General features: G+C 68.7%; 104 protein-coding genes, 1 pseudogene and 1 riboswitch. Of the genes and pseudogenes, 59 read left to right on the top strand and 46 right to left on the bottom strand.

The features are described 5' to 3' along the window. The first annotated feature begins 55 nt into the window (after positions 1 to 55). The 4 genes from A37E_RS0119010 to glnT all read left to right on the top strand — a co-directional run bounded on the left by A37E_RS0119010 (position 56) and on the right by glnT (position 4,504). Positions 56 to 955 carry a glutamine amidotransferase family protein gene (locus tag A37E_RS0119010; RefSeq protein ID WP_024279531.1) on the top strand — a complete coding sequence of 300 codons (900 nt, stop codon included), beginning with the start codon at positions 56 to 58 and terminating at the stop codon, positions 953 to 955. Further along, positions 952 to 1,659 carry a protein glxC gene (locus tag A37E_RS0119005; protein ID WP_024279532.1) on the top strand — a complete coding sequence of 236 codons (708 nt, stop codon included), beginning with the start codon at positions 952 to 954 and terminating at the stop codon, positions 1,657 to 1,659. Before A37E_RS0119010 ends, A37E_RS0119005 begins: the two co-directional genes overlap by 4 nt. A gap of 72 nt (positions 1,660 to 1,731) precedes the next feature. Continuing rightward, the gene (locus tag A37E_RS0119000) at positions 1,732 to 3,069 is read left to right on the top strand and encodes an FMN-binding glutamate synthase family protein (protein WP_024279533.1); all 1,338 of its coding nucleotides are present in this window, start codon (positions 1,732 to 1,734) and stop codon (positions 3,067 to 3,069) included. Positions 3,070 to 3,148: 79 nt separating this feature from the next. After that, entirely contained in the window at positions 3,149 to 4,504 is a 1,356-nt protein-coding gene (gene glnT, locus A37E_RS0118995; protein WP_245272262.1) for a type III glutamate--ammonia ligase, read from the top strand. Positions 4,505 to 4,577: 73 nt separating this feature from the next. Here glnT and A37E_RS0118990 read toward each other — a convergent pair whose 3' ends face one another. From A37E_RS0118990 to A37E_RS0118975, 4 genes are all read right to left on the bottom strand, one after another. Next, positions 4,578 to 5,018: a cupin domain-containing protein gene (locus A37E_RS0118990; RefSeq protein WP_029558050.1), complete on the bottom strand. Its 441-nt coding sequence runs from the start codon at positions 5,016 to 5,018 to the stop codon at positions 4,578 to 4,580. A gap of 159 nt (positions 5,019 to 5,177) precedes the next feature. Then, on the bottom strand, positions 5,178 to 5,789 hold the full coding sequence (locus tag A37E_RS0118985) for an OmpA family protein (RefSeq protein ID WP_029558049.1): 612 nt from the start codon (positions 5,787 to 5,789) through the stop codon (positions 5,178 to 5,180). A gap of 44 nt (positions 5,790 to 5,833) precedes the next feature. Next, the gene (locus A37E_RS0118980) at positions 5,834 to 6,181 is read right to left on the bottom strand and encodes a cysteine rich repeat-containing protein (protein ID WP_051460615.1); all 348 of its coding nucleotides are present in this window, start codon (positions 6,179 to 6,181) and stop codon (positions 5,834 to 5,836) included. Positions 6,182 to 6,459: 278 nt separating this feature from the next. Further along, positions 6,460 to 7,422: a LysR family transcriptional regulator gene (locus tag A37E_RS0118975; RefSeq protein ID WP_029558047.1), complete on the bottom strand. Its 963-nt coding sequence runs from the start codon at positions 7,420 to 7,422 to the stop codon at positions 6,460 to 6,462. A gap of 115 nt (positions 7,423 to 7,537) precedes the next feature. On the opposite strand from A37E_RS0118975, the gene A37E_RS0118970 reads away from it, so the two are divergent. From A37E_RS0118970 to A37E_RS0118915, 12 genes are all read left to right on the top strand, one after another. Continuing rightward, positions 7,538 to 8,791, top strand: coding sequence for a sarcosine oxidase subunit beta family protein (locus A37E_RS0118970; protein WP_029558046.1), 1,254 nt, complete (start codon positions 7,538 to 7,540; stop codon positions 8,789 to 8,791). Between the two features lie 242 nt (positions 8,792 to 9,033). Next, entirely contained in the window at positions 9,034 to 9,303 is a 270-nt protein-coding gene (locus A37E_RS0118965; protein ID WP_029558045.1) for a sarcosine oxidase subunit delta, read from the top strand. Next, entirely contained in the window at positions 9,300 to 12,254 is a 2,955-nt protein-coding gene (locus tag A37E_RS0118960) for a sarcosine oxidase subunit alpha family protein (protein WP_029558044.1), read from the top strand. Before A37E_RS0118965 ends, A37E_RS0118960 begins: the two co-directional genes overlap by 4 nt. Beyond that, positions 12,247 to 12,855, top strand: coding sequence for a sarcosine oxidase subunit gamma family protein (locus A37E_RS0118955; protein WP_051679169.1), 609 nt, complete (start codon positions 12,247 to 12,249; stop codon positions 12,853 to 12,855). Before A37E_RS0118960 ends, A37E_RS0118955 begins: the two co-directional genes overlap by 8 nt. A 91-nt stretch (positions 12,856 to 12,946) precedes the next feature. Continuing rightward, on the top strand, positions 12,947 to 13,816 hold the full coding sequence (gene purU, locus A37E_RS0118950) for a formyltetrahydrofolate deformylase (protein WP_024279543.1): 870 nt from the start codon (positions 12,947 to 12,949) through the stop codon (positions 13,814 to 13,816). A gap of 72 nt (positions 13,817 to 13,888) precedes the next feature. Beyond that, positions 13,889 to 14,107 (top strand): hypothetical protein, encoded by a 219-nt coding sequence (locus tag A37E_RS0118945; protein WP_029558042.1) that lies wholly within the window; start codon positions 13,889 to 13,891, stop codon positions 14,105 to 14,107. 191 nt (positions 14,108 to 14,298) lie between these two features. Further along, on the top strand, positions 14,299 to 16,083 hold the full coding sequence (gene atzF, locus A37E_RS0118940; RefSeq protein WP_029558041.1) for an allophanate hydrolase: 1,785 nt from the start codon (positions 14,299 to 14,301) through the stop codon (positions 16,081 to 16,083). A gap of 117 nt (positions 16,084 to 16,200) precedes the next feature. Continuing rightward, entirely contained in the window at positions 16,201 to 16,488 is a 288-nt protein-coding gene (locus A37E_RS26075) for a hypothetical protein (protein WP_051679168.1), read from the top strand. Next, positions 16,485 to 17,225 (top strand): zinc ABC transporter ATP-binding protein AztA, encoded by a 741-nt coding sequence (gene aztA, locus A37E_RS0118930; RefSeq protein ID WP_029558039.1) that lies wholly within the window; start codon positions 16,485 to 16,487, stop codon positions 17,223 to 17,225. Before A37E_RS26075 ends, aztA begins: the two co-directional genes overlap by 4 nt. 201 nt (positions 17,226 to 17,426) lie before the next feature. After that, positions 17,427 to 18,299 carry a metal ABC transporter permease gene (locus A37E_RS0118925; RefSeq protein WP_029558038.1) on the top strand — a complete coding sequence of 291 codons (873 nt, stop codon included), beginning with the start codon at positions 17,427 to 17,429 and terminating at the stop codon, positions 18,297 to 18,299. An 11-nt stretch (positions 18,300 to 18,310) separates the two neighbouring features. After that, a complete protein-coding gene (locus tag A37E_RS0118920; protein WP_029558037.1) occupies positions 18,311 to 19,291 on the top strand; it encodes a zinc ABC transporter substrate-binding protein in 981 nt (326 codons plus the stop codon). Between the two features lie 62 nt (positions 19,292 to 19,353). After that, on the top strand, positions 19,354 to 20,418 hold the full coding sequence (locus tag A37E_RS0118915; protein ID WP_029558036.1) for a GTP-binding protein: 1,065 nt from the start codon (positions 19,354 to 19,356) through the stop codon (positions 20,416 to 20,418). An 89-nt stretch (positions 20,419 to 20,507) separates the two neighbouring features. Here the strand turns inward: A37E_RS0118915 and A37E_RS0118910 are convergent, their stop codons facing one another. Together A37E_RS0118910 and A37E_RS0118905 are read right to left on the bottom strand one after the other, a co-directional pair. Next, positions 20,508 to 21,695, bottom strand: coding sequence for a CaiB/BaiF CoA-transferase family protein (locus A37E_RS0118910; RefSeq protein ID WP_029558035.1), 1,188 nt, complete (start codon positions 21,693 to 21,695; stop codon positions 20,508 to 20,510). 177 nt (positions 21,696 to 21,872) lie between these two features. Then, on the bottom strand, positions 21,873 to 23,066 hold the full coding sequence (locus tag A37E_RS0118905; RefSeq protein WP_029558034.1) for an acyl-CoA dehydrogenase: 1,194 nt from the start codon (positions 23,064 to 23,066) through the stop codon (positions 21,873 to 21,875). On the opposite strand from A37E_RS0118905, the gene A37E_RS0118900 reads away from it, so the two are divergent. Then, complete coding sequence (locus tag A37E_RS0118900) at positions 23,057 to 23,875, top strand: TetR/AcrR family transcriptional regulator (RefSeq protein ID WP_348550884.1); 819 nt, start codon at positions 23,057 to 23,059, stop codon at positions 23,873 to 23,875. The two genes, A37E_RS0118905 and A37E_RS0118900, sit on opposite strands and share 10 nt — an antisense overlap. A 7-nt stretch (positions 23,876 to 23,882) precedes the next feature. On the opposite strand, the gene miaA is transcribed toward A37E_RS0118900, so the two are convergent. Then, entirely contained in the window at positions 23,883 to 24,830 is a 948-nt protein-coding gene (gene miaA, locus A37E_RS0118895; protein WP_029558032.1) for a tRNA (adenosine(37)-N6)-dimethylallyltransferase MiaA, read from the bottom strand. Between miaA and serB the strand changes: the two genes are divergently transcribed. Beyond that, positions 24,829 to 25,728 (top strand): phosphoserine phosphatase SerB, encoded by a 900-nt coding sequence (serB, locus tag A37E_RS0118890; RefSeq protein ID WP_029558031.1) that lies wholly within the window; start codon positions 24,829 to 24,831, stop codon positions 25,726 to 25,728. The two genes, miaA and serB, sit on opposite strands and share 2 nt — an antisense overlap. 125 nt (positions 25,729 to 25,853) lie before the next feature. On the opposite strand, the gene A37E_RS0118885 is transcribed toward serB, so the two are convergent. Beyond that, positions 25,854 to 26,984, bottom strand: coding sequence for a DUF2865 domain-containing protein (locus A37E_RS0118885; RefSeq protein ID WP_081837677.1), 1,131 nt, complete (start codon positions 26,982 to 26,984; stop codon positions 25,854 to 25,856). A 166-nt stretch (positions 26,985 to 27,150) separates the two neighbouring features. Then, on the bottom strand, positions 27,151 to 28,239 hold the full coding sequence (gene dctP / locus A37E_RS0118880) for a TRAP transporter substrate-binding protein DctP (protein WP_029558029.1): 1,089 nt from the start codon (positions 28,237 to 28,239) through the stop codon (positions 27,151 to 27,153). 315 nt (positions 28,240 to 28,554) lie between these two features. Between dctP and A37E_RS0118875 the strand changes: the two genes are divergently transcribed. After that, positions 28,555 to 29,028, top strand: coding sequence for a CreA family protein (locus A37E_RS0118875; protein ID WP_197023073.1), 474 nt, complete (start codon positions 28,555 to 28,557; stop codon positions 29,026 to 29,028). Between the two features lie 76 nt (positions 29,029 to 29,104). On the opposite strand, the gene A37E_RS0118870 is transcribed toward A37E_RS0118875, so the two are convergent. Both A37E_RS0118870 and A37E_RS0118865 read right to left on the bottom strand, forming a co-directional pair. Further along, positions 29,105 to 29,836: a carbonic anhydrase gene (locus A37E_RS0118870; RefSeq protein WP_029558027.1), complete on the bottom strand. Its 732-nt coding sequence runs from the start codon at positions 29,834 to 29,836 to the stop codon at positions 29,105 to 29,107. A 202-nt stretch (positions 29,837 to 30,038) separates the two neighbouring features. Next, the gene (locus A37E_RS0118865; protein WP_038193381.1) at positions 30,039 to 30,356 is read right to left on the bottom strand and encodes a hypothetical protein; all 318 of its coding nucleotides are present in this window, start codon (positions 30,354 to 30,356) and stop codon (positions 30,039 to 30,041) included. Between the two features lie 398 nt (positions 30,357 to 30,754). Here A37E_RS0118865 and cysS point away from each other — a divergent pair, with 398 nt between their 5' ends. Genes cysS through cimA form a run of 3 tightly spaced genes read left to right on the top strand, consistent with a single transcriptional unit; the run spans position 30,755 to position 34,238 of the window. Next, the gene (gene cysS / locus A37E_RS0118860) at positions 30,755 to 32,143 is read left to right on the top strand and encodes a cysteine--tRNA ligase (RefSeq protein WP_029558025.1); all 1,389 of its coding nucleotides are present in this window, start codon (positions 30,755 to 30,757) and stop codon (positions 32,141 to 32,143) included. Beyond that, on the top strand, positions 32,140 to 32,628 hold the full coding sequence (locus A37E_RS0118855; RefSeq protein WP_029558024.1) for a GNAT family N-acetyltransferase: 489 nt from the start codon (positions 32,140 to 32,142) through the stop codon (positions 32,626 to 32,628). Before cysS ends, A37E_RS0118855 begins: the two co-directional genes overlap by 4 nt. Beyond that, a complete protein-coding gene (cimA, locus tag A37E_RS0118850) occupies positions 32,625 to 34,238 on the top strand; it encodes a citramalate synthase (RefSeq protein ID WP_029558023.1) in 1,614 nt (537 codons plus the stop codon). The genes A37E_RS0118855 and cimA overlap by 4 nt, the downstream gene beginning before the upstream one ends. Before the next feature lie 92 nt (positions 34,239 to 34,330). Here the strand turns inward: cimA and thiC are convergent, their stop codons facing one another. Continuing rightward, entirely contained in the window at positions 34,331 to 36,205 is a 1,875-nt protein-coding gene (thiC, locus tag A37E_RS0118845) for a phosphomethylpyrimidine synthase ThiC (protein WP_029558022.1), read from the bottom strand. Positions 36,206 to 36,287: 82 nt separating this feature from the next. Beyond that, positions 36,288 to 36,420, bottom strand: a riboswitch (TPP riboswitch). 154 nt (positions 36,421 to 36,574) lie between these two features. On the opposite strand from thiC, the gene bioB reads away from it, so the two are divergent. Further along, a complete protein-coding gene (gene bioB, locus A37E_RS0118840; RefSeq protein ID WP_029558021.1) occupies positions 36,575 to 37,528 on the top strand; it encodes a biotin synthase BioB in 954 nt (317 codons plus the stop codon). A 228-nt stretch (positions 37,529 to 37,756) separates the two neighbouring features. On the opposite strand, the gene A37E_RS0118835 is transcribed toward bioB, so the two are convergent. After that, positions 37,757 to 38,020 (bottom strand): hypothetical protein, encoded by a 264-nt coding sequence (locus A37E_RS0118835; protein ID WP_029558020.1) that lies wholly within the window; start codon positions 38,018 to 38,020, stop codon positions 37,757 to 37,759. Between the two features lie 298 nt (positions 38,021 to 38,318). Between A37E_RS0118835 and A37E_RS0118830 the strand changes: the two genes are divergently transcribed. The 4 genes from A37E_RS0118830 (at position 38,319) to A37E_RS0118815 (ending at position 42,030) form a co-directional block, all read left to right on the top strand. Next, positions 38,319 to 39,113, top strand: coding sequence for a thymidylate synthase (locus A37E_RS0118830; RefSeq protein ID WP_029558019.1), 795 nt, complete (start codon positions 38,319 to 38,321; stop codon positions 39,111 to 39,113). Between the two features lie 29 nt (positions 39,114 to 39,142). Beyond that, entirely contained in the window at positions 39,143 to 39,742 is a 600-nt protein-coding gene (locus tag A37E_RS0118825; protein ID WP_029558018.1) for an alpha/beta fold hydrolase, read from the top strand. Between the two features lie 183 nt (positions 39,743 to 39,925). Beyond that, positions 39,926 to 41,044, top strand: a complete 1,119-nt coding sequence (locus A37E_RS27655) for a DUF533 domain-containing protein (RefSeq protein WP_051679166.1) — start codon at positions 39,926 to 39,928, stop codon at positions 41,042 to 41,044. A 122-nt stretch (positions 41,045 to 41,166) separates the two neighbouring features. Further along, on the top strand, positions 41,167 to 42,030 hold the full coding sequence (locus A37E_RS0118815) for a protein-methionine-sulfoxide reductase heme-binding subunit MsrQ (RefSeq protein WP_029558016.1): 864 nt from the start codon (positions 41,167 to 41,169) through the stop codon (positions 42,028 to 42,030). 275 nt (positions 42,031 to 42,305) lie between these two features. Here A37E_RS0118815 and A37E_RS0118810 read toward each other — a convergent pair whose 3' ends face one another. The 3 genes from A37E_RS0118810 to A37E_RS0118800 all read right to left on the bottom strand — a co-directional run bounded on the left by A37E_RS0118810 (position 42,306) and on the right by A37E_RS0118800 (position 47,599). After that, entirely contained in the window at positions 42,306 to 42,812 is a 507-nt protein-coding gene (locus tag A37E_RS0118810) for an acetone carboxylase subunit gamma (protein WP_024279572.1), read from the bottom strand. A gap of 223 nt (positions 42,813 to 43,035) precedes the next feature. After that, positions 43,036 to 45,366, bottom strand: a complete 2,331-nt coding sequence (locus A37E_RS0118805; protein ID WP_029558015.1) for a hydantoinase B/oxoprolinase family protein — start codon at positions 45,364 to 45,366, stop codon at positions 43,036 to 43,038. 79 nt (positions 45,367 to 45,445) lie between these two features. Next, complete coding sequence (locus tag A37E_RS0118800) at positions 45,446 to 47,599, bottom strand: hydantoinase/oxoprolinase family protein (protein WP_029558014.1); 2,154 nt, start codon at positions 47,597 to 47,599, stop codon at positions 45,446 to 45,448. A gap of 317 nt (positions 47,600 to 47,916) precedes the next feature. Here A37E_RS0118800 and A37E_RS0118795 point away from each other — a divergent pair, with 317 nt between their 5' ends. Beyond that, positions 47,917 to 49,923, top strand: coding sequence for a sigma-54-dependent Fis family transcriptional regulator (locus A37E_RS0118795; protein WP_245279378.1), 2,007 nt, complete (start codon positions 47,917 to 47,919; stop codon positions 49,921 to 49,923). Between the two features lie 166 nt (positions 49,924 to 50,089). On the opposite strand, the gene A37E_RS0118790 is transcribed toward A37E_RS0118795, so the two are convergent. Beyond that, complete coding sequence (locus tag A37E_RS0118790) at positions 50,090 to 51,031, bottom strand: ornithine cyclodeaminase family protein (RefSeq protein ID WP_029558012.1); 942 nt, start codon at positions 51,029 to 51,031, stop codon at positions 50,090 to 50,092. Positions 51,032 to 51,256: 225 nt separating this feature from the next. On the opposite strand from A37E_RS0118790, the gene A37E_RS0118785 reads away from it, so the two are divergent. The 3 genes and pseudogenes from A37E_RS0118785 to ligD all read left to right on the top strand — a co-directional run bounded on the left by A37E_RS0118785 (position 51,257) and on the right by ligD (position 55,247). Next, positions 51,257 to 51,541: a hypothetical protein gene (locus A37E_RS0118785; RefSeq protein ID WP_029558011.1), complete on the top strand. Its 285-nt coding sequence runs from the start codon at positions 51,257 to 51,259 to the stop codon at positions 51,539 to 51,541. Positions 51,542 to 51,774: 233 nt separating this feature from the next. After that, entirely contained in the window at positions 51,775 to 52,656 is an 882-nt protein-coding gene (locus tag A37E_RS0118780) for a Ku protein (protein ID WP_029558010.1), read from the top strand. Between the two features lie 3 nt (positions 52,657 to 52,659). Continuing rightward, positions 52,660 to 55,247, top strand: a pseudogene (ligD, locus tag A37E_RS25475) (DNA ligase D). A 12-nt stretch (positions 55,248 to 55,259) separates the two neighbouring features. Here the strand turns inward: ligD and A37E_RS0118770 are convergent. From A37E_RS0118770 to A37E_RS25470, 3 genes are read right to left on the bottom strand one after another with little or no spacing between them, the layout of a single operon-like run. Then, positions 55,260 to 56,060, bottom strand: coding sequence for a Ku protein (locus A37E_RS0118770; RefSeq protein WP_029558009.1), 801 nt, complete (start codon positions 56,058 to 56,060; stop codon positions 55,260 to 55,262). Between the two features lie 14 nt (positions 56,061 to 56,074). Continuing rightward, positions 56,075 to 56,263: a DUF3008 family protein gene (locus tag A37E_RS0118765; protein WP_029559111.1), complete on the bottom strand. Its 189-nt coding sequence runs from the start codon at positions 56,261 to 56,263 to the stop codon at positions 56,075 to 56,077. A gap of 12 nt (positions 56,264 to 56,275) precedes the next feature. Further along, a complete protein-coding gene (locus A37E_RS25470) occupies positions 56,276 to 56,482 on the bottom strand; it encodes a DUF2934 domain-containing protein (protein ID WP_051679165.1) in 207 nt (68 codons plus the stop codon). 139 nt (positions 56,483 to 56,621) lie between these two features. Here A37E_RS25470 and A37E_RS0118755 point away from each other — a divergent pair, with 139 nt between their 5' ends. Continuing rightward, positions 56,622 to 58,154, top strand: coding sequence for an aldehyde dehydrogenase family protein (locus A37E_RS0118755; protein WP_029558008.1), 1,533 nt, complete (start codon positions 56,622 to 56,624; stop codon positions 58,152 to 58,154). A gap of 65 nt (positions 58,155 to 58,219) precedes the next feature. Continuing rightward, positions 58,220 to 58,867 carry a bifunctional 4-hydroxy-2-oxoglutarate aldolase/2-dehydro-3-deoxy-phosphogluconate aldolase gene (gene eda, locus A37E_RS0118750; RefSeq protein WP_029558007.1) on the top strand — a complete coding sequence of 216 codons (648 nt, stop codon included), beginning with the start codon at positions 58,220 to 58,222 and terminating at the stop codon, positions 58,865 to 58,867. Positions 58,868 to 58,946: 79 nt separating this feature from the next. Here eda and accC read toward each other — a convergent pair whose 3' ends face one another. From accC to A37E_RS0118725, 5 genes are all read right to left on the bottom strand, one after another. Continuing rightward, positions 58,947 to 60,305, bottom strand: a complete 1,359-nt coding sequence (gene accC, locus A37E_RS0118745) for an acetyl-CoA carboxylase biotin carboxylase subunit (RefSeq protein ID WP_029558006.1) — start codon at positions 60,303 to 60,305, stop codon at positions 58,947 to 58,949. 70 nt (positions 60,306 to 60,375) lie between these two features. Beyond that, complete coding sequence (gene accB / locus A37E_RS0118740) at positions 60,376 to 60,855, bottom strand: acetyl-CoA carboxylase biotin carboxyl carrier protein (RefSeq protein ID WP_024279587.1); 480 nt, start codon at positions 60,853 to 60,855, stop codon at positions 60,376 to 60,378. Between the two features lie 51 nt (positions 60,856 to 60,906). Continuing rightward, entirely contained in the window at positions 60,907 to 61,347 is a 441-nt protein-coding gene (gene aroQ, locus A37E_RS0118735) for a type II 3-dehydroquinate dehydratase (RefSeq protein ID WP_024279588.1), read from the bottom strand. 143 nt (positions 61,348 to 61,490) lie between these two features. Beyond that, positions 61,491 to 62,291 (bottom strand): DsbA family protein, encoded by an 801-nt coding sequence (locus A37E_RS0118730; protein ID WP_029558005.1) that lies wholly within the window; start codon positions 62,289 to 62,291, stop codon positions 61,491 to 61,493. 35 nt (positions 62,292 to 62,326) lie between these two features. Further along, positions 62,327 to 63,667, bottom strand: coding sequence for a M48 family metalloprotease (locus A37E_RS0118725; protein ID WP_245279377.1), 1,341 nt, complete (start codon positions 63,665 to 63,667; stop codon positions 62,327 to 62,329). A 361-nt stretch (positions 63,668 to 64,028) separates the two neighbouring features. On the opposite strand from A37E_RS0118725, the gene A37E_RS0118720 reads away from it, so the two are divergent. Beyond that, on the top strand, positions 64,029 to 65,198 hold the full coding sequence (locus A37E_RS0118720; protein ID WP_029558003.1) for an aminotransferase class I/II-fold pyridoxal phosphate-dependent enzyme: 1,170 nt from the start codon (positions 64,029 to 64,031) through the stop codon (positions 65,196 to 65,198). Positions 65,199 to 65,312: 114 nt separating this feature from the next. Beyond that, a complete protein-coding gene (aat, locus tag A37E_RS0118715) occupies positions 65,313 to 65,984 on the top strand; it encodes a leucyl/phenylalanyl-tRNA--protein transferase (protein WP_029558002.1) in 672 nt (223 codons plus the stop codon). On the opposite strand, the gene A37E_RS0118710 is transcribed toward aat, so the two are convergent. The 4 genes from A37E_RS0118710 to speB all read right to left on the bottom strand — a co-directional run bounded on the left by A37E_RS0118710 (position 65,921) and on the right by speB (position 69,417). Beyond that, the gene (locus A37E_RS0118710) at positions 65,921 to 66,592 is read right to left on the bottom strand and encodes a DUF2155 domain-containing protein (RefSeq protein ID WP_051679163.1); all 672 of its coding nucleotides are present in this window, start codon (positions 66,590 to 66,592) and stop codon (positions 65,921 to 65,923) included. The two genes, aat and A37E_RS0118710, sit on opposite strands and share 64 nt — an antisense overlap. A gap of 160 nt (positions 66,593 to 66,752) precedes the next feature. Then, complete coding sequence (locus tag A37E_RS0118705; protein WP_024279594.1) at positions 66,753 to 67,163, bottom strand: NADH:ubiquinone oxidoreductase subunit NDUFA12; 411 nt, start codon at positions 67,161 to 67,163, stop codon at positions 66,753 to 66,755. An 82-nt stretch (positions 67,164 to 67,245) separates the two neighbouring features. After that, positions 67,246 to 68,343, bottom strand: coding sequence for an ionic transporter (locus A37E_RS0118700; protein WP_029558000.1), 1,098 nt, complete (start codon positions 68,341 to 68,343; stop codon positions 67,246 to 67,248). 93 nt (positions 68,344 to 68,436) lie between these two features. After that, entirely contained in the window at positions 68,437 to 69,417 is a 981-nt protein-coding gene (gene speB / locus A37E_RS0118695; RefSeq protein ID WP_029557999.1) for an agmatinase, read from the bottom strand. 294 nt (positions 69,418 to 69,711) lie between these two features. On the opposite strand from speB, the gene A37E_RS26065 reads away from it, so the two are divergent. Then, on the top strand, positions 69,712 to 70,920 hold the full coding sequence (locus A37E_RS26065; RefSeq protein ID WP_051679162.1) for a GGDEF domain-containing protein: 1,209 nt from the start codon (positions 69,712 to 69,714) through the stop codon (positions 70,918 to 70,920). Positions 70,921 to 70,927: 7 nt separating this feature from the next. Here A37E_RS26065 and A37E_RS27035 read toward each other — a convergent pair whose 3' ends face one another. The 3 genes from A37E_RS27035 to A37E_RS0118675 form a co-directional block, all read right to left on the bottom strand. Then, entirely contained in the window at positions 70,928 to 72,709 is a 1,782-nt protein-coding gene (locus A37E_RS27035) for a hypothetical protein (protein WP_029557997.1), read from the bottom strand. Positions 72,710 to 72,719: 10 nt separating this feature from the next. After that, positions 72,720 to 73,259 (bottom strand): sigma factor-like helix-turn-helix DNA-binding protein, encoded by a 540-nt coding sequence (locus tag A37E_RS0118680; RefSeq protein ID WP_024279600.1) that lies wholly within the window; start codon positions 73,257 to 73,259, stop codon positions 72,720 to 72,722. 163 nt (positions 73,260 to 73,422) lie between these two features. Further along, entirely contained in the window at positions 73,423 to 73,818 is a 396-nt protein-coding gene (locus tag A37E_RS0118675) for a flagellar export protein FliJ (RefSeq protein ID WP_024279601.1), read from the bottom strand. Between the two features lie 468 nt (positions 73,819 to 74,286). Here A37E_RS0118675 and A37E_RS0118670 point away from each other — a divergent pair, with 468 nt between their 5' ends. Beyond that, positions 74,287 to 74,988 (top strand): response regulator transcription factor CtrA, encoded by a 702-nt coding sequence (locus A37E_RS0118670; RefSeq protein ID WP_024279602.1) that lies wholly within the window; start codon positions 74,287 to 74,289, stop codon positions 74,986 to 74,988. Between the two features lie 92 nt (positions 74,989 to 75,080). Here A37E_RS0118670 and A37E_RS0118665 read toward each other — a convergent pair whose 3' ends face one another. The 3 genes from A37E_RS0118665 to A37E_RS0118660 form a co-directional block, all read right to left on the bottom strand. Continuing rightward, positions 75,081 to 75,401 carry a DUF305 domain-containing protein gene (locus A37E_RS0118665; protein WP_245279465.1) on the bottom strand — a complete coding sequence of 107 codons (321 nt, stop codon included), beginning with the start codon at positions 75,399 to 75,401 and terminating at the stop codon, positions 75,081 to 75,083. Positions 75,402 to 75,598: 197 nt separating this feature from the next. Next, the gene (locus tag A37E_RS27030) at positions 75,599 to 76,054 is read right to left on the bottom strand and encodes a hypothetical protein (protein WP_156026378.1); all 456 of its coding nucleotides are present in this window, start codon (positions 76,052 to 76,054) and stop codon (positions 75,599 to 75,601) included. Between the two features lie 22 nt (positions 76,055 to 76,076). Further along, positions 76,077 to 76,730 (bottom strand): histidine phosphotransferase family protein, encoded by a 654-nt coding sequence (locus A37E_RS0118660; RefSeq protein ID WP_029557995.1) that lies wholly within the window; start codon positions 76,728 to 76,730, stop codon positions 76,077 to 76,079. 197 nt (positions 76,731 to 76,927) lie between these two features. On the opposite strand from A37E_RS0118660, the gene cysQ reads away from it, so the two are divergent. The 4 genes from cysQ (at position 76,928) to A37E_RS0118640 (ending at position 80,512) form a co-directional block, all read left to right on the top strand. After that, positions 76,928 to 77,770, top strand: coding sequence for a 3'(2'),5'-bisphosphate nucleotidase CysQ (cysQ, locus tag A37E_RS0118655; protein WP_029557994.1), 843 nt, complete (start codon positions 76,928 to 76,930; stop codon positions 77,768 to 77,770). Positions 77,771 to 77,947: 177 nt separating this feature from the next. Beyond that, complete coding sequence (locus A37E_RS0118650; RefSeq protein ID WP_197023013.1) at positions 77,948 to 78,583, top strand: DUF1134 domain-containing protein; 636 nt, start codon at positions 77,948 to 77,950, stop codon at positions 78,581 to 78,583. A 144-nt stretch (positions 78,584 to 78,727) separates the two neighbouring features. Then, a complete protein-coding gene (locus tag A37E_RS26060; RefSeq protein WP_051679160.1) occupies positions 78,728 to 80,053 on the top strand; it encodes a hypothetical protein in 1,326 nt (441 codons plus the stop codon). 48 nt (positions 80,054 to 80,101) lie between these two features. Continuing rightward, complete coding sequence (locus tag A37E_RS0118640) at positions 80,102 to 80,512, top strand: DUF1801 domain-containing protein (protein WP_029557991.1); 411 nt, start codon at positions 80,102 to 80,104, stop codon at positions 80,510 to 80,512. A 3-nt stretch (positions 80,513 to 80,515) separates the two neighbouring features. On the opposite strand, the gene A37E_RS0118635 is transcribed toward A37E_RS0118640, so the two are convergent. After that, the gene (locus A37E_RS0118635; RefSeq protein WP_197023012.1) at positions 80,516 to 81,295 is read right to left on the bottom strand and encodes a DUF2865 domain-containing protein; all 780 of its coding nucleotides are present in this window, start codon (positions 81,293 to 81,295) and stop codon (positions 80,516 to 80,518) included. A 297-nt stretch (positions 81,296 to 81,592) separates the two neighbouring features. Continuing rightward, complete coding sequence (locus A37E_RS27025) at positions 81,593 to 81,754, bottom strand: hypothetical protein (RefSeq protein ID WP_156026377.1); 162 nt, start codon at positions 81,752 to 81,754, stop codon at positions 81,593 to 81,595. Positions 81,755 to 82,027: 273 nt separating this feature from the next. On the opposite strand from A37E_RS27025, the gene A37E_RS0118625 reads away from it, so the two are divergent. The 6 genes from A37E_RS0118625 (at position 82,028) to A37E_RS0118600 (ending at position 89,286) form a co-directional block, all read left to right on the top strand. Beyond that, on the top strand, positions 82,028 to 82,957 hold the full coding sequence (locus A37E_RS0118625; protein ID WP_024279610.1) for a LysR family transcriptional regulator: 930 nt from the start codon (positions 82,028 to 82,030) through the stop codon (positions 82,955 to 82,957). A gap of 272 nt (positions 82,958 to 83,229) precedes the next feature. Continuing rightward, entirely contained in the window at positions 83,230 to 83,724 is a 495-nt protein-coding gene (locus A37E_RS0118620; protein ID WP_029557989.1) for a formate dehydrogenase subunit gamma, read from the top strand. Continuing rightward, on the top strand, positions 83,724 to 85,286 hold the full coding sequence (locus A37E_RS0118615) for an NADH-quinone oxidoreductase subunit NuoF (RefSeq protein WP_029557988.1): 1,563 nt from the start codon (positions 83,724 to 83,726) through the stop codon (positions 85,284 to 85,286). The genes A37E_RS0118620 and A37E_RS0118615 overlap by 1 nt, the downstream gene beginning before the upstream one ends. A 13-nt stretch (positions 85,287 to 85,299) precedes the next feature. After that, on the top strand, positions 85,300 to 88,131 hold the full coding sequence (fdhF, locus tag A37E_RS0118610; RefSeq protein ID WP_029557987.1) for a formate dehydrogenase subunit alpha: 2,832 nt from the start codon (positions 85,300 to 85,302) through the stop codon (positions 88,129 to 88,131). Between the two features lie 68 nt (positions 88,132 to 88,199). After that, complete coding sequence (gene fdhD / locus A37E_RS0118605) at positions 88,200 to 89,066, top strand: formate dehydrogenase accessory sulfurtransferase FdhD (RefSeq protein ID WP_081837673.1); 867 nt, start codon at positions 88,200 to 88,202, stop codon at positions 89,064 to 89,066. Next, positions 89,056 to 89,286, top strand: coding sequence for a formate dehydrogenase subunit delta (locus tag A37E_RS0118600; protein ID WP_024279615.1), 231 nt, complete (start codon positions 89,056 to 89,058; stop codon positions 89,284 to 89,286). The genes fdhD and A37E_RS0118600 overlap by 11 nt, the downstream gene beginning before the upstream one ends. A 36-nt stretch (positions 89,287 to 89,322) precedes the next feature. Here the strand turns inward: A37E_RS0118600 and A37E_RS0118595 are convergent, their stop codons facing one another. The 6 genes from A37E_RS0118595 to A37E_RS0118565 form a co-directional block, all read right to left on the bottom strand. Beyond that, a complete protein-coding gene (locus tag A37E_RS0118595) occupies positions 89,323 to 90,312 on the bottom strand; it encodes a cation diffusion facilitator family transporter (RefSeq protein WP_029557985.1) in 990 nt (329 codons plus the stop codon). A gap of 80 nt (positions 90,313 to 90,392) precedes the next feature. Continuing rightward, positions 90,393 to 91,166 (bottom strand): 3-oxoadipate enol-lactonase, encoded by a 774-nt coding sequence (gene pcaD, locus A37E_RS0118590; protein ID WP_051679158.1) that lies wholly within the window; start codon positions 91,164 to 91,166, stop codon positions 90,393 to 90,395. Positions 91,167 to 91,259: 93 nt separating this feature from the next. Then, positions 91,260 to 91,646, bottom strand: coding sequence for a DUF3126 family protein (locus A37E_RS27490; protein WP_024279618.1), 387 nt, complete (start codon positions 91,644 to 91,646; stop codon positions 91,260 to 91,262). A gap of 68 nt (positions 91,647 to 91,714) precedes the next feature. Continuing rightward, on the bottom strand, positions 91,715 to 92,599 hold the full coding sequence (gene cysE / locus A37E_RS0118575; protein ID WP_081837672.1) for a serine O-acetyltransferase: 885 nt from the start codon (positions 92,597 to 92,599) through the stop codon (positions 91,715 to 91,717). 78 nt (positions 92,600 to 92,677) lie between these two features. Next, positions 92,678 to 93,430, bottom strand: coding sequence for an alpha/beta hydrolase (locus A37E_RS0118570; protein WP_029557981.1), 753 nt, complete (start codon positions 93,428 to 93,430; stop codon positions 92,678 to 92,680). Further along, positions 93,358 to 94,755 carry a hypothetical protein gene (locus A37E_RS0118565; protein ID WP_051679157.1) on the bottom strand — a complete coding sequence of 466 codons (1,398 nt, stop codon included), beginning with the start codon at positions 94,753 to 94,755 and terminating at the stop codon, positions 93,358 to 93,360. The genes A37E_RS0118570 and A37E_RS0118565 overlap by 73 nt, the downstream gene beginning before the upstream one ends. Positions 94,756 to 94,964: 209 nt before the next feature. Here A37E_RS0118565 and A37E_RS0118560 point away from each other — a divergent pair, with 209 nt between their 5' ends. From A37E_RS0118560 to A37E_RS0118550, 3 genes are read left to right on the top strand one after another with little or no spacing between them, the layout of a single operon-like run. Continuing rightward, the gene (locus A37E_RS0118560; protein WP_081837671.1) at positions 94,965 to 96,797 is read left to right on the top strand and encodes a type I secretion system permease/ATPase; all 1,833 of its coding nucleotides are present in this window, start codon (positions 94,965 to 94,967) and stop codon (positions 96,795 to 96,797) included. A gap of 7 nt (positions 96,798 to 96,804) precedes the next feature. Continuing rightward, a complete protein-coding gene (locus A37E_RS0118555) occupies positions 96,805 to 98,148 on the top strand; it encodes an HlyD family type I secretion periplasmic adaptor subunit (protein WP_029557978.1) in 1,344 nt (447 codons plus the stop codon). Between the two features lie 55 nt (positions 98,149 to 98,203). Beyond that, positions 98,204 to 98,845, top strand: a complete 642-nt coding sequence (locus tag A37E_RS0118550; RefSeq protein WP_245279376.1) for a glutathione S-transferase family protein — start codon at positions 98,204 to 98,206, stop codon at positions 98,843 to 98,845. A gap of 18 nt (positions 98,846 to 98,863) precedes the next feature. On the opposite strand, the gene A37E_RS0118545 is transcribed toward A37E_RS0118550, so the two are convergent. Continuing rightward, entirely contained in the window at positions 98,864 to 99,613 is a 750-nt protein-coding gene (locus tag A37E_RS0118545; protein ID WP_029557976.1) for a sulfite exporter TauE/SafE family protein, read from the bottom strand. A 139-nt stretch (positions 99,614 to 99,752) separates the two neighbouring features. Continuing rightward, a complete protein-coding gene (locus tag A37E_RS0118540) occupies positions 99,753 to 100,460 on the bottom strand; it encodes an aspartate/glutamate racemase family protein (RefSeq protein WP_051679156.1) in 708 nt (235 codons plus the stop codon). A gap of 253 nt (positions 100,461 to 100,713) precedes the next feature. Between A37E_RS0118540 and A37E_RS0118535 the strand changes: the two genes are divergently transcribed. The 9 genes from A37E_RS0118535 to A37E_RS0118495 all read left to right on the top strand — a co-directional run bounded on the left by A37E_RS0118535 (position 100,714) and on the right by A37E_RS0118495 (position 109,904). After that, a complete protein-coding gene (locus tag A37E_RS0118535) occupies positions 100,714 to 102,408 on the top strand; it encodes an ABC transporter substrate-binding protein (RefSeq protein WP_029557974.1) in 1,695 nt (564 codons plus the stop codon). Positions 102,409 to 102,627: 219 nt separating this feature from the next. Beyond that, complete coding sequence (locus A37E_RS0118530; RefSeq protein ID WP_029557973.1) at positions 102,628 to 103,572, top strand: ABC transporter permease; 945 nt, start codon at positions 102,628 to 102,630, stop codon at positions 103,570 to 103,572. Positions 103,573 to 103,580: 8 nt separating this feature from the next. Further along, positions 103,581 to 104,462 (top strand): ABC transporter permease, encoded by an 882-nt coding sequence (locus A37E_RS0118525; RefSeq protein WP_029557972.1) that lies wholly within the window; start codon positions 103,581 to 103,583, stop codon positions 104,460 to 104,462. Beyond that, positions 104,459 to 105,520 (top strand): ABC transporter ATP-binding protein, encoded by a 1,062-nt coding sequence (locus A37E_RS0118520; protein WP_029557971.1) that lies wholly within the window; start codon positions 104,459 to 104,461, stop codon positions 105,518 to 105,520. Before A37E_RS0118525 ends, A37E_RS0118520 begins: the two co-directional genes overlap by 4 nt. After that, positions 105,517 to 105,732, top strand: a complete 216-nt coding sequence (locus A37E_RS25465) for a hypothetical protein (RefSeq protein WP_038193370.1) — start codon at positions 105,517 to 105,519, stop codon at positions 105,730 to 105,732. The genes A37E_RS0118520 and A37E_RS25465 overlap by 4 nt, the downstream gene beginning before the upstream one ends. Further along, positions 105,729 to 107,171 (top strand): Asp-tRNA(Asn)/Glu-tRNA(Gln) amidotransferase GatCAB subunit A, encoded by a 1,443-nt coding sequence (locus tag A37E_RS0118510; RefSeq protein ID WP_051679155.1) that lies wholly within the window; start codon positions 105,729 to 105,731, stop codon positions 107,169 to 107,171. Before A37E_RS25465 ends, A37E_RS0118510 begins: the two co-directional genes overlap by 4 nt. After that, a complete protein-coding gene (locus A37E_RS0118505) occupies positions 107,168 to 108,184 on the top strand; it encodes an ABC transporter ATP-binding protein (protein WP_245279375.1) in 1,017 nt (338 codons plus the stop codon). Before A37E_RS0118510 ends, A37E_RS0118505 begins: the two co-directional genes overlap by 4 nt. Next, positions 108,184 to 109,434: a Zn-dependent hydrolase gene (locus A37E_RS0118500; protein ID WP_029557967.1), complete on the top strand. Its 1,251-nt coding sequence runs from the start codon at positions 108,184 to 108,186 to the stop codon at positions 109,432 to 109,434. The genes A37E_RS0118505 and A37E_RS0118500 overlap by 1 nt, the downstream gene beginning before the upstream one ends. After that, positions 109,431 to 109,904 (top strand): ureidoglycolate lyase, encoded by a 474-nt coding sequence (locus A37E_RS0118495; protein ID WP_197023011.1) that lies wholly within the window; start codon positions 109,431 to 109,433, stop codon positions 109,902 to 109,904. The genes A37E_RS0118500 and A37E_RS0118495 overlap by 4 nt, the downstream gene beginning before the upstream one ends. Positions 109,905 to 109,910: 6 nt before the next feature. On the opposite strand, the gene A37E_RS0118490 is transcribed toward A37E_RS0118495, so the two are convergent. Continuing rightward, the gene (locus A37E_RS0118490) at positions 109,911 to 111,059 is read right to left on the bottom strand and encodes an acyltransferase (protein ID WP_029557965.1); all 1,149 of its coding nucleotides are present in this window, start codon (positions 111,057 to 111,059) and stop codon (positions 109,911 to 109,913) included. Between the last annotated feature and the right edge of the window lie 166 nt (positions 111,060 to 111,225).

Here is a 111,225-nt window from a genome sequence, read left to right as displayed (position 1 = left end):
TACTCCTTGTGACAAGGCCGCAGCGGCGGCCCGCAATGGAGTAAAATCGAACGCCATGTGCGGCATCGTCGGACTTTTCCTCAAGGACCCGAAGCTCGAAGGCGAGCTGGGTGCCATGCTCGCGTCCATGCTCTGCGTCATGACTGATCGCGGCCCCGACAGCGCGGGCTTCGCGGTCTACGGCGCCGGCGGCAAGGACAGTGTGAAGCTCTCCCTGCGCGCCGCCCGGGGCTATGATTTCGAGGGCCTCGCCGCCGGCCTGTCCGGCCCGGCGAACGGCATGCCCGCCCTCGTCCTCCACGGCACCCATGCGGTGGTGGAAATCCCGCAGGTGCGTGAGGCCGCCGTGCGCGCCTTCCTCGCCGAGCGCCATCCCGAGGTGGCGGTGGTGGGCACCGGCTCCCGCATGGAAATCTTCAAGGAGGTCGGCCTGCCCTCCTCCGTGGCGCAGACCTTCGGCCTGGCGCAGATGCGCGGCACCCACGGCATCGGCCATACCCGCATGGCCACCGAGAGCGCGGTGACCACCGCCGGCGCGCATCCCTTCTCCACCGGCGCCGACCAGTGCCTCGTGCACAACGGCTCGCTGTCCAACCACAATGCCCTGCGCCGGCAGCTGAAGCGCGAAGGCATCGCCATCGAGACCGAGAACGACAGCGAGGTGGCCGCCGGCTATCTCACCTGGCGGATGCGGGAAGGCGCCTCCCTCGGGCAGGCCCTGGAAGCGGGCCTCAAGGACCTGGACGGCTTCTTCACCTTCGTGGTGGGCACCGAGAGCGGCTTCGGCGTGCTGCGTGATCCCATCGCCTGCAAGCCCGCCGTGATGGCCGAGACCGACCAGTATGTCGCCTTCGGCTCGGAATACCGCGCGCTCGTCGACCTGCCCGGCATCGCCAAGGCCAAGGTCTTCGAGCCCGAGCCCGCCACCGTGTATTTCTGGGAGCGCGCACAGTGAACGCCATTGCGCCGGACGTGACCTTCGACCTCGCCACCACGCCGCTGCGCGAGCTGAACGAGGCCCTTCACAAGGCCACCGCTGAATCCAACGCCCGCCGCTGGCGGGTGCTGAACCCCAACGGCCGCCACGCGGTGGCGGTGGGGCTGGCCATGCCCCTCACCGTCGAGATCGAGGGCAATGTCGGCTACTACTGCGCCGGCATGAATGCGGAAGCCTCCGTCATCATCCACGGCAATGCCGGTCAGGGCGTCGCCGAGAACATGATGAGCGGCTTCGTGCATGTGCGCGGCGATGCCAGCCAGTCGGCCGGCGCCACCGCCCATGGCGGCATGCTCGTGGTGGATGGCAATGCCTCGGCCCGCTGCGGCATCTCCATGAAGGGCGTGGACATCGTCGTGAAGGGCTCCATCGGCCACATGAGCGCGTTTATGGGTCAGTCCGGCTCCCTCGTGGTGCTGGGCGATGCCGGCGAGGCGCTGGGCGACAGCCTCTACGAGGCGAAGCTCTTCGTGCGCGGCACGGTGAAGAGCCTGGGCGCGGACTGCATCGAGAAGGAGATGCGGGACGAGCACAAGGCGCTCCTGGCCCAGAAGCTGAAGGCCGCCGGCCTCGAAGGCGCGGTCGATGTCTCGGAGTTCAAGCGCTACGGCTCCGCCCGCCAGCTCTACAACTTCCACGTGGACAACGCGTCCGCCTACTGACGCGCGCCGCCGTCGCGCCCGCCACGGGCGGGATGCACCGACCGCAGTTGAACTTTTCCGGGTGAGGACCCCATGACCGCCCACAACAACACGCCGCGCACCCCGCCGCGCTTCTCCGCCACCTTCGATCCGGCGACACTGGCCGAGATCCGCCGGGCCGCGGCGACCGGCATCTATGACATCCGTGGCGCCGGCACCAAGCGCAAGCTGCCCCACTTCGACGATCTGCTCTTCCTCGGCGCCTCCATGTCGCGCTATCCGCTGGAAGGCTATCGCGAGAAGTGCGGCACCGAGGTCACCCTCGGCACCCGCTTCGCCAAGAAGCCGATCACGCTGAAGACCCCCGTCACCATCGCCGGCATGAGCTTCGGTGCGCTGTCCGCGCAGGCGAAGGAAGCGCTCGGACGTGGCGCCTCCACGGTGGGCACCTCCACCACCACCGGCGACGGCGGCATGACGCCGGAGGAGCGCGGCCAGTCCAAGACCCTCGTCTACCAGTACCTGCCGTCCCGCTACGGCATGAACCCGGTGGACCTGCGCAAGGCCGACGCCATCGAGATCGTCATCGGCCAGGGCGCCAAGCCCGGCGGCGGCGGCATGCTGCTCGGCCAGAAGATCTCCGATCGCGTGGCCGCCATGCGCACCCTGCCCAAGGGCATCGACCAGCGTTCGGCCTGCCGCCATCCCGACTGGACCGGCCCGGACGACCTCGAGATCAAGATCGAGGAGCTGCGCGAGATCACCGATTGGGAGAAGCCGATCTATGTGAAGGTCGGCGCCTCGCGGCCCTATTACGACACCGCGCTTGCGGTGAAGGCGGGCGCCGACGTGGTGGTGCTCGACGGCATGCAGGGCGGCACCGCGGCGACGCAGGACGTGTTCATCGAGCACGTGGGCATCCCGATCCTTGCCGCCATCCGCCCGGCCGTGCAGGCGCTCCAGGACCTCGACATGCACCGCAAGGTGCAGCTCATCGTCTCCGGCGGCATCCGCACCGGCGCGGACGTGGCCAAGGCGCTGGCCCTCGGCGCCGACGCAGTGGCCATCGGCACGGCGGCCCTCGTCGCGCTCGGCGACAACGATCCCCAGTGGGAAGACGAATACCAGGCGCTCGGCACCACCGCCGGTGCCTATGACGACTGGCACGAAGGCCGCGACCCCGCCGGCATCACCACCCAGGACCCCGAGCTGTCCAAGCGGCTCGATCCGGTGAAGGCCGGCCGCCGCCTCGCCAACTATCTCTCGGTGATGACGCTGGAGGCGCAGACCATTGCCCGCGCCTGCGGCAAGAGCCACCTGCACAATCTGGAGCCGGAAGACCTCGTGGCGCTGACCGTGGAGGCCGCCGCCATGGCCGGCGTGCCCCTGGCCGGCACTTCCTGGGTGCCCGGCAGGACCGGCGGATACTGATCCGAACCTTCAAGCCGCGCCGCTCGACCGGCGCGGCTTTTTTCAAAGAATACCGCTTCCAAATTCCGGGGAATTTCGCATGGACCACTTCCGTACGCCGCTCCGCGAGGCCGAAGGCCGCGCTTCCGCCGCTGCCCAGATCGACCTCGCCAAGGTCGCGAAGGACCGCGGCATCAAGTATTTCCTGATCTCCTACGTGGACCTGTTCGGTGGCCTGCGCGCGAAGCTCGTGCCCGCCTCCGCCATCGGCCCCATGCAGAAGGAAGGCGCCGGCTTCGCCGGCTTCGCCACCTGGCTCGACATGTCGCCGGCCGATCCCGACCTGTTCGCCGTGCCGGACCCGACCAGCCTCATCCAGCTGCCCTGGAAGGAAGAGATCGGCTGGCTCGCCGCCGACCTCTACATGGGCGGCAAGGAAGTGGAGCAGGCGCCCCGCACGCTGCTGAAGAAGCAGCTCGCCGCCGCCGCGCGCCTCGGCTACGAGATCAAGACGGGCGTCGAGTGCGAATACTTCCTCATCACCCAGGACGGCAAGTCCATCTCGGACACCGCCGACACCGCCGAGAAGCCCTGCTACGATCAGGCCGCCCTCATGCGCCGCTATGATGTCATCAAGGACATCTGCGACGCCATGCTCAAGCTCGGCTGGGGCGCGTACCAGAACGACCATGAGGACGCCAACGGCCAGTTCGAGATGAACTGGAACTACGACAACGCGCTCCTCACCGCCGACCGCCATGTCTTCTTCAAATACATGGTGAAGTCGATCGCGGAGCAGCACGGCCTGCGCGCGACCTTCATGCCGAAGCCCTTCATCAACCTCACCGGCTCGGGCTGCCACGCCCATGTGTCCATGTGGCAGAAGGGCAAGAACGCCTTCTCCGATCCCAAGGGCGAGCTGGGCGTCTCCGAGCTGGGCTACCACTTCATCGGCGGCCTCATCCACAATGCGGACGCGCTCTGCGCCCTCACCAACCCGACGGTGAACTCCTACAAGCGCATCAACGCCCCGCGCACCATCTCCGGGGCCACCTGGGCGCCGAACACCGTCACCTACACCGGCAACAATCGCACCCACATGATCCGCATTCCCGATGCGGGCCGGTTCGAGTTCCGCCTCGCCGACGGCGCGGCCAACCCCTACCTGCTCCAGGCGGGCCTCGCGGCCGCCGGCCTCGACGGCATCGAGAACAAGCGCGATCCGGGCAAGCGCCTCGACATCAACATGTACACCGACGGGCACAAGGTGAAGGGCGCCAAGCGCCTGCCGCTCAACCTGCTCGACGCCATGCGGGCGCTGGAGAAGTCCAAGGTGCTGACGGATCGCCTCGGCAAGCCGTTCGTGGACGGCTACCTGAAGCTGAAGACCGTGGAATGGAACGCCTTCTCCCGTCACCTCACCCAATGGGAAAGGGACAACACCCTCGACATCTGAGCCCTGCTCTGTCGGTTGTCCCCGGGAGCCCGGCGCATTCCCCTGCGCCGGGCTCTCACCTTTTTTGAGCACCTCACTCCGGCGCGGGCGTCGCCAGCGGCTTGTCCTTCTCGACGATGTAGGTGATGGCGAGCTTCGTCTTGTCGCCCCCCACCTGGAAGGCGTGCGGCACTTCGGGCGGAATCTGGAAGCCGTCGCCCGGCGCCAGCGTGCGGTCGGGCTGGCCCTTCACCGAGAGCACGCCGCCCCCGGCCATGAGATAGGTGCTCTCGACGCCCGGATGGGTGTGACGCGCCACCTTGAGGCCGCCGTCGAACTCCGCCTCCATCAGGATGGCGACATACTTGTCGCCCGGCATGTCGGTGCGGCCGAGCACCTTGCGCGAGATTCCGGCGGGCGCCGCGGCGGGTGCGGCCTGTCCTTGTGCCATGGCCTGCGTGCCGCCAACCTGCGTCGCGGCAAACCCCGCCAGCGAGCAGATGGCGCAGGAGATGAACCGGCGTCGAGCGAGCATGATCCTGTCCTCCCAATATTGGCCCGCGCGCCGCGCAGGCCCCTCAGGATAACGGGATTTCCGCGCGCGGCGAGAGGCTGTGCCACCGGCCCCGACGCAACGAAAAAGGCGCCGCCCCGGCCGGGGTCGGCGCCTTCTTCATGCAGGATCGTCGGTGCTTCAGCGCTGGGCGACGTAAGGCGCGAGCCGGCCCACGGTGAAGATCTGGACGCGCCGGTTGATGGGATCGGTCGGCCGCTTGGGATCGAGCAGCACTTCCTCGCCGAGCCCCACCGCCTCGAGGCGGGTCGGATTGATGTTGAACACGCTGACCAGCGCGCTCACCACCGCGTCGGCGCGGGCTTGGCTGAGCTTGAGGTTCACCTCGCGCGGGCCGGTGACATCGGTGTTGCCGGTGACGATGAACTTGTAGCCGTGCAGGATCGGGTTGTGCATGGCATCGGCGATGGCACCGAGCGTGCCGTAGGACGACGGCTCGATGATCGCCGAACCGAGGCGGAACTGGATCTGCACGTTGATCTGCGGCAGCTGGTCGAGCTTCAGCGCCAGCGAGGGACGGCTGAGCTGCTCGCCCGGATTCTGGGCCATGTGGGTCTGGACCATGGAGCGCAGCTGCTGCGCGGTGATGGTCGGGGCCTTTTCGCTCAGGCCTTGCAGCCCCTGGAGGATCTGGCCATCGGAGAGGGCGGTCTGGGCATAGGCGGGGGCGATCGCCGGCACGGCGGCAGCGAGCAGCGCGGCCAGTGCAAGGCGGGTCAAAGGCGATGTCATCGCGAAACGTCCTTCGTTCGAGTGCGAGGATGTGAGGAGGACGCTCAGCGGTAGCCGGCGTTGGTGATCGCGGCGTTGCACTTGTCGCTCACCACCCGCGTCGCCTGGAGCAGGCAGGAGAGCAGGTTGCCGTCCTGGGGCACCATGCCGGGGCACAGGCGCGCCGTGTCCGCCGAGCAGACTTCCTGGATGGAATCCTGCGCCGCATCCCGCTCGGCGATGGAGGCCTTCGCCGTCGCATAGTCGGCTTTGCACTTGGCGCTGACCTGATTGATCTTCCCGTCCATGCAGGCGAGCAGCTTGCCTTCGCCCAGATTCACATTCGAACAGAACTTGTTGATGTCCGCGCCGCAGCTGCGCGCCAGAAGGGCGCCGGCCTGCGCATAGCTCATGGTCTGCGCGCCTGCCGCAGAGGCAGACCCAGCAAGGATTACCGCTGCAAATAGAACTCCGCCGATCCGCATTGTTGCCCCACCCCGTCTTCAAATGAATGCCCCGACACGACGTAGGGGTATCATCAAACGGTCGCGGCCGACAGCGGGCGGTGGTGCCTCCGGGATCGGACTTTTCAGCACAAACTTAACGTCAGGCTGAAAACTCAACTTCCACAGCTTGGCAATTGGCCGCCATGAAGCTTGACCCTCAGCAGTTCCACACGTTGCCGCGCCTTCTATCCGAGCGCGTCGCCCACCCATGGCAGGGTGGCGCGCAGGACGGGCAGAACCGCCTCGTCCAGGGTCTGCCGGCAGAAGCCCGCCACCTCCCGCGGCAGGCGGCCGAGTTCCTGCCGGCGGCCGATCAGCGTCAGGCTGCGGGAGAAGGCGGGACCCGGCAGCGGCGCGTAACGGACCCGATCGCGATCCAGCCCCGCCTCGAAGATGCAGAGCGGCGTCGTCACCGCGAACCCCTCCCCCGCCGCCACCATGGCCGAGACGCCGAAGGGCGTGTCGAACTCCAGCCGGCGCGGCAGATCGAGCTTGAGGCGCCTCAGGTGCCGGTCCACCTCGATGCCCGTGCGCGAGCGGGCGGAGAAGCGCACCAGCGGCAGACGCTGCGCGAGGCGCGCCACGTCCTCCACCCGCTCGGGCGCCGTCTCGCCGGCGGGCAGCAGCAGCACATAGGGCTCGGTCAGAAGCGGGAAGCGCTCCAGCCCCTCGATGTCGGCGAGTTCGTCCACGCCCACGAGCAGATCGAGCTGGCGGGAGAGCAGCGCGCTCGCATGGGCCGCCGTGAGGCCAGCGAGCAGCGACACTTCCTCCGCCACCGCGCACAGCCGCCCGGCCAGCGGCGCGGAGAGGGCGCGAGAGAGGGAATCGACGAGGCCGGCGCGGATCAGCGGCAGCCGGCCGTGCTCGGTCTCCTTCAGCGCCGGCACGATCTGCCGGGCCTCGGAGAGGAGCGCACTCGCCTTCTGCCTGAGCACGCCGCCCGCGGCCGTCAGCCCCAAAGGCCGGACGCTGCGATCGAACAGGGCGACGCCCATGCGCGTCTCCAGCTCCGCCACCGCTTGCGACACCGCCGGCTGGGTGAGCCCGAGCCGCCGCGCCGCGCCGGCCATGGCGCCGGCCTCGCAGACGGCGAGGAAGATTTCCAGCGCCTTCAGATCGAACGGCAGAAGCTCGCGCACCGTCATCCCCACAGAATAAGCAGAATTTATATTACCTGTGGTTTTCGGCGGGGCTATATCTTTTCCAAAGGGGTGCATCGGCGTCCGCGCCGAGGGGTTCCCAAGGGTCCCGAGGGGTTCAATGTCCCGCTATTCCGTATTCAGCCTGATCGCCAACGCGCTCAACGGCCAGAAGGGCTGGACGCCCGCCTGGCGCGATGCGGTGCCGAAGCCCTCTTATGACGTCATCATCGTCGGCGGCGGCGGCCATGGCCTCGCGACCGCCTATTACCTCGCCAAGGAGCACGGCATCCGCAACATCGCGGTGCTGGAGAAGGGGCATATCGGCTCCGGCAATGCGGGGCGCAACACCACCATCATCCGCTCCAACTACCTGCTGCCCGGCAACGAGCCCTTCTACGAGTGGTCCATGAAGTTGTGGGAGGGCCTGGAGCAGGACCTCAACTACAACGCCATGGTCTCCCAGCGCGGCATCATCAATCTCTACCACTCGGACGGCCAGCGCGACGCCTATGCCCGGCGCGGCAACGCCATGCGCCTCGCCGGCGCCGATTCCGAACTGCTGGACCGCGAACAGGTGAAGGCGCTCTGCCCCTTCCTCGATTTCGACAACTCCCGCTTCCCCATCAAGGGCGGGCTGATGCAGGCCCGCGCCGGCACCGCGCGCCATGATGCCGTGGTGTGGGGCTATGCCCGCGCCGCCGACCGGCTGGGTGTGGACATCGTGCAGAATTGCGAGGTCACCGGCTTCATCCGCGAGGGTGACGCGGTGGTGGGCGTGGAGACCAATCGCGGCCCGATCCGCGCCGGCAAGGTGGGCCTCGCGGTGGCCGGCTCCACCTCGCGGCTGACCAGGCATCTCGGCCTGCGCCTGCCCATCGAGAGCCATGTGCTGCAGGCCTTCGTCTCGGAAGGGCTGAAGCCGCTGGTGCCGGGCGTCATCACCTTCGGCATGGGGCATTTCTACGTCAGCCAGTCGGACAAGGGCGGCCTCGTCTTCGGCGGCGACATCGACGGCTACAATTCCTACGCCCAGCGCGGCAACCTCCCCGTGGTGGAGGATGTGGCCGAGGGCGGCATGGCGCTGATGCCGCTCATCGGGCGGCTGCGCATGCTGCGCTCGTGGGGCGGCCTCGTGGACATGTCCATGGACGGCTCGCCCATCATCGACGTGGGTCCCCTGCCTGGCCTGTTCCTCAACACCGCGTGGAACTACGGGGGCTTCAAGGCGACGCCGGCCTCCGGCTGGTGCTTCGCCTGGACCATCGCCAAGGAAGAGGCGCACCGCTTCAACGCCGCCTTCCGCCTGGACCGCTTCCGCACCGGCCATGTGATCGACGAAAAGGGAGTCGGCGCCCAGCCGAATTTGCACTGATGGGCGCGCTTCTCGATTTTCGCGCCCCGGACCAGCGACGGCGGAGCCTAGAGTGCAATCCGTCTGGGAGCACGCTCTCGCCTTTTGGACTCCCTCTCCCCTTGCGGGAGAGGGTTGGGGTGAGGGGTATTTCCTCCACCACACGCCGGTCCATCCGAGCCCAGCGCAGGCCCCTCACCCCCTCTCCCGCGAGGGGAGAGGGGAGCCATGCTGCTCTTCACCCCTCCACCCGGACCTGACCCATGCGCATCACCTGTCCCTATTGCGGCGCGAGGTCGTCCCATGAGTTCGCCTATCTCGGCGATGCCGCGCCCACCCGGCCGGACCCGGCCGATCCCGAGGCGCCGGACGCCTTCAACGTCTACGTCTACGAGCGCGACAACGTCGCCGGCGTGATGGACGAGCTCTGGTACCACGCGGGCGGCTGCCGCCGCTGGCTCACCGTCACGCGCGACACCCGCACCCACACCATCACCGCAGTGCGCTTCACCCGGACGGAGGCGGCCGAATGACCCGGCTTTCCGCAGGGGGGCTGATCGACCGCAGCCGCACCCTCTCCTTCAGCTTCGACGGCAAGAGCTACACCGGCCATCCCGGCGACACGCTCGCCTCCGCGCTGCTCGCCAACGGCGTGCGGCTGGTCGGCCGCTCCTTCAAGTATCACCGGCCGCGCGGCATCGTCACCGCAGGGTCCGAGGAGCCGAACGCGCTGGTGGAGCTGCGCTCCGGCGCCCGGCGCGAGCCCAACACCCGCGCCACCACCATTGAGCTGTTCGACGCGCTGGACGCCACCAGCCAGAACCGCTGGCCCTCGCTGGACGTCGACCTGCTCAGCATGAACCAGCTCGTGTCGCCCTTCCTCGGCGCGGGCTTCTACTACAAGACCTTCATGTGGCCCGCCGCCTTCTGGGAGAAGGTCTACGAGCCCATGATCCGCCGTGCCGCCGGCCTCGGTCGCGCGGCCGAGACGGCCGACCCGGACCATTACGAGAAGGCCACCCATTTCTGCGACGTGCTGGTCATCGGCTCCGGCGCTGCCGGCCTTGCAGCGGCCCTCGCGGCCGGGCGCTCCGGCGCACGGGTGGTGCTGGCGGACGAGGACTTCCGCCTCGGCGGCCGGCTCCTCTCTGAGCAGGCCGAGATCGACGGCGGCAGCGCGACGGATTTCGTGGCGCGGGCGCTGGCCGAACTTTCGAGCCTACCCAACGTCTGCCTCATGCCGCGCACCACCGTGTTCGGCGCCTATGACGGCGGCGAATTCGGCGCGGTGGAGAAGGTGAGCGACCATCTCGCCGTCCCCGCCCCCTTCCAGCCCCGCCAGCGGCTGTGGCGCTTCATCGCCAAGCGCTCGGTGCTGGCGGCGGGTGCGTTCGACAGGCCCATCGTCTTCCCCGGCAATGACCGGCCCGGCGTCATGTCGGCGCTGGCCCTCGCTACCTACGCCACGCGCTTCGGCGTGGGCGCGGGGCCGCGGGCAGCGGGCTTCACCAACAACGACCACGCCGTCGCCGCGCTGCTGGACGCCGCCGCGACCGGCGTGAAGCTGGAAGCCATCGCGGATGTGCGCGACACCGTCGCCCCTGCGCTGGCCGCGCGGGCGAAGGCGCTGGGCGTCGATCTCCTCACCGGGAGTGAGGTCATCGCCACCTCCGGCAAGTGCCTGTCCGGCGTCACCGTGCGCACGCCCAAGGGTGTCCGCACGCTCTCCGTGGAGGCGCTCGGCGTTTCCGGCGGCGCGACGCCCAACGTGAACCTCACCTGCCATCAGGGCGGCAGGCCCATCTGGCGCGAGGATATCGCCGCCTTCGTGCCCGGCGCCGTGCCGGTGGGCATGGTGGTGGCGGGCGCCGCCGCCGGGCACCTCACGCTCGCCGAAAGCCTCGCGGATGGCAGCGCGCTGGGCGCCGCAGCGGCGGAAAATGCGGGCTTCGCCCCCGTCGCGACTCCCGCCCCCGTGGCGGGCGATGCGCCCAACGGCCTCAAGGCCTTCTGGCAGGTGCACGCCAAGGGCCCCGCCTTCGTGGACCAGCAGAATGACGTGACCGCCAAGGACGTGGCCCTCGCCCATCGCGAAGGCTTCCGGGCGGTGGAGCTGCTGAAGCGCTACACCACGATGGGCATGGCCACCGACCAGGGCAAGACCTCCAACATGGCGGGCCTCGCCATCATGGCGGCGCTCACCGGCAAGGGCATTCCCGAGACCGGCACCACCGTGTTCCGCCCGCCCTATACCCCGGTGGCCCTCGGCGTGCTCGCCGGCCACCATCGCGGCGTGGACTTCAAGCCCACCCGCCCGACACCGACCCATCAGTGGGCGGAGGAACGGGGCGCGGTGTTCGTCGAGACCGGACAGTGGCTGCGCGCCGCGTGGTTCCCGGAGGCCGGCGAGGACTGGCAGGCGGCGGTGAACCGCGAGGTGAAGGCCACGCGCGAAAGCGTCGGCGTCATCGACGTGTCCACCTTCGGCAAGATCGACCTTCAGGGGCCGGATGCCGGCGTGCTGCTGGATCGCGTCTACATCAACATGTTCTCCACCCTCGGCGTCGGCAAGGCGCGCTACGGCGTGATGCTGCGCGAGGATGGCATCGTCATGGACGACGGCACCACCGCCCGCCTCGCCGACGACCATTATGTGATGACCACGACCACCGCCAACGCGGCCAAGGTGTTCCAGCATCTGGAATTCTGCCTGCAGGTGCTGTGGCCGGAGCTGGACGTGTGCCTCGCCTCCATCACCGAGCAGTGGGCGCAGATCGCCGTCTCCGGCCCGCGCTCCCGCGACGTGCTGGCGAAGCTGGTGGACGGCGCGGATGTCTCCAACACCGGCCTGCCCTTCATGGGCGCGCTCCAGACCACGGTGATGGGCGGCGTGGAAGCGCGCGTCTTCCGCCTCTCCTTCTCCGGCGAGCTCGGCTACGAGATCGCGGTGCCCGCCCGCCACGGCGACAAGCTGATGCGGGCGATCATGGCGGCGGGCGCGCCCTACGGCATCACGCCCTACGGCGTCGAGACGCTGGCCGTGCTGCGCATCGAGAAGGGCCATGTCTCCGGCAGCGAGCTGAACGGGCAGACCTCCGCCCGCGATCTCGGCCTCGGCCGCATGGCCTCCACCAAGAAGGACTTCATCGGCCGCGTGATGGCGGGCCGCCCCGCCTTCACCGATCCCGACCGGCCCACATTCGTCGGCTTCCGGCCGGTGGACAAGGCGGCGCGGCTCAAGGCCGGGGCGCATTTCCTGCCCCTCGGCGCGGCCCCCACCACTGAGAATGACGAGGGCTACATGACCTCCGTCGCCTGGTCGCCCATCCTCGGGCACTCCATCGGCCTCGGCCTCCTCAAGCGCGGGCCGGAGCGCATCGGCGAGAAGCTGCGCGCCTATGACCCGGTGCGCGGCGGTGACATCGAGGTCGAGGTGTGCTCTCCCCACTTTGTCGATCCCGAAGGGGAGAAGCAGCGTGTCTGACCTCTTCCAGTCCCTCTCCCCCGCCCACCTCGTTCCGGCCGGGCACTATGGCGTCACAGGCGCCACCGGCGTCACGGCGCAGGTGGTGACGAACCTTGCCGCCGCGACGTTGGTCTCCCGCAAGGGCAAGACCGCCGCGCTGATCGCCGCCGCCACCGCCGCCGGCCTGCCGCTCGTGGATGCGCCGAAGGCGAGTGTCGGCGCCGGCCTTGAGGCCATCGGCACCGGCCCCGGCAAGTGGCTGGTGTTCGCCGAAGGATCGGACGGCGCCGCGCTGCGCCGGCGTCTCGAAGAGCTGGCGGCCGGCCTTGGCGCCGTCACCGACCAGAGCGACGCCAATCTCGTGCTCGACATCTCCGGCCCCAAGGCGCGCGAGGCGCTGGTGAAGGGCGTGGCGGTGGACCTTGATCCCCGCGCGTTCCAGCCGGGCGACGCGGCGACGACGCCGGTCTCCCACGTGGGCGTCACCTTCTGGCAGCGGGACGCGAGCCCAAGCTATCGCTTCGCGGTGGGCAACACTTTCGCCCCCGCCTTCCTGCGCTGGCTGGCGGCGAGCGCGGCGGAATACGGCTTCGCGCTCTCCGGCACCGATCGAGGTTGACGGCAGCGCGGCGCGCGCCTCCTCTCCCGCACCGATTTTCTGAACAGGGCGCCCGGCTGCATCAGTCGCGCGGCGCCATAAAGGACGCATCATGACCAGCCCCAACGAGCCGATCATTCTCGCCTTCTCCTGCCCCAACCGGCCCGGCATCGTCGCCGGCGTCTCGACCTTCCTGTTCGAGAAGGGCTGCAACATCCTGGAGGCGCAGCAGTTCGACGACACCGAGACCCGCCGCTTCTTCATGCGCGTGGTGTTCAACGTGGTCGAAGGCGAGGCCAGCCTCGCCGAAATCCGCTCCGGCTTCGCGGCGGTGGCGCAGACCTTCTCGCTGAGCTTCACGCTCCGCCCCGTATCCGAGAAGCGGAAGGTGCTGCTGCTCGCCTCCAAGTTCGACCACTGCCTCGCGGACCTGCTCTATCGCTGGCGCATCGGCGAGATCCCCATGGAAATCTCCGGCATCGTCTCCAACCACCCCCGCGAGACCTATGCCCACCTCGATTTCGACGGCATCCCCTTCCACCATCTGCCGGTGACCAAGGCCACGAAGCTGGAGCAGGAAACGCAGGTCTGGGAGATCTTCCAGTCCTCCGGCTCGGAACTCGCCGTGCTCGCGCGCTACATGCAGGTGCTGTCGGATGGGCTCTCCGCCAAGCTCTCGGGCAAATGCATCAACATCCACCACTCGTTCCTGCCCGGCTTCAAGGGCGCCAAGCCCTATCATCAGGCCCATGCGCGCGGCGTGAAGCTCATCGGCGCCACCGCCCACTACGTGACCTCGGACCTCGATGAAGGCCCGATCATCGAGCAGGACGTGGAGCGCATCTCCCACCAGGATTCGCCCGAGGACCTCGTGCGCAAGGGGCGCGACATCGAGCGTCGGGTGCTGGCGCGGGCCATCTCCTGGCACCTGCAGGACCGGGTGCTGCTGAACGGTTCCCGCACCGTGGTGTTCCGGGACTGACCTCAAAAAAGGGAACCCGGCACCGGGTCCGGGGCGTTGAGGGGGCGATATCCACCAAAAGGAGAGAGCCCCATGCAACGCCAGGGCATGCTCGTCGCCGCGGCATTCGTGCTGGTCCTCGCGCTGGTCGCGGCGAACATGTTCTCCAACCGCGGCAGCCCCGAACCGAGCGAGACCGCGCCGGAGAACATCACCGTGCCGCGCGGCAATCCCCCGCCCATGACCACCGCGCCCGACGCCCCTCCCGGCCGGACCCTTTCGCCGGCCGAGCAGAACCGGACGAGCCAGTAACGCCTGCTCACTTTTTCGGCATAAGGTGCACATCCTGCGCCCCGCAGTGGCAAATCAAGCCGCTGCGGGGCGCAGTTCATTTGAGTCAAATATATGATATTTATGTGTTTATCAGAAATTGCATACAAGTGGCGCGCTTCCTGCTAGACCCCTGCCATCAGGCGCGTGGAGCGCCGTCATCAGGGTAGACCATGCAGACCGTCGCCAGCCTCCTCGAAGCCCACAGGTCCGGCCTCCGCTCCGTCTCGGATACGGTGCGCGGCGTCTATGCCCGGCTTGCGGTGCATGACGACCCGGCCATGTTCATCACCCTGCGTGACGAAGCCGATGTGCTGGCCGAGGCGACCACGCTGGAGGCCGCCAGCAATACGGCGCTGCCGCTCTACGGCGTCCCGGTGGCGGTGAAGGACAATATCGACGTCGCCGGCCTGCCCACCACGGCCGCCTGCCCGGCCTTCGCCTATGTGCCGGCGCGCGACGCCACCGTCGTGGCGCGGCTCAGGGCGGCGGGCGCGCTCATCATCGGCAAGACCAATCTCGACCAGTTCGCCACCGGCCTCGTGGGCGTGCGCTCGCCCTATGGCATCCCGCGCAACTCGGTGAACCCGGAGCTGGTGCCCGGCGGCTCCTCCTCCGGCTCTGCGGTGGCGGTGGGCGCGGGCATCGTGCCGGTGTCGCTGGGTACCGACACGGCGGGATCGGGCCGCGTGCCGGCCATGCTGAACAACATCGTGGGCCTGAAGCCCTCCCTCGGCCTCGTGCCCAATACCGGCCTCGTGCCGGCCTGCAAGACGCTGGACTGCATCTCCATCTTCGCCCTCACCGTCGACGATGCCATGGCGGTGCTGAACGTCATCGCAGGCTTCGACGCTGAGGACGCCTATTCCCGCGACCTGCCCATCGGCCCGCTCACCGCCGCCCCGCCCGCGCCGGTGCTGGGCATCCTGCCCGAGGCGCAGCGGGAATTCTTTGGCGATGCCGAGTCGGCCGCCGCCTATGAGGAAGCCCTGGCGCGCTTCGCGTCCCTGGGCGCGGTGCTGAAGGAGATCGATTTCTCCGCCTTCGCCGAGACCGCCCGCTTGCTCTATGAGGGGCCGTGGGTGGCGGAGCGCTGGATCGCCGCCGAGCACCTTTTGACCACCGATCCCGATGCCGTGCATCCGGTGACACGAGCCATCACCGAACCGGGCGGCAAGGCGAGCGCTGCGGATGCCTTCCGCGCCATGTACAAGCTCAAGGAGCTGCGCGCCCGCGTCGCCCCCATCCTCGCCGGCATCGACGCTCTGCTGCTGCCCACCGCGCCTTCCGCCTATACGGTGGAGGAGGTGCTGGCGGACCCCATCCGCCTGAATTCGCGCAATGGCACCTACACCAATTTCGTGAACCTGATGGATCTGTGCGGCATCGCGGTGCCGACCAAGATCACCGCCGCCGGCGTGCCCTATGGCATCACCCTCCTCGCCCCCGCCGGGAAGGATGCGGAGATGGCGGCGCTGGGCCGCGCCTATGTGGCGGCGGGCAATTTGCCGCTGGGCTGTGGCCATGCGCCGGCGCCTGCCCTGCCCCCGCTGGCGCCGGCCAGCGAGCCGGGGCGGCTCGATGTGTGCGTGTTCGGCGCCCACCTCTCCGGAATGCCGCTCAATGGCGACCTGAAGGCCATGGGCGCGCGCTTCGTGCGCGCCGCCAAGACGGTGCCGTCCTATCGCATGAAGCTCCTCCCCGGAGCCGTGCCCCGCCCGGGCGTGGTGCGCGTGACTACGGAGGGCGCGGCGGTGGAGGGGGAGGTGTGGTCCCTGCCCTTCGAGGGCGTCGGCCGCCTGCTCGCAACCGTCCCCGCGCCGCTGGGGCTCGGGCAGGTGGAACTGGACGACGGCACCCATGTCACCGGCTTCCTGGCCGAGGCGGCGGCCCTCGACGGGGCGCGGGACATCACCCGGTTCGGCAGCTTCCGCGCCTTTGCCGCAGCCGCCGAATAGGCGCTCCGACTGACTGAGGGGAACCGCACAAAAGCGTGCGGTGGGGTGTCGGCGGGCTGGACAAGGTCGAGCGATACACTGTATCAACTGGCCATCGAAACCAGCGCGCCGGCCCCCATGTCCCTGTCCCTTTCCCCTTCCGCAGCGACGCCGCCGGCCCGCGAGGCGACCGGCCGGCAGGACCGCGCCGCGCCCGTCGGCGCCGGAGCCGCGGGGGGACACGACCAGGGCGATCATGGGCACGGCCATCACACCCATGCCGCTTCTCCGGCAGGCCGCAGGCCGCCCGTGCGCATCGGCGCATCGGTGCTGCGCATGTCCCTTGCCGGGCGGCTCGCGCTGGTGTCGGTGCTCCTCCTCGTGCTGTGGAGCGCCGTCCTGCTGGTGACGGGAGGCGGCGCATGACCGCGCAGATTTCGTTCCGCAACCTCACCCTCGGCTATGAGCGCCACCCGGCCGTCCACCACCTCTCCGGCGATGTGGAGAAGGGTGCGCTGCTCGCCATCTGCGGCGCCAACGGCGCCGGCAAGTCCACGCTCCTCAAGGCCATCGGCGGCGCGCTGAAGCCGCTCGGCGGCACCATCGACCGTCACGGCCTCGACCCGCGCGAGATCGCCTATCTGCCGCAGGGCGCCGAGATCGACCGCAGCTTTCCCATCCATGTCTACGACATGGTGTCCATGGGCCTGTGGAGGCGCGCTGGCCTGTTCGGCGGCATCGGCCGGGCCGATCGGGAGAAGATCGAGCACGCCATCGCCGCCGTCGGCCTCGAAGGGTTCGAGAACCGGCCCATCGGCACGCTCTCCGGCGGGCAGATGCAGCGCACCCTGTTCGCCCGCCTGCTGCTGCAGGACGCCCGCGTGATCCTGCTCGACGAACCGTTCACCGCCCTCGATGCCAAGACGGTGTCGGACCTCGTGGAACTGGTCCGCCGCTGGCACGGCGAGCAGCGCACCGTCATCGCGGTGCTGCACGATTTCGATCTGGTGCGCGCGACCTTCCCGCAGACGCTGCTCCTCGCCCGCACGCCTGTCGCGTGGGGACCCACCGCGGAAGCGCTCGACCCCGAGAACCTGCTCAAGGCCCGCCGCATGGGCGAGTCATGGCGTGACGACGCCCTCCCCTGCTCCGACGCGGCCTGATCCGACTTTCACCGACCGGCTGACGCCGGTCTTTTGGACGCACATCACTGCTTTTGCGCTTGGCCGGGGACCACGGGCTCCGTCCAAGGCCGGTCCGGTTCCTCCAACCCACCGGATCGGCTCCCCGGCCAAGCGCAAGGGCAGGACGATGACAGATCCGGCCGGCCGCCTTGAGCGCGGCACGCGGCCCGGGATGGTTCGATGAGCCTCTATGACACCTTCATTTCTCCCTTCGTGGAGTTCGAGTTCATGCGGCGGGCGCTGGCCGGCGTGTTCGCGCTGTCGCTCGGCGCGGGGCCGGTGGGCGCGTTCCTGATGCTGCGGCGCATGTCGCTGACGGGCGATGCCATGGCCCACGCCATCCTGCCCGGCGCGGCCATCGGCTTCCTGTTCGCCGGCCTCAACCTCTACGCCATGACCGCCGGCGGCCTCGCGGCCGGCCTTCTGGTGGCGGTGGGCGCGGGCGTGGTGGCGCGGGCGACGGGGATGAAGGAGGACGCCTCGCTGGCCGCCTTCTATCTCATCTCGCTGGCGCTGGGCGTGCTCATCGTCTCACTGCGCGGCTCCAACGTGGACCTCCTGCACGTGCTGTTCGGCACGGTGCTGGGCATCGACGACGCGACGCTGGTGCTCATCGCCGGCATCACCACCATCACGCTGCTCACCCTCGCCGTGGTGTGGCGGCCGCTGGTGCTGGAATGCGTGGACCCCACCTTCCTCGCCTCGGTGAGCCGCAGCGGCGGCGTCAGCCACATCGCCTTCCTGTCGCTGGTGGTGCTGAACCTCGTGGGCGGCTTCCACGCCCTCGGCACGCTTCTCTCGGTGGGGCTGATGATGCTGCCGGCCGCCACCGCGCGCTTCTTCGTGCGCGACCTCACGGCGCTGGTCACCACCTCGACACTGATCGCCTTCGGCTCGGGCGTCGCGGGGCTGCTCGTCTCCTACAACCTCGGCACGCCGTCCGGCCCGTCCATCATCCTGGTCGCCGGTCTCGCCTATGCCGGCGCCGTCTTTTTCGGGCCGATCGGCGGTCTCGCCGGCCGCCTCGTCCCTCGCCGTCACCTTGAAGCCTGAAGAGGACTTTCATGATCTCCAGACGTCTCCTCCTCGCCGCCGGCATGGTCGCCGGCCTTGGCCTGCCCATGGCCGGGCCGGCGCTCGCGCAGGCCCCTGCCCAGAAGATGCCCGTGGTGGCCTCCTTCTCCATCCTCGGCGATTTCGTGAAGCAGGTGGGCGGCGACCGCGTGGCCGTCACCACCATCGTCGGCCCCAACGGCGATGCCCACGTCTACCAGCCCACCCCCGCCGACGCGAAGGCGGTGGCCGCGGCCAAGGTGGTGTTCGTCAACGGCCTCGGCTTCGAAGGCTGGATGGACCGCCTCATCAAGGCGTCCGGCACCAAGGCGCCCATCGTCGTCGCCACCAAGGGCATCACGCCCCGCACCGGCTTCGTCGATCATGACGACGACGAGAAGCCGAAGGCCAAGGGGAAGGCCAAGCACGACCACGCCAAGGAAGAGGGCGGCCATGACCACGGCGGCATCGACCCCCACGCCTGGCAGTCCATCGCCAACGCCAAGGTCTATGTGGCCAACGTGCGCGACGGCCTGATCGCCGCCGATCCGGACGGCCGCGACGTCTACACCGCCAACGCCGCGGCCTACACCGCCAAGCTTGATGCGCTGGAGACGGAAGTGAAGTCCGCCATGGCCAAGATCCCGGCCGAGCAGCGCCGCATCATCACCTCCCACGACGCCTTCGGCTATTTCGGCGAGGCCTACGGCCTGGTGCTGGTCGCCCCCGAGGGTGTCTCCACCGAGAGCGAGGCCTCGGCCAAGGACGTCGGCCGCATCATCCGCCAGATCAAGGCGCAGAAGATCCCGGCCGTGTTCGTCGAGAACGTCACCGACCCGCGCCTCATCCAGCGCATCGCCAAGGAAAGCGGCGCCAAGGTGGGCGGAACGCTCTATTCCGACGCGCTGTCCGATGACAAAGGCCCCGCGAGCACCTACATCGACATGATGCACTCCAACGTGCGCGAACTCTCGTCCGCTCTGTCGAGCTGAGGGGACGCCCGTTTCCTTCCGGCGGCCGCCTCGCGCGGCCGCCGCAGTACCAAGGTGAAGCCATGGCTGAAACGCAGGCCGAGAAGATCCCCGTCACCGTGCTGACCGGCTATCTGGGTGCCGGCAAGACCACGCTGCTCAACCGCATCCTGTCGCAGCCCCACGGCAAGAAATTCGCCGTCATCGTCAACGAGTTCGGCGAGATCGGCATCGACAACGACCTCGTGGTGGGCGCCGACGAGGAAGTGTTCGAGATGAACAACGGGTGCATCTGCTGCACCGTGCGCGGCGACCTCATCCGCATCATCGACGGCCTCTTGCGCCGCAAGGGCGGCTTCGACGGCATCATCGTCGAGACCACCGGGCTGGCGGACCCTGCCCCCGTGGCCCAGACCTTCTTCGTGGACGAGGAAGTGCAGGCCAAGACCAAGCTCGACGCGGTGGTCACGGTGGCCGACGCCAAGTGGCTCTCCGACCGCCTGAAGGACGCCCCCGAGGCGAAGAATCAGGTGGCCTTCGCCGACGTCATCCTCCTCAACAAGACCGACCTCGTGACCGGCGCGGAGCTGGACGCAGTGGAAGCCCGCATCCGCGGCATCAACCCCTACGCCAAGCTCTATCGCACCCAGAAGTCCGAGATCGACATCGCCAAGGTGCTGAACCAGGGCGCCTTCGATCTCGAGCGCGTGCTGGAGCTGGAGCCCGCCTTCCTTGAGGAGGACGAGCACCATCATCACCACCACGCCCATGGCGAGGCCTGCGGTCCGGACTGCGGGCACGATCACCACGACCACGACCACCATCACCACGGGCTGAAGGCGGTGCATGACGAGGAGATCCAGTCGGTCTCCTTCTCCACCGACAAGCCGCTGGACCCGGACAAGTTCTTCCCCTGGGTGCAGAACATCGTGCAGGTGGAGGGGCCGAACATCCTGCGGTCCAAGGGCATCCTGTCGTTCAAGGACGATCCCGACCGCTTCGTGTTCCAGGGCGTGCACATGATCCTCGACGGGGACCACCAGCGCCCGTGGAAGGACGACGAGAAGCGCCTCAGCCGCATCGTCTTCATCGGCCGCCAGCTCAAGCGCGACCTGCTCGAAGAGGGCTTCCTCACCTGCGTGGCGTGAGGGCCGTCTGATCGGGGCGCGACGCGCCCCATCATCATTGTATCCCTGCGCCGCCCGGTCCGGCCGGCGCGGGGTTTCGGGAGAGCCTGTCAGTTCCCCGCCAGCGCCTTCAGCGCCGCAAGCACCTGTTCCGTATCCGCCCCCAATCGCGGGCTGGCGCTTTTCGCCACCTGCCGCACGCCGTCGAGCACGATGGGGCTCGCCACGGCGGGAATGGTGCCGCCGCCGGCCTCCGCAAGGTCCACGCGCAGGCCGCGCGCCTTGACCTGAGGGTCCTCGAACACCTGCGACACCGTATTGATCGGCCCCGCCGGCACGCCCTTCGCCTCCAGCGCGGCGAGGAGATCGTCGCGGGCGAAGGCCATGGTCAGCCCGGTGAGCTTCGGCACCAGCACGGCGCGGTTGGCGACGCGCGCGGGATTGGTGGCGTAGTCCGCCGCCTGCGCCAGCTCCGGCGCGCCGAGCACGGCGCAGAAGCGGGCGAACTGCCCGTCATTGCCGATGGCGGCGATGAAATAGCCGTCCGCGCAGGGGAAGACCTGATAGGGCACGATATTGGGATGGGCATTGCCCATGCGCTTGGGCGCCTTGCCGGAGGTGAGATAGTTCATGGCCTGGTTGGCCAGCACGCCCACCTGCGTGTCCAGCAGCGCCATGTCCACATGGCCGCCCGTGCCGGTCTCGTCGCGCCGCCGCAGGGCGGCGAGGATGCCCACGGTGGCATAAAGGCCGGTGAAGATGTCGGCGAAGGCGACGCCCACCTTCTGCGGCTCCCCATCCGGCGCGCCGGTGAGGTCCATGATGCCGCCCATGCCCTGCACCAGGAAGTCATAGCCCGCGCGCGGCGCATAGGGGCCGTCCTGCCCGAAGCCGGTGACGGAGCAATAGACAAGGCGCGGATTCTCTTTCTTCAGGCTCTCATAATCGAGCCCGTACTTCTTCAGGCCGCCGACCTTGAAGTTCTCGATGAGCACATCGCTCTGCCGGGCGAGATCGCGAATGATCTTCTGGCCGTCTTCGGTCTCGAAATCCACCGCCACCGAGCGCTTGCCGCGATTGGTCGAATGGAAATAGGCGGCGCCGAGGTCCGCCCCGTCTGCCCCCTTCAGGAAGGGCGGGCCCCAGGTGCGGGTATCGTCCCCGCCGCCCGGCCGCTCCACCTTGATGACCTCCGCCCCGAGATCGGCGAGCAACTGCCCGCACCAGGGCCCGGCGAGGATGCGGGCGAGTTCAAGGACGCGGAGGCCGGCGAGGGGAGCTGAGGCAGGGGAGGACATGGGAGGACTCGTTGGGGAGGGGCGCACTCAAGGCAGTTTGTCATGGCCGGGCTTGTCCCGGCCATCCACGTGGTACGGCCGGGACCACATGTGCGGCCGTCGTCCCATCGGCCCGACGTGGATGCCCGGCACAAGGCCGGGCATGACGGCGGTGATGCGGGAACGCCGCACCGATGCTCAGAAGAACGCCTGGATCCCGGTGATCGCCCGGCCGAGGATCAGCGCGTGGATGTCGTGCGTGCCCTCGTAGGTGTTCACCGTCTCCAGGTTCGCCGCGTGGCGGATGACGTGGAATTCCGCCGAGATGCCGTTGCCGCCGTGCATGTCGCGGGCGACCCGCGCGATGTCCAGCGCCTTGCCGCAATTGTTGCGCTTCAGGAAGGAGATGGCCTCGATGGGCAGCGTGCCCTCATCGAACATCCGCCCGGCGCGCAGCGCGAGCTGGAGGCCCAGCGCGATCTCGGTCGCCATGTCAGCCAGCTTCTTCTGCACCAGCTGGGTGGCGGCCAGCGGCTTGCCGAACTGCTTGCGATCCAGCGTGTACTGGCGGGCGGCCGCATAGCAGGCCTCCGCCGCGCCCATGGCGCCCCAGCCGATGCCGTAGCGGGCGCGGTTGAGGCAGCCGAAGGGGCCGGGCAGGCCGGCGGCGTTGGGCAGGAGGTTCTCTTCCGGGATCTCCACGTCTTCCAGCACCACCTCGCCGGTGATGGAGGCGCGCAGCGAGAGCTTGCCCTCGATCTTGGGGGTGGAGAAGCCCTTCATGCCGCGCTCCACGACGAAGCCCTTGATGGCGTTGTCGTGCGCCGCGGACTTCGCCCACACCACCGCGAGGTCGGAAATGGGCGAATTGGTGATCCACATCTTCGCGCCGTTGAGGCGGTAGCCGCCGTCGATCTTCTCGGCGCGGGTGCGCATGCCGGCGGGATCGGAGCCGGCGTCCGGCTCGGTCAGGCCGAAGCAGCCGACCCACTCGCCGGTGGCGAGCTTGGGCAGGTACTTCTTGCGCTGCTCTTCCGTGCCGTAGGCATAGATGGGGTGCATGACGAGGGAGGACTGCACGCTCATGGCCGAGCGGTAGCCCGAATCCACCCGCTCCACCTCACGCGCGGCGAGGCCGTAGGCGACATAGCCAAGGCCGGCGCCGCCGTATTCCGCCGGGATGGTGGGGCCGAGCAGGCCGAGCTCGCCCATCTCGTTCATGATCTCGCGGTCGAAGCGCTCGTCGAGATAGGCGGAGGTCACGCGCGGCAGCAGCTTTTCCTGCGCATAGTCGCGGGCGGTGTCGCGCACCAGGCGCTCGTCCTCGGTGAGCTGGCTGTTGAGATCGAAGGGGTCGGCCCAGTCGAAGATCGGCTTACCGGATGCGGCCATGGTGCGTCTCCCGCGCTAGAAATCACCGCCGGATGGCGGCAGGCATTTACATTCCTACCAGTCGGTATATAAATAAAAGCCAATCGTCAAGGAGCACGACGCTGCAGGATCGAGGCGACCACGAACAGGATGCGCCGGCCCGCCCGGCCCCCGCCCGGCGGCGCGGACGTCCGCCGAAATCGGCGGCCCTGCGCGTCGCAGCGGACGGCGACGGCGCGCGCCTTGGCCGCCCGCCGATGATGAACGACCCGCGCGCGGAAATCCTGCGGCAGGCCGCGCAAATGTTCGCGCAGAAGGGCTATGTGGATTCCTCGCTCAGCGAGGTGGCGCGGTCGCTCAATTATTCCAAGGGCGCCATCTACAACTATTTCTCCTCCAAACAGGAGATCTACGACGCCATCATCATCTTCACGCTCACCGGGCTCAACGATGCGTCAGCCGCGGCGGTGAAGCGGGAGGACCCGCCGGCCGAGCAGCTGAAGCAGTTCATGGTCGCCCACGCCCGCTTCCTCGCCGACAATTACGATTGCTTCGTCACCATGCTGGTGGGCTTCTCCGGCATGGCCAATACCGGGCTGAAGGGCGATGCCCTCGCCTTGCGCGATGCCCATGAGGGCCTCCTACGCCGGATCATCGCCGACGGCGTCGCCGACGGCTCCTTCCGCGAGGTGGGCGCGGCCATGACCGGGCGCGCGGTGCTCTCGCTGCTGAGCTGGATGGTGCGCTGGTTCAAGCCCGGCGGCGGCAAATCGGCAGAAGAGGTCGCGCTGGAGTACCACGATCTGCTGGTGCGCGGGCTGGTGGCCTGAGGGGGCGTCACCCCCCTCCCCCCTCCATGCTCTTCATCAGCACATCGAGCCCTTCGTCGGGCGTTGCCGTGGGCCAGTCGGGCATCTGGTGGCGGAAGAAGGTCGCCTGCCTTTTGGCATAGCGGCGGGTGTCGCCCTGGCCCTCGGCGATGGCCTCGGCGAGGGACATCTCCCCCTTGAGATAGCGCGTGAGGGCCGGCGCGCCGTGGGCCTTCAGCACCGTGCGGTCGGGGGCGAGGTTGCGCGCGGCGAGCGCACGCACCTCCTCCAACGCCCCGGCTTCCATCATCGCCTCGAAGCGGGCGTCGATGCGCTGGCGCAGCAACTCCCGGTCCACCTCCAGCACGATCTTCGCGCAGGCCGCCGCATCGAGCACCGGCGGCTGAGCATCCCTCTGCCAGTCGGTGAGCGAGCGGCCGGTGGCGTGGATCACCTCCAGCGCGCGCAGCACCCGTTGGCGGTCATTCACCTTCAGCCGTTCGGCGCTCGCGGGATCGACCGTGGCAAGTCGGGCGTGGAGGGCGACGCTGTCCAGCGCCTCGGCGGCGCCGCGCACCTCGGCGCGCACCGCTTCGGGAATGGCGGGAATTTCGGCAAGCCCCTGCGTCAATGCGCGGAAATAGAGCCCCGTGCCGCCCACGAACACCGGAAGGCGCCCCGCCGCCTCCGCCTCGGCGAGGGCGCGCTTGGCGTCCTCCAGCCAGCGGCCGACGGAATAGTCCGTGTCCGCATCCACATGGCCGTAGAGGCCGTGGGGCACCTGCGCCATTTCCGCGACGGTCGGCCGCGCCGTGAGCACCCAAAGATCGCCATAGACTTGCATGGAATCTGCATTGAGGACGATGCCGCCCGTCCGCTCGGCCACGGCAAGCGCGAGCGCCGACTTGCCGCTGGCGGTCGGACCTGCGATGAGCACCGCCAACGGTTTTCCCCCTTCGAGCTTTGAAAATGCCATGGCCTACGTCGCGACGCTGATTTCAAACCCATCTGCCCCGGCTTTGACCTACGAGGCAATCCATGCCGCCCTTTCCGTGCTGCCGCAGGCGCAGGATCCGGTGGTGCTGGACGAAGGCGTGGCGGTCGATATCCACTTCGTCCCGGAACTTGCCGCCGATGCGGGCGCGCTGGCGGATGCGGTGCGCGGCGCGCTGAATGGCGCGCCCATCGACGTGGTGGTGCAGCTTGAGACCGGCCGGCGCAAGCGCCTGTTCCTCGCCGACATGGATTCGACCATGATCGGGCAGGAGTGCATCGACGAGCTGGCCGACCTCGTGGGCCTGAAGGCGCACGTCTCCGCCATCACCGAGCGCGCCATGCGCGGCGAGATCGCCTTCGAGCCGGCCCTGCGCGAGCGCGTGGCGCTGCTGCGCGGCCTGTCGGCGGGCGTGGTGGGCGACGTGCTGCGCGAGCGCATCACGCTGACCCCCGGCGGGCCGGAGCTGGTGGGCACCATGAAAGCCAACGGCGCCTATGCCGCCCTCGTCTCCGGCGGCTTCACCTTGTTCACGCAGGAGATCGCCGCGCGCATCGGTTTCGACGAGAACCGCGCCAACGAGCTGCTGGTGGAAGACGGCACGCTGCTGGGTGCGGTGGCCGAGCCCATCCTCGGCCGCGACGCCAAGCTCGCGACGCTGGTGGAGCTGCGCGACCGGCTGCACCTCGCCCCGTCCGAGACCATGGCGGTGGGCGACGGCGCCAACGATCTCGCCATGCTGGGAGAGGCGGGCCTCGGCGTCGCCTATCACGCCAAGCCGGCGGTGGCGGCAGCGGCCCATGCCCGCATCGACCACGGCGACCTCACCGCGCTGCTCTACATGCAGGGCTATAGAAGCAGCGAGTTCCGCACGGCCTGAAGCGGCCTCGCGCCGCCACACTGTCATCGCCCGGCTTGTCCAGGCGATGACACGCATTGAAGGCAGGTCAGATTCCCGCCCCGTGGCTTACTGCGCCGTGCCTTGACCGGCGGTGCCCTGCTGGCTCAAGGCGTTCTGGGAGCGCGGCAGGGGAATGACGCGCACCTTGCGCTGCCCCGGCTGTTCGGATTCCGGGGCGAGGGGGGCGGCGACGGTGGCGGCCACCGGTCCGCCGGCGGCGGCTTCGGCCGCGGCGGTGCTGCCGGCCGGGGCTTGGCGGCCGCCTTGCCGCCCTTGGTCGGCTCGGCGGGGCGCGGCGCGGACATTTCGCGCGCCTGCTCCTCGGTCACGAGGATGTCGCCCTTGCGCAGGGTGGTCTCGTCCTCAAGCCCGGCGAGGGCCTGCGCCCACGACTGGCCGGCCGGCTTGCAGGTGCAGGAGGGCACCAACTCCTTGCGGTAGCGCAGGGCGTTGGGCAGCGACATGTAGGACTGGCCGGAGATGCTCACCGCCGACTTGATGTCGCCGCTATAGGTGAAGAGCTGCGCATCCGAGCCCGGGCACAGCCGCTTGCAGAGCTGTTCGTCCTGCGCGTAGCGGCTGGAGTTGGTGGCGCTCGCCATGGGGAAGAAGTAGCCGTCGCAGGTCCTGACGCACACGGTGCGCGAGGAATAGGTCTTCGGCGTCTCCAGCGGCATCAGGTCGAGGTCGGGCGAGGTTTCCTCGCTCTGGGGCTGCTGGGTTCCGAAGATGGCCTCGAAGAAGTTCTTCGGCTTCGCCGGCTCGGCGGCGCGGCGGGCGGCCTGCACGGCGGCGGTGTATTGCGGGCCGCAATTGTTCTGGGCAAGGGCGATGATGAGCGCCCGGCGCTGGCCGCCATTGTCGGTGCCACCGCGCTCAAGCCCTGCGATCTGCGACCTCAGGCGCGAGACCTGATCGTCGATCTGGTCGCACTGGGGCGGACGGGGCGGACCCTGGAAGATGAGGAAGCCGCGCGGCGCATCGCAGCCCATGCCGCGCGCCTGGGCGGACAGACGGTCGAGATCGCCACGGAGCTTGGCGGCCTGCGCCTGCTGGTTGGCGACGCCGCCGGCGCTGCGGTCGAGGGCCATCAGCGAGCCTTCGAGCTGCTGGCAGGTGGGGCTGCCGGCCTGCGCCAGCGCGGTGCCCGCGGTGGTGAGGGCGACCATGAGGCCCAGCGCCAGACGGCGCGCAGCACCTCGCGCAGCCGTTCCACGGGCTGCAATCCGGGCCATCCGAATGGCGCCGATCCCTCGCGCGGACTCCATCCTCAGCTCTTCTCTCCACTGGCGCCGTGCCGATCCGGCGCCCCTCTATAGACCGACAGCGGGGGACAATGGTGACGAAACTGTGGCCCCTCTCCGGAAGGTGAGGGGCCGGCCCGTTTGCGGTCCGGCGCGCTCAGCCGCGGCCGCGCGAGCGGATGTTGTAGCTGTCGTAGGCGTATTCCGCGATCTGCCACCACACCAATTGATCGGCGCGGATGGCGAGCATGGAGTCGAGCGCCTGCTTGAACGCCGGGTTGGTGGCCGCCAGCTCGTTGTAGAGCTCGAAGGACGCCTTGTAGCCCGCCTCCATGATGGACTGAGGGAACGGCTTCAGCTCCACGCCCTGCTGCACCAGCCGGCGCAGCGCCGGGGGGTTCACCGAATCGTACTTGGCCAGCATCCAGTTGTTGGCGGCCTCGGCGGCATTGCGGACGATGGCCTGGTAGTGCTTCGGCAGCGCGTTCCACTGGGCGTTGTTGATGACGAGGTGCAGCATGGCGCCGCCCTCCCACCAGCCGGGATAGTAATAATACTTGGCCACCTTCACGAGGCCGAGCTTCTCGTCGTCATAGGGGCCGACGAACTCCGCCGCGTCGATGGAGCCGCGCTCCAGCGCCGGATAGACGTCGCTGGGGGCGATCTGCTGCGGCACCACACCGAGCTTCGCCAGCACCTGCCCGCCGATGCCGCCGATGCGGAACTTCAGGCCCTTGAGGTCGGCGACGTCGTTCAGCTCCTTGCGGAAGAAGCCGCCCATCTGGCAGCCGGAATTGCCGAGCGGCATGCCGGTGACATTGTACTTGGCGAGCACGCCGTTGATGATCTGCTCGCCCCCGCCGAAGAACCACCAGGAGTGCTGCTGGCGCGAGTTGAAGCCGAACGGCACGCCGGTGCCGAAGGCCAGCGCGGTGTCCTTGCCGGTATAGAAATAGGTCGCGGTCTGGGCGCACTCTACCGAGCCGGTGGAGACCGCATCGAGCGCCTGCAGGCCCGGCACCAGCTCGCCGGCCGGGAAGGTCTGGATCTGGAAGCGGCCATCGGTGGCCTCGGCCACATACTTGGCGAAGATTTGCGCCGTGCCGAAGATGGTGTCGAGGGAGCGCGGGAAGGAGGAGGTGAGGCGCCACTTCACCTCGGGCTGGGTCTGCGCGAGGGCGGGGGCGGCGACCGCGCCGGTGGCGAGCGCGGTGGCGGACGCGCCAATGAAATGGCGGCGCTTGATCTCCATGGATGTGCTCCTCGGGCCGGTTGATCGGCTCTCTAGGTTGGGGCGAAAACCGTGCGATGGGGCGAAAGGGGTGTCACGCGGCGCGTCGGCCGTCAATGTCGGCAATCGCCGGAGGAGTGATATTGCGCCGCTCTTCCGCTGCGGTCGGGGCATCCCATATGTCGGGGGCCCGCCTGTGGCAGCTTACCGGGGAGTTCCATGACGCACGCTGTCTCGACCATCCGTCCCACCCATACCCGCCGCCTCGGCCGCCTCGCGCTCGCGGGCGCGGGCGCGCTGGGTGTCACGCTGGGTGCCACGCTGGGTGTCATGGCGCTCGCGGGCGGGCCGGCGCTGGCGCAGGAGCCGAACCTCATCTTCCGCAAGTCCACGGTCTGGAAGTTCCTGACCCCCGACGACAAGCTCGCCGTCTACGGCATCGACGATCCGGTGGTGGAGGGCGTCGCCTGCCACTACACCACGCCCGAGAAGGGTGGCGTGAAGGGCATGGTGGGCCTCGCGGAGGAAGTCTCCGACATCTCGCTCGCCTGCCGGCAGGTGGGGCCGATCTCCTTCAAGTCGAAGTTCGAGCAGGGCGACGTGGTGTTCCGCGAGAGCCGCTCCTTCTTCTTCAAGAAGATGCAGATCGTGCGCGGCTGCGACACCAAACGGAACGTGCTCGTCTATCTCGTCTATTCCGACAAATTGATCGACGGCAGCCCGAAGAACTCCACCTCCACCGTCCCGATCATGCCGTGGGGCGGCAACACCGACGTGCCGAAGTGCGGGGACTTCCTGAAGTAACGGGAAGAGAAACGCCGCGCGCACAGGCGGGAGATCACCTCCGCCCCGGGCGCGCGGCGCATGCGTCAGAGGCAGGTCAGAGGAAGTTCACCTTGCCGGTGCCGATATCGTACATGGCAGCGGCCGACTTCAACCTCCCGGCGGCGGCCCGCTCCGACAGGATCGGTGCCGCGGTCTGCGCCAGCTTGGCGTTCATCTTCACGTTCATGTCGCTGGCGGCGGCGAGGAGATCGGCCGGGTTGCTCCGCATGGCCTCATAGACGGCCGGGCGGATAGCGTTGACGAGGCTCGGCAGGTGGCCGGGCGGCAGGGTGTTGTCCTTGATGGACGTGATGGTCGCCTGAATCGCGCCGCACGAGGCATGGCCGAGCACGAGGATGAGCTTCACGCCCAGCACCGCGGTGGCGAATTCCAGGCTCGCCAGCCCGTTTTCATCGATGAAGTTGCCGGCCACCCGCACGATGAACAGTTCGCCCGGCCCCTGGTCGAACACCAGTTCCGGGACCACCCGCGAATCCGAGCAGGCGACGATGGCCGCGAACGGCTGCTGTCCCGTCGTGCGCTGCAGGCGGCCGGCGGAATAGTCCGCCTGCTGGGGCGTGCCGGCCACGTAGCGGGCATTGCCGTCCACCAGACGCTTCATGGCTTCATCCGGAGTGACCGGTGTGGCCGTGCCATAGCCACCGCTCGACTGGGCGAAGGCGGAGGCGGCGAACAGCGGCGCGGCCGCAAGGGCCAGTCCACCCGCCAGTCCGCCGGCAAGCAGGCGTCGGCGTCCGATGGACGGTGATGAACACGTCTCGCACATGGGCGATCCTCTCCCGGTCAGTCTGTTTCAGGCATGTTTGGACCCGCCCGCAGCGGTGCCGCTGGGGCAGGCCGGGGCCGAACATAGCTGATCCGGGGACGAAGCATCAGGCCCGGCGATCACAAAACGCGGACCTAAAGCTTTGCCATGAAATGGCATTTCGGGATCGAGGGGACCATCCGGGTGATCGCGCGCAGCCGGGCTACCGCGAGCAGGTGATGGCCACCGTTTCCGGGCAGAGCGGGCCGGTGCAGGTCGTCGCCGGCGAGGCGACGCTGGAGGGGGTGAAGGCGGAGGCGGGCACCGCCACGCGGCCGAAGTCGATGACCTGCGTGTAGGCGTGGGTGCGGCACCAGGCTTCCGCCACCTTCCGCCCGCACGGCGCGCCGGAGGCGAGGCAGGAATCGATGCCGGAGCCGTCGGAATTGTCGATGAGGAAAATGCGCGTCTCCGCCATGGCCGGCGCCATCAGCGACAGGCTCGCCACGGTGACGGCGGCGAGGGTTCGGATCAGCGGCATGGACAGGTCGGCACCTCTTTGACAGGCGCGTCCCGAACGCGGCGATGCGCTTTCGGGTCACGGGCGGGATCATCGGATGCGCCCCGACCCCCGCCCGGCGCAACTCAGCCGGGGATAGACGCTCACCAAGGGGCAGGTCAAGCTGGGGAAGATAACGATATCCGGAGGTGCGGGGCCGCGCCGGGCGGTGTGAAACATCTTGACGAGCGCCCGCGCCCGAACCATTGTCCCGCGCCATGAACGGCGGTCTCGTCACCATCTGCGCCATTGCGGCGATTATTTGCGGTTAGCCGAAAAGCTGGCCGCGGCCGTCCTTTGCTCATCTTCTTAGACAAGGATCTGGACGCCCCGGCCGGTGGACCGGCTTGGCGCTTGTGCGCCATTCGGGGGAACGATCCATGGAGCTCAGGCTCTACAACACGCTGACCCGCTCGAAGGACCTGCTGCGTCCGCTCGATCCCTTGAACGTGCGCATGTATGTGTGCGGGCCGACGGTCTACGACCATGCCCATATCGGCAATGCCCGCCCGGTCATCGTCTTCGACGTGCTGTTCCGGCTGCTGCGGCGCCTCTACGGGGCGGAGCACGTCAAGTACGTCCGCAACATCACGGACGTGGACGACAAGATCAACGCCCGCGCCGCCGATCGCGCCATCTCCATCCGCGACCTGACGGAAGAGACCTATCGCTGGTTCCGCGAGGATACGGCGGCGCTGAACTGCCTGCCGCCCACCGTGGAGCCCCGCGCCACCGAGCATATCGAGGAGATGCGCATCCTCATCGAGCGGCTCGTCGCCTCCGGCCATGCCTATGTGGCGGAGGAGCATGTGCTGTTCCACGTGCCCTCCATGCCGGACTACGGTCGCCTCTCCCGCCGCTCACTGGACGAGATGATGGCCGGCGCCCGCGTGGACGTCGCCCCCTACAAGCGCGACGCCATGGACTTCGTGCTGTGGAAGCCGAGCGCCGCGGGCGTGCCCGGCTGGCCCTCGCCCTGCGGCATCACCACCCCCGGCCGCCCCGGCTGGCACATCGAATGCTCGGCCATGAGCTGGAAGCACCTGGGCGAGACCTTCGACATCCATGGCGGCGGCATCGACCTCGTCTTCCCGCACCACGAGAACGAGATCGCGCAGTCGCGCTGCGCCTTCCATTCCGGCGTCATGGCGCAGATGTGGATGCACAACGGCTTCCTGATGCTGGAAGGCGAGAAGATGTCGAAGTCCCTCGGCAACTTCGTCACCATCCGCGAGCTGCTGGACGAGTGGCCGGGCGAGGTGCTGCGCCTCGCCATGCTCTCCACCCACTACCGCCAGCCCATCAACTGGACCCGCCAGGGCCTCGGCTTCGCCGCCAAGACGCTGGACAAATGGTATCGCGTGATCGGCGACGTGGAGGCCGAGACAGGCGACGCCAACCCGTTCGAGAGCGAGATTGCCGACCGCCTGTCCGACGACCTCAACACGCCCTCCGTCATCGCCCACCTGCACCACCTCGCCGAAGTGGCGGAGCACGAGGACACCTCCTCCGCTCTGCGCCGCCGCTTCAAGGGCGCGGCCAACCTGCTCGGCCTGCTCGGGGATACCGAAACCGGGTGGCGCGCGCGGCAGAAGGAGGGCATTGCCCTCGACGAGGGGGTGATTGCCGGCCTCATCGCCGACCGCATCGCCGCCCGCAAGGCGAAGGACTTCAAGCGCGCCGACCAGATCCGCGAGGAGCTGGCCGCCAAGGGCATCGTGCTGATGGACAACAAGGACGGGACCACCAGCTGGGAGGTGTCGCGATGAGCGCCATTTCCCTGCGCCCCTACCTCCCCGCCGATGCGCCGGCGCTGGCCGACCTGTTCCGCGCCGCCATCGCTGAGCTGACCGGCGAGGACTACGACAGCGAGCAGCAGGACGCCTGGGCCGCCAAGGCCGACGACGCGGAGGCCTTCGCCGCCCGCCTCGCCGCCAGCCTCACCCTCGTCGCCCTGCGCGGCAAGACGGTGGCCGGCTTCGTCTCGCTGAAGGACAATGCCCACATCGACATGCTCTATGTGGCGCCGGACGCCGTCGGCACCGGGGTCGCGAAAGCCCTGTGCGACGCCGCCGAGACGCTGGCCAAGGCGCGCGGCACCCGCAAGCTCACCGTGGACGCCAGCGACACCGCCCTCGGCTTCTTCCAGAAGCGCGGCTACGAGCCCCAGCGCCGCAACATGGTGCCGCTGGCCGACACCTGGCTCGCCAACACGGCGATGACGAAGACGCTGGGGGAAGGGGCCGGGCAATGACGGGCGCAGCTGCCGAGGGGCGTGAACGCCTCTACCTCTTCGACACCACCCTGCGTGACGGGGCGCAGACGAACGGTGTCGATTTCACCGTGGCCGACAAGCTCAGGGTGCTTGCCCTGCTGGACCGGCTGGGCGTGGACTATGTGGAGGCCGGCTATCCCGGCGCCAATCCCACGGACACGCAGCTTTTTGCCGAGAAGCACGACGCCAAGGCGCGCGTGACCGCCTTCGGCATGACCAAGCGCCCCGGCCGCTCGGCCTCCAACGATCCCGGCGTCGCGGCGCTGCTGGCGGCCAACGCCGACGCCATCTGCTTCGTCGCCAAATCCTCCGCCTATCAGGTGCGGGTGGCGCTGGAGACCACGAAGGAGGAGAACCTCGCCTCCATCCGCGAGAGCGTCGAGGCGGCGATTGCCGCCGGGCGCGAGGCGCTGGTGGATTGCGAGCATTTCTTCGACGGCTTCAAGGAAGACCCCGACTTCGCCCTCGCCTGCGCCCGCACCGCCTACGAGGCCGGCGCGCGCTGGGTGGTGCTGTGCGATACCAATGGCGGCACGCTGCCCCACGAGGTGGAAGCCATCGTCGCCGAGGTGGTGAAGGTGGTGCCGGGCACGAATGTGGGCATCCACGCGCACAACGACACCGAGCAGGCGGTGGCCAATTCGCTGGCCGCCGTGCGCGCCGGCGCGCGGCAGATCCAGGGCACGCTCAACGGCCTCGGCGAGCGCTGCGGCAACGCCAATCTCTGCTCGCTCATCCCCACGCTGCTGCTGAAAAAGGATTTCGCCGAGCGCTTCGACATCGGCGTGGGAGAGGAGGCGCTGGGCGAGCTGGTCCATGTGTCCCGCACGCTCGACGAGATGCTGAACCGCGCCCCCGACCGGCACGCGCCCTATGTGGGCGAGAGCGCCTTCGCCACCAAGGCCGGCATCCACGCCTCCGCCATCCTGAAGGACCCCGCCACCTACGAGCATGTCGCGCCGGAGAAGGTGGGCAACCGCCGCCGCGTGATGGTCTCCGACCAGGCCGGCCGCTCCAACGTCCTGTCCGAGCTGGAGCGCCTCGGCGTGCCGGTGGATCGGAAGGACCCGCGCATCGCCCGCCTGCTGGACGAGGTGAAGGAGCGCGAGGCGCTGGGCTATTCCTACGAGGCGGCGGACGCCTCCTTCGCGCTTCTGGCGCGCCGCATGCTGGGCTCGGTGCCGGACTATTTCGCCGTGGAGCGCTTCAAGGTGAACGTGGAGCGCCGCTACAACGCGCAGGGCGAGCTTGTCACCGTCGCCGAGGCCATCGTGAAGGTGAAGGTGGACGACGAGACCCTGATCTCCGCCGCCGAGGGCAACGGCCCGGTGAACGCGCTGGACGTGGCCCTGCGCAAGGATCTCGGCAAGTACCAGCCCTTCATCTCGGGCCTCCACCTCACCGACTATCGCGTGCGCGTGCTCAACGGCGGCACGGAGGCGGTGACGCGGGTGCTGATCGAGAGCGCGGACGAGACCGGCGACCGCTGGACCACGGTGGGCGTCTCCCCCAACATCATCGACGCCTCCTTCGAGGCGCTGCTGGATTCCATCACCTGGAAACTGCTGAAGGAAGGCGCGCCGGCCTGACGGGCTCGCGAGCCGGAATGTAAAAAAGGCCGGGCTGCGAAGGCCCGGCCTTTTCTTTTCAGTCCTGCGCTGGCGCCGTCAGCGCCCTGCCCTCACTCCGCCGCGGCGGGCGGAGGGGGCGCGACTTCCGGGGCGGGCGTGTAGATCAGGCCGCCGCCGTCGCGGAACTTCTGGGCCATCTCGGCCATGCCCGAGGAGGCGAGGTTGTCGGCCTGGGCGCGGGCGATGTCGCCGGCTTCCAGCTTCAGCTCCTGCGAGATCTTCATGGAGCAGAACTTCGGCCCGCACATGGAGCAGAAGTGCGCCACCTTGGCGCCCTCGGCGGGGAGCGTCTCGTCGTGGAAGCGCTCGGCCGTCTCCGGGTCGAGCGAGAGCGCGAACTGGTCGCGCCAGCGGAAGGAGAAGCGGGCCCGGGAGAGCGCATCGTCGCGGATGCGCGCGGCCGGGTGGCCCTTGGCGAGGTCGGCGGCGTGGGCGGCGATCTTGTAGGAGATGACGCCGGTCTTCACGTCGTCGCGGTCGGGCAGGCCGAGATGCTCCTTCGGCGTGACGTAGCAGAGCATCGCCGTGCCGAACCAGCCGATCATCGCCGCGCCGATGGCGGAAGAGATGTGGTCGTAGCCGGGGGAGATGTCCGTCACCAGCGGGCCGAGGGTGTAGAACGGCGCTTCGTGGCAGACCTTGAGCTGCTTCTCCACATTCTCGCGGATGAGGTGGAGCGGCACGTGGCCGGGGCCCTCGATCATCACCTGGCAATCGTACTTCCAGGCGATCTCGGTGAGCTGGCCGAGCGTCTCCAGCTCGGCGAACTGCGCGGCGTCGTTGGCGTCCGCGATGGAGCCGGGGCGCAGGCCGTCGCCGAGGGAGAAGGCCACGTCATACTGGGCGAGGATCTCGCACAGCTCTTCGAAATGCTCGTAGAGGAAGCTCTCCTTGTGGTGCGCGAGGCACCACTTGGCCATGATGGAGCCGCCGCGCGAGACGATGCCGGTGACGCGGTTGGCGGTGAGCGGCACGAAGGGCAGGCGCACGCCGGCGTGCACCGTCATGTAGTCCACGCCCTGCTCGGCCTGCTCGATCACCGTGTCGCGGAAGATCTCCCAGGTCAGGTCCTCGGCGACGCCGTTCACCTTCTCCAGCGCCTGATAGAGCGGCACGGTGCCGATGGGCACCGGCGAGTTGCGCATGATCCATTCGCGGATGGTGTGGATGTTCTTGCCCGTGCTGAGGTCCATCACCGTGTCGGCGCCCCAGCGAGTGGCCCACACCAGCTTGTCCACCTCTTCCGCCACGCCCGAGGTCACGGCCGAATTGCCGATGTTGGCGTTGATCTTCACGAGGAAGTTCCGGCCAATGGCCATCGGCTCGGTTTCGGGGTGGTTGATGTTGTTGGGGATGATGGCGCGGCCGCGCGCCACTTCCTGCCGCACGAATTCCGGGGTGATCTCGGCGGGGATCGCCGCGCCGAGGCCCATGGCCTGATGGTGGGGATGGGCGCCGCCGTTCACCTTGGCGAGGTTCTCGCGGGCGGCGACATATTCCATCTCGGGCGTGATGATGCCGGCGCGGGCATAGGCCATCTGGGTCGGGCGCTTGCCCGCCTTGGCGCGCAGCGGCCTGCGTCCGGAGAGATCGAACTGCGGCAGGGTGGAGGACTGGCCCTCCTTCAGGCCGTTGTCCTCGGGGCGGACGGCGCGGGCCTCCACCTCTTCCACGTCGCCGCGCTCGCGAATCCACTGGGCGCGCAGCTGCGGCAGGCCCTTGGTGAGGTCGATGACGGCATCGAGGTCGGTATAGGGGCCGGAGGTGTCGTACACCTTCACCGGCGGCTCGGACGGATCGGTCAGCGCGATCTCGCGCATGGCGACGCGCACGTCCGGCCGGGTGGCGGACACAAACACCTTGCGCGAATGGGGCAGTGGCCCGGTGGTGACTTTCAGGGAGGACGTCGAGGCTTCGTCCAGCATTGCGGATCTCCGTTCAGCTTGCGCTTTCAACGAGAACCGGGGTGTTGAGCTAGGAGACGGGTGCGGAGCGACGCTGAGCGCCGGGAAGCACAAGTTCCGATCCCTTCGCCGGTATGACCCGGATCAGGTTCGAAGGGTCATCGCGGCGCCGCGGAGCATTCCCCCCGCGAACTTGCGATATCTCAGCCCCTTCCGGGACCCCCCTTGGAACAATGACACTGTGATGTATACGAAAGCCCAATGTCAACGCTGCACTGCAGCACGCGCATAGGTCAAGTCACCCAATTGGGAATGCCGGCGGTATTGGAACGCGCCGCGAAGCCGACTAGACCAGCCCTCCCACATCGCAAGGAGCATGGGCATATGGGCATGGCTGAAGACGGCACGATCCGCCACGACTGGACCGTTGACGAGATCGCGGCGCTCATGGACCTGCCCTTGCTGGAGCTGGTGGGCCGGGCCAATGCCGTCCACCGCGCCAATCACGATCCCAACGAAGTGCAGCGGGCGAGCCTGCTCTCCATCAAGACCGGCGGCTGCCCGGAGGATTGCGCCTATTGCTCCCAGTCCGCCCGCCATGCGGAAGTGGACCTGACGCGCGAGAAGTTCCTCGATCCCGCCTCCGTCATCGCCCTCGCCGAACAGGCGCAGGTCAACGGCGCCGAGCGCTTCTGCATGGGCGCGGCGTGGCGGCGGGTGAAGGAAGGGCGCGAGTTCGACGCCGTGCTGGAGATGGTGCGCGGCGTGCGCGGCCTCGGCATGGAGGCCTGCGTGACGCTCGGCATGCTGGAGCCGCACCAGGCCCAGCGCCTCGCCGAGGCCGGGCTCACCGCCTACAACCACAATCTCGATACGGGGCCGGATTTCTACGGCGAGATCGTCACCACCCGCACCTATGCGGACCGGATCGATACCCTCACCTGCGTGCGCGCGGCGGGCATCGAATTGTGCTCCGGCGGCATCATCGGCATGGGCGAGACCATGCGCGACCGCGCGGCCATGCTTCAGGTGCTGGCGGGGTTCGATCCGCATCCCGAAAGCGTGCCGGTGAATGCGCTGGTGGCGGTGGAAGGCACGCCGCTGGCCGATCGCCCGCCGGTGGACCCGCTGGAGATCGTGCGCATGGTCGCCACCGCCCGCCTCGTCATGCCCGCCTCGCGGGTGCGCCTCTCGGCTGGACGCGCCGCCCTGAGCCGTGAGGCGCAGATCCTGTGCTTCCTCGCGGGGGCGAATTCGGTGTTCTACGGGGACACGCTGCTCACCACCCCCAATGCCGGCCTCGGCGCGGATGCCGCGCTGTTCGAGGCCATCGGCGGCGCCTGATGGGCGGGGGTAGGCGGAGATCAGGAGACCCTCGCACCCCGGACGCATGCAGCGATCAGCGGAATGCGAGCCGGGGTCCAGCGCAAGAGACCGCCGCAGGCGCTTCAATTCAACGGCTCAGGAGAATCGCCGGCTGCGCCGGACTCTCCCCTGGTCCCCGGCTCAGCGCTCCGTCTGCGCCGTCGCTTGGCCGGGGAGCGAGGCAGCCATGGGCCGCCTCGCCACGTTTCACGCCGCGAGGTGAGCGTGGTGCAGGCGCACCCGGTCGTGGTTGCGCGACTGGGCGCGGTCTTCCTTATTCGGGCGCTGCTGGGCCTTGATCTGGCGCAGCACCTCGTCGAGCCGGGTGAGGGCATCGCTGGCGGCGTGCTCCTCGCGGCTCGATCCCGCCTCCCAGGCGGCCTCGTTGCGGAAGTCCTCGGCCTGCGCTTCCTGCGCCAGATAGGCGCGAACCTCGAGCAGCGCTGCCGTGAGGTTGGTTTGGGAGCTCATGTGTCTTGCCCTTGATCGTCACGAGTCTTGGTGCGTGCTCTTGCTGGTCTAATACGGCCGGGTCGTGGCGAAAAAGGGGGTCTCCAAGGGTCATACGCTGCGGAAATCCCTCACTTTTTCGCCATCTGCCCCCGCCGTGCCACACCTGTCCCAGCGTCAGCCTTGCCATAAGAAGCCGGCAACCATGTTCCCGCCGGCATGTGGATGGCGGCCGGCGGGTGCTGGCCGCATCCGGACGGGCGGGCTAAAGTCGGACGGCGAAAGCCTTATGGCGCTTGATCTTGGCCGGACATACCTAATGGAAGTTTACCAGCAGCTCCTGCGCAGCATTCTCGATGAGGGCGTGCGCAAGGACGACCGGACCGGCACCGGCACCCTCTCGGTGTTCGGGCACCAGATGCGATTCGATCTGGCGCGCGGCTTCCCCCTCGTGACCACCAAGAAGCTGCACCTGAAATCCATCGTCCACGAGCTTCTGTGGTTCCTCGCCGGCGACACCAACATCCGCTACCTCAAGGAAAACGGCGTCTCCATCTGGGACGAGTGGGCCGACGCCAAGGGCGATCTCGGCCCGGTCTACGGCCACCAGTGGCGCTCCTGGCCGACGCCGGAGGGCGGCGTGATCGACCAGATCGCGCAGGTGGTCTCCGACATCCGCCGCAACCCTGATTCGCGCCGCCTCATCGTCACCGCCTGGAACCCGGCGGACGTGGCGAAGATGGCCCTGCCCCCCTGCCACTGCCTGTTCCAGTTCTACGTGCTGGAGGGCAAGCTCTCCTGCCAGCTCTACCAGCGCTCGGCGGACGTGTTCCTCGGCGTGCCGTTCAATATCGCCTCCTATGCGCTGCTCACCCACATGGTGGCGCAGGTGACGGGGCTGGGCGTCGGCGATTTCGTCCATACGCTGGGCGATGCGCACCTCTATGTGAACCACCTCGATCAGGCCCGCGAGCAGCTCTCCCGCACCCCGCGCGCCCTGCCCTCCCTGCGGCTGAACCCGGCGGTAACGGACCTCTTCGCCTTCCGCTACGAGGACATCGAGATCGTGAACTACGATCCCCACCCGGCCATCAAGGCCCCGGTGGCGGTCTAGCCGCCCGCAGCCATCCGGCCCGCCAAGCCATGATCGAGACGCTGTTCCTGCCCGGCGCAACGGGAGACGCCGCGTTCTGGAAGCCCGTCGCGGCCCGGGCCGCATGGGAGGGCACGTTCTTCTCCTGGCCCGGACTGGGCAGCCAGCCCGCCAGCGCGGACGTGAACAGCATCGATGATCTCGTCGGGCGGGTCGCGGACCGCATGCGCCAGCCGGTGGCCATCGTCGCCCAGTCCATGGGCGGCTATATCGCGCTGAAGCTGGCGCTCGCCTTCCCCCACCTTGTCCGGACACTGGTCCTATGCGTGACCTCGGGCGGGGTTCCGGTGGCTGATCTGGGCGGAGAAGACTGGCGCCCGGACTATTTCGGCGCCTTCCCGGACGCGGCGCGGTGGATCGCCGATCCCGTCGAGGATCTTTCCGACCGGCTGCCCTCGGTCCGCGCGCTGACGCTGCTGCTGTGGGGCGACGCCGATCCCATCAGCCCGGTGGCGGTCGGGGAAAGGCTGGCGCGCCTGCTGCCCAATTCGCGCCTGTGCATCCTGCCGGGGGCGGGACATGATCTGGCGCAGACCCACGCGGCGGCGGTAGCGGACGAGATCCGGCGTCATCTGATCGCGACTTCGTAAGCCTATTGAGCCGGGGCGGAGCATCTTCGGGCTTGTCCGGGTGCGGACTTCGTCCTTAGCTCACGCGCGGGCTCGGGCGGCCCCATAAGCAAGATCATGCCCGCATTTGGACTCAACAGGGCTGTAGCAGCCCGATCGCGGCCGGGCCTTGCCCCGCGCAGCGGCACCTTGAGGGAGGAAGCCATGGCCGGAACGGGTGATCTTCTGGGACAACTCATCGGCGCGGCGCTCGGCTCGGGCAGCGTGCGGGGCGGCGGCGCGCAGCAGACCGGGGGCGGACTGCCGGGCGGGCTCGGCGACATTCTCGGCCAGGTGCTCGGCGGCGGCGCGGGCGGCAGTGGCGCGGGCGGTGGCGCGCAGGGCGGAGGCGGACTGCCGGGCGGGCTGGGCGACATCCTCGGACAGGTGCTCGGCGGCGGTCAGCGCGGCGGAGCGGGCGGAGCGCCGTCGGGACTGCCCGGCGGCCTCGGCGACATCCTGGGGCAAGTGCTCGGCGGCGGACGCGGGGCGCCGCAGGGTGGTCCGTCCGGCGGCGCGGCGGGCGGTTCCTCCGGCAGGCTGGAGGACATTCTCGGCCAGATTCTCGGCGGTGGCGCGGGCGGGCCGTCCGGCGGCTCCACGCAGGGGGGCGGCATGTCCGGCGGCGCGGGCGGAGGTCTCGGCGATCTCGCCTCAGAGGCCCTCGGCCGCGGCGGCTCGTCCACGGCCGGCGGCTATCCCCAGCCGGAGCCGGTCCCGCCTTCCGACTATCGCCAGCCGCAGCCCTCGCCCCAGCCCGGCCATCAACCCTCCTCATCGGGCGGCAGCGACCTGATGCGATATGGCGGCCTCGCCATCATGGGGATGCTGGCCTGGAAGGCGTACCGCAAATGGCAGGCGGGGGCCGGCGGACGCGCGGCCTTCACCTCCGGCACGCCGGACGCCGCCTTCTCCCCCGCCGCCGCGCCGGGTGGCCCGGAAGCCTTCTCCGGCGTGCTGCTCTCGGCCATGGCCGCCGCCGCGCAGGCGGACGGGGAGATCGACGAGGAGGAGGTCTCGCGCATCGGCGGCGGGCTGGAGCGCATGGGTGCCGGCTCTCCCCAGCGGGATGCCCTCATCGCCATCCTCACCACGCCGGTGGACCCCAACGAGGTGGTCGCCGCCGCGACGACGCCGGAGGCGGCGCTGCAGATCTACGCGGCCTCCGCCCTCGCCATCCGGCCGGACAACGACGCCGAGCACGCCTATCTGGACTGGCTCGCCGGCGCGCTGGGCATCGAGCCCGGCCTCAAGGCGCAGATCGAGGGCGAGCTGAACGCCTGAGATACGCTCACGTCCAACTTCACGCCATCGTGCAGGCAGCGGCCGTAACGCTGCCGCAGGGGCCGGCGTAAGGGGAAGCAGGCGCCGGGCGGGCGCCTGCACAGCTTTGCCGAAAGGTCCCGATGCCCCTGTTTCACGAGCGCTCCGGCCGTTTCAGCCCCGAGAAGACCCTGTTCCTCGTTTCCAGCATCCTGCCGGCGGTGTGGCTCGTGGGCCTTGCCGCCAACGGCCAGCTCGGCGCGCGGCCGTGGACCGAGGCGATCCATTTCACCGGCCTGTGGGCCATCCGCTTCCTCGCGGTGACGCTGGCGGTGACGCCGCTGCGGCGGCTGTTCAACATGCCGAAGCTGCACTTCGGCCGGCGCATATTCGGCCTCGCCGCGCTCGGCTATGCGGCGCTCCACCTCACGCTCTACATCATCGATCAGGGCTTCGGCCGGGCGCTGAGCGAGATCGTGCTGCGCATCTACCTCACCATCGGCGCGGTGGCGGTGGCGCTGCTCGTGGCGCTGGGCGCCACCTCCACCGATGGCGCCATCCGCCGGCTCGGCGCGACGCGCTGGAACCGGCTGCACATGGCGGTCTATGCCATCGCGGTGCTGGGGACGGTGCATTTCTTCATGCAGTCGAAGCTTGATGTCACCGAGCCGGTGCTGATGGCCGGCATTTTCCTGCTGCTCTTCGCTTTCCGCGTCGCCGGGCACGGCGGGAAGGCCGTGACGCCCCTCGCCATGGCGGGCTTGTCCGTGGCCGGGGCAGCGCTCACGGCGGGCGTGGAAATGCTCTGGTATGCGCTGGCGACGCGGGTGGACCCGTTTCTGGTGCTGGATGCCAATTTCACCCTCGACCTCGGCCCCCGCCCGGCCGTGTGGGTGCTGGTGATCGGCCTCTGCGTGGCGGCGCTGGCCGCCATCAACCCGCCCGCCCCCGCGCCGCCGGCCGCCGCGCGGCGATGGCCGGCAAGGCGACGACCGGCAACGCGATGACCGGAAATACGGAAGGCGCCGGCGCCTGAAACGGCGAAAGGAAGGGGTGCCCTGAGCCCCCTTCCTTCCGCTTGACGCCGGGCTGAACCCGTCTCGCGCCCCGGACGCATGCAACGAAGTGGAATGCGATCCGGGGTCCAGCGCAACAGACCGCCGAAGGCGCTTCCTGCCCCGCCGCTCTCAGGCTTGGCCCCGCTGCGCGGGTGTTTCCCCTGGACCCCGGATCGGCGCTCCGGCTTCGCCGTCGCTGGTCCGGGGAACAGAGGAGACCGCCCTCACGCCGCGGCGCGTTCCGGCACCGGCAGGCCGAGCCATTCGGTGTAGAAGGCGTCGATGTCGGGCTGGAAGTCGTGGATCACCGGATACCAGGGGGTCGGCGCTTCCACGTCGTGGAGCGTGCCGCACTCGGGGCAGAAATATTCCCGGATCACCTGCCACGAGGGCGTCGGGGCCATGAGGCGGGGATAGATTTCCTCCATCTTCTGCGGCGTGTCGCGGACATGGACGCGGGCATGCAGCTTCCAATTGTCCTTCCAGTCACAGAAATCGTGGCCGCACTCGCAGCGCACGGTCCACTTCTTCGAGACCTTCTGCTGCACGATGTAGAGCTTCGGGCCGAGCGGCAGGATGATCTTCTCATCCCACGGAACGCGCTCCTGCAGGATCTCCACATAGGTCACGAACCGCTCGGGGTCCTTCGGGGTGGAGAGCATCTGGTGCAGCGTATCGGGATCGATCTTGCCTTCCACGAGATCGACGATCTTGGCGCGGGTATAGGACATGGTTTCCTCCTGAATATTTCTGGGTTTCCTCGCCTCTCCGCGCGGAGAGGGCTTTCTGGATTTCGTCATGCCCGGGCTTGTCCCGGGCATCCACGTCGTGCCGCCTGATCACCCTTGCGAAGCGTTGCACCCGGCCCGCCGACGTGGATGGCCGGGACAAGCCCGGCCATGACGGCCGTAAGAAAAAGCGGGCGGCGGCGCGGACCGCCGCCCAGTGGAGGGATCACTCCTCCACGAACTGCACGGTGCGCACGTCCGGCAGCTCGGAGATGTCCATGGAGTAGCGCGAGCCGTAGGTGGGGATGCCGATGTCTTCCTCGTTCAGCACCCAGCTCTCCGGCAGGTCCCAGAAGGCCCGGAACTCGCGCTCGAACTTCGGGCCCAGCTTGAAGGAGGCGGCGAACATCTGCTGCACCTGGGTGCCCGCATCCTTGGCGAGGATCTTCTCGCGCTCGCCCTTCATCCACTCGCGGGTGGGGACGGACTTGGCGATGCGCGCCTTGCGGATGTCCGCACGGGCGGCCTTGGTCGCCGCCTCGTCCACCACCACGAGGCCGCCGGCCCCCTTCTTCACCACCACGCCGTAGACATCGCCGGCGAGGCGCTCCAGCACGTAGCCGCCGTTGATGTCGTCGGCCACCGCCTGCGGCTCGCGGTCGAGCGGATCACCGAAGCCGGGGCCGCCGCGCATGTAGTTGAGGTAGAGGTCGTAGTCGGAGAACATCTCCTCGGTGGTGATGGCCTGCTTGTCGCGCTTGATCTGCGCCTTGGGCAGCATCGCGTCCCAGGTGGGGTTCTCCGGGTCGGTGTCGCCGCCGAGCGGGATGTCGGCGCCGGAGGCGATCAGCTCCTTCAGCCCGGTCTGGTGGGCGGCGAAGCGATAGCCGGAGGCGGCGGGATAGCCGCCCATCAGGCCCCAGTCGGACGAGATGTGGCCGTTGCCCATGAAGAACATGGTCCAGTCCTTGGCGTTCCAGACCATGCGCAGGCTCTCGAAGCCGCAGCCGCCGCGATACTTGCCGGAGCCGCCCGAGGACGCCTTGATCTGCCGGCCGAGATAGATCAGCGGCTCGGCCAGTTCCCAGATCTCCATGTCGCCCATGTCGCCTTCCGGGTTCCAGATGGCGGCGGCGTGGGAGAGGCCGTCCTGCACCGCGGTCGCCCCGGTGCCGTTGGCGGCGCACTCGAACGAGTTCACGGCGTGGATCTCGTCATACTGGTTGAAGCCGCCGCCCTGCAGCCAGTTGGAGGTGTTGGCGTTGCCCGCGTTCACCTCCTCCAGATAGCCGCGGCCGAAATAGGAGCGCGACAGGCCGCGCCACAGGGCCGTCCAGGCGGACACCAGGAAGTGCCAGGAATAGGAGAAGGCTACGCGCCGGTCGTCCGGGTTCATCCAGGTGCCCTTGGGCAGGCGGAACTCGGTGCCGTAGGCGGCGCCGTCGTTGATCATCTCGGAGGGGATGAGCGTCTGGGTCATCATCACCCAGATGCCCGAGGTGAAGCTCACCTGATGGGCATTGTAGGTGTGCCAGCCCCAGCGGCTCGACCCCTCGAAATCCAGCCGCCAGGTGCCGTCCTTGCGGATGGTCATCTCGCAGGGGGCGTGCATGATGGTGTCGAGCTTGGCGAAGTCGGAGGGGACGCGCACGTCCTCATGGGCGTAGGGCACGTCCACGAAGCCCACCTGCCGGTAGGTGCCGGGGATGGTCATGGCCTTGATGCGGGCCTGAAGGCCGAGGCGGCCGTGCTCCACCGCCTCGTAGGCGAACTTCCAGTAGGCCTCGATGCCCTCTTCCGCGACCACCTCTTCCACCAGCTTGCGGATCATGTGGCAGCCGGCGATGCGGGTGCGCTCGTCCAGCATCCAGTAGCGGGTGGTGCGCACCATGCGCTGGCTCTCGTGCAGCCAGTCGCGGAACAGTTCGTCGTTGGCACCCACCTTGCGGCAGGTGATCTGGTAGCCGTCGCCGAAGCGCTGCACCTGCCCGGTGGCCATGGAGCCCGGCCCCACCGCGCCGGTGTCGATGACGTGGGTGACGCCGCCCACCCAGCCGATCAGTTCGCCCTCCCAGAAGATGGGAACGATGGTGTGGATGTCGCAGGGGTGGACGTTACCGATGAGGCAGTCGTTGTTGCAGAAGATGTCCTTGTCCTGGACGCCGGGATTGGCCTCCCACTCGTTCTCGATCATGTATTTGATGGCCGCACCCATGGTTCCCACATGGATGATGATGCCGGTGGAGGTGAGAAGGCTGTCGCCCGCCGCATTGTAGAGGGTGAAGCACAGCTCGCCCTCCTGCTCGACGATGGGAGAGGCCGCGATCTTCTTGGCGGTCTCGCGCGCATCCACCACGCCGGCGCGCAGGCGGGAGAACAGCTTGTTGTAGAGGATGGGCTCGCTCTCGCGCAGCTCCAGCTTCTTCAGGCCGGCATAGTGGCCGGTGGCCTTGGTGGCCGTCATCAGCCGGTCGCGATGCTCTTTGAGCGTCTCGCCGCCACGGACGATGCCGCGGGTGGCGCCCTGAAGGCTGGTCTGGTTGACGTTGACGTTCATGGGTTCGTTTCCTCTTGAGATTGTTTGGGTTTGCTCCCCTCTCCCGGTGCGGGAGAGGGGGCATGACGGAGCCCTGCCCTCACACCTCCTTCAGGTGGAAGAGGCGATGCCCGTCGAGCCAGGTCTCGAAGCCGTCGGGCACCACAAAGGTGGTGGCGTCGGATTCGATGATGGCGGGGCCCATGACGCGGTTGCCGGGGCGCAGGGATTCCATCTTGTAGAGCTGCGCATCCACCCACTTCTTCTTGCGATAGAACTTGCGGGTGCCGATCTTTGCTTCCTCCGGCGGGGTCTCGCCCTCTTCCGGCTCCTTGGGGATGCGGGGCTTCGGGATCGGCACCATGCCGCGCATGATGGCGCCCGTGACCGAGTAGCCCAGCTCCGGCGAGCGGGCGGAGGCCGCATAGACGCGGCCATAGGTGGCGTTGAAGGCGTCGGTGAGCTGGTCCCAGTCGGCCGCCGTGCCGGCGGTGGCGATGGGGCTCTCGATCTCCAGGTCGTTGAGCTGCCCGCGATACTGCATGCGGTAGCCGGGCTGGAGCGTCACCTGATCGGCCGAATAGCCGTTCAGCTTGAACTCCTCCAGCACGTTGCGGGTCAGCTCCTCCCACGCCGCCTGAAGGGTTTCAGCCGCCTTCACCTTGTCCGCCTCCGGGGCGTCCGGCGGCATGTTGATGTCGAGGGACTTGTCGTAGCGATATTCGAAGTCCGCCGCCGCGCAGCCGAAGGCGGAGAAGCCGGCCGCCCAGGCGGGCACGATCACGTCCTCGAAGCCGAGGCCTTCCGTATAGCCATAGGTGTGCACCGGCCCGGCGCCGCCGTAGGAGAAGCAGACGAAGCTCTGGGGCGAATAGCCCTTGCCCGAGATCATGGAGCGCAAATAATCGCGCAGATCGGAGTCCAGCAGCTCGATGATGCCGGCCGCCGCATCTTCCACCGAGAGGCCGAGCTTGTCGGCGATCTGCACCTTGATGGCATCCACCGAGCGCTGCCGGTCGAGCTTCACGGCGCCGCCGAGGAAGTTGTCGGGGTTCAGATAGCCGAGCACCATGTGGCAGTCGGAGATGGTGACGGTCTCGATGCCGCTCTCCTTCCAGCACACGCCCACCCGGTAGCCGGCCGAATCCGGGCCGAGCTTGATGGCGCGGGTGTAGGGATCGAGCCGGATGAAGGAGCCGGCGCCGGCGCCCACCGAGTCCATCGCCACCAGCGGCAGCGAGAGCACGAGCCGGGCCATGTCCGGGTCGTTCTTGATGGTCATCTCGCCCTGGGTGATGAGCGCCACGTCGAACGAGGTGCCGCCGATGTCCGAGCAGGCGATGTTCTTGTAGCCCAGCACCTCGCCGAGATATTTCGCGCCGATCACGCCGCCGATGGGACCGGAGACGATGGTGCGGGCCAGCTCCTTCGCCTTCCAGGAGATGGTGCCGCCATGGGTCGCCATCACGCGGAAGTCGAACTTGGTGCCGCGCTCCTTGAAGGCGTTGGAGATCTTGGAGAGCGTCTGGCGCGAGGGCTCGGCGGCGTAGCCTTCGAGGATGGTGGTGTTGGTGCGGTGGGTTTCCTTGCGCACCGGATAGTAATCGGCCGAGGCGAAGACCGGGATCTTCTTGCCGCTCTTCTCCACTTCCTCGATCACGATGTCGCGCACGCGGCGCTCGTTCACCGGGTTCTTGTAGGAGTGCATCAGGGAGATGACGATGCCTTCCACGTCCTCCGCGATCAGCTCGCGCGCCGCCTCGCGGGCGCTCGCCTCACGCAGGGGGATCACCTGCGTGCCCATCATGTCGGTGCGCTCGATGACGCCGCGGGTGAGCTGGCGGGGCACGAGCGGCGGGTCGTAGCGGTGGGTGTTGAGGTGGATGCGGTCCTCATAGGCATAGCCGAGGTGGCTCTGCACCGCGCGGCCCATGCGGTGGAAATCCTCCATGCCGCGATTGACGATGAGGCCGCATTTGAGCCCCTTGCGCTGGACCACGCGATTGAGCATCGCGGTGCCGGAATAGACGCCGGTCTGAAGCTGGGCGAGCGCGTCGTGGAGCGACATGCCCCAGTTGGCGAGCCCGTCTTCAGAGGAGGCGATGAGGCCGAGGGCCTCGTTCTGCGGCGTGGACTGGGCCTTGCCGACGACGAAGTCGCCGTCCTGGTCCACGAAGAAGGTGTCCGTCATGGTGCCGCCGGCATCGATGCCGAGCACCTGGACGCTGCGCAGGTTTCCCACGGGAACGTTCACGCTGGTTTCCTCCCTGTCGTGCCGGCGTTGGCTTTTGGGTGCCGGCTCGCAGCATGAGGGGCAGGATGCGTGCCATCCGCGCTCGACTGTATAAATGCGAGGATTCTCCTGATCTTTGTGCAATGCGTCATGTAATCTGGAAGTCTTCGACTGTCCGATTTCCGGACACTTGTTGTCCGCCGCCGGATCGTTTCAGACGACGACTGCCGCGGGGCGGCCGGCCGGACTTGCGAGCGGCATGAAAGTGCGCGTATTCTCCCGCCAAAGCCGCCGCCGCCGGCCTCGATGCCGGCGGTCAGAACGCGGCATTTCAGGGAGTGAACCCGCCTGCGGGCACCTCGGCCACCGGCCAAGGCGGCCTGCCGGCCAATGGCTCAGGCGGCGCGACCACGGGAACGCCGCGCCGCCCGGCCCGGAGGGCAGAGCTGGTGCCACATCGCGAGATCGCGCGTGCCTGGGAACAGTTTCACCAGGACGGCGCCGCCTCCGCCGTCATCCGCCCGGCGGTGATGGCGTCGTGGCAGCGCTCCCGCCTTCATCTCATCGCCGCCGACCGCGCGGCCGCCCCCGTGGTCAGCGAGGCGGAGCTGTTCCGCCGCCGCCACCAGAACAACCGCCTCGTCACCGCCGCGCGCCTCGCCATGGAAGAGGCGCGCCACCTGCTCTCCGACGCCCATTCCATGCTCATCCTCTCCGATCCCGACGGCACCATCCTCGAGGCGGAGGGGGATGCGCGTGCCCTCGACACCGGGCAGGAGGTGAAGCTCCAGCAGGGCGGCCTGTGGTGCGAGGCGGAGATCGGCACCAACGCCATCGGCACCGCGCTCGCCTGCGGGCGGCCGGTGCAGATCCACGCCGCCGAGCATTTCTGCGCCCCGGTGCAGCGCTGGACCTGCGCGGCGGCCCCGGTGCGCCATCCCTTCGACCGGGAGATCATCGGCGCGGTGGACATTTCCGGCTCCACCGACACCTTCAACCCGCAGAACCTCGCCCATGCGGTGGCCCTCGCCCACCAGATCGAGGCGGTGCTGGGCCGGCGCATGGAGATGGAGCACGAGCAGGTGCTGCGCCATTTCCTTTCCAAGCGCTCGCTCTGGCTCACCGAGGAGATCCTCGCCTTCGGCCGCTCCGGCGCGCTCATCTATTCCACCGACCGCGCCCTGAAGGAGGCCGCACGCCGCTCTGACCGCCTCATCACGGACGGCCGCCTTGCGGCGCTGAAGGATGTGACGCCCGATGCCTGGGCCGCGCGCATCGCCCAGCTCCTGCCCGGCGCCAGCGTCGAGATCGTGCGTGAGGACGGCGAGGAGATCGGCGGCGTGGTGGTGCTCCACGCCGCACGCCGGCCCAAGCCTTCACCGCGTGATCCGCAACGGGAGCTGGAGCCGCTATCGTTCGACGCCATCATCGGCGAGAGCGCGATCATCGAGGAGGTGAAGGCCAAGGCCCGCCGCATGGCGGAGAGCGGCCTGCCCATCCTGCTGGAAGGGGAGACCGGGGTCGGCAAGGAGGTGTTCGCCCGCGCCATCCACGGCGTGCGCGCACCCGTGGGCCCCTTCGTGCCGCTCAATTGCGGCGGCCTGCCGCGCGATCTCATCGCCAGCGAATTGTTCGGCTACGAGAAAGGCGCCTTCACCGGCGCCGACGCCGCCGGCAAGCAGGGCAAGGTGGAGGCGGCGGACGGCGGCCTCCTCTGCCTCGACGAGATCGGCGAGATGCCGCTGGAGCTGCAATCCTACCTGCTGCGCGTGCTGGAGGATGGCGTGGTCTACCGCGTCGGCGGGCACACCGGGCGACGGGTGGATCTGCGCCTCGTCTCCATGACCAACCGCGACCTCACGGGCGAGGTTGCGGCCGGGCGCTTTCGCAAGGACCTGTTCTATCGCATCGCCGCCTTGCGCCTGCGCATTCCGCCGCTGCGCGAGCGGGGCGACGACGTGCTGCTGCTGCTCGACCACATCGGCCGCAGCGCCGCCGCCCGCGCCGGCCTGCCCGCCCCGCGCTTCACGGAGGCCGCCCGCACGGCGCTCGCCGCCTATGCCTGGCCGGGCAATGTGCGCGAGCTGCGCAATGTGGTGGAAATGCTCATCGCCATGGGCAGCGCCGACACGCCCATCGATGTCGCCGATCTGCCGCCCGAAATCGCCACCGCCGCTGCGGCCGCGCCCCCCGCGACAGACCTTCGCACCGTGGAGGAAGCCGCCATCCGCGCCGCCGTGGACGCCTGCGGCGGCAACCTCACCCGCGCCGCCCGCCGCCTCGGTATCGCCCGCTCGACGCTCTACATGCGCCTCGCCGCGCTGGAGGCGAAGGGGGAGGGATAGGGGGCCCGACAACCCGATTCACCAACGTCCGTCATCCCCCGGCTCGTCCGGGGGATCCACTCCTCCGCCAGGTCGGCTTTCCGTTTCTCAGCACCGATCCCTCGGCACAGTGGATGCCCCGGATAAGCCGGGGCATGACGGCGGATCAGGACATTGGGGCCAGCTCCTACCCCCGCCGTCCCGCCACCAGCTCCGCCGCCACCAGATCCTCGATGGCCGCGCCCACGGACTTGAACAGGGTGATGGCCTTGGGGTCCGTGCGCCCCTCCTTCGTACCGCCGCACAGCTCGTAGAGGTCCGCCTTCACCTGATCGGTGGACCACACGCCCGCCGCCACCGGCAGCAGCAGGTCGCCGGCCTCGCCGAGGGCGCCGGCATAGGTGTCCACATAGACATCGCTGGCGCGGATGAGGGCGTCGTCGCTCTCGCGCATGGTGGGGGTGAAGGCGCCCACGAGGTCCACATGGGTGCCGGGCTTCACGTCCTGCCCCAATACCAGCGGATCGTCGGAGGTGGTGGCGCTGGTGACGATATCGGCGGCGGCGACGGCGGCGGACAGGTCGCTCACCGGCTCCGCCGGCAGGCCGAGCGCCGCGAGATCGGCCGCCATGGCGGCTGCGCGGGCGGGCGCGCGGCCCCACACCAGAACGCGGCGGATGGGCCGCACGGCGCAATGGCCCTGCGCCAGCTGGAAGGCGAGATTGCCGGTGCCCACCACGGTGAGCGTCTCGCTGTCCATGCGCGAGAGGAAGGTGGAGGCCAGCGCCGAGGTCGCCGCCGTGCGCCGGTTGGTGAGCGCATCGGCCTCGATGATGGCGGTGGGGATGCCGGTGGAGCCATCGAACAGGGCATAGACGCCGTGCACCGCGCCCAGCCCGCGCGCGCCGTTGGTGGGGAACACGTTCACCAGCTTCACGCCGAACACCGCCCCCGGCCGCCACGCCGGCATGGTGAGCAGCCGGCCGGGCGTCTCGTCATTGCCCACATGGTGGACGCCGCGCACCGGCGATTCCACCTCGGCCGCCGCGAAGGCCGCCCGCAGCGCCAGCACCAGACGCTCATAGGTCAGCGCCGCCTCGACCTCGCTTGCATCGTAGAACGCGACCATCCCGCATCTCCTTCCGGAAACCTCTTCTACAGCATGGGCTGCCAAGCGCCGCAACGGCGCAAAAACTCGGGGCACTGCCGCAACGGCGCAAAACCAAAGGCCTGCGCCGCAACGGCGCGGAACCAAAGGGCTCTGCCGAGACGGCGCCAAATCAAAGGCCTCCGCCGCACCGGCGCGGAACCAAAGGGCCGCGCGGCCACTTGGTTCTGCAAAGGAGACTTGACCATGCACCACGATGGCGCGAGCCGCGGACCCGTCCGCCATTTTTTCCACGAAGCCGGCAGCTTCTTCCACGCGCCGCCCGGCTCCGAGCCCATCCTCGAATGGCGCGCGCAGGCGCCGGGCACCGAGGTGCTGGTCTGCGACGGCATGCCCGTCGCTCGCCTCGACTGCCACGACCGCCGCTGGACATGGCGCGTGCTGGACGACGCCTCCGCTCCCATCCGCGCGGGGTCCGAGGCCGAGGCGCGGCTGCTGGCGCGCTTCTACGCGCGGCGGCTGCATGGGTGATGTCGGGGAAGGCCCGCAGCGCCCCTCTCCCCTTGCGGGAGAGGGTTGGGGTGAGGGGTATGGCGCCACGAGAGCAGCGAACGGGACAAGGGGACAGGCTGCCCCTCACCCCCGGCCCCTCTCCCGCAAGGGGAGAGGGGAGACCCGAGCACCGAGCGCATTTTCCCTTGCCCGCGACGCCGCGCGGGTGTGCTCTGAGCGGCGTTGAGAGAAAGCCTGCAACGAGGGGCGAGATGGCGCCACGGGCGAGCTGGAAGGGGTTTCTCACAGTCGGCGCGCTGAGCTGCGCCGTCGGCCTCTATGCGGCCGCCTCCACCTCCGAGCGCATCAGCCTGCACATGGTGAGCCGCAAGAGCGGCCATCGCCTGCGCCGGCAATATGTGGACGAGGAAACCGGCCAGCCGGTCGAGACCGACGATCAGGTGCGTGGCTACGAGGTCTCCAAGGGCGAATACGTGACCATCGCGCCGGAAGAGGCGGCGGCCGTGCTGCCGGACAACGACAAGACTATCTCCATCGATGCCTTCCTGCCGTGCGACGGCATCGACACGGTGTATCTCGACCGCCCCTATTTCCTCGCCCCCGTGGATGAGGCCGCCGCCGAGGTGTTCGACCTTTTGAGGCGCGGAATGGCGGCGCAGAAGGTGGCGGCGCTGGGCGAGGCGCTGCTGTTCCGCCGCGTGCGCAAGCTGCTCATCCGCCCCGCCGGCGAAGGCGGCGCGCTCCTCGCCTCCACCCTGTCCTTCGACTACGAGGTGCGCTCGGCGCAGGAGGCTTTCGCCGATGTGCCTGACGTGAAGATCACCGCCGAGATGCGGGAGCTGGCCACCCACATCATCAAGACCAAGGCCGGCACCTTCGATCCCGACGCCTATCAGGACCGCTACGAGACCGCTCTCGCCGAGCTGGTGCGCGCCAAGATGGAAGGCAAGCCTTTGCCGAAAGCGGCGCCGCGCAAGGAAGAGAAGGTGGTGGACTTGCTCGCCGCCCTGCGCGCCAGCGCCAAAGCGATTGGTGGGAGCGAGAAGAGGACGCCAGCCAAAGCCAAGGCCACGAAGAAGGTCACAGCCGACAAACCCGCGCCGGCCCGCAAATCCACCCGCAAGGCGGGCTGAGCCATGGCCGACCTTGACCGCTACCGCGCCAAGCGCGACTTCGCCGCTACTCCCGAGCCCTCCGGCACCGGTCGCCGGAAAGCGAAGGGCGAGGTCGCGCGGCCGGAAGGCGCCTTCGTCATCCAGAAACATGCGGCGCGGCGGCTGCACTATGATTTCAGGCTGGAGATGGACGGCGTGCTCAAGAGCTGGGCCGTCACCCGCGGCCCCAGCCTCGTGCCCGGCGAGAAGTGCCTGGCCGTGCATGTGGAGGACCACCCCCTCGACTACGGCGGCTTCGAGGGCACCATCCCCAAGGGCCAGTATGGCGGCGGCAACGTCATCATCTGGGATCGCGGCACCTGGACCCCCATCGGCGACCCGCACAAGGCCTATGCCAAGGGCCACATGGAATTCACTCTCGACGGCGAAAAGCTCCACGGCCGCTGGCATCTGGTGCGCATGGCGCCCCGCAAGGGGGAGACGAAGGAGAACTGGCTGCTCATCAAGGCCGAGGACGAATTCGCCCGGCCGGACGGCGCGCCGGACATATTGGAGGAAGAGCCGCTGTCGGTGGTCTCCGGCCGCGACGTGGACGCCCTTTCGGCCGATGACCCGCCGCAAAAGAAGAGCGCCGCGAAGTCCGGGATGAGTGCGAAGAAGGCCGCGCTAAAACCCCCCGCGGCGAAGTCCCCCGCCCCGCCCGCCGACGATCCCCCGCCCGATGGTGCGAAGGGCACCGGCGGCACCCCCCTGCCCCTGCCCAAGGGGGCGAAGACCGCCCCCCTCCCCGCCTTCGTGCCCCCGCCCTCGCCACTCTGGCGAAGAAGGCGCCGGCCGGCACGCGCTACCTCCACGAGATCAAGTTCGACGGCTATCGCATCGAGGCGCGGGTCGAAAACGGGAAGGTGCGGCTGCTGACGCGCACCGGACGCGACTGGACTGACAGATTCGGCACCGGCATCCCTGCCGAACTCCACCGATTCCCCATCCGAACCGCGCTTTTCGACGGTGAAATCGTCGTGGAATCCGGCAATGGCGCGAGCGATTTCTCCGCCCTTCAGGCCGATCTTTCGGAGGGGCGGAGCGACCGCTTCGTCTATTACGTCTTCGATCTTCTCCACCTCGACGGCCACGACCTGACGCCCCTTCCCCTCAAGGATCGCAAGGACTTGCTGGAAAAACTGGTGGGACAGGACGGGGACAAGGTGCGCTACAGCGCCCATTTCGAGGACGACGGCGCCCTCGTCCTCTCCCACGCCTGCCGCCTGAGCCTGGAAGGGGTGGTCTCCAAGCTCAAAAACGCCCCCTACCATAGCGGCCGGACGCGCGACTGGATCAAGTCCAAGTGTCTGGAACGACAGGAGTTTGTGGTGGGTGGCTTCGTCCCCTCCACCACCTCGCGCACCGCCATCGGCTCGCTGATGCTGGGGGTGTTCGAGGACGGCAAGCTGCGCTACGTGGGGCGGGTCGGAACCGGCTTCACCCAGCGGGTCGCGGCCGATCTCCACAAGCTCTTAGCCTCTGAAAAGACTGAAATTTCCCCCTTCTCCGGCAAGCTCACCGCCGAGGAGGCGCGGGGCGTCACCTTCGTTCAGCCGCTCCGTGTGGCGGAGGTGGAGTTCGGCGCCTGGACCGGCGACGGCCACCTGCGCCACGCCGCCTTCCGCGGCCTGCGGGAGGACAAGCCGGCGAGCGAGATCGTGCGGGAAAGTCCTTATGAAACAAAGGCTTCCGATCCGCCCCCGCCGAAGCGCCGGGTGCGCCTTACCCACCCGGACCGGGTCTACTGGCCGGATGTCGGCCTCACCAAGGAGGGGCTGGCGGACTACTACGCGCAGGTCTGGCGCCATATGGCCCCCTTCGTCACCGGCCGCCCGCTGGCGCTGGTGCGCTGCCCGGAAGGCATTGACGGTCAACGTTTTTTCCAGAAGCACCCGTGGAAGGGACTGGACAGGAACATCCTTCAGGTCCCCGATCCCAAGGCGAAGGACGAAGCCCCCTACCTCGCCATCCGCGACCTCGACGGCCTGACAGCCCTGGTCCAGGGCGCCGCCCTTGAGATCCACCCCTTCGGCGCCACCCTGGCGGACTGGGAGCGGCCCGACCTCCTCACCATGGACCTCGATCCGGGGGAGGGCGTGCCGTGGCAGGACGTGATTTCCGCCGCCGAGGAGGTGAGGCAAAGACTTGAGACAAAAGGGCTTTCCGCCTTCGTGAAAACCTCCGGCGGCAAGGGCCTGCACGTCTGCGCACCGCTCTCGCCCAAGGCGGACTGGCCCCGGCTGAAGGCCTTCACAAAGCAGATGGCGGAGGAGATGGCAGCGGACAGCCCGGAGCGTTTCGTCGCCACCATCACCAAGTCGAAACGTAAGGGCCGGATTCTTATCGATTATTTGCGCAACCAGCGCGGTGCGACGGCGGTGGCGCCTTATTCTACAAGGGCTCGGCCGGGGGCGCCGGTGTCCATGCCACTGGCGTGGGATGAGCTGGGCGAGGCCATCGGCCCGCAGCACTTCAACGTTGGCAATGCCTTGGCAAGGCTGATGAATCTCGGTCACGACCCGTGGGGAGACTTCCGCGCCGCAGCGGTGCCGCTGCCGGGCGCGTGAGGCGGGCGCGCCCTATTTGCGCTTGCCCTTCTCCGCCGAAAGGCTCCGGCGCAGCGCATCCATGATGCTGACCACATTGCCCCCCGTTGGCTCCTCCGCCGCGGCCTTGGCCGCCTTCTTCGCCGGGCGCTTCTTGCGCTTGGAGGCGATGAGATCGATGAGCCCTTCCTGCACGGGATCGTGTACCATCTCTGGCTCAAATGCTTGCGTACGCTCGGAAATCAGCTTCTTGACCAGACCCAACGCCGCCTTGTCCGGCGCCTCCTCGGCCTCCGGTGCACCATCGAAATGGCGCACCTCGTCACCGTAGCGCAGGGTCCACAGAATGAGCCCGCGCCCCCGCGGCTCCAGCATCACGCCCCGCTCGCGGCGATACATGACAAGGCGCGAGAGCGCCGCCGTCTTCGTCTCTTCCATGGCGGAGCGGATCACCGCGAAGGCTTCCGTGCCCACCTCGTCGTCGGGCACGAGATAGTGCGGCTTGTCCAGATAGACCCAGCCGATACTGTCCCGCGGCACAAAGCTCTCGATGTCGATGGTGCGGGTGGACTCCAGCGCGACATCGTCGAGTTCTTCATCCTCGACAAGGACATAGCTGTCGTCGCCAGTCTGGTAGCCGCGCGCCTCGTCGTCTTCAGAAACCGGCTTGCCGGAGACCTCGTCCACATAGCGGGAGACGATGCGGTTGCCCGTCTCCCGGTTCAGGGTGTGGAAGCGCACTTTCTCGCGCTCGGAGGTGGCCGGAGTCATGGCCACCCGGCAGGTGACGAGGGAGAGCTTCAGATAGCCCTTCCAGAAGGCCCGCGGCGCCATGGCCGGCTCATCGCTCAATCATGGGAGACATGAGCGGGCTTGCCCTTCTGCTTGGTCGCGGCGAGGTCATGAAGCTCCTTCTCGCTCATGGAGTCCACCATCTCGCGGGAGGCGCCCTTGAGCGAGGATTTCTTGCGCTCGCCCCGCTTGGCGGAGAGGGCGGCGCCAGCCGCCATCTGCTGGGCCTTTGATTTTGCAGGCATAAAAAGCCTCCGTCAGTAGGAACGCCGGCCTTTCAGGATTTCCAGCTCCGCCCGCTCCCAGTATTCCCGGTCGCGGCCTTGGGGGCAGCCGTCCTCCCGCCAAAGCGCATGGGCGCGCCAGCGGATGCGGTCGCGTTCGGTGTCGGAGAGGCCTTGCAGCGCGTTGGCCGCATGAGCGGGATCGGTGCCGATGGATTCGGGGTTGGTGGCGTGGGGCATTTTGGTTCCTCCGCGCAAGTTGAAGGGCGCGCTTCGACGCGCGCCTCGCCCCCTCGGCTGAAACCCCCGGCCGCGCCCAATGGTTCCCGCCGGCCGAGAGGACGGCTAGAACAGGGCAAATCAGAACGAGGAGACGACCATGGCGCGCTTTCCCGGCACCGGCGAGATCGAAGCGGATGCAGATGCCCTGCTGGCGCGCCTCGGCATCCCGGATGACCGCCTCAAGGGCGGACGCGAGGCGGTGACGCCGCTGACCGGGGAAATCATCGCCCGCATCACGGAGATGGACGCCCCAGCGGTTCAGGACGCCATCGGCCGCGCCCATGAAGCCTTCCTCCAATGGCGCATGGTGCCGGCACCGCGGCGCGGCGAACTCGTGCGCCTGTTCAGCGAGGAGCTGCGCGCCGCCAAGGCCGACCTTGCGGCGCTGGTGACGCTGGAGGCCGGCAAGATCACCTCCGAGGGCCTCGGCGAGGTGCAGGAGATGATCGACATCTGCGATTTCGCCGTCGGCCTCTCCCGCCAGCTCCACGGCCTCACCATCGCCACCGAGCGGCCGGACCACCGGATGATGGAGACGTGGCACCCCATGGGGGTGGTCGGCGTCATCTCCGCCTTCAACTTTCCGGTCGCGGTGTGGGCGTGGAATGCCGCGCTGGCCCTCGTGTGCGGCAATTCCGTCGTGTGGAAGCCGTCTGAGAAGACGCCGCTCACCGCCCTCGCTGTGGACGCCATCTTCGCCCGTGCCGCCGCCCGCTTCGGCGGCGTGCCGGAAGGACTTTCGACGCTGGTGCTCGGCGGGCGCGCCGCTGGCGAGGCGCTGGTGGACGACGGGCGGGTGCCGGTCATCTCCGCCACCGGCTCCACCGCCATGGGCCGCCATGTGGGACCACGGGTGGCGCAGCGCTTCGGGCGGTCGATCCTGGAGCTGGGCGGCAACAATGCCGCCATCGTCTGCCCCTCGGCCGACCTCGATCTGACACTGCGCGCCGTCGCGTTCGCAGCCATGGGTACCGCTGGCCAGCGCTGCACCACCCTGCGCCGGCTGATGGTGCACGACAGCGTCTACGACGTTCTGCTGCCCCGCCTGAAGTCGGCCTATGCCTCCGTGAGCGTCGGCGATCCGCGCGAGGAGGGCACGCTGGTGGGTCCGCTCATCGATGCCGGCGCGTTCGAGGCCATGCAGGTGGCGCTGGAGGCGGCGCGCGCCGCTGGCGGCACCGTGATCGGCGGCGAGCGGCTCGGGGCCGAGTTCGCCCTCGATGCCTATTATGTCCGTCCGGCGCTGGTGGAGATGCCTGCCCAGACGGACAGTGTGGCAGCGGAGACCTTCGCGCCCATCCTCTACGTGCTGCGCTATTCGGACCTTGCCGACGCCATCCGCCTCAACAACGAGGTGCCGCAGGGCCTCGCCTCCGCCATCTTCACCGCCGACCTGCGGGAGGCGGAGCGGTTCCTCTCGGCGGCAGGCTCGGATTGCGGCATAGCCAATGTGAACATCGGCCCCTCCGGCGCTGAGATCGGTGGCGCGTTCGGCGGCGAGAAGGAGACCGGCGGCGGGCGCGAGGCGGGCTCCGACAGCTGGAAGGCCTACATGCGCCGCGCCACCAACACCATCAATTACGGCGACCGCCTGCCGCTGGCCCAAGGCGTGACCTTCGACGTGGGATGACCAGAGCGATTGGGGCTCGACACGACGGCAGGACTGCGCTTCAAACGATTTAACGGAGATACCTCATGAGCCTTCCGAGCCCCCTTCCCTTCGTCGCCAAGGCCCCGGTGGTGCCGGTCGTGGTCATCGAACGCCTGGAAGACGCCGTTCCCCTCGCCCGTGCGCTCGTGGAAGGCGGCCTGCCGCTGATCGAGGTGACGCTGCGCACGCCGGTGGCGATGGAAGCCCTGCGTCTGATCGCGGCCGAGGTGGAGGGCGCCATTGCCGGCGCCGGAACCGTCACCAATCGCGCGCAGATCGAGGCGACCATCAAGGCCGGCGCCACCTTCCTCGTCAGCCCCGGCACGACGCCGGAACTTGCCGCCGCCTTCACCGAGGCGCCGATCCCGGTCATGGCCGGCTGCGCCACAGCCTCCGAGGCCATGCGGCTGGCGGAATTGGGCTTCGAGGTGCTGAAGTTCTTCCCGGCGGAGGCATCGGGCGGCGCGGCCTTCCTCAAGTCCATCGCCGGCCCCCTGCCCCACCTGCGCTTCTGCCCGACCGGTGGTATCGGCCCGGCGAACGCGGGCGACTATCTCTCCCTGCCCAACGTGGTGGCTGTGGGCGGCTCCTGGGTGGTGCCGACCGACGCCATCCGCGCCGGCAACTTCGCCAAGGTCCGCGAGCTCGCGACGGCGGCTTCCCAGCTCAAGCGGGCGGCCAAGTTCGCCTGACCGGGATGCGTCTTTTCAAAAGAAAAAGCCCGGCACTTGGCCGGGCTTTTTCGTCTGCTGAGGCTCAGTTCGTCTTGCCTCAGACGATGTTCTTGCCTTCGCCCTCGGCGAGGAAGTGCTCCAGCCAGTGGATGTCGTACTGGCCCTCGGCGACGTCGCGGGTGCGCACCAGCGTACGGAACAGCGGCAGCGTCGTGTCGATGCCGTCCACCACGAACTCGTCCAGCGCACGGCGCAGGCGGCGCAGGCACTCGTCCCGCGTCTTGCCGTGAACGATGAGCTTGCCCACGAGGCTGTCGTAGGTGGGGGGAATGACGTAGCCCTGATAGGCGTTGGAATCGACGCGGATGCCGAGGCCGCCGGGCACGTGATAGTGCGTGATCTTGCCGGGCGACGGGCGGAAGGTGGTCGGGTGTTCCGCGTTCACGCGGCACTCGATGGCATGGCCCTCGATCACCACATCCTTCTGCGTCAGAGTCAGCGGCTCGCCCGCGGCGACGCGGATCTGCTCGTTGATGAGATCGATGCCCGTGACCATCTCCGTCACCGGATGCTCCACCTGGATGCGGGTGTTCATCTCGATGAAGTAGAAGTTCCCGTTCTCGTACAGGAACTCGATGGTGCCGACGCCGATATAGCCGAGCTTGCGCATGGCCGCGGCGCAGGTCTCGCCGATCTCGGCCCGCTGGGCGGCGGTGATGACCGGGGACGGCGCTTCTTCCCACACCTTCTGATGGCGGCGCTGGAGCGAGCAGTCGCGCTCGCCGAGATGGATGGCGTGGCCCTTGCCGTCGCCCAGCACCTGCACCTCGATGTGACGCGGGGTGGAGAGATACTTCTCGAGATAGACGGCATCGTCGCCAAAGGCCGCCTTGGCCTCCGTGCGGGCCGTGGAGAGGGCCTGCGACAGGTCGTCGGCGGTCATCGCCACCTTCATGCCGCGCCCGCCGCCGCCGGCAGCCGCCTTCACCAGAACCGGGAAGCCGATCTCGGCCGCGACGCGGTGGGCTTCCTCGTCCGAATGGATGCCGCCATCGGAGCCGGGCACCACGGGGATGCCGAGGGCCTGGGCCGTCTTCTTGGCCTCGATCTTGTCGCCCATGATGCGGATATGCTCCGCCTTGGGGCCGATGAAGTGGATGTTGTGATCGGCAAGGATCTCGGCGAAGCGGGCGTTCTCGGCGAGGAAGCCGTAGCCCGGATGCACCGCATCCGCCCCGGTGATCTCGCAGGCGGCGAGCAGCGAGGGGATGTTGAGATAGCTCTCGCGGGCCGGCGGCGGGCCGATGCACACGCTCTCATCCGCGAGGCGCACATGCATGGCGTCGGCGTCGGCGGTGGAGTGCACCGCCACCGTCGCGATGCCCAGCTCCTTGCAGGCGCGCAAAATGCGCAGCGCGATCTCGCCGCGGTTGGCGATGAGGATTTTTCTGAACATCAGCGGTGCGTACCTTTTAGGTGCCTGCCTCGTGGGTCTCTGCCGGTGTGTGCGTGCCTCGCGGGCGCGCTCATTCGATGATGAGCAGGGGCTCGCCGTATTCCACCGGCTGCGCGTTACCCACGAGGATGCGCGTGACAGTACCGGACCGCGGCGCGGGAATGGCGTTCATGGTCTTCATCGCCTCGACGATGAGCACGGTCTGCCCCTCGCGCACGCTGGTGCCCACCTCGATGAAGGGGGGGGCACCGGGCTCGGCGGCGAGATAGGCGGTGCCCACCATGGGAGAGGCAACGACGCCCGGATGCTTGGAGAGGTCCGCCGGGGCCTCGGCCGCAACAGCCGGGGCAACCGCCGCGACGGGCGCGCCAGCCGGATAGGGCGCCGCGTAGGGGGCACCCTGGGCGATGGTAACCGAGGCGGGCGCGCGCACCACGCGGATGCGCAGGCCCTCGTGCTCCACCTCGATCTCGGTCAGGTCGCTGCCCGAGAGGAGATCGGCGATCTCCTTGACGATGGCGGTGTCGATGGGAGGGTTGGAGGGCTTCATGATGTTCCTGGCTCTGGCTGGCCGTCGGGCCGCGCGAGGGCGTTGGGGGATCTAAGGGGTCTGCGGCAGGCCGGCGATGGCGCGCAGGCCCAGCACATAGCTCTGGGGTCCGAAGCCGCAGATCACTCCGCGGACGACGGGCGACAGGTAGGAATGGTGGCGGAAGTCTTCCCGCGCGAACACGTTGGACAGATGCACCTCGATGGTCGGCACCCCCACCGCGGACACCGCGTCGCGCAGCGCGACGGAGGTGTGGGTGTAGGCAGCGGCATTGAGGACAATCCCCCGCGCTCCACGGGCCGCCTGGATGAAATCCACCAGCGCGCCTTCCGAATTGGTCTGGCGGAAGACGATGTCGAAGCCCAGCGCCTCGCCCTCGGCCCGGCACAGCGCCTCGACATCGGCAAGCGTCGCCGCGCCATAGATGCCGGGCTCGCGAGTTCCGAGCAGGTTGAGGTTGGGCCCGTTCAGGACGTGGACAGTGTCTGTCATCCGTGCGTGATCTGCCACCGGCCTCCTGTCGGCCGGGTCGCAGCCTTATAGGGGTGCGCGCGCCCGATGGAAAGAGCGCCCGCGGGACGGTCTGCCATGTGAAGGCTAGACCGAGTCCGCGGGCATCGGGCGGGTTGCCCCTCTTATTTCGCCGCCGGCTGCTTGCTGCGGGCGTTGGCGATGGCGGCCTTCAGCTTGTCGAAGCCGACGGCACCGATCACCACCTGATCGCCGATCACATAGGACGGTGTGCCGTTCAGCGACAGCGCCTCGGCGATCTTCATGCTCTCGTCGAGGGTGGCGTTCAGCTCGGGCGAGGTGGACTGCTTCTGGATCAGCGCGGGGTCGATGCCGACCTCCTTGGCCGCCGCCAGCGCCTTGGCGCGATCGGCCTGGCCACGGCCGCCGAGCAGGGCCTGATGGAAGGCCATGTACTTCTCGGGGGCAACCATGCGCACGGCCACGGCCACCTGCGCCGCCTCCACCGAGCCCTGGCCGAGGACCGGGAATTCCTTCAGCACCACGCGCAGCTTCGGATCCTGCTTGATGAGGTCCTGAAGGTCCGACAGCGCCTTTTTGCAATAGCCGCAATTGTAGTCGAAGAACTCGACCAGCGTGACGTCGCCCTGCGGGTTGCCAGCGACGATGCCGCGCGGGCTGGACAGGAGGAGCGGCTTCAGCTCGGCGACCGCCTTGCTGCGCTGGGTCGCATCGGCCACCATCTGCCGGCTTTCCAGCACGGAGATGGCCTCCTGGAGGACTTCCGGATTCTGGATCAGATACTCGCGGATGATGCCGCCGAGTTCCTTCTTCTCCTCGTCCGTGAAGGCCGCGGCCGGGCTGGCGGCGAGGAAGAAGGCCGGCACGGCAGCCAACGCCAGCGCAGAGAGGCGGGCGGCGAGGTGCCGGAAACCGGTGCGGGCCAGGCCCGTGGGGGAGAACATGCGGGGCTCCTTGGGTGAAAAGCTGTCTTTTGGCATCAGCGCTGGTTTGCGGCAGATGCGGGCGGTTTGAAATTCACGAGATCGTCGGCCTTGAGCCAGCCGGGTGACCCCTGCGGAAACTTAGTCCGGGCACGGGCCGCGAGTTCCCGGCCGAGCTTGAAGTCACCGGAGGCGAAATAGGACTGCGCCGAGGCCAGGTCTGCATTGGCAATGTCGCCGGTGCGGCCGTAGGCGAGCGCGAGGGACCGCCAGGCCGAGGGCGAATTGGGATCGCGCTGCGTCGCCTGGATCAGCTCCCGGATCGCCTCCTGGGTGTTCGCCTGATTGCCCGACTGCACGAGCGCCTGCCCGAGCATCGCCCGGATGAGCGGCGCGCCGTTGGTCATCTGCACGGCCTTGCGCAGCGGACCGACCGCATCGCTCGCCCGTCCCGCCTCCAGCAGCGCCTGGCCTTTCAGCTCCTGGAAATAGGGATTCGAGGGCTCCTTGGCGATCAGCGCATCGATCTGACGGATGGACGAATCGACGTTGCCAAAACGGTAGGCCGAGATGGCGCGCGCATACTGCGCCGCCATGGAGGTATCTGACGGCGGGTAGCGCCGCACCACGGCCTCCGGCCGCTCCATGAAGCCGATGAGCTTCGCCCGCATCATGTCGTGACGCGCCTGCAGGGCCGGCGGGTCCTTGACGTTGTAGTAGGGGCTGGACTTGGCGAGCTGTTCCAGCGCGCCGATACGCTCGCGGGCCATCGGGTGGCTCAGGACGTAGGGATCGATCCGCTGGCTGATGAAGAGCTGGTCGTTCTGGAAGCGCTCGAACGTCTCCAGCATGCCCTTGGACGACTGGCCGGTGGCGTTGAGATACTTCACCGCCGACCGGTCGGCGGCCGCCTCCTCGCCGCGCTGGTAGGAGAGCAGCGAGCGGCGGATCATCTCCTGCGGTGCTGATATCGCGGCTGCGCCCACATTGCCCACGTCCCGGCCGTTCATGCCGCTCGCTGCGCCGGCCGCGACACCGCCCGCCGCCAGAAGCATGGCGACGATGGCCATGGTCTGGGCGCCGGCCAGTTGCTCGCGCATGCGGGCGAGGTGGCCGCCGGCGATATGGCCGGTCTCGTGGGCGAGCACGCCGATGATCTGGTTGGGCGTCACCGAATCGACGAGGGCGCCCGTGTTCACGAAAATGCGCCGGCCGTCCGCCACGAAGGCATTGAAGGCGCGGCTGGAGATGAGCACCACCTCCACATTCTGCTGCGCGAGGCCTGCGGCCTTCAGGATCGGACGGGTGTAGTCCTTCAGCAGGGCCTCGATCTCGGTGTCCTGAATGGTCTGCGGCGCCGAGCGGGGCGCCTGCTCCTGCGCATGGGCAGCGCCCATCCATGTCGCCTGGAACGGCAGAGCGGTCGCGGCGGCGAGGCAAAGCATGCGTCCGGCGGCACGAAGCCCGTGCCGGGCACGCTTTCCAGTTCCGATCCGCATATCCGCTCGGGTTCGATCCATTCCGTCAACCACCACGCAAGCCGCCATTCACGCAGGGACCACAGCAATATCCGCCTTGGCTCGCTCCGGGGCACAGGCTACGAGACTGCCGGACACTGGCTTTGGCAGATGCCAAGGTCAATCCGCTGGCCTTCACGTTGGGGCGAACCCGCCTCAGGGACAGGCAGAATAAGGCGGCAGCACGGCAACGCGGGCATCTGCGCGGCGCACGCCGCACGAGCGCAACGGAAATTCGACTATGCGGAACGGTCTCCCTCTTCTCTCCCGGCGCAGCGCCGTCGAGCCCTTCATCGTCATGGACGTGATGGAGCACGCCGCCCGGATCGAGGCGCAGGGCGGGCATGTGATCCATCTGGAGGTGGGCCAGCCGGCGGCCCCCGCCCCGCTCGTGGCCCGGCAGGCGGCGGCGGCGGCGCTTGCGGCCGGACAGGTGGGCTATACCGCCGCCCTCGGCATCCCTGCCCTTCGGGCGCGCATCGCCCGCCATTACGCGGAGCGGCACGGCGTCTCGGTCGATCCGGAGCGGATCGTCGTGACCAACGGGTCATCCGGCGGCTTCATCCTCGCCTTTCTCGCGTTGTTCGAGCCGGGGGATCGCGTCGCCATCGCCGCACCGGGTTACCCGCCCTATCGTCACGTCCTGTCCGCGCTCGGCTGCGAGCCGGTGCTGATCGAGACCCGCGCGGAGGACCGCCACGCGCTCACCCCCGAGCGCCTCCTGGAGGCGCATCGCGCCGCGCCGCTCAAGGGCGTTCTGGTGGCGAGCCCCGCCAATCCCACCGGCACCATGATGGACCGGGCCGCCCTGACGGCGCTCCATGCCTGCGCCCGCGACCTCGGCCTCGCCTTCGTCTCCGACGAAATCTACCACGGCCTCGACTATGCCTTCCCGGCCGTGAGCGCGGTGGAGATCGGCGAGGACGTCACCGTCATCAACTCCTTTTCCAAATACTTCTGCATGACCGGCTGGCGCGTCGGCTGGATGGTGGTGCCACCCGGCGTCTCGCGCACCATGGAACGGCTGCAGCAGAACTTCTCCATTTCCGTGCCGACCCTGTCGCAGATCGCCGCCGACGCCGCCTTCGAGGGCCGCGCCGAAATGGATCAGGTGAAGGCGACCTATGTGGAGAACCGCCGCATCCTCACCGAGGGGCTGCCCGCTGCCGGTCTCGGCCGCTTCCTGCCAGCGGATGGCGCCTTCTACCTCTATGCCGACGTCTCCGACTTCACCGACGATTCGGCGGCCTTTGCCCGTAGCCTGCTCGATGCCGCCCATGTGGCGGCGACCCCCGGCGTGGATTTCGACCCGTTCCACGGCCGCCAGTTCCTGCGCTTCTCCTATGCCGGCTCGGGGCCGGACATGGCGGAAGCGGTGCGGCGCATCGGCGACTTCCTCAAGCGGGGTTGACGTCGGCGACCCGCTTGCGCGCCGCGCGTGTCAATGGGTCGCGGGTGCCCAGGGAGACCGCCGGCACGCCGCCGCGCCACACGGCCGCTCGATTTGCTGGTAGGATGACCCGTCATGAGCCGGCCGAACGACCAGATCGTCGAGATCACGCCCGATGTGCTGCTGAAGGCCTATGCCTGCGGCATCTTCCCGATGGCCGAGAGCGCCGATGATCCCGGCCTCTACTGGATCGAGCCCGAGCGGCGCGGCATCATCCCCCTCGACGCCTTCCACGTCTCCTCCCGGCTCGCCCGAACGGTGCGCACGGACAGATTCGAGGTGCGCGTGGACAGCGATTTCGAGGCGGTCATCGACGGCTGCGCCGAGCCGCAGGAAGGTCGCGACAAGACCTGGATCAACGATCCCATCCGCCGCCTCTATGGCGAACTGTTCGCCCGCGGGCGCTGCCACACGGTGGAAGCCTGGCACGACGGGAAACTTGTGGGCGGCCTCTACGGCGTGAGGCTGGGCGGCGCGTTCTTCGGCGAGAGCATGTTCCACCGCGAGCGGGACGCCTCCAAGGTGGCGCTGGTGCATCTGGTGGGGCGGCTGATCGCCGGCGGCTTCCGGCTGCTCGATACGCAGTTCGTCACCAGCCACCTCAAGACCTTCGGGGCGCTCGAGGTGTCGCGGCGGCACTATCACAAGCTGCTGGAGAACGCCCTCGAGGTAGAGGGCGATTTCTACTGCTGGCCCCGGGCGGTGACGGGTGAGGTCGCCTTGCAGCCGATCAGCCACACGTCATAGATCGGGTGCTCCACCGCGTGCAGGCCTGGGCTCGCCGCGAACATCCAGCCGGTGAAGATGCGCTTGGCCTGCCCCTGCAATGTCACCTCGTTCACCTCGGTGAAGGAGGTGGTGTTCTGCGTCTCGGTGGCGGGACGCGTGTAGCAGACGCGCGGCGTCACCTGCAGCGCACCGAACTGGGCTGTCTCGCCGATGGCGATATCGAACGAGGTGATGCGTCCGGTGATCTTGTCGAGGCCGGCATAGACCGCATAAGCGTTGGCGATCTTCTGAGTCGGCGGCTGCACCACCACCACGTCGCCCTCATCCCCGGGAGGCGCGGGCTGCATACCAGCGGGGGGCTGCTGGGCAGCGGCCGGAGGCGGCGGGGGCGCTGGACCGCGCTGGATCGCGGCGGGGGCCGCCGGTCGCTGCGCGGGCGCCGCAGGCGGGGCCGCGATCACCGGAACGCTGTTGGGCACCTGGGGCAGCGGACGCTGGTTGGGAATGGTTCCGGGCGGCGGCAGCGGGGTCTGCTCGATGGTGCCGCGGCTCTGCGCCAGCGCCTGAGGCATCGCGGCGGCGATCAGGCCGGCGGCCAGCAGCGAAACGGAGCAGAGGAAGCGCATCAGTCTGTGAACCCGTGGAATGAAGGCGGCAACGCCGGGAAGCGGGCCGGCCCTTCTCCCCTTCTGACCGCCTGAATCGGGCGGTGGCAAGGCGGCGCGCGGAGGAGGCTTCACAGAAAGGAGACCGTGCAGAAGTACCGCGGGACGCCGAGGCGCCGGCCTATTCTCCGGGCGTCCAGGCCTTGTAGTCGCCGGTGACGCGGGGACGCAGGCCACCGGCCAGCACCGAGCCCTTGGGACGGTAGGCGCCGGGCGTGCCGGTCATGTTGCGGCGGTGCGGCTTCTGCCAGGAGCGGGCGGTATAGGTCTCATCCACCGGCGGCGTATCCACCCGATGATGCATCCAGCCCCACCAACCCGGAGGAATCGTCGAGGCCTCGGCATAGCCGGGATAGATGACCCAGCGGCGCTCGAAACCCAGCGTCGGGTCGATCTTGCCGCCCTTGGTGCGATAGTAGCGATTGCCGAACTCGTCCTCGCCCACGAGCTCGCCGAAGCGCTTCGTCCACCACATGGTGCCGACGGTCTGCTTGTTCCACCAGGTGAAGATGTAGAGCAGAAAATTCTTCACGGCCCGCGCCTCGTTCAAGTCGCGCGGAACATGCCACTCGCCCCGCCCGATGTCCACCGCCGGACAGCCACCGACCGGCTCTTTAGGGGGCGAACAGCAGCATCACATAGACGCAGAACACGATGAGGTGGATCACCCCGTTGAGCGCATTGGTCTTTCCGGTGCCGAAGGAGAGCACGGAAAGGACGAAGGTGAGCAGCAGCATGGTGCGGTCCTCGTTGTCGAGGCCGAGCACCATGGAGCGTCCGATCATGACGCTGATGAACGCCATGGCCGGGATGGTCAGCGACACCGTGGCGAGCGCCGAGCCCAGCGCGATGTTGAGCGAGTGCTGCAGATGATTGCGGGCGGCGGCGCGCACCGCGCTGATGCATTCCGGAAGGAGGATCAGCGTCGCGACCAGCGCGCCGGTCACGGCGTCAGGATCTTCCAGCGAGAACTGGGCCAGGAAATCCTCGAAGGTCGCGGCGACCTGGCCGGAGAGCGCCACCACCGCGGCGAGACTCGCCAGCAGCATGCCGATGGCGAGCAGGAAGGCGGAGAGGCCCGGCACCGGTTCGCCGTGGCCTTCCGCCTGCCCGGCGAAATGCTCGCGATAGCGCACCGTCTGCATGTAGAGAAAGGCGGCATAGAGCGCGATAGCGATCAGCGACATGTAGACGAGCTGAAACAGCGAGAAGGCGCCTGTCGCCCCTGCGTGCGTCTCGTTGGGCAGGATCAGCAGCATCACGCCGAGCGCGATGATGGCAGACAGATAGCCCGACGCCCCCTGTTGCTGGATCGTCTGCTCGCGATGACGGATGCTGCCGAGCAGGAGGCACAGGCCGACGATTCCGGCATTCACGATCATCAGCACCGACAGCACGGACTCGCGGGCAAGCGTCGGGTTGTTTTCGCCGTTGAGCATCATGGATGCCATCACCGACACCTCGATGATGGTCACGGACAGGGTGAGGAGCAGCGTGCCCCATGGCTGCCCCAGCCGGGCCGCCACGACGTCGGCGTGCCCGACCGCCGAGAAGGCGGAGCCGCACAGAAGCGCGACCGAGCCAGCCGCGAGCACGCCCGGCAGCACGCCCGGTGTCCCCGGTCCAACGTCGGGCCACAGCAGGAAGACGAGAGCGAGCAGCAACCCCAGGGCGGGGAGAATATAGGCCGAGATGCCTGGCCGCTTTCCCATCTCTTGCCTTCCCGAATCCAGCCTGTGTGCGCTGAGCGCCCTCCCTTATCCCGTCCGCCCGCAAAAGGGTACAAGCACCCCCGCGGGACGGAGCTACAACGCCGGCGAGCGCCCCCCCTCCTTGCGCTCGGCCAGCAGGCACAGATAGAGCGAAGCCAGCGTCGCACCGGCGAGCGCCGTGATCTCCGCATGGTCGTAAGGCGGGGATACCTCCACCACGTCGAACCCCTTGAGGTCGAGCGCACCGAGGCGCCTGAGGCAAGCCATCACCTCACGGGTGGAGAGACCGCCACACACCGGCGTCCCGGTGCCGGGCGCAAAGGCGGGGTCGAGGGCATCGATGTCGAAGCTGACATAGACCGGCGCGTCACCCACCCGATCACAGATATGCCGGGCCAGAGCGGCGGGGCCCATTTCGCCGGCCACGTTGCCATGCACGATCTCGATGCCGTAGCTGCGGGGCGCATGGGTCCGGATGCCCACCTGAATCGAGCGGTCCACCCGGATCAGGCCATCCTTCACGGCGCGGGTGATCATGGTGCCGTGGTCCACGCGGTCCCCGTTGTCGTCCCATGTGTCCTGATGGGCATCGAACTGCACCAGCGCCACCGGCTGCCCGAGCCGCGCCGTCAGCGCCCGCAGGATGGGGTAGGTCAGGAAATGGTCGCCGCCGAGGGTCACGAGGTGGCTGCCGCGGGCGTAGTGGGCGGCAGCTTGAGCGGCTATGGCGCCGGGGATGCCCGCCGGCAGGCCATAGTCGAACACGCAGTCGCCGCCATCCGCGACGTCCAGCGTCTCGAACGGGTCGAAGCCGAAGGGATAGAAGGGATCGCCGTCGAGGATGGAGGACGCGGCGCGGAGGGCGCGCGGCCCGAAGCGGGTGCCGGGCCGGTTCGACACCGCCACATCGAGCGGCACGCCCCACACCACCACCTCGGCCCCCCCGCCGTCACGGGCATAGCGACGGCGCAGGAAGGACGTGACACCCGAATAGTTCGGCTCGGTGGACTGGCCGTGGCGGAAGCCCGGATCCAGCGCGCGGTCGACGGGGCGGGGAAGGGTCGGATCGGCCATATTGTCCTCGCTGGCACTTTTCGCGCACGGCACAGCGCCGCCGGCCCATGCGCGGGTGCATCATAGCGAAGGCCGGGCGCCCCGAAAGCACGGCCAAAAGACGCTTGTGCCGTATTCACCGGCCGCGGGCACCCGTCGGCAATCTGCGGAAACAAAGTCAGCCATCGGAAACAAAATTACGCCGTACAATAGTAGGACGACCGACTTGTGCGCACGTCGACTACACGCTATTGGCGCATACAACCTATTTTTCTCCCCGCGTGTGGTTCAACGCCCCCCGGAGCGGCCCCAGACATGGATTTTCAGGTCCAGACTGTGCTGTCGGTCTCGGCCGTGGTGGGCCTGCTGCTGGCTGGCCTTCAACTTCTGGCGGGATGGCGATTGCGGCAGTCCTGCCTGTTCGTCTGGTCGCTCGCCAACCTGTTCCTCACTACCGGCTGCGTTTTCCTTGCCGCGCGCATCGACATCGGCCTTCCGGCGAGCGTGCTGGTCGGCAATGGCTGCATCCTCATCGGCATGGGGCTCATCTACAGCGGAATCCGCACCCTTGATGAGCGCACGCCGAGGCTGGCCGCGGTGGCGGTGGTGACAGCGCTGGGAACGGGCCTGCTCGGCCTGTCGCTGTGGAGCGGCAACAACCTCGCCGATCGCGTGACCATCACTTCGGTCCTGGTCGGTTGCTGGACTGCGACAGCCGGACGCGCCCTGCTGCAGACGCCCGGCGGGGGACCGATCATCTCCCGCGTCGCATCGGCCTTGGTGTTGATGGTTCTGGCCATCGGCTACACACTGAGGGGCTTGGGAGTGCAGTTCGGCATCGTTCCGCTGCCGGGCGATGGCCCAGTGGAAGTGCTGATCGCCATCGTCGGCCTTGGCCTTGCCATCTGCTGGACCTTCGGCAGTCTTTACATGGTGCTCGAGAAAGTCGCCTCCCTCGACGACCTCACCGGCCTGCTCAACCGACGCTCGATCCTGCAGCGCGGGGAGGAATTGTTGCGGTCCGCGCGTGCCCGGCGCATGCCCTTCTCGCTGCTGCTCGCCGACCTCGACCACTTCAAGTCAGTCAACGACCGCTTCGGCCACGACGTGGGCGACCTCGCGCTGAAGCGCTTTGCGGCCGTCGTGCCGCAGAGCATCCGCTCCAATGACGTCGCGGGGCGCTATGGCGGCGAAGAATTCTGCATCCTTCTGCCAGGAGCCGATGCGAAAGGCGCCCATGCCATAGCCGAGCGATTGCGCCTGCTGGTGGAAGCGCAGCTCCGCGAGGTGGCTTCCCACGACATCGGCGTCACGCTCACCGTCGGGGCGGCGACCTATCTGCCGGGGAGCAGCGGGCCGGATACCATCGCCGACCTCATCATTGCGGCCGATGGCGCGCTCTATTCCGGCAAGGCGCTGGGCCGCAACCGCACCGCCGTGGCGCAGTTGCCATCGGGTGAGGTCCCGAGCGCGCCCCGGGAGACGCCGGGTCACGGCACGATCGCCGCGGAGCCCTCGCGCTAGAGGACGCTCATTCCGGCACCAGCCGGCCGCGATAGACCACGGTTGCCTCAGGCCCCTTTGTCGTATCCGGCCGGTCGGCCGGCTCACGCGTCACCACCAGCTCGGTGCCCGAAAGCCCCTTCCGGCCAAGCCGCGCGAGTTCGGGCACGCGTTCGGACAAGCCTGACGAGAAGGCGCCGATCAGCCACGCACCGGAGGTGGGAGAGACCAGCCACAGTCGATAGGTCTCGCCGTCCGGTGGTGCCGGAGCGAACGACCGCACATGCACGGCGCCGCTATCGGGGTCGATCCGCACCGACACCGCGGGAAGCGGCTCCGCCTGCATCACCGCAACCCAATAGCCCTCACCGGGCCAGACCCACTCGCGATAGGCCGCCACCCCGCCCAGCCCCAGGCAGAGCAGCGCGAGCAGAAGCGAAATCCCGCGCCAGGGACCGTGACGCACAACGACGCGCGTGGGCGCGCTCGGCTCGTCCGGCAGCGCCGACACCTCACCGGAAGCAACCTCAGTTGCCCATCCGGGCAGCGGCGCCTCCTCGGCCTTCTCCCCGGCGGCAGGATCAGCCGACGGGGCCTCGCTCGACGGCGCGTCCTGAGGGGCGGGCTCAGGGGAAGACGCCTCGGCGGCATCTGCGAGCGCGGCAGGCGGCGCGACTGCCTCCGCCTCTTCGTCCGGCTTCTGCTCCGTGGCCTCGGTCACGTCCAACGCCATGGGCGCTGCGACAGGTTCAGGCACCCCTTCAGCGACGGGCGGCAGAGCGGCCTCCATGGCGGCCGGCTCCGTTTCAACCGGCGTCGGCGCAGGAACGGGGGCGACGGGCGCGGGCTCGGCCGCATCGGGCGCGCCCTCGGAAACCGCTGGGGCCGTCGGCTCCAGCACCACGGGCGGCTCCGGAACGACGGCGTCCGGCTCAGCCACGGATCCGGACGGCGGAAGGCTCTCCGCGGCCGGTGCCGCTGCCGCAGGCGTGCCGTCCCCGACCGGCGTGGGCGACGCCTCCGCGACGGGCTCCGGCTCCGGCGGCGGATCGGGCTCCAGGAACATGAAGGCTGGCGGCGGCGTGAGCGGCTCGGGCAACGGGCGGGGGCGGGGTGGAGGCGCGACCAGTTGCAAAGGCGCGGACGGCTCCGGCAACCGCGCAGCCGTCGGCACAGTCCCTGGTCCTGGCGACGGGGGACGGGACAACTGGGACGTCACCTGAGGCAGCAGCCCCGCCGACCTCGTGTCGCGGATCGGCCCGGCCGGCACCCGTGGGGTCTCCATCGGCTGGGGCGGCCCTATCGGGCCCGCTTCGAGCGGCGGGAAGGCCCGGCGGCGGGACGGCCGTTCCGCTCCACGCGAAGGCTCGACACGCCCCGGCTCGGCGCCCCGGCCAAGGCCGAACAGCCGGCGCACCCGTTCGACTGCGCCCTCCCCCGTCCCTGCCGCCGAACGCAGCGGCCGGCCTTCCGGCATGGCCGGCCGGCGGGGCGGATCGGGTGAAGGCGACATGCCGCGCGGCATGGTGGCCCCGCGCAGGGCGGGCGGGGCGCTCCTCAGATCCGAGGCGATGGCCCGCCAGATCTCCGGCGAGGGAATGACCGGCACGGCCAGTTCATGCAGCGGCGCCAGCCGGCGCTCCCACAGGCGGACCAGAGCGGCGAACTGCGGCTCGGCGGCGCAGCGGGCACGCACCCGGCGACGGTCCTCGTTGTCGAGGGTGCCCAGCACGTACTCGGCGGCGAGGATGCGGTCCGCATCAGGCGGCGCCACACGCTCGGGCAGGCGATCGGGAGAGGCCCGGCTCATGGGGTGAACCTCATGACCGCCGCCCCAGGAACTCGCCCAACTGGTGGATGCTGCGGGCCATCCAGGCGCGGATGGCCGGCGCGGGCGCGTCGAAATAGACCGAGAGCGCCTCGTAGCTCCAGCCATCATAGAAGGCGAGCAGCAGCATCCGGCGCCGCTCCTCGGGCAGTCGTCCGAGGCAGGTCAGGAGGCGCGTCAAAGCCGGGCTGCGGTGCGGCGAGGCGATCGGATCATGGCCGCGCTGGGCCACGTCGAACGGCTCGAAGGCGTCGCCCACCGGCCGCTGCCAGGCCATGTCGAGGGCGCAGCCGCGGGCGATGGAGACCATCCAGCACACCGGGTCTTCATTCTGCCGCAGGGTATGCGCCTCGGACCGCACCCGCCGGTAGGCCTGCCGCATGGCCTCCGAGGCAAGCTCGGGCCGGCGCAGCAGGCGCAGCACGATGCCGTAGAGCTTCGGGCTGGTCAGCCGGTAAAGCTCTTCGAACGCGCGCAGGTCGCCCGCGGCAACCGCGTCGACGAGGGCATGGACCTTGCGGTGGGGAGTCACGGAACACTCGTGCTCGGGGTTTGGCCGAGCAGAAGGTACCGGAGCGGTAGACCCGAATGGAAGCCTCAAGGTTGCAGGAACCGCCCGCGGACGAGAAAAATCGTCTGCCGCACCGCAGCAAAGGCTACCTGCCTACCCCCTTGAAACTCAAGCCATACCGCGTTCAGAAGCGCACCGGCGCGGCGGGCCTGAGCGGGGGGCGGCGGGTTGCGTTGTCCACACGCGCGGAACGGTCCATCTCTCCGGCCGCCTCCACCAGCGCGAGGTCGGCCTCCGCTTCGGTGAGCGTGGCCTTGGCCTCGTCCTGCTGCACCTTAAGGTCGTCCGCAGAGCGGCGGAGATTGTCCCGGCGGTTGCGCGCGGCGAGCGCCAGCGGCGGATAGGCGAAATGGCGCGGATCGGTGATGCCGGAGCGCGCCTCCTCGGCGGCGATGTCGCGGTCGAGTTCCTGGGCCATGCGCTCGAACTCGGCGATCATCGTATCGATCTGCGCGAGGCGCCGGCGCGCATCGTCGATCTGGAACCGCTTGGCACGGATCAGGGGGTCACGCGACTTCATCGGCGTCTACTCCGGTACAAATGACGCAGCCCCTCAACGCCCGCCCGTGTGCGCCTGAGGCCTCCGGGAATGAGAATGTCCTGTGCTGGTTGCCCTTTCCTTACCTTCGGCGTCGCCATGGCAGGAAAATCGTACGGATCACGCCGTCGGCAACCAATCGTTTACCGCCTTCGTTAATGATGACGCTACGGTTCGGGTGATGCGCCGCCGCGCGCTCAGCCGGACGCCGGATCAAGGGGCTCGGGCGAGGGGTGGTCGGGCGGTTTGCGTGAGGGCTGTGGAAAAACCTTAAGTGCCTGAAACAGAGTCAGTCTTGACTCTCATGCACAAAGATTTTTCCGCAGACTCTTGTGGGTAGGAATCGAGTTCTGTTAACGATTCTACACACGTAACGCGAATCACCCCGATGGCCGAGCAACGAAAGTCGGCGCCGCCGCCTTTCGGCTAGTTGCGAGGAAAGGGATAGCCATGCGCGTCTTGCTCATCGAGGACGACAGTGCTACGGCCCGAGGCATCGAATTGATGCTGAAGACCGAGAGCTTCAACGTCTATACGACCAACCTCGGTGAGGAAGGCGTGGACCTCGGCAAGGTCTACGAGTACGACATCATCCTTCTTGACCTGAATTTGCCCGACATGTCCGGGTTCGAGGTCTTGCGCTCCCTTCGCGTGGCGAAGGTGAAGACGCCGATCCTCATCCTCTCGGGTCTCGCCAATACGGAAGACAAGGTGAAGGGCTTCGGCTTCGGTGCCGACGATTACCTCACCAAGCCCTTCCACAAGGACGAGATGGTCGCCCGCATCCATGCGATCGTGCGCCGCTCCAAGGGCCATGCCCAGTCGGTGATCCAGACCGGCGACCTGATCGTCAACCTGGACACCAAGACCGTCGAGGTGGAGGGCAACCGCGTCCACCTCACCGGCAAGGAATATCAGATGCTGGAGCTGCTCTCGCTCCGCAAGGGCACCACCCTCACCAAGGAGATGTTCCTGAACCATCTCTACGGCGGCATGGACGAGCCCGAGCTCAAGATCATCGACGTGTTCATCTGCAAGCTGCGCAAGAAGCTGGCAAACGCGTCGGCCGGCAAGAACTACATCGAGACGGTCTGGGGCCGCGGCTACGTGCTGCGCGAGCCCATGCATGGTGCCGAGCGCATCGCCGTCTGACCCGACTGCCCTTTCCCTTTCCTTCTCGTCATGAGGCCCCGCTCCAGCGGGGCCTCATGCGTTTCGGAACCTCTTGCGTTTTGGGGCTCCGGCTACTTCGCCTTCGCGCGGGCCTCGGCGCGGGCGAGCCAGGCCTTCATGAAGGCGATCTCCTCCTCCTGCGCCTTGATGATCCCCCCCGCGAGCTTGCGGATCTCGGGGTCCTTTCCGAAGGCGAGTTCCACCTTGGCCATGGCGACGGCGCCTTCGTGGTGGGGGATCATGCCGCGCACGAAGTCGATGTCGGTGTCGCCGGAATAGGCGATGTCCATGTCCTTGTGCATCTGCGCGCCTGCAGCCTTGAACGCGGCCGTGGAGGGGGTATCGGCCGCAGTCGAGGCCGGCCCACCCATGGCGTGGGGCATATTCTGCATGTCGTGCATCATCGGTCCGCCGGGCATGGCCGACTGGGCCGCCGCCGGGTTGATGGACAGAAGGCCGGCGACAACGACGGCAGCAAAGGTCAAGGGCACGGCCGCGCGAGAGCGCGCCGCGAAAGTGCGGGACCGCATGGGGTCTCTCCTGAATGATGAAATGTCCGTTCCGGCACCCTCGGCCGGCGCCGTAGCCGTCAGGCGCGCGGTCTGGGCGGCGGGAGTTGGACCTCGGGTCCGAGGGCCGGCCTGTCGCTTGCGGAGGAAAAGGCGAGACGCTGGCCGGGTCCGTTCGGCCCAGTCGCGAGGTCGAGCACTGGCGCGACCCAGTGGCAGGTCATCAGGCATCCCCAGCCGGAGCAGCAGGACGGTCCCGCCGGCATGGAGGCGCCGCCGGCATGACCCAGATGCGCCGGCACCACGGGCTGGGCCTTCGCACGGGGGCCTGCAGGGCTGTGGGAAGACGGGCGCTTCTCGGGCGCGGTCGAAGTGACTGGCGCAACATGCACCGTCACCTCGTGCGGGCTCACCTGCGCCTGCGCCCCCGGCGCCATCTCATGGGGACAGCTCGCGTGGGCACTGGCCACACCTGCCAGCGCCAGCACGCCGCAGAGCAGCGCGAGACGCAGAAGCAGGCGTGCGGCCAGACGCATGGGGGCTTTCCTCGGGCGACGGTCAGGCGGCAGAGAGCGTAACCGTATCACCGTCCTGGGTGAAGCCGATCGAAAGGCCGCAGTCGCGGGCGAGAAGCCCGGCATAGAAGGGCTGGACCGAATGGGCATCGAGCCCACCCTCGGGAAGGGTGCCCGTCGCCAGTGCCTCGATGCCCTGCGGAATACGGGCGCTCTGGCCGGTGGAGACGAGGGCGAAGGTCACGTCGTCCCCCTCCCCCGCCCCGGTGACGCGGATGACGCCGCCCCGCGGAACGGTGGTGCCGGCCAGCAGCACGAGGTTGAGCAGCAGCTTCACCCGGTTCTTGGGCAGCAGCACACGCGGCAGCGTCCATTCCAGCGACGTGCGCTGATCCTCGACCACGCCGCGCACCACCTGCTCGGCGTCCCCCGTGTCGAGGCGGGCGCCGGCCGAACCCGCCGCCCCGAAGGCGAGGCGGGTGAACTGGAGCCGGGCCGAGGCCTGCCGGGCGCTCTTGGCGATGAGGTCGAGGGCCACGTCGCGCATGTCGGCGGCGTTCTCGTCCTCGAGAACCTCGAGACCGTTAACGATGGCGCCCACCGGGCTGATCACGTCGTGGCAGACCCGCGAGCACAGGAGCGCGCCGAGATCGAGCGCGGAAACGGCAAGCGGGATGCGGGGGGCGTCGGCGGACATGACGTTTCCCGGGGCGGCGACGGAGACGGCGCCGGGCACCGCATGCGTCTCGAAATGGCGAATCCGTCTCCAAGGACGGCCGGCCCTGATACACCGCCGCCGGGAAGGGCCACAAGCCGCGCCCCTCCTGCGCCGCATCGACATGCGGTCCGCGCCCGTCTAGAGACGGCCGAAACGAGCCCATCGAGAATCCGACCATGACCCAGCGCCCTCCCCGCTCCCCCGCGCCCACCGATGCCGCCATCCTCGCGGGGCTGGCCGAGGCGGCGCTTGAAGCTGGCGTTGCGATCCGGCGCATCGAGGCGGAGGGCATCGATCCCAGCCACAAGGCAGACCTCAGCCCGGTGACGGCGGCCGACCACGCGGCGGAAGAGATCATCTGCGCCGCCCTCGCCCACCTCCTGCCCGGCGTGCCGGTGGTGGCGGAAGAGGCCATGGCGCTGGGCGCGCAGGTCGATTGCGGCAACCGCTTCGTGCTGGTCGACCCCCTCGACGGCACCAAGGAGTTCATCTCCGGCAACGGCGAGTACACGGTGAATATCGCGCTGGTGGAGGACGGCACGCCGGTGCTCGGCATCGTCTATGCCCCGGCCCGGGCGCTCCTGTTCGCCGGCCGGCCAGGCGCGGCCTTCCGCGCCATCCGCGCCCCGGGCGCGGCGGTGGACGCGCAGGACTGGATGCCCATCGCCTGCCGCCAGGTGCCCGAGGGGCCGATCGTGGTGGCGGCCAGCCGCTCCCACGGCGATCCCGCCACGGACGCGCTGATCGGCCGCTATCAGGTGGCGGAGCGCATCCCGGCCGGCTCGGCCCTCAAGTTCGGGCTGCTGGCCGAGGGCAAGGTGGACCTTTATCCCCGGCTCGGGACCGTGATGGAGTGGGACAGCGCCGCCGGCCATGCCCTCGTCGCTGCGGCGGGTGGCAGCGTCACCCGTCCGGACGGCAGCCCGCTCACCTATGGGCATGCGGACGCCAGCTACAAGGTGCACGGTTTCATCGCCTGGGGCGCCGGCGGCCCGGCCCGCGCGCGCACCGCCGATTAACGCTCCGATAACACGCGATCACCATGGTGATTGTGATGCAACGGCTCGGGACAAGCGACGGCGCGCCTTTGCGCGGTCACACTGGTCGCCATAATCGAACCGATTCGTCCCGCTGTTTGCGAATTTCACCGCCCGCCCGCTGAAGCCCTCCGGCCGAAGCCCACCGCGAGAGACCCCATGCGCTTTGCTTCCGTGCGCTTCTCTTCTGTCCGCTTCCCCCGGAGCCTCCTGAAGACCGCCCGCGCGCTCGCGGTCGCCGTGGGCGTTGTCTCTGGCCTGCCGCTCGCCGCCGGGCTCACCCCGGCCGCCGCACAACAAGGGCCGGCGCCGCAGAACTATTCAACCAACGAACTGGTGAGCAAGGGCCATTCCTTCTTCGGCAGCGTCTCCCGCGGGCTGGCGCTGTCCATCGAGAAGGCGGTGGGCCAGTGGGGCCAGCCCAACGGCTATATCCTCGGCCAGGAGGGCGCCGGCGCCTTCATCGGCGGCCTGCGCTACGGCGAGGGCGTGCTCTACACCCGCAACGCCGGCGACCTGAAGGTCTATTGGCAGGGCCCCTCGGTGGGCTGGGACTTCGGCGGCGACGGCGCCCGCACCATGATCCTCGTCTACAACCTCAAGAGCGTGGACGACATCTTCCGCCGCTTCGGCGGCATTTCCGGCTCGGCCTATCTCGTCGCGGGATTCGGCATGACCGCGCTCGGCGCCGACGGGATCGTAGTGGTTCCGATCCGCTCGGGCGTGGGCGTGCGCCTCGGGGCCAATCTCGGCTACCTCAAGTTCACCCCCAATCCCACCTGGAACCCCTTCTGATCGCATTGGGGGCCTGACGGCGCTGGCACGCGCGCGCGGGCCATGGCATGAATGGCGCTGGCGCCCGCCTGCGACGGCGGGCGGAAGGCTCGGTCGCAGGGCGGCTCCGCCGATGTGGCCTCTAGGCAAAGGGCGAGTGCGCGCGTGATCGAGCAGATCATGTACTTCATGCTGGGCGTGCTGATCGCAACGCTCGTGGCTTTGCTCGTGCTGCCCGCGGTCTGGCACCGGGCCGTCCGGCTCACCACCAAAAGGGTGGAGGCGGCGGTGCCCATCTCCATCTTCGAGGTGCAGGCCGACAAGGACCAGCAGCGCGCCTTCTTCGCCCTCAACCAGCGGCGGCTGGAACTGCAATCCGACGCCATGCGCGACACCATCGTCGCCAACGCCGCCACCATCGAGACCCAGCGCCAGCGCACCTTCGAGCTGGAGGGCGAACTGAAGACCCTCCAGGCGCAGCACACTTTCCTGCAAGCCACCAGCGCCGAGCGCGATGTGCTTTTGGGCGAAACGCAGGACCAGCTCGCCGACCGCACCGCCACCGTCGCCCGCCTGGAAGAGGCGCTGGCCGATCGGGTTGCCGCCCTCGCCGCGCTGGAAGCCGCCCACGGCACCCTCACCGGGGATGCCCGCGCCCAGGCCGAGGCCTTGAAGGCCCGCGAGGAGGCGCTTGCCGCCGCCCGCACCCGCGTTACCGCCCTGGAAGCGGACGTGGCGAGCCTCAGCGCGCGCCTCGCCGACACCGCCCGCCGGCTTGAGGAAACGTCCGCCACCCTTGAAGCCGAGCGCGCCGCCACCCTTGAGGCCCGCGCCATCGCGGCCCAGGCCGCGACCGAACTTTCCACCGATCTCACCGAGGCGCAGGAAGCCCTTGCCCTCAAGGTGGTCGAGAGCGAGGCGCGGGCGCAGACCATCGCTGTTCTGGAGGCCGAGCGCGACCGCCTCACCCAGACGCTCGCCACGGCGGAGGCCGACCTCGACGCCAACCGCGCCGTCGTCCACGCCTTCGAGCAGCGGCGCGCCAGCGAGTTCGGCGCGGCCGAGGCCGAGAACCGGCGGCTTGAGGATGCCCTACGCATGCTCAAGGCCGACCACGCCCTCATGGAAGAGGCGGTGCAGCGCCGCCGGGACGACAGCGTGGCTACCCCCGCCCCGCTCGCGAGCGAAGTGGCAGCTGCCGACGGCGCCGACAACGCGATCCTGCGCGAAAGCATGACCGACCTCGCGGCGCGCCTCGCCGCCCTCACCGCCCGGCTGGAGGGCAACGGCTCTCCCATCCGTCAGGCCGTGGCGGATGGCGCCGGAGGCGACCTTGCCGCGCGCATCCGCGCCCTGCTCGATCCGGCCGATGGCAACACCGAAGAAGAGGCATCCACCGGCGACGCTCCGGCGATCGAAGCCAATGCCCTTCCGTCCGATGGCACCGTCCGTCGCAATCGCAAATCCGCTCGCAGCCGGGCGGCCGTCTGAGGCTTCCGGCCGGACGCGATCCGCCTCTCGCACAGCCGAAGACGATGAATGAGCGACCCCGATTCCCCTGCGGCCCGCATTGACGCCAGGATTGCGGGACTGAAGGACTGGCGCGGCGACGCCCTCGCCCGCGTGCGCGCGCTGATCCACGAGGCCGATCCTGAGGTGACCGAGGCGGTGAAGTGGGTGAAGCCCACCAATCCGTCCGGCGTGCCCATATGGGAACATGACGGCATCCTCTGCACCGGGGAGGTCTACAAGGCTTGCGTGAAGCTGACCTTCGCCCACGGCGCGGCGCTGGATGATCCGAGCGGGCTCTTCAATGCGGGCCTCGGCGGCGGCACCCGCCGGGCCATCGACATTCATGAAGGGAAAGAGGTGGAGCCCGAGGCGTTCAAGGCCCTGATTCGGGCCGCCGTGGCCCTCAACACCGCCCGGCAGGCGTCGAAGCGCCGGTAACGCCTATCGCGAGGCCACCGTGAGTTCGTCGAGGCGCGCGCGCATGGATCGCGGCAGCTCGGGGAAACGGGACGGCTCGACGAAGTCCGCCGCGCGATAGGGTGGCCCCTTGGTCTTGCCGGTGAAAACGCGGCTGCCCTCGGCGGTCATCACCACATCGCCGCGCTTCAGCGTGGGGTCTTCCATGACATCCACATGGGTGAGGCCGCCGACCTTGCCGTTGCAGGTGCAGCCCTCGACGAGGCGCTGACGGTAGACATAGGCATTGGGCAGTTCCGAATAGGGCTTGCCCTCGCGGGTGACGGCTCCCTCGATCCCGCGCGCGGGATCCGAGGTGCTCACCACGGTCATCTTCGCGGCCGGACAGAAGGCGGCGCATTGGGCGAGATCGCTCTTCTCCACCCCGGCGCGGCCGGCGAGCGGGAAATACCGCCCGTCGCAGGTGCGCACGCAATAGCCGTGGCCACCGCCGCTGTAGCTCGGCGCCGCATCAAGCATGCGCGGGGTGACGATGATGCGGGGCTGCTCGCTAGACCGATAGGTCGGGCGAGCGCCGAACAGAGCTGAGAAAAAGTCCGTAAGGGGCGACCCGCCATGCGAGGGGAACATCCCCCGCGACTGCGCCCTGGCATCGCTGCCGAAGGGCACGAGCGCCAGCGCGAGGCCCATGGCGAAGGCCACCATCAGCGCCAGCAGCCCGTCTTCCCGGCCGCGTGCCGATGGAAGCGCACGCTTGCCAGTAGTTTCGGCCTGTGGTGCACCTTGCCCAGCTTGATCTGCCATTTTCCACCCCATCCCAGGCTCTTCGCATCCCAAGCGTTACCGCGCGGCCACGCGCCGTCTCGAGGCCATGACTGGCGAGATGCCCGCTCAGGCCCCAGATGATGGCGGCGCTCCGATCGTTCCGCCCGACGTTCGATGCCGGTCAGGGCAGCGGACGTTCGGGCCGAAGGCGCTGGCATCGAATTTGGCGCGGTTGCCCGCGCGTGAAGATGCCCCGGGGCATGGAGCTCAGGACGTGCGATATCGCCCGGACGCCTGGCCGCGCAAGCCACGGACAAGCTCCATCGCGATATGATCTCAGGCGAATGCGGATACGCTGCGAACAGGCGGCCTGGGCGTTTCGGCCGGGTGCTCGTGCGGCTGCATCAGGAAGGCAAGGGTGGGCGTCGCGACCAGCAGGGTGGCGAACAGCATCACGACCACAGAAATCAGAACAGACCCATTGGCTACGCGGAGCATCGCGGGACTCCCTCTCCCCGATTCCGGCTGATGGTCCGCCGCACCATCGCCATCCCTAATATAACCTTAATTGCTGGTGGACGGTTCCCGTGCCCAAGGTCACGTTCGCGAGAGTGGGATTGCGCGAATCAGCAAATACACCTTCGGCTTACCGCCACCGACGGCAGCGATGTTTCCCGTGTCGCGCTGCGGCAGTGGATGACCTCCGCCGGCGCTGCGGTGCGGCAACGAAGCCGCCTTGCGCGCCACCGCCCGCCGCACTGATATGGCGGCATGATAGACAAGCTCGAATACCTGATCGCTCTTGCCCGTGAACGCCATTTCGGCCGGGCCGCCGAAGCCTGCGGCGTCACCCAGCCCACCCTCTCCGCCGGCATCAAGCAGCTGGAGGACACGCTGGGGGTGCTGCTGGTGCAGCGCGGCTCCCGCTTCATGGGCTTCACCCCCGAGGGCGAGCGGACGCTGGAATGGGCGCGGCGCATCGTGGCCGACTCGCGCGCCATGCGTCAGGACATCGACGCGCTGAAGCGCGGCCTCGCCGGCCCCCTGCGCATCGCCGCCATTCCCACCGCCCTGCCCATGGTGGCGGCGCTGACGACCCCGTTCCGCGCCCGCCATCCGGACGTGCGCTTCACGGTGATCTCGCGCACCTCCATCGAAATCCTGAACCACCTGGAAAATCTGGAGATCGACGCCGGCCTCACCTATCTCGACAACGAGCCCCTCGGCCGGGTGAACACGGTGCCGCTTTATCGCGAGCGCTACCGCCTCGTGACGGCCGCCGACGCCAAGTACGGCGACCGGGAGAGCGTGACCTGGGCGGAGGTGGCCGAGCTGCAGCTCGCCCTTCTCACCCCGGACATGCAGAACCGGCGCATCGTGGACAACCTCCTCGCCGCCGCCGGCGCCAGCCACAAGCCGACACTCGAATCCAATTCCATGATCGTGCTGTTCACCCATGTGCGCACGGGACTTTGGTCCAGCGTGATGCCGGCCATGCTCGCAGACTCGCTGGGGCTCACCTCCACCGTGCGGTCGATTCCGATCCTGGAGCCGGACATCTCCCACTCCATCGGCCTCGTGGTGCCCCATCGGGAGCCGACCACGCCGATCACGGCGGCTCTCGTAGCGGAAGCGCGGCGCATCGCTCCGAAGCTGGAGCAGGCCACGGTGACCGATCCGGCAATTGCTGCAATGCAATAATTTGGGGTGGCCATGGCCGCTCCCAAAACCGTGTCCGCATAGAAAAACACGATCAATATACCAAGAACCATCCCAGACTGACCGGAATGACGCAGGCCAGCGCCTTGATTTCCGGTTCCGGCGCGTCTCCAACGGGCGCCGCTTGATAGAGATGTTCTATCGCAACATCCCACAGCTGCCTTGATTGAAGGGCCGCGTATGACACACTTTCCCCCAAGCAACACGAAGCAGCGGCAACGCGGCCTCGGTCAGTTGGGGAAAGTGAGACGTCCATGGCGGTCTATGAGGATTGGAGCACCGAGCGCGCAGCGCAGGTGATCGCGGAGCACAAGCATCTCGACGGGGCGACCATGCCCATCCTGCACGCCCTGCAGGAGACGTTCGGCTTCGTGCCAGATCCCGTGGTGCCGATGATCGCGGAGACGCTCAATCTCTCCCGCGCCGAGGTCTACGGCGTCCTTACCTTCTATCACGACTTCCGCCGCGAGCCGCCGGGCCGCACGGTGGTGAAGCTCTGTGCCGCCGAGGCGTGCCAGTCCATGGGCAGCACCGCCCTCACCGCCTATGCGGAAGAGAAGCTGGGCGTCTCCATGGGCGAGACCTCGGCCGACGGCCGCGTGACGCTTGAGCCCATTTACTGCCTCGGCCTGTGCGCCTGTGCCCCCTCCGCCCTCGTGGACGGGCAGCTGGTCGGCCGCCTCGACCGCGCCACGGTGGACGAAATCGCCGAGTGCGTCGCCGCCGGCAAGCACTTCGGAGAGGTGTAATGAAGTCCCCCCGCATCTTCGTTCCCAACGACGCCACCGCCATCGCCTGCGGCTCCGACCGCGTCGCCAAGCGGCTTGAAGCCGGCCTTCTCGCCCGTGGCATCACCGCCGACATCACCCGCAACGGCTCGCGCGGCATGTTCTGGCTGGAGCCGCTGGTGGAGATCGAGACCGAGCGCGGCCGCATCGGCTACGGCCCCGTCACGCCCGCCGAGGTGGACGAGCTGCTGCACGCCGGCTTCCTGCATGGCGCCGACCATCCCAAATGCATCGGCGTGGTGGACGAGCTGCCCTGGCTGAAGAAGCAGACGCGGCTCACCTTCGCCCGCATCGGCATCATCGACCCGCTTTCCCTCACCGAGTACGAGGCCCACGGCGGCTATCGCGGCCTGAAGCGCGCGCTGGAGCTGGGACCGTCCGGGACGGTGGAAGAGGTGTTCGAGAGCGGCCTGCGCGGCCGCGGCGGCGCCGGCTTCCCGACCGGCATCAAGTGGCGCACGGTCGCCGCTGCCCCGGCCGACCAGAAGTACATCGTCTGCAACGCAGACGAAGGCGACTCGGGCACGTTCGCCGACCGCCTCATCATGGAGGCGGACCCCTACTGCCTCATCGAGGGCATGACCATCGCCGGACTCGCCGTGGGCGCGACCAAGGGCTTCGTCTACTGCCGCTCGGAATATCCCCTCGCTTTCGTGGTGATGGAGAAGGCCATCGAGAAGGCCCGCATGGCGGGGCTGCTCGGCGACAACATCCTCGGCTCCGGCGTCTCCTTCGACATGGAAATGCGCATGGGCGCCGGCGCCTATGTGTGCGGCGAGGAAACCTCGCTGCTCGAGAGCCTGGAAGGCAAGCGCGGCCTCGTGCGCGCCAAGCCGCCGCTGCCGGCGCATGTGGGCCTGTTCGGCAAGCCCACCGTCATCAACAACCTCGTCTCCCTCGCGACCGTGCCTATCATCCTCGACAAGGGCGGCAAGTTCTATCGCGACTTCGGCATGGGCCGCTCGCGCGGCACCATGCCCATCCAGCTCGCGGGCAACATCAAGCACGGCGGCCTGTTCGAGACGGCGTTCGGCATCTCGCTGGGCGAGCTTGTCAACGAGATCGGCGGCGGCACGGCCTCCGGCCGTCCCGTGAAGGCGGTGCAGGCAGGCGGGCCGCTCGGTGCCTACCTGCCGGTGCACCAGTTCGACACGCCGTTCGACTACGAGGCCTTCGCGGCCAAGGACGCGCTCATCGGCCATGGCGGCATCGTGGTGTTCGACGACACGGTGGACATGGCCCACATGGCCAAGTTCGCCATGGAATTCTGCGCCCACGAGAGCTGCGGCAAGTGCACGCCCTGCCGCATCGGCTCCACCCGGGGCGTCGAGACCATCAACAAGATCGTCGCCGGCGAGAAGCGCGAGCAGAACCTCGCCCTGCTGGAAGACCTCTGCCACACCATGAAGCTCGGCTCGCTCTGCGCGCTCGGCGGATTCACGCCATACCCCGTCGTCAGCGCCCTCACCCATTTCCCGGAAGACTTCGGCGCCACGCCGAAGCTGCCGGCCGCCGCAGAATAATTGGAGGAACGACATGTCCCTCGTCCATGAAATCGACTACGGCACGCCGGCTTCCAAGTCGGAGAATCTGGTCACGCTCACCATCGACGGCATGAAAGTGCAGGTGCCGGAAGGCACCTCCATCATGCGCGCCGCGATGGAGGTGGGGAACCAGATCCCCAAGCTCTGCGCCACCGACATGCTCGACGCCTTCGGCTCCTGCCGCCTGTGCCTGGTCGAGATCGAAGGCCGCAACGGCACGCCCGCCTCCTGCACCACGCCGGTGGCGGACGGCATCGTGGTGAAGACCCAGACCGAGCGGCTCAAGAAGATCCGCAAGGGGGTGATGGAGCTGTACATCTCCGACCACCCGCTGGACTGCCTGACCTGCTCCGCCAACGGCGATTGCGAGCTGCAGGACATGGCCGGCGTCGTCGGCCTGCGCGACGTGCGCTACGGCTACGAGGGCGAGAACCACACGAAGCTCGGGAAGGACGAGTCCAACCCCTACTTCACCTATGAAAAGTCGAAGTGCATCGTCTGCAATCGCTGCGTCCGCGCCTGCGAGGAAGTGCAGGGCACCTTCGCGCTCACCATCTCCGGCCGTGGCTTCGACAGCCGCGTTTCGCCCGGCATGGACGAGAGCTTCCTCACCTCGGAGTGCGTCTCCTGCGGCGCCTGCGTGCAGTCCTGCCCGACCGCGACGCTGAACGAGAAGGCCATGTACAACATCGGCACCCCCGAGCATTCGGTGGTGACGACGTGCGCCTATTGTGGCGTCGGCTGCACCTTCAAGGCCGAGATGCGCGGCGACGAGCTGGTGCGCATGGTGCCCTACAAGGATGGCAAGGCGAACCGGGGCCATTCCTGCGTGAAGGGCCGTTTCGCCTATGGCTACGCCGTCCACCAGGACCGCATCCTGAAGCCCATGATCCGCTCCTCCATCCACGAGCCGTGGAAGGAAGTGAGCTATGAGGAGGCCATCGCCTACGCCGCCTCCGAGTTCAAGCGCATCCAGGAGAAGTACGGCAAGCGCTCGGTGGGTGGCATCACCTCCTCGCGCTGCACCAACGAGGAGACCTACCTCGTCCAGAAGCTGATCCGTGGCGGCTTCGGCAACAACAACGTGGACACCTGCGCCCGCGTCTGCCACTCGCCCACCGGCTACGGCCTGTCCGTGACCTACGGCACCTCGGCCGGCACGCAGGACTTCGACTCCATCGAAGAGTCCGACGTGGTGCTTATCATCGGCGCCAACCCGACCGACGGCCACCCGGTGTTCGGCTCGCGCCTCAAGAAGCGGCTGCGCCAGGGTGCCAAGCTCATCGTGATCGATCCGCGCCGCACCGACGTGGTGCGCTCGCCCCATATCGAGGCGGCCTACCACCTGCCGCTGCGCCCCGGCACCAACGTGGCGATCGTGACGGCCATGGCCCACGTCATCGTCACCGAGGGGCTGGTGAACGAGCAGTTCGTGCGCGAGCGCTGCGACTGGGACGAGTTCCAGGAATGGGCCGCCTTCGTCGCCGAGGAGCGCCACTCCCCCGAGGCGGTGGAGAAGTACACCGGCGTTTCCGCCGAGGCGGTGCGCGGCGCGGCTCGCCTCTACGCCACCGGCGGCAACGGCGCCATCTATTACGGCCTGGGCGTGACCGAGCATTCGCAGGGCTCGACCACCGTCATCGCCATCGCCAACCTCGCCATGGCCACCGGCAACATCGGCCGCAACGGCGTGGGCGTGAACCCGCTGCGCGGCCAGAACAACGTGCAGGGCTCGTGCGACATGGGCTCGTTCCCGCACGAGTTGCCGGGCTATCGCCACATCTCGGACGACGCCACCCGCGCCTCGTTCGAGGCCCTGTGGGGTGTCGGCCTCGACGACGAGCCGGGGCTGCGCATCCCCAACATGTTCGATGCGGCGGTCGAAGGCACCTACAAGGGCATGTACGTTCAGGGCGAGGACATCCTCCAGTCCGACCCCGACACCAAGCATGTCTCCGCCGGCCTTGCCGCGCTGGAGTGCCTGGTGGTGCAGGACCTGTTCCTGAACGAGACCGCCAACTACGCCCACGTCTTCCTGCCGGGCTGCTCCTTCCTTGAGAAGGACGGCACCTTCACCAATGCCGAGCGCCGCATCCAGCGCATCCGCAAGGTGATGGCGCCGAAGAACGGCTATGCGGACTGGGAAGTCACCCAGATGCTGTCGAACGCCCTGGGCTTCCCCATGACCTACAGCCACCCCGGCGAGATCATGGACGAGATCGCGGCGCTCACCCCCTCGTTCGCCGGCGTGAACTACAAGCTGCTCGACGAGATGGGCTCTGTGCAGTGGCCCTGCAACGAGAAGGCGCCGGAAGGCACCCCGATCATGCACATCGGCGGCTTCGTGCGCGGCAAGGGCAAGTTCATGCTCACCGAGTACGTGCCCACCGACGAGAAGACCGGGCCGCGCTTCCCGCTGCTGCTCACCACCGGCCGCATCCTCAGCCAGTACAACGTGGGCGCCCAGACCCGGCGCACCGAGAACGTGGTCTGGCACCCGGAGGACGTGCTGGAGATCCATGCCCACGACGCCGAGGTCCGCGGCATCCGCGACGGCGACTTCGTGAAGCTGGACAGCCGCGCCGGCTCCACCTCGCTGCGCGCGGTGATCTCCGATCGCGTCGCCCCCGGCGTGGTCTACACCACCTTCCATCACCCGGTGACGCAGGCCAACGTGGTGACCACCGACTATTCGGACTGGGCCACCAACTGCCCCGAATACAAGGTAACGGCGGTGCAGGTCTCGCCCTCCAACGGCCCAACCCAGTGGCAGGAGGAGTACGAGAACCTCAGCCGCACCAGCCGCCGCATAGCGGCAGAGTGAGGGCCGGGGGCCTCGCCCCCTGCTCCCCCTTCCGGGTGCCCTCAGGTGTTCCCATCTGAATGGACGAGATGACCGACGAACCCGCCTGTCCTCTGCCTGCCGACCTCCCCGCGCCCCCTCCGGCGCGGCGGGTGGAGCGCGTGCAGCTGCGGGACGGGCAGGTCTCCTCCGGTACCCGCGCGGTGCCGGAGGAAGTGCCGGTCGCGCTCACCTTCAACGGCACCACCCATGCGGTGATGATGGCGAGCCCCACCGACATCGCCGCCTTCGCGCTGGGCTTTGCCCTCACCGAGGGCATCGTCGCGGCGAAGGAGGAAATCCTCTCCCGCGACGTGATCGTCGTCGATGAGGGCATCGAGGCGCGCATGTGGATCGCCGAGGAGAAGATGAAGCATCTCTCCGCCCGGCGCCGGGCGCTCGCCGGCCCCACCGGCTGCGGCCTGTGCGGAGTGGAAAGCCTCGCCGAGGCGGTGAAGCCCGCCGCCCACGTCACCGCCACGGCCGTCTTCGCGCCGGACGTGGTGCTGGGCGCCATGGCGACCCTCGGCCCGCTTCAGACGCTGAACCGCGAGACCCGCGCGGTGCACGCCGCAGCCTATTTCGAACCAGGCCGGGGCATCCTCGCGCTGGCGGAAGACGTGGGCCGTCACAACGCCTTGGACAAGCTGGTCGGCATGGCCGCCGATGCCGGCTTCGACACCGCGCGGGGCCTGCTGCTGCTCACCAGCCGCGTCTCCATCGAGATGGTGCAGAAGGCGGCGGTGCTGGGTGTGGGCGTCATCGCCGCGGTGTCCGCTCCCACCTCCCTCGCCATCCGGACGGCGGAGGCGGCGGGCATCACCCTTGCCGCCATCGTGCGCGATGACGGCTTCGAGATTTTCACCCATCCCGGGCGCATCGCGCCCGCGTCATCGGAACGGGATCATGTCGCATAACTCCACCGAGAAGCTGGTCTACATGGCCAACCAGATCGCCACCGCCTTCGCCGCGCAGAAGCACGAGGCGGCCGTGGAGGCGACGCGCACACACATCAAGAAGTTCTGGGACCCGCGCATGCGCTCCAAGATCGCCGAGCATGTGGCGCACGGCGGCGAGGGACTTCAGCCCATCGCCCGCGAGGCACTGGAAGGGTTGCAGGCGCCGAAGGCTGCCTGATTTCGCCCACCGCCCGCCTGGAGCGGGCGATCGGCTTTACACCACATCCCTCGGCGCGAGGGCGCATTGCATGCGCCCCTCTTCCACCTGCAGCACCGGGTGGACGATGCCGAAGCGGGCTTTCAGCTCCGCGCACGTCTCCGACAGGAAATCATCGTCCAGCGTCGCGCCGGGCCGCACCAGATGGGCGCTGAGTGCCACCGATGTGGTGCTGAGGCCCCATATGTGCAGGTCGTGCACCTCGCTCACGCCGGGCCGGGCCGCGAGATAGGCCTCCACCTCCGCGGCGTCGACGCCCTCCGGCACCATGTCCATGGCGAGGTTCACGCTGTCCCGCAACAGCCCCCATGTGCCGGCGATGATGGCGACGGAGATCGCCAGCGACACCACCGGGTCCAGCCACAGCCAGCCGGTGAGGGCGATCACCGCACCGGCGATCACCACGCCCAGCGAGATCGCGCCGTCCGCAACCATGTGCACGAACGCGCCCCGGACGTTCAGATCGCCCTTGCGCCCCGCCATGAACAAAAGCGCCGTGCCGATGTTCACGCCGACGCCCACCAGCGCCACCACCATCACGATCCCAGTCTGGATCGGCTCGGGATCGGCGATCCGGCCAAAGGCTTCCAGGATGATGCCGCCGGTGGCGACCAACAGCAGCGTCGCATTGGCGAGCGCGGCGAGGATGGAGGAACGGCCGTAGCCGTAGGTGTGCTTCGCCGTCGGCGCCCGGCGCGACAGCCATGCGGCCCCCCAGGCGAGCAGCAGGCCGAGCACGTCGGAGAGATTGTGGCCCGCATCCGCCAGAAGGGCGAGCGAGCCGGACATGAAGCCGAACCCTGCCTCGATGATGACGAAGCCGAGGTTCAGCCCGGCGCCGATGGCGAAGGCCCGCAGCGAATCCGGCGGGGCGTGGGAATGGCCGTGGCCGCCATGGCCGTGCGAATGGCTGGCGTGGTCTTGGTCGTGGTCTTGGCTATCGTGGTCGTCGTGATCGTGGCCGTGACCGCTCTGATGGGATGCCATGCCGCGCCTCCACGCATTCGCGGCATCTTCCACAAGCGCCGGGCGATGTCACGCCCGGCCGCCGCGACGCGAGCGCGCGCCTATGCGAGGAACGCCGAGACGGCCCGCACAAACGCCTCCGGCTGCTCGATGGCGGAGAGGTGCCCGCCGGGCAGGCGCCCCAGCTTCGCGCCGGGGATGGCCGCGGCGATGGCCTCGCCCCAGGCTGGCGGCGTCGAGCGGTCGCCGTCAGAGACGATGACCAGCGTCTGGGTGGCGATGCGCGCCACGTCGGTGCGGAAATCCATGTCGCGCATGGCGGCGCTGGTGCCCATGTAGCCGGAAGGCTTCGTGCCCGTGACCATCGCACGGACCTCCGCCACGCGGGCGGGGCGCTGCGCCTTGAACTGCGGCGTGAACCAGCTGTCGATGACGGAATCGGCGATGGGGCCGGTGCCGTCCTTGCGCACCGCCTTGATGCGGTGGTCCCAGAAGCGCGCCGGGCCGGCATGGGCGGTGGTGTTGGACAGGATGAGGCGGGTGAGGCGCTGCGGCGCGTTCAGTGCCAGCCACTGGCCCACCATGCCGCCCAGCGACAGGCCGCAGAAATCGGCGGTGGCGAGGTTCAGCCGGTCCATGATCGTCAGCACGTCGCGGCCGAGGTCGCCCATAGAATAGACTTGGTCGGGCGCGGCGCTCTCGCCATGGCCGCGGGCGTCGTAGCGGATAAGGCGGCGGCCCGCGAACAGCGGCAACACCTCGTCCCACATGCCGAGCGTGCAGCCGAGGGAATGGGAGAGGATGAGCGGCGGCGCGCCCTCCGGCCCCGTCACCTCCACCCTGAACCGCTCCCCGGAGACCTCCAGCAGCGCCACGGCGCCCTCCCCTCTGGATTCAATATGCCAGAGGTGTAGCGCGTTCAGGGCCGGGCGCAAGCGTCCCGCTGGACGCCCGCGCCTGTGGCAGGCTCACTCGAGGTCGGTCTCGAAGATGGCCATGCGGAAGTTCTGCGTGGCCTTCCCCTTTTCCTCGTCCTTGGTGAGAGTGCCGATGGCATCATCGCCGAGATAGACCTCGGCGGTGTCCTTGGACTTGGCGAAGGCGACCACCTTGAACTTCGGGTTACCGAACTTGGTGCGGAGGTAGCTGGGAGCGTCCTTGTCCAGAACCGGCATGCGGAAATGATAGGAAAGCTCGCCGTCCTCCTCGTCCTTGTCCAGAGTGCCGATGGCTTCCTCGCCGAGGAACACCTCGGCGCTGCCCTTCGGCTTCGCGCGGGCTGCCACGTTGATCTGCGGATTGTTGAAGAGGTTCCGCATATAACGCTGCACCTGCTCGATCTCGGTCTTGTCCAAGGGGTGTCCTCCTGAGAGCGGATGGCCGCCTTATGGCCGCCATCGGGCGCGCGTTCAAGCCGGCGGGGTCAGATGTCCGCACCAGACCAGATGTTGTCCTCGAACATCTGGTCCATGGAGCGCGAAGGCTCGGCGCAGCCGGCCTCGCCCACCACCTTGGCCGGGATGCCGGCGACGGTCGAGTTGCGCGGCACCGGCTTCAGCACCACGGAGCCGGCGGCGACACGGGCGCAGCGGCCCACCTCGATATTGCCGAGCACCTTGGCGCCGGCGCCGATGAGCACGCCGCGGCGGATCTTGGGATGGCGGTCGCCGCTCTCCTTGCCGGTGCCGCCCAGCGTCACGCCCTGGAGGATGGAGACGTCATCCTCGATCACCGCCGTCGCGCCGATGACGATGCCGGTGGCATGGTCGAAGAACACGCCGCGGCCCATGGGCACCTGGGGATGGATATCCACGGCGAAGACGGACGACGCGCGGCTCTGGAGGTAGAGCGCGAAATCCTTGTGCCCGTTGTTCCATAGGAAGTGGGCGAGCCGGTGCGACTGGATGGCGTGGAAGCCCTTGAAATAAAGCACCGGATCCAGCGTGCGGTCGGCGGCGGGGTCGCGGTCCACCACCGCCATCACGTCGGCGCGCAGGGCCTGGGAAATGTCCTTGTCGCGGGCCACCGCATCGAGCCAGGCGGCGCGGATGGCCGAACCCGGCAGGTCGGTATCGCCGAGGCGGGCGGCGATGCGCTCGCCGATCACGGCTTCGAGGCTGGGCTGGCCGAGGATGGCGCTGGTGAAGAATCCGGCGAGCAGCGGCTCGCGCTCGGCGGCCTCCTCGGCCTCGTTGCGCAGGCGCGCCCACACGGGGTCCACCACATCGTGCCAGCGCTCGGTGCCAAGGCGCGTCACGCGCGGCACAACGATCTCCGGAACCTGCGAAACCATCGGCAATTGCGGCATCTCTGCCTCCTCGGGGATCAGACTTGCCCCTGTTCTAGCACATGCTGCGGCGAGGCGAGAGGTTCCCGCCGGCCGGCGTCAGGGGCGCGCCTTCAGGAAGTCGAGAGCGCCCTGCTTGAACACCTTGTCCCCCACGGCGGGATTATGGTCGCGGTTGGGGATGTCGAGCTGGGTACCGTCCGGCAGCAGCGCCACCAGCGGCGCGGCTGCGCCGGCCACCGCATCGCGGGTGCCGATGGCGACCATCACCGGCTGGAAAATGCGCCCCACCCCCTCGCGCGTCAGCACCTGCCGCGAGCCACGGATGCAGGCGGCCAGCGCCCTGAGGTCCGCCTTGTTGGCATCGGCGAAGGCGCGGAACATGCGGCCCATGGGGTCCGCGACGTCGTCGAGGCTCGGCGCCTCCAGCGCGTCCGCCACCGTCTGCGGCAGGCCCGCGCCTTCCACGAGGTGGATGCCGAGACCGCCGAAGATGGCGGAGCGCACCGCATGGGGAAAATGCAGCGCCATCTGGGCGGCGACCCGCGCGCCCATGGAATAGCCGATCACGTCCGCCCGCTCGAGGCCGAGATGCCGGAGCAGGTTGTGGGCGTCCTCCGCCATCAGGCGGGTGTCGTAGAGGGCGGGATCGTAGAGCTTTTCGGATTCCCCATGGCCGCGATGGTCGAAGGCGATGACGCGGTAGCCGGCCTCAGTGAGCGTCTTGGTCCAGGAGGGGCCGACCCAGTTGATCTCCTTGGTGGAGGCGAAGCCGTGGATCAGGAGGACCGGCTCGCCGGCACCCTGATCGAGATAGGCGATATCGACACCGTCGGAGGAGAAATGGGGCATGAGGGACCTTCGCGGGGAACGGCGAGCAGGGGAGCCGCGCGCCGCTCAGGCGCGCGGGCGGGGAAACTAGAAGGTCCCTCCCCGCCTGCCAACTCCCCGCCAGTCTCCTCCTGCCCCAGCGCGCGCACCGCCTCGGTGGCCGCCAGCACGTCGCGGGTGGCCTCAGCGATGACATCGGCGGCGGCGGTTGCCGGCATCGCGACCTCCGCCACGGGCGCAACAACCGGTGTGCGCCGCACGAACAGCCTTCCGCGCACCGCGACCCGAGGCGCCTCCCGCCGACGCCGCTTGTGCCGCCACGTCCGGCGGGCACAGGCGACGCAGAAGGAATTGAAGCTGGACACCAGCGCGAACAGATAGAAGGCCGCGAGGAAGCCCCACCAGATGAGGTGGAACAGCAGGCTGGTGATGGTGATGGCGCCGCGCCCCAGCGTCTTCAGGATGGCGAGCGTCTGCCCTCCCTTGGCGTCGGCGAGCCGGGCGACGCGGGAGAGGTCGCGGCCCCCCTCGGCCACCTTCAGCCCTTCCAGTGCGGCGCGGGTGCCGGCCTTGGCCTCGATGCGGGCGGTGTCGTCCAGCATGCGGGTGAGGGTGGCGAGGCGATCGGTGCGCACCACGCTCTTCACCGCCGCGCCGTCCACCGCCGTCGCGCCGGAGAGAAGGCGACGCAGGGCGACGAAATCCACGCTTTCCCGGGCTGCCCGGGTGAAGCTGCGCAGCAGGCCGGCGGAGAGGCGGCCGGTGCGCTTCGCCACCTTCACCAGCGAGATGCCCATGCGCACCGGCAGGCTCGCGCCCACGGTGGCGTAGGTCCCCGCGGTGACGGCGATGCCTACTGCCGACAGGCCGAGAATGAGCTGATCCGGTTCCTCCCCGCGGGCGATCTTCAGGCCCTCGCGGCCGGCGTCGCGGATGTCGCCCCAGACCATGAGGTCGCTCGTCGCCGCCCCCGCGAGGCCGGCGAGATCATTGGGCTGGCCGGTGATGAAGCCCATGCCGAACGCCTTGGCGGAATGCAGCGCCTGCGCCGTCGTGCCATTGGCCGCCTCCACCTGCTTGCGCAGATCAGGGGGAACGGCGAGGTGCCGGGCATCGGCCAAAACGAGGTAGGAGGTGGCGAGGGCGGTATCGTCCTCCGCCAGCGCGGCCGCGATGGCGCGCGCCGCACCCTCCCCCGTGAAGTCGCGAAGGCCGAGATCGGCGAGGGCGGCGGGATCGTCGCGGGCGGCGATCAGCTTCGCGCTCTCCTTCGCCACGGGCACGAGCCAGGGCGCCGCGCCCAGCAGCGAAATGAAGACGACGAGGAAGGCGAAGATGCGGGCCATGGTCTTTCCGTGCCGTCATCCTCGCATCCCATTGTGGCGAAGTCGAAGGCGTTTAAGGCCGGACCAGCCTCCCCTAACGGCAATGCAATTTGAGCCGCGGCTGCCCCTTCCACCGCTTCCGCCGGCCGCTCCCGCCGCATAAAAGGAAGGCGTGGCGCCCTTGCGCGCCATACGAGCATTGGCCCCAGCCGGGCCGGAGACGCCGGGGCATGAGCGTAACGGGATCGAGAGAGCCAGCCGCCTCGGGCGCACCGACGGCGCTGGACCGTGCTCTGCGGACGATCCGGCCGGCCTTCGTCAGCGTCGTGGTGTTCAGCTTCTTCATCAACCTCCTCGGCCTCAACGCCTCCATCTACATGATGCAGGTCTATGACCGGGTGCTGGGCAGCCGCAGCATCGAGACGCTGGTGCTGCTCACCCTCATCACCGCCTTTCTCTATCTGGTGTGGGCGGCGCTGGAAGGGCTGCGGTCCCGCCTGCTGGAGCGGGCCGGCATCGCCTTCGACACCAAGGTGGCGGCGGATGTGTTCGATGCCGTGCGCCGCATGGCGTTGCGCGCGCCGGGCAATGGACAGGCGCAGGCGCTGCGCGACCTCGACACCGTGCGCGACTTCTATGCCGGCGCCGGCCTCGCCGCTCTGTGCGACGTGCCGTGGGTGCCCATCTACATGATCTGCGCGACGCTGCTGCATCCCTATTACGGGGTGCTGGCGGTGGCGAGCTGCCTGTTCTCCGGCTTCCTCGCGGTGCTGAACAACCGCGCCACCCGCGAGAGCCTCGCCGAGGCGGGCCGCGCCGGCATCAAGGCCAATGCCCTCGCCACGGCCACCCTGCGCAATGCGGAAGTGCTCAAGGCCATGGGGATGTCGAAGGCCCTGCGCGCGCGCTGGAGCGAGGCGCACGAGGGCGCCATGGGCTGGCAGAGCCGGGCCGGCGACCGGGGCGCGCTTCTCATCGGCATCACCAAGTTCAACCGGGCGCTGGTACAGAGCATCGTGCTCGGGCTCGGTGCGTGGCTCGCCATCCAGAAGCAGATCTCGCCCGGCATGATCATCGCCGGCTCCATCCTGGTGGGGCGCTGCATCCAGCCCATCGAGCAGGCGGTGAGCAACTGGAAATCGGTGGTGAACATGCGCACCGCCTATGGCCGCATCCAGCTGCTGCTGCGCGCCGCCCCTCCCCCGCCCGAGCGGCTGCGCCTGCCGGAACCCACGGGGGTGGTGAGCGTGGAGAACCTGTTCGTGCGGGCGCCGGGCCGCGAGACGGCGGTGCTGCGCCAGCTGTCGTTCCGGCTCGACGCCGGCAGCGTCATCGGCGTCATCGGCCCGACGGCGGCGGGCAAGTCCACCCTCGCGCGAGCGCTGGTGGGCGTATGGCCGGCCGCGTCAGGCGCACTGCGGCTCGACGGATCGGACCTCGCCCATTGGGACGAGGAGCAGCTCGGCCGCCATGTCGGCTACCTGCCGCAGGACGTGGAGCTGTTCGCCGGCACCATCGCCGAGAACATCGCCCGCTTCACCGCCGCCGAGCCGGAGGCCGTGGTGGCGGCGGCGCAGCTCGCCGGGGTCCATGAGATGATCCAGCAACTGCCGCAGGGCTACAATACCGAGATCGGCGACGGCGGCCTCGCCCTATCGGGCGGGCAGCGCCAGCGCATCGGCCTTGCCCGCGCGGTGTTCGGCCTGCCGGCGCTGATCGTGCTGGACGAACCCAATGCCAGCCTCGATCCGGCCGGCGAAGCCGCGCTCACCGAGGCGCTGAAGCAGTTGAAGGCGGCGCGCCGCACGGTGGTGCTCATCACCCACAGGCCGGCCGCCCTCGCCCAGTGCGATCTCGTGCTCGCGCTCAAGGATGGCGCCGCCCTCGCCTTCGGCCCGCGCGACGAAGTGATGAAGCGCGTCGCCCAGGGTTCGGCGCCCACACAGATGCCCCAGCCCGCAGCCTCTGCCGGGGGTGGGGCACCGACTGTTCGCGTCCGCAAATCCGTCGCCGGCCTCGGCACCGCGCCGGCCTCTTCGGCCGGCCCGGCGAACCAGCCGTGAGGCGCGCATGACCTCGCCCGCCTTTCCCGACCGTCCCTTCGCCGGCGCCTCGCCCCGGCCGCCCTCGGGCTATCGCAGCGTCGCGCTCGCGGGCTACGCCCTGATCGCCGTCACCTTCCTCGGCTTGGGCGGGTGGGCGGCGATGGCCCGCGTCGACGGTGCGGTGGTCGCGCCGGGCGTGATCGGCGTGGAGAGCAAGCGGCAGGTGGTGCAGCATCTGGAAGGCGGCATCGTCGCCGCCATCCTGGTGCAGGAGGGGCAGAAGGTGGGACGGGACGAAACCCTGTTCCGGCTCGATCCCACGCAGTCGCGGGCCAATGACGAGGCCGCCCTCGCCCAGCGACGTGCCGCCTTGGCTCTGGAAGCCCGGCTCGTCGCCGAACGGGACGATGCCACCACCATCACCTTCCCCCCGGAGCTTCTGGAACTCGCCCGCGTGCCCGCCGTCCGGGAGGCCATGGCCGACCAGATCGCCCAGTTCCGCGACCGCCGCGCCGCATTCCAGAGCCAGATCGACATCCTGAACGGCCGCATCCTCCAGCTCGGCCATGAGCTGGAGGGGCTTGCCCAGGAACGCGCTTCGGCCCGGCAGCAATTGGTCTTCGTCGAAGACGAACTGACCGCCGTGCGCGAGCTGGAGCGCAAGCACCTCGTCAACAAGTCGCGCGTCTCCTCGCTCGAGCGGGAAAAGGCGCGGCTGGACGGGCTCGTAGGCCGCAACATTGCCGACGAGGCCAAGGCGCGCGGCTCCATCGGCGAGCAGAAGATGCAGATCGTCCAGCTCACGCAGCAGCGGGCGGAAGATGTCGGCTCCCAGTTGCTAGACATCCGCGAAAAGCTGGCGGAGCTGAAGGAGAAGGTTCAGGTCACCCGCAGCGTGCTGGAGCGCATCGAGATCCGCGCTCCCAGCAGCGGCATCGTGCAGAATATCAACCCGCGCATCTACACGGTGGGTGCCGTGGTGCGCCCCGGCGACACGCTGCTGGAGATCGTGCCCCTGGACGCGCCGCTGGTGGTGGAGGCCCGCGTGCCCGTGCAGGACATCGACCGCCTCGACCTCCATGAGGCGGTGGAAGTGCGCTTTCCCGCCTTCCACGGCCGAACCACGCCCATGGTGCTCGGCCATCTCGCATCGGTGTCGCGCGATCGGCTGGTGGACGAGACCACCCACCAGCCCTATTTCCTCGCCCGCGTCGGCGTGGACGAGACGGACGTGCCGGCTGATCTGCGCAGCCGGCTCCAGCCGGGCATGGATGCGGAAGTCGCCTTCCACACCGGCTCGCGCACGGTGCTGAGCTATCTGCTGCGCCCCCTCGCCGATGCCATGGCCCGCGCCTTCACGGAGCGATGACGGCCTCGCGCCAGCAAGCGAACGGGACTAGAAGGGCGCCGAAAGAGGACGGGATATGACCATGCTGAAGGTCTGGGGCCGCATCAATTCGGTGAACGTCGAGAAGGTGATCTGGACCGCCCAGGAGCTTGGCTTGCCCTTCGAGCGGATCGAGGCCGGCGGCGCCTTCGGCGTGGTGGATACTCCGGAGTACCGCGCCATGAACCCGGTGGGCCGGGTGCCGGTGATCGACGATGACGGCTTCGTGCTGTGGGAATCCAACGCCATCGTACGCTACCTCGCCACCCGCCACGGGCTCGGCGCGCTGATGCCCGCCGACCTGCGCGCGCAGGCCGAAGCCGGGCGCTGGATGGATTTCCAGCTCGGCACCGTCGCCGCGCCGCTGAGCGCGCTGACATGGGGCATCGTGCGCACCGCGCCGGAAAAGCGCGATCCGAAGGCGCTCGCACCGGCCTTCGCCAATCTCGGCGCGGCGCTGGCGATCGTGGAGGCGGGGCTCGCCGGCCGCACTCATCTGGTGGGTGAGAGCCTGACCGTCGCCGACATTCCGCTCGCCTGCTGCGCCCACCGCTGGTTCAACATGCCGCTGGAGGGCACCGGGCTGGAACGGCCCGACCTGCCCAACCTCGCCGCGTGGTACGGACGGCTGAAGGCGCGGCCGGCGGTTGCGGGACTGATGCCGACGCCGCTCACCTGAGGCGCGGGTGATGCGCCTTCAGAAGTGCGTCACCCCATCGTAGATCAGCTTCACGCCGACCACCGCGAGGATGGTGTAGACGAGGCCGAAGAAGCGCGCCGGTGAGACGCGGCGCACCAGCCAGACGCCGGCCATGGTCGACACCACGGCAATGGGGATCAGCGCGGCCGAGGTGGCGAGATTCTCGAATGAGATCTGGCCCAGGGCGAGGAAGAACGGCAGCTTCACCCAGTTCACCACCGCGAAGAAGGCGGTGGCCGTCGCCGCGAACTGCTGCACGGGAAGCGGGCGCCGCAGCAGATAGATCATCAGCGGCGGACCACCCGCATTGGCGATCATGCTGGTGAAGCCGGAGACGGCGCTCCACACCGCGGCGGCGATGGGGCCCGACTCCCCCGGCGTTCGCTTCAGCCGCCGCGACAGGAAGGCGCGTGCCGCCTCCACCACCGAGAGCACGCCGATGCCGAAGGCCACCGCCGCGTCGGACACGGAGGCCGCGAGCAGATAGCCGAGCACGATGCCGGCAAGGGCGCCCGGAAGGGTGCGCAGCAGCTCCTTCCGGCTCCAGCGGCGCCAGTAAGCGTAGAGGCTCACCACGTCCTGGACGATCAGCACCGGCAGGATGATGGCGGCCGCCTGGATGGGCGACATCACCAGCGCCAGAATGGGCTGGCCCAGCACCGAAAGGCCGGTGAAGCCGCCCTTGGAGAGGCCCACCACAATGGTGGCCGGCACGGCGGCGGCATAGAAGAGGGGATCGACGATCAAAGGGGAACTCGCTGCGGCAGCCGCCCCTCACGCGGGGACGGGCACCGGTCGCGCGGAGGCGCCGGCCTGCCGCCTATAGCAGCCCGCCCGGCGCGGCACGACAGAAAATCCCCTGCAAGGCCAAGCCCCAGTCCGCCGCTCAGCGCCTCTCCCTGCGGCATGAGCCAAGCCGGGCGAGGGCCAGCGCCTGCTCGAATCCGGCTTCGAGGGAATCGATGATGGGCAGGGGCGCGGCGACCTCGATCTCGGCGGCATAGCCGGCCAGCGCCGCGCCGCCGAGGATGAGCACGTCCGGCGCCTGTGCGGCGATGGTCTCCTCCACCACCCGCGCCACCGCCCAAGTCTTGTCCGAGGAGCCGTCCGCATGGCGGGCAGACAGCGCGAGGGCATCGCCGGGCACCATGGCGATGCCGGCGCAGCGTCCGTCCAGATGGGTGCGGCGCATCAGCTCGCGCAACATGGCGGGCCATTCGCCGTGCGGCACCACGATGGAGAAGCGTTCGCCCAATTGGAGCGCGGCGAGGATGCTCGCCTCGGCCATGCCGGCGAAGGGAAAGGCGAAGGTGCCGCGCAGCGCCTCCAGGCCCGGCTCGCCGAAGCAGGCATAGAGGGCGGCATCGAAGGGGGGACGCCCTTCCTCCAGCTCCTTCGCCACGGCCTCAGCCACCGCCTCCAGCGCCGCATGGCCCGCCACCGCCGCCGACTGGCGCGTGGTGACATAGGGCTGGCCGAAACTGGCCGTGACGCCGGCAAGTTCGACGCCTGCGGGCGCACGACGGTTCAGCGCCGCCACCATGCGATCGGTCACGGCCGCGCTGGTATTCGCGTTCAGGACCAGAATCTTCAAAGCGCCCTCCCCCTACCCGCCCCAAAGGAAGCATCCGGGGGCCGCCCTGAAAAGCGTCCCGCACGCCTCTCGACCCAAAATGCATGCGATGAACCGCATTTGCTCAATTGATAGGCAATCATGCAATTTGTCGATGATTTGACGACGAACTGTTTCAAGCATTCCGCAGCGGCACAAAGGATCGGGACGGCTTCTGCGCCGTGGCACAGGGGTTGCTAGCCAGCATGGGCATCGCGCCGAAGAGGACTCGACGATGCTCAAGAAAGACCTGCGCAACAGCCCGGCCAGCCGCCTCCTGAGGACGGCCGCCTTTCTCGTGGCCACGGGGGGCGCCATCGCCGTCCCGGCCCTTCTGGCACCGGGCTTTGCCGCTGCGGAGACCACCCTGCGCATCGGCATGACGGCGGCCGACATTCCGCGCACCCTCGGCCAACCCGACCAGGGTTTCGAGGGCAACCGCTTCACCGGCCTCACCATGTATGACGCGCTGGTGCTGTGGGACCTGTCCTCGGCCACCAAGCCCAGCGTCCTCGTTCCCGGCCTCGCCACCGAGTGGAAGGTGGACGATCAGGACAAGACCAAGTGGATCTTCAAGCTGCGCCCCGGCGTGACCTTCCATGACGGCTCGCCGTTCAACGCCGATGCCGTGGTGTGGAACGTGGACAAGGTGCTCAACAAGGAGGCACCCCAGTTCGATGCCAGCCAGGTGGGCGTCACCGCCTCGCGCATGCCGACCCTGCGTTCGGCGAAGAAGATCGACGACCTGACGGTGGAGCTGACCACCGCCGAGCCCGACTCCTTCCTGCCCTACAACCTCACCAACCTGTTCATGGCGAGCCCCGCCCACTGGCAGAAGCTCTATGAGACGGCCGAGGGCGCCGACGCCAAGGCGAAGGCCGCCGCGGCCTGGACCATCTTCGCCCGCAGTGCCTCCGGCACCGGCCCGTGGAAGATGGCCGCCTTCGTGCCGCGCGAGCGGCTGGAGCTGGTGAAGAACGCCACCTACTGGGACAAGGACCGCATCCCCAAGACCGACCGCATGGTGCTCCTGCCCATGCCCGAGGCCAACGCCCGTACCGCCGCCCTCCTCGCCGGGCAGGTGGACTGGATCGAGGCGCCGGCGCCCGACGCCCTGCCCCAGCTGAAGTCTCGCGGCTTCAAGATCGAGGCGAACGAGCAGCCGCACGTCTGGCCCTGGCAGTTCTCCCGCATCGAGGGCTCGCCGTGGAACGACATCCGGGTGCGCAAGGCGGCGAACCTCTGCATCGACCGCGAGGGCATGAAGGAGGGCCTGCTCGGCGGCCTCATGGCTCCCGCCACCGGCACCGTGGAGCCCGGCCATCCTTGGCGCGGCAACCCCACCTTCCAGATCAAGTATGATGTGAAGGAAGGCCAGAAGCTGATGAAGGAGGCCGGGTTCGGCCCCGACAAGAAGCTGAAGGTGACGACGCAGACCTCGGCCTCGGGATCCGGCCAAATGCTGCCGCTTCCCATGAACGAATACCTGCAGCAGGCGCTGGCCGAGTGCTATTTCGACGTGAAGCTCGACGTGATCGAGTGGAACACGCTGTTCACCAACTGGCGCAAGGGCGCCAAGGACCCGTCCGCCAACGGCTCCAACGCGGTGAACATCACCTACGCCGCCATGGACCCGTTCTTCGCCATGGTGCGCTTCCTCCAGTCGGGCATGGCGCCGCCGGTGTCCAACAACTGGGGCTACATCAACAACCCCAAGTTCGACGAGCTGGTGAAGAAGGCGCGCAACTCCTTCGACCCCGCCGCGCGCGACGCCGCCCTCGCCGAGCTGCATGCGGCTTCGGTGGACGATGCGGCCTTCCTCTGGGTCGCCCACGATGTGGGCCCGCGCGCGCTGAGCCCCAAGATCAAGGGCTTCGTGCAGCCCAAGAGCTGGTTCGTGGACTTCTCGCCGGTGTCCATCAGCCAGTGAGGCACGCAGGGTAACGGCGCGCGCTTCCGTTCCCCTGACGGCCGTCATGCCCGGGCTTGTCCCGGGCATCCACGTCGGGCCGCCTGAGTGACCTCTGACGCTGAACCCGGCCGCACCACGTGGATGGCCGGGACAAGCCCGGCCATGACGGTCGGCAGATACGCATCCAAGCGCGGAGCCGCCGGCCCCGCGCCCTTCCAACACAAGCAGGATCGCCCCGTGCTGGTCTATGTCCTCAGGCGCATCGTCTATGTGATCCCCATCGTCGTCTCGGTGGCGCTGGTGTGCTTCCTTCTGGTGCACATCACCCCCGGCGACCCGCTGGTGGCGGTGCTGCCGCCGGACGCCTCGGCGGAACTCGCGGCGCAGCTGCGCGCGGCCTACGGATTTGACCAGCCGCTTCCGGTGCAGTTCGGCCTGTGGGTCTGGCATGCGCTGCATGGCAATCTCGGCACCTCCATCGCCACCGGCCGCCCGGTGCTGGCCGAGGTGACGGCGGCGGTCGGCAACACCTTCATCCTGGCGGTTTCGGCCGCCATCATCGGCTTCGCGCTGGGGGCCTTCTTCGGCCTCATCGCCGGCTATTTCCGCAACACCTGGGTGGACAAGCTCGCCACCTCCATCGCGGTGGCCGGCGTCTCCGTGCCCCACTACTGGCTGGGCATGGTGCTGGTCATCATCTTCTCGGTGTGGCTCAACTGGCTGCCTGCCGTGGGCATGGGGCCGGGCGGATGGTCGTGGGACTGGGAGCACATGCGCTTCCTCATCCTGCCCGCCGTCACCATGTCGGTGATCCCCATGGGCATCGTGACGCGCACGGTGCGGGCGCTCACCGGCGACATCCTCTCGCAGGATTTCGTGGAGGCGTTGCGCTCCAAGGGCCTGCGCGAGACCCAGGTGTTCCGCCATGTGGTGAAGAACGCCCTGCCCACCGCCATCGCCGTCATGGGCCTCCAGCTCGGCTATCTGCTGGGCGGCTCGATCCTCATCGAGACGGTGTTCTCCTGGCCGGGCACGGGCTTCCTTTTGAACTCCGCCATCTTCCAGCGCGACCTGCCGCTGCTGCAGGGCACGATCCTCGTGCTGGCGCTGTTCTTCGTCTTCCTCAACCTCGTGGTGGACATCGCCCAGGCGGCGATCGACCCGCGCATCAAGAGGGCCTGATCGTGGCGATGACCAGCGATGCCGCCCTCGAGGCGGCCCCCGTCGAGAAGGCCCGCGGCTATTGGGCGACGGTGGCCCGCCGCATCTCCCGCGACAAGGTGAGCATGGCCTGCGCGGCCATCCTCATCCTCATCGTGCTCGCGGCGATCTTCGCGCCCTGGCTCGGCCTCGCCGATCCCTACCAGGGCTCCATGATCCGCCGGCTGCGCCCCATCGGCACGCCGAACTATCCGCTCGGCACCGACGAGCTCGGCCGCGACATGCTCTCCCGCCTTGTCTATGGCGGGCGCCTCTCGCTGCTCATCGGCATATTGCCGGTGATCCTCGCCTTCGGCATCGGCACCAGCCTCGGGCTGCTGGCCGGCTATCTCGGCGGCAAGGTCAACACGATCATCATGCGCACGATCGACGTGTTCTACGCCTTCCCCTCGGTGCTGCTGGCCATCGCCATCTCGGGCGTGCTCGGGGCGGGCATCGTCAATTCCATCGTCTCGCTCACCGTGGTGTTCGTGCCGCAGATCACCCGCGTGGCGGAGAGTGTCACCACCTCGGTGCGCTCGCTCGACTTCGTGGATGCGGCGCGGGCGTCGGGCGCCTCGGCGCTCACCATCATGCGCGTGCATATGCTGGGCAACGTGCTCGGGCCGATCTTCGTCTATGCGACGGGCCTCATCTCCGTCTCCATGATCCTCGCGGCGGGCCTCTCCTTCCTCGGCCTCGGCACAAGGCCGCCGGAGCCCGAATGGGGCCTGATGCTGAACACCCTGCGCACTGCCATCTACGTCAATCCGGGCGTCGCGGCTCTGCCGGGCGTGATGATCTTCGCCGTCTCCATCTGCTTCAACATGCTCAGCGACGGGCTGCGCAGCGCCATGGACATCCGCAATTGAGCACCATCGAACCTCTTGAGGACCTCGGCGGACCGGCCCAGCCGCTGCTCGCCGTCAACAGCCTCACCAAGCATTTCCCCATCGGCGGCGGCCTGTTCGCCGAAAAGAAGACCGTGCGGGCGGTGGACGACGTGTCCTTCGCTGTCGCCAAGGGCGAGACGCTCGGCATCGTGGGTGAGAGCGGCTGCGGCAAGTCCACCACCGCGCGCCTGCTCATGCACCTCATGCCGCGCACCTCTGGCGAGATCCTGTTCGACGGGCAGGTCGTCGGCTACAGCCTTTCCATGCGCGAGTTCCGGCGCGGCATGCAGATGGTGTTCCAGGACAGCTATGCCTCGCTGAACCCGCGCCTCACCATCGAGGACAGCATCGCCTTCGGGCCGAAGGTGCACGGCATCCCCGACAAGGAGGCGCGGGCGCTGGCCCGCGAGCTGATGGGCAAGGTGGGCCTGCGCCCGGAAGTGTTCGCCAACCGCTATCCGCACGAGGTCTCCGGCGGCCAGCGCCAGCGCGTGAACATCGCCCGTGCCCTCGCCCTGAAGCCACGGCTCGTCATTCTCGACGAGGCAGTCTCGGCGCTGGACAAGTCGGTGGAGGCGCAGGTGCTGAACCTGCTCACCGACCTCAAGCGCGAGTTCGGCCTGACCTACGTGTTCATCAGCCACGACCTCAACGTGGTCCGCTACATCTCCGACCGGGTACTGGTGATGTATCTCGGTCAGGTGGTGGAGGTGGGACCGGTCGATGAGGTGTGGGAGGCCCCTGCCCACCCCTATACGCGCGCTCTGCTCGCCGCCATGCCGGCCCTCGACCCGGACAAGCGCACCGAGACGCCGCCCCTCTCGGGCGATCCGCCCAACCCCATCGATCCGCCCGCCGGCTGCCGCTTCCACACCCGCTGCACCTTCGCGGAAGAGGTGTGCGGACGGGTATGCCCGGCGCTCTCCCCGGCGACGCCGGGCGATACGGCGCCCGATGCCCATCTCGCCGCCTGCCACATGGTCATTCCGGGCTCCGGCCACAGCCGCGCGCCCGCCGCGACGGAGGTCGCCGCATGAGCCAGCATCTTTCGTCTGAAGACGCCGCCGCCATCATCCGCGCCGCCGGACTGAACCTTTCCCCCGCAGATGCCGCGCGCATCGCTTCCGGCATCTCGCCCGGCCTTGCCGCGTTCTCCGCCGTGGCCGGCACCCTGCCGTTCGATCTGGAGCCGGCGACCTTCCTCGCGGTGCAGCGGCCCTGCGCGGAGCCGAAGGAGGGCGGCCAATGAGCCTGTCGCTCCGCCCCTCCGCCGGCGCGCCGGCCGATCCGGCGCTGATGACGCTCGCGGAAGCGGCCATGGCCATCCGCGCCGGCGTGCTCTCCTCCCGCGAGGCGACGGAGGCGTGCCTCGCCCGCATCGCGCGGCTCCAGCCGGCGCTCAACGCCTTCATCGCCATCGAACCCGAAGCGGCGCTGGCCGCCGCGGATGCGGCCGATGCCGCGCTGGCGCAGGGCGAGGTGAAGGGGCTGCTGCACGGCCTGCCCCTCGCCCACAAGGATATGTTCTACGAGGAAGGCCGCGTCTCCACCTGCGGCTCGAAGATCCTGCGGGACAAGGTGGCGACGACGAATTCGACGGCCCTCGCCCGCATCAAGGCGGCGGGCACGGTGCGGCTCGGCGCGCTGCACATGGTAGAATTCGCCTATGGCCCCACCGGCCACAACGCCCATTTCGGCGCGGCGCGGAACCCGTGGAACACCGCCCATGTCACCGGCGGCTCCTCCTCCGGCTCGGGGGCCGCAGTGGCGGCGCGGCTCACCTATGGCGCGCTGGGCTCGGACACCGGCGGCTCCATCCGCATGCCGGCGCATTTCTGCGGCGTCACCGGGCTGAAGACCACGGTGGGGCTCGTGAGCCGCTACGGCGCCATGCCGCTCTCGTTCTCCCTCGACACCATCGGCCCGCTGGCCCGCACGGTGGAGGATTGCGCCATCCTGCTCCAGTTGATGGCCGGACACGACCCGCTGGACACCACCACCGCCACCGCCCCGGTACCGGACTATCTCGCCGCCGCCGAAGGCCGCCTCAAGGGCCTCACCATCGGCATTCCCGATGCCTTCTATGTGGACGATCTCGACCCCGAGGTCGCCCGCGTGCTGGACGAGACCATCGCCACCCTGAAACGCGGCGGCGCGCGCATCGTCGGCGTCTCGCTGCCGGACCAGATGAAGCTCTCCGGCGCCTCGCAGGTGGTGCTGAACTGTGAGGCCTCCGCCAGCCACAAGGCGTGGCTTCTGGAGCGTCCGCAGGACTATGGACCGCAGATCCGCGCCCGGCTGGAGAATGGCTTCGCCATCCCCGCCGTGACCTATCTGGAGGCGCTGCGCTGGCGTGGGCCGGCGCTGGCCGAGCATCTGGCGGCGATCGCCGAGGTAGATGCCGTGCTCGCCCCCACCGCGCCCATGCCCGCCCCCACCATCGCCGAGACCGATACCGACGGCGGGCCGGGCGCGGAGGCGATGATCCAGCGCATCACCCGCTTCACCCGCCCGGTGAACTATCTGGGCCTGCCCACGGTGAGCCTGCCCTGCGGCTTCACCCGCACAGGGCTTCCCGTCGGCCTGCAGGTGATCGGCCGGCCGTTCGCCGAGGCGACATTGATCCGCATCGGCGCCGCCTTCCAGCGCGAGACCGATTTCCATGAACAGATGCCGGAGGAGCCATGAGCGAAGCGAACGGCACGAAAACCATGGCTGAAGCCGCAAGGCCCCTCGTCGACATCCGCGACCTCACCATCCGCTTCACCGGCGAGCGCACCGTTCATGCGGTGAACGGGGTGTCCCTCTCCCTCGGCGAGGGCGAGGTGCTGGGCCTGCTGGGCGAGTCCGGCTCGGGCAAGAGCGTCACCATGCGCGCGCTCATGCGTCTCCTGCCCAAGCGGCGCTCGGTGATCTCCGGCAGCGTCCATGTGGCGGGGCAGGATGTGCTCGCCATGGACGACGCCACCCTCTCCGACTTCCGCGGCCGCACCGTCTCCATGATCTTCCAGGAGCCGGCGCTGGCGCTGGACCCGGTCTACACCATCGGCCGGCAGATCTCGGAATCGGTGATGCGCCACGAGGGCGCGAGCCAGCGCGACGCCACCGCCCGCGCGCTGGAGATGCTGGAGCTGGTGCGCATCCCCTCCGCCAAGCGCCGGCTGGATGCCTATCCCCACGAGATGAGCGGCGGCATGCGCCAGCGCGCCATGATCGCCCTCGCCTTGGCCTGTCGCCCCAAGATCCTGCTGGCGGACGAGCCCACCACCGCGCTCGATGCAACGGTTCAGATCCAGATCCTGCTGCTGCTGCGCGAGTTGCAGCGGGAGATGGGCATGTCGGTGATCTTCGTCACCCACGACATCGGCGTCGCCATCGAGATCTGCGACAAGGTGGCAGTCATGTATGCCGGCCAGATCGTGGAGACCGGCACGCTGGGCGAAATCGTCCGCACGCCGCAGCATCCCTATCCGCGCGGGCTGCTCGCCTCCACCGTCCATGGCGCGGCGCGCGGGTCGCGGCTGGAGACCATCCCCGGCACGCCGCCCTCCCTCGACAAGGCGCCCGTCGCCTGCTCCTTTGCGCCGCGCTGTGCCTTCGCGCAGCCGCGCTGCACCGTCGCGCCGCCGCCGCTCGTCCATCTCGGCCCTGGCCGCGACGTGCGCTGTGTTCTGGCTGAAACCCCCGTCCCGGTGAATTGATGTCCGTACCCGCCACCAACCTCACGATCAATGCCGAACGCCTCTGGAGCACGATCATCGAAACCGCCCGCTTCGGCGGCACGGAGAAGGGCGGCGTGCGCCGTCTCACCTTGTCGGAGGAGGACCGGCAGGTGCGCGACTGGTTCCGCGCCGCCTGCGAGGCCGCCGGCTGCACCGTCACCGTGGACGGCCTCGGCAACATGTTCGCTCTGCGGCCGGGCAAGGACATGACCAAGCCGCCGCTGGGCATCGGCTCGCACCTCGACACCCAGCCCACCGGCGGCAAGTTCGACGGCGTGCTGGGCGTGATGGCGGCGCTGGAAGTGGTGCGCACGCTCAACGATGCCGGCATCGAGACCGAGACGCCCCTCTGCGTCTGCAACTGGACCAACGAGGAAGGCTCCCGCTTTGCCCCGGCCATGATGGGCTCTGCGGGCTACGTGGCGGACCTGCCGGTTTCCGACATCCTCGCCCGCACCGATGCGGAGGGCATCAGCGTCGGCGCGGCGCTGGACGCCATCGGCTATCGTGGGCCGGAAGAGGTGGGCGCGCAGAAATTCTCCGGCTTCCTCGAACTCCACATCGAGCAGGGGCCGATCCTGGAGGCGGAAGGCCTCCCCATCGGCGTGGTGGAGCACGGCCAGGGCATCATCTGGTACGATGGCCGCATCTCCGGCTTCGAGAGCCATACGGGCTCCACACCCATGCATCTGCGCAAGGATGCGCTCGCCGCTTTGTCCGAGATCGTGCTGGCCATCGAAGCCCTCGCCAAGGCGCATGGGCCGAACGCGGTGGGCAGCGTCGGCGAGGCGGTGATCGCGCGGCCCTCGCGCAATGTGATCCCCGGCGAGATCGCCTTTTCCGGCGAGTTCCGCACCCCCGACGCCGGCATCCTCGACGCCCTCGACAAGGCGCTTCAGACGCAGGTGAAGGAGATCGCCGCGCGGCGGAAGGTGGACATCCGCCTCGACACCATCTGGCGTAAGGAACCCACCCATTTCGACCCGGCCATGACCGGCGCCATCGCCGCCGCCGCCGACCGGCTCGGCCTGCCGCACCGGCCCATCGTCTCCGGCGCGGGGCATGACAGCTTCCACCTCGCCACCGTGGTGCCCACCGCCATGGTCTTCGTGCCGTGCAAGGACGGCGTGAGCCACAACGAGCTGGAATCCGCCAAGCCGGAGGAGTGCGCCGCCGGCACCAACGTGCTGCTGCACGCGGTGCTCGCGGTGGCGGGCGGCGGCGCGTGAGGCCCCTCGTCCCACGTCCGCTGACGGGGGAGGCCTTCGCGCCCTATGGCGAGGTATTGGCGGTGCCGCAGACGGTGGGGGTGCGCACATCGTTCAACACCGTCCTCGCGAACCTGCGGCCCGATGTTCCGGCCTGCCTCTCGCTCATCCTCGCCGCGCCGGTTCCTCAGCCGGTGGGGATCGAGGTGATCGAGCGGCATGTCTTCACCTCCCAGAGCATCGTGCCGATGGCGCCGGTCCGCTGGGTGATCGTGGTGGCGCCGGGCGCCGCCGGGGACGGGCCGGATCTGGCGGCGGCGGAGGCCTTCCTGCCCGCGCCGGGACAGGGCATCACGCTGGCGCCGGGCACCTGGCACGCGCCCTTGACGGTGCTCGATGCCCCCGCCCCGTTCGCATTCCTCATGTGGCGCAACCACGCGACGGACGACGAAGAGATCATCGCCATTCCTCCGATGGCGGTGGCGGTTTAGCGCCGCTCACGCCTCGGCCAGTCGCGCCCGTCCCCGTTTGCGAATGAAGCGCAGCCCATCCAATACCGGGCGTTCCACCGCGACGAGGAACAGGCTGGCGCAGGCGAAGGCGGCGAGGGCTGTAACCGCGAAGAGCAGCGCGAGCCCTCCGACGCCCACGGGTGCGAAATGCACGAAGGCCCAGGCCGCCGGGCCCACGATCAGCGGCACATGCACCAGATAGAGCGGAAACGAGAGCGCGCCGAGGTGCTGCAGCGCCGGCCGCTCGAACAGGTCCCGTAGCCAGGGCGTGGTGAGGAACGAGACGATGACGAGCAGCGCCCCGGCCTCCCGCCAGCCGTCACCGCCGAGGCGGGACAGCACGGCATCGGCGAGACCCGGCCCGTCCGCATGGCCGGGATAGGTGGCGCCGAGCACGAGACCGAGGAGCGCGAGCAACGTGCCCCGCATCGGCATCAGCTTCAGCCAGCCGCGCAGCTCGAACAGCAGCGCCCCGCCGCAGAAGGCCGCGAGCGAGAAATCGACCGCAATCCCGAGGCCAAGGAGCCCCGCCACCAGCGCCGGCACCCGCGCCCGCCCCCGCACGAGGGCATAGCCGCCATAGATGAGGATCGAGCCCATCAGCTCGATGCGCATGGTCCAGAGCGGGTTATTGAACAGCGGCTTGCCCGTCTCCACGAACACCTGAACCGCCCCTTCCCACGCCGCCTGCCACAGGGGCGGAATGGGCGGCTGGTGGGTCCAGCGAAACCACGAACTGCCGGAGAGCGCCTGCGCCGCCTTTCCGGCATCGGGAAAGCCGGCGATCCAGACCCATGCGATGAGCGATGCCGCCAGCGCCGGCAGGGCGAGGCGGAAATATCTGAGGCCGATCAGCAGCGGCGCTTCCTTCAGCGTCCGTGGCGCCGAGGCGGCCAGCACGAAGCCGCTCAGGGCGAAGAAGACGGCTACGGAGAAATGCCCGTTCCACAGCACCGCCAGCGGCGTGTCGGAAACAGAGAAGCCGGTGCGGCCCCAGGATCGGAAGGGGCCGGGTGTGAAGGCGTAGAAGAAATGGAAGATCGCCACCGTGCAGGAGGCGAAGCCGCGCAAGCCATCGAGGCTGGTGACGCGGCCGAGGGGAGGCTCGATGAGGTGCGTTTCGGAAACAGGCATCAGGCGGGCATCGGGGCAGCAAGCGGGAGCCGGACCGTAGCCCCGCCGGGGACGCGGGTCCATCACCCGCGCTGACCTGTGCCGGATTGACCGGGCACCCATCCCGCTGCCTGCTCCCGCCGACGCATGAGCCTTCCGGTCAGGCCGGAGGGCGACGGCGGAACGG

The sequence above is a fragment of the Xanthobacter sp. 91 genome (assembly GCF_000702385.1).
In the GTDB taxonomy this organism is placed as follows: domain Bacteria; phylum Pseudomonadota; class Alphaproteobacteria; order Rhizobiales; family Xanthobacteraceae; genus Xanthobacter; species Xanthobacter aminoxidans.
The sequence above is the reverse complement of the archived record's forward strand: the minus strand, read 5'-3'. Positions and strand labels throughout refer to the sequence as shown.

Excerpts from the sequence above, each read along its gene's own strand:
- A37E_RS0118990 (WP_029558050.1), bottom strand. The coding sequence starts at position 5,018 with ATGCTCGCTCGACGCCGGTTCATCTCCTGCGCCATCTGCTCGCTGGCG.
- accC (WP_029558006.1), bottom strand. The coding sequence starts at position 60,305 with ATGTTCAGAAAAATCCTCATCGCCAACCGCGGCGAGATCGCGCTGCGC.
- A37E_RS0118730 (WP_029558005.1), bottom strand. The coding sequence starts at position 62,291 with ATGTTCTCCCCCACGGGCCTGGCCCGCACCGGTTTCCGGCACCTCGCC.
- A37E_RS0118915 (WP_029558036.1), top strand. The coding sequence starts at position 19,354 with ATGGCTGAAACGCAGGCCGAGAAGATCCCCGTCACCGTGCTGACCGGC.
- A37E_RS25465 (WP_038193370.1), top strand. The coding sequence starts at position 105,517 with ATGAGCCAGCATCTTTCGTCTGAAGACGCCGCCGCCATCATCCGCGCC.
- A37E_RS0118725 (WP_245279377.1), bottom strand. The coding sequence starts at position 63,667 with ATGGGCGCTGCCCATGCGCAGGAGCAGGCGCCCCGCTCGGCGCCGCAG.
- A37E_RS0118595 (WP_029557985.1), bottom strand. The coding sequence starts at position 90,312 with ATGGCATCCCATCAGAGCGGTCACGGCCACGATCACGACGACCACGAT.
- A37E_RS0118980 (WP_051460615.1), bottom strand. The coding sequence starts at position 6,181 with ATGAGCTATGCGCAGGCCGGCGCCCTTCTGGCGCGCAGCTGCGGCGCG.
- A37E_RS0118910 (WP_029558035.1), bottom strand. The coding sequence starts at position 21,695 with ATGTCCTCCCCTGCCTCAGCTCCCCTCGCCGGCCTCCGCGTCCTTGAA.
- A37E_RS0118925 (WP_029558038.1), top strand. The coding sequence starts at position 17,427 with ATGAGCCTCTATGACACCTTCATTTCTCCCTTCGTGGAGTTCGAGTTC.
- A37E_RS0118810 (WP_024279572.1), bottom strand. The coding sequence starts at position 42,812 with ATGTCCTATACCCGCGCCAAGATCGTCGATCTCGTGGAAGGCAAGATC.
- cimA (WP_029558023.1), top strand. The coding sequence starts at position 32,625 with ATGACGGGCGCAGCTGCCGAGGGGCGTGAACGCCTCTACCTCTTCGAC.
- A37E_RS0118755 (WP_029558008.1), top strand. The coding sequence starts at position 56,622 with ATGGCGCGCTTTCCCGGCACCGGCGAGATCGAAGCGGATGCAGATGCC.
- cysS (WP_029558025.1), top strand. The coding sequence starts at position 30,755 with ATGGAGCTCAGGCTCTACAACACGCTGACCCGCTCGAAGGACCTGCTG.
- A37E_RS0118720 (WP_029558003.1), top strand. The coding sequence starts at position 64,029 with ATGCGGAACGGTCTCCCTCTTCTCTCCCGGCGCAGCGCCGTCGAGCCC.
- A37E_RS27655 (WP_051679166.1), top strand. The coding sequence starts at position 39,926 with ATGGCCGGAACGGGTGATCTTCTGGGACAACTCATCGGCGCGGCGCTC.
- A37E_RS26065 (WP_051679162.1), top strand. The coding sequence starts at position 69,712 with ATGGATTTTCAGGTCCAGACTGTGCTGTCGGTCTCGGCCGTGGTGGGC.
- A37E_RS0118635 (WP_197023012.1), bottom strand. The coding sequence starts at position 81,295 with ATGGCAGATCAAGCTGGGCAAGGTGCACCACAGGCCGAAACTACTGGC.
- A37E_RS0118765 (WP_029559111.1), bottom strand. The coding sequence starts at position 56,263 with ATGCCTGCAAAATCAAAGGCCCAGCAGATGGCGGCTGGCGCCGCCCTC.
- A37E_RS0119010 (WP_024279531.1), top strand. The coding sequence starts at position 56 with ATGTGCGGCATCGTCGGACTTTTCCTCAAGGACCCGAAGCTCGAAGGC.
- A37E_RS0118570 (WP_029557981.1), bottom strand. The coding sequence starts at position 93,430 with ATGCCCCATTTCTCCTCCGACGGTGTCGATATCGCCTATCTCGATCAG.
- A37E_RS0118885 (WP_081837677.1), bottom strand. The coding sequence starts at position 26,984 with ATGGCCCGGATTGCAGCCCGTGGAACGGCTGCGCGAGGTGCTGCGCGC.
- A37E_RS0118500 (WP_029557967.1), top strand. The coding sequence starts at position 108,184 with ATGTCCGTACCCGCCACCAACCTCACGATCAATGCCGAACGCCTCTGG.
- A37E_RS0118640 (WP_029557991.1), top strand. The coding sequence starts at position 80,102 with ATGAGCGACCCCGATTCCCCTGCGGCCCGCATTGACGCCAGGATTGCG.
- A37E_RS0118875 (WP_197023073.1), top strand. The coding sequence starts at position 28,555 with ATGGCGCTCGCGGGCGGGCCGGCGCTGGCGCAGGAGCCGAACCTCATC.
- A37E_RS27035 (WP_029557997.1), bottom strand. The coding sequence starts at position 72,709 with ATGAGCCGGGCCTCTCCCGATCGCCTGCCCGAGCGTGTGGCGCCGCCT.
- glnT (WP_245272262.1), top strand. The coding sequence starts at position 3,149 with ATGGACCACTTCCGTACGCCGCTCCGCGAGGCCGAAGGCCGCGCTTCC.
- aat (WP_029558002.1), top strand. The coding sequence starts at position 65,313 with ATGAGCCGGCCGAACGACCAGATCGTCGAGATCACGCCCGATGTGCTG.
- thiC (WP_029558022.1), bottom strand. The coding sequence starts at position 36,205 with ATGCTGGACGAAGCCTCGACGTCCTCCCTGAAAGTCACCACCGGGCCA.
- A37E_RS0118825 (WP_029558018.1), top strand. The coding sequence starts at position 39,143 with ATGATCGAGACGCTGTTCCTGCCCGGCGCAACGGGAGACGCCGCGTTC.
- A37E_RS0118815 (WP_029558016.1), top strand. The coding sequence starts at position 41,167 with ATGCCCCTGTTTCACGAGCGCTCCGGCCGTTTCAGCCCCGAGAAGACC.
- purU (WP_024279543.1), top strand. The coding sequence starts at position 12,947 with ATGACCAGCCCCAACGAGCCGATCATTCTCGCCTTCTCCTGCCCCAAC.
- fdhF (WP_029557987.1), top strand. The coding sequence starts at position 85,300 with ATGTCCCTCGTCCATGAAATCGACTACGGCACGCCGGCTTCCAAGTCG.
- A37E_RS0118855 (WP_029558024.1), top strand. The coding sequence starts at position 32,140 with ATGAGCGCCATTTCCCTGCGCCCCTACCTCCCCGCCGATGCGCCGGCG.
- aztA (WP_029558039.1), top strand. The coding sequence starts at position 16,485 with ATGACCGCGCAGATTTCGTTCCGCAACCTCACCCTCGGCTATGAGCGC.
- serB (WP_029558031.1), top strand. The coding sequence starts at position 24,829 with ATGGCCTACGTCGCGACGCTGATTTCAAACCCATCTGCCCCGGCTTTG.
- A37E_RS0118560 (WP_081837671.1), top strand. The coding sequence starts at position 94,965 with ATGAGCGTAACGGGATCGAGAGAGCCAGCCGCCTCGGGCGCACCGACG.
- A37E_RS0118625 (WP_024279610.1), top strand. The coding sequence starts at position 82,028 with ATGATAGACAAGCTCGAATACCTGATCGCTCTTGCCCGTGAACGCCAT.
- A37E_RS0119000 (WP_024279533.1), top strand. The coding sequence starts at position 1,732 with ATGACCGCCCACAACAACACGCCGCGCACCCCGCCGCGCTTCTCCGCC.
- A37E_RS0118510 (WP_051679155.1), top strand. The coding sequence starts at position 105,729 with ATGAGCCTGTCGCTCCGCCCCTCCGCCGGCGCGCCGGCCGATCCGGCG.
- A37E_RS0118600 (WP_024279615.1), top strand. The coding sequence starts at position 89,056 with ATGTCGCATAACTCCACCGAGAAGCTGGTCTACATGGCCAACCAGATC.
- cysQ (WP_029557994.1), top strand. The coding sequence starts at position 76,928 with ATGACCCAGCGCCCTCCCCGCTCCCCCGCGCCCACCGATGCCGCCATC.
- A37E_RS0118665 (WP_245279465.1), bottom strand. The coding sequence starts at position 75,401 with ATGCAGAATATGCCCCACGCCATGGGTGGGCCGGCCTCGACTGCGGCC.
- A37E_RS0118710 (WP_051679163.1), bottom strand. The coding sequence starts at position 66,592 with ATGCGCTTCCTCTGCTCCGTTTCGCTGCTGGCCGCCGGCCTGATCGCC.
- A37E_RS0118555 (WP_029557978.1), top strand. The coding sequence starts at position 96,805 with ATGACCTCGCCCGCCTTTCCCGACCGTCCCTTCGCCGGCGCCTCGCCC.
- A37E_RS25470 (WP_051679165.1), bottom strand. The coding sequence starts at position 56,482 with ATGCCCCACGCCACCAACCCCGAATCCATCGGCACCGATCCCGCTCAT.
- A37E_RS0118835 (WP_029558020.1), bottom strand. The coding sequence starts at position 38,020 with ATGAGCTCCCAAACCAACCTCACGGCAGCGCTGCTCGAGGTTCGCGCC.
- A37E_RS0118805 (WP_029558015.1), bottom strand. The coding sequence starts at position 45,366 with ATGAACGTCAACGTCAACCAGACCAGCCTTCAGGGCGCCACCCGCGGC.
- A37E_RS0118675 (WP_024279601.1), bottom strand. The coding sequence starts at position 73,818 with ATGAAGTCGCGTGACCCCCTGATCCGTGCCAAGCGGTTCCAGATCGAC.
- A37E_RS0118565 (WP_051679157.1), bottom strand. The coding sequence starts at position 94,755 with ATGGCCCGCATCTTCGCCTTCCTCGTCGTCTTCATTTCGCTGCTGGGC.
- A37E_RS0118985 (WP_029558049.1), bottom strand. The coding sequence starts at position 5,789 with ATGACATCGCCTTTGACCCGCCTTGCACTGGCCGCGCTGCTCGCTGCC.
- A37E_RS0118790 (WP_029558012.1), bottom strand. The coding sequence starts at position 51,031 with ATGGTCGCGTTCTACGATGCAAGCGAGGTCGAGGCGGCGCTGACCTAT.
- A37E_RS27030 (WP_156026378.1), bottom strand. The coding sequence starts at position 76,054 with ATGCGTCTGGCCGCACGCCTGCTTCTGCGTCTCGCGCTGCTCTGCGGC.
- A37E_RS0118945 (WP_029558042.1), top strand. The coding sequence starts at position 13,889 with ATGCAACGCCAGGGCATGCTCGTCGCCGCGGCATTCGTGCTGGTCCTC.
- A37E_RS0118865 (WP_038193381.1), bottom strand. The coding sequence starts at position 30,356 with ATGCCGCTGATCCGAACCCTCGCCGCCGTCACCGTGGCGAGCCTGTCG.
- A37E_RS0118650 (WP_197023013.1), top strand. The coding sequence starts at position 77,948 with ATGCGCTTTGCTTCCGTGCGCTTCTCTTCTGTCCGCTTCCCCCGGAGC.
- bioB (WP_029558021.1), top strand. The coding sequence starts at position 36,575 with ATGGCTGAAGACGGCACGATCCGCCACGACTGGACCGTTGACGAGATC.
- A37E_RS0118660 (WP_029557995.1), bottom strand. The coding sequence starts at position 76,730 with ATGTCCGCCGACGCCCCCCGCATCCCGCTTGCCGTTTCCGCGCTCGAT.
- A37E_RS0118620 (WP_029557989.1), top strand. The coding sequence starts at position 83,230 with ATGGCGGTCTATGAGGATTGGAGCACCGAGCGCGCAGCGCAGGTGATC.
- A37E_RS0118785 (WP_029558011.1), top strand. The coding sequence starts at position 51,257 with ATGCACCACGATGGCGCGAGCCGCGGACCCGTCCGCCATTTTTTCCAC.
- A37E_RS0118905 (WP_029558034.1), bottom strand. The coding sequence starts at position 23,066 with ATGGCCGCATCCGGTAAGCCGATCTTCGACTGGGCCGACCCCTTCGAT.
- fdhD (WP_081837673.1), top strand. The coding sequence starts at position 88,200 with ATGACCGACGAACCCGCCTGTCCTCTGCCTGCCGACCTCCCCGCGCCC.
- miaA (WP_029558032.1), bottom strand. The coding sequence starts at position 24,830 with ATGGCATTTTCAAAGCTCGAAGGGGGAAAACCGTTGGCGGTGCTCATC.
- cysE (WP_081837672.1), bottom strand. The coding sequence starts at position 92,599 with ATGCCGCAATTGCCGATGGTTTCGCAGGTTCCGGAGATCGTTGTGCCG.
- A37E_RS26075 (WP_051679168.1), top strand. The coding sequence starts at position 16,201 with ATGTCCCTGTCCCTTTCCCCTTCCGCAGCGACGCCGCCGGCCCGCGAG.
- A37E_RS0118970 (WP_029558046.1), top strand. The coding sequence starts at position 7,538 with ATGTCCCGCTATTCCGTATTCAGCCTGATCGCCAACGCGCTCAACGGC.
- speB (WP_029557999.1), bottom strand. The coding sequence starts at position 69,417 with ATGGCCGATCCGACCCTTCCCCGCCCCGTCGACCGCGCGCTGGATCCG.
- A37E_RS0118920 (WP_029558037.1), top strand. The coding sequence starts at position 18,311 with ATGATCTCCAGACGTCTCCTCCTCGCCGCCGGCATGGTCGCCGGCCTT.
- A37E_RS0118770 (WP_029558009.1), bottom strand. The coding sequence starts at position 56,060 with ATGGCGCCGCGGGCCTTCTGGAAGGGCTATCTGAAGCTCTCCCTCGTC.
- A37E_RS0118490 (WP_029557965.1), bottom strand. The coding sequence starts at position 111,059 with ATGCCTGTTTCCGAAACGCACCTCATCGAGCCTCCCCTCGGCCGCGTC.
- A37E_RS27025 (WP_156026377.1), bottom strand. The coding sequence starts at position 81,754 with ATGCTCCGCGTAGCCAATGGGTCTGTTCTGATTTCTGTGGTCGTGATG.
- A37E_RS0118615 (WP_029557988.1), top strand. The coding sequence starts at position 83,724 with ATGAAGTCCCCCCGCATCTTCGTTCCCAACGACGCCACCGCCATCGCC.
- A37E_RS0118780 (WP_029558010.1), top strand. The coding sequence starts at position 51,775 with ATGGCGCCACGGGCGAGCTGGAAGGGGTTTCTCACAGTCGGCGCGCTG.
- A37E_RS0118550 (WP_245279376.1), top strand. The coding sequence starts at position 98,204 with ATGACCATGCTGAAGGTCTGGGGCCGCATCAATTCGGTGAACGTCGAG.
- A37E_RS0118700 (WP_029558000.1), bottom strand. The coding sequence starts at position 68,343 with ATGGGAAAGCGGCCAGGCATCTCGGCCTATATTCTCCCCGCCCTGGGG.
- A37E_RS0118900 (WP_348550884.1), top strand. The coding sequence starts at position 23,057 with ATGCGGCCATGGTGCGTCTCCCGCGCTAGAAATCACCGCCGGATGGCG.
- accB (WP_024279587.1), bottom strand. The coding sequence starts at position 60,855 with ATGAAGCCCTCCAACCCTCCCATCGACACCGCCATCGTCAAGGAGATC.
- A37E_RS0118870 (WP_029558027.1), bottom strand. The coding sequence starts at position 29,836 with ATGTGCGAGACGTGTTCATCACCGTCCATCGGACGCCGACGCCTGCTT.
- A37E_RS0118830 (WP_029558019.1), top strand. The coding sequence starts at position 38,319 with ATGGAAGTTTACCAGCAGCTCCTGCGCAGCATTCTCGATGAGGGCGTG.
- A37E_RS0118670 (WP_024279602.1), top strand. The coding sequence starts at position 74,287 with ATGCGCGTCTTGCTCATCGAGGACGACAGTGCTACGGCCCGAGGCATC.
- aroQ (WP_024279588.1), bottom strand. The coding sequence starts at position 61,347 with ATGACAGACACTGTCCACGTCCTGAACGGGCCCAACCTCAACCTGCTC.
- A37E_RS0118505 (WP_245279375.1), top strand. The coding sequence starts at position 107,168 with ATGAGCGAAGCGAACGGCACGAAAACCATGGCTGAAGCCGCAAGGCCC.
- A37E_RS0118965 (WP_029558045.1), top strand. The coding sequence starts at position 9,034 with ATGCGCATCACCTGTCCCTATTGCGGCGCGAGGTCGTCCCATGAGTTC.
- A37E_RS0118960 (WP_029558044.1), top strand. The coding sequence starts at position 9,300 with ATGACCCGGCTTTCCGCAGGGGGGCTGATCGACCGCAGCCGCACCCTC.
- atzF (WP_029558041.1), top strand. The coding sequence starts at position 14,299 with ATGCAGACCGTCGCCAGCCTCCTCGAAGCCCACAGGTCCGGCCTCCGC.
- A37E_RS0118525 (WP_029557972.1), top strand. The coding sequence starts at position 103,581 with ATGACCAGCGATGCCGCCCTCGAGGCGGCCCCCGTCGAGAAGGCCCGC.
- A37E_RS0118975 (WP_029558047.1), bottom strand. The coding sequence starts at position 7,422 with ATGACGGTGCGCGAGCTTCTGCCGTTCGATCTGAAGGCGCTGGAAATC.
- A37E_RS0118535 (WP_029557974.1), top strand. The coding sequence starts at position 100,714 with ATGCTCAAGAAAGACCTGCGCAACAGCCCGGCCAGCCGCCTCCTGAGG.
- eda (WP_029558007.1), top strand. The coding sequence starts at position 58,220 with ATGAGCCTTCCGAGCCCCCTTCCCTTCGTCGCCAAGGCCCCGGTGGTG.